At 36.4% G+C, this 115,343-nt stretch carries 97 protein-coding genes and 3 riboswitches (2 of these 100 running past the window's edge); of the genes, 25 read left to right on the top strand and 72 right to left on the bottom strand.

The genetic code is table 11. The features are described from left to right. The 5 genes from recQ to G4D61_RS00575 all read right to left on the bottom strand — a co-directional run. Positions 1–2,043, bottom strand: partial view of a DNA helicase RecQ gene (gene recQ / locus G4D61_RS00555; RefSeq protein ID WP_035352699.1) — the 5' portion only. Its footprint begins 99 nt before the window's first position; only the first 2,043 of its 2,142 coding nucleotides appear in the window; the start codon lies at positions 2,041–2,043; the stop codon falls past the left edge of the window. A 193-nt stretch (positions 2,044–2,236) separates the two neighbouring features. Then, positions 2,237–3,004, bottom strand: a complete 768-nt coding sequence (locus G4D61_RS00560; protein WP_025727460.1) for a sugar phosphate isomerase/epimerase family protein — start codon at positions 3,002–3,004, stop codon at positions 2,237–2,239. Next, positions 2,988–4,355, bottom strand: a complete 1,368-nt coding sequence (locus tag G4D61_RS00565; RefSeq protein WP_025727459.1) for an MFS transporter — start codon at positions 4,353–4,355, stop codon at positions 2,988–2,990. Before G4D61_RS00565 ends, G4D61_RS00560 begins: the two co-directional genes overlap by 17 nt. Positions 4,356–4,475: 120 nt before the next feature. Continuing rightward, entirely contained in the window at positions 4,476–5,708 is a 1,233-nt protein-coding gene (locus G4D61_RS00570; RefSeq protein ID WP_371316453.1) for an alkaline phosphatase, read from the bottom strand. A 348-nt stretch (positions 5,709–6,056) separates the two neighbouring features. Next, a complete protein-coding gene (locus G4D61_RS00575) occupies positions 6,057–6,902 on the bottom strand; it encodes a MurR/RpiR family transcriptional regulator (protein ID WP_025727457.1) in 846 nt (281 codons plus the stop codon). A gap of 272 nt (positions 6,903–7,174) precedes the next feature. Between G4D61_RS00575 and G4D61_RS00580 the strand changes: the two genes are divergently transcribed. Then, a complete protein-coding gene (locus G4D61_RS00580; protein WP_035352701.1) occupies positions 7,175–8,065 on the top strand; it encodes an alpha/beta hydrolase in 891 nt (296 codons plus the stop codon). A gap of 65 nt (positions 8,066–8,130) precedes the next feature. Here G4D61_RS00580 and G4D61_RS00585 read toward each other — a convergent pair whose 3' ends face one another. Then, positions 8,131–8,310, bottom strand: a complete 180-nt coding sequence (locus G4D61_RS00585) for an SE1832 family protein (RefSeq protein ID WP_025727455.1) — start codon at positions 8,308–8,310, stop codon at positions 8,131–8,133. Between the two features lie 127 nt (positions 8,311–8,437). On the opposite strand from G4D61_RS00585, the gene G4D61_RS00590 reads away from it, so the two are divergent. Beyond that, on the top strand, positions 8,438–9,088 hold the full coding sequence (locus G4D61_RS00590) for a LytTR family DNA-binding domain-containing protein (protein ID WP_025727454.1): 651 nt from the start codon (positions 8,438–8,440) through the stop codon (positions 9,086–9,088). Positions 9,089–9,105: 17 nt separating this feature from the next. Here the strand turns inward: G4D61_RS00590 and ybaK are convergent, their stop codons facing one another. The 4 genes from ybaK to G4D61_RS00610 all read right to left on the bottom strand — a co-directional run bounded on the left by ybaK (position 9,106) and on the right by G4D61_RS00610 (position 12,632). Then, positions 9,106–9,585, bottom strand: a complete 480-nt coding sequence (gene ybaK / locus G4D61_RS00595; RefSeq protein WP_025727453.1) for a Cys-tRNA(Pro) deacylase — start codon at positions 9,583–9,585, stop codon at positions 9,106–9,108. 15 nt (positions 9,586–9,600) lie between these two features. Next, positions 9,601–11,175 (bottom strand): bifunctional metallophosphatase/5'-nucleotidase, encoded by a 1,575-nt coding sequence (locus G4D61_RS00600; RefSeq protein ID WP_025727452.1) that lies wholly within the window; start codon positions 11,173–11,175, stop codon positions 9,601–9,603. A gap of 406 nt (positions 11,176–11,581) precedes the next feature. Then, on the bottom strand, positions 11,582–12,265 hold the full coding sequence (locus G4D61_RS00605; protein ID WP_035352703.1) for an LrgB family protein: 684 nt from the start codon (positions 12,263–12,265) through the stop codon (positions 11,582–11,584). Then, positions 12,255–12,632 carry a CidA/LrgA family protein gene (locus tag G4D61_RS00610; RefSeq protein WP_025727450.1) on the bottom strand — a complete coding sequence of 126 codons (378 nt, stop codon included), beginning with the start codon at positions 12,630–12,632 and terminating at the stop codon, positions 12,255–12,257. Before G4D61_RS00610 ends, G4D61_RS00605 begins: the two co-directional genes overlap by 11 nt. A 102-nt stretch (positions 12,633–12,734) precedes the next feature. On the opposite strand from G4D61_RS00610, the gene cidR reads away from it, so the two are divergent. Further along, positions 12,735–13,634 carry a cidABC operon transcriptional activator CidR gene (cidR, locus tag G4D61_RS00615; RefSeq protein WP_025727449.1) on the top strand — a complete coding sequence of 300 codons (900 nt, stop codon included), beginning with the start codon at positions 12,735–12,737 and terminating at the stop codon, positions 13,632–13,634. 45 nt (positions 13,635–13,679) lie between these two features. On the opposite strand, the gene asnB is transcribed toward cidR, so the two are convergent. Further along, positions 13,680–15,527: an asparagine synthase (glutamine-hydrolyzing) gene (gene asnB, locus G4D61_RS00620; protein WP_025727448.1), complete on the bottom strand. Its 1,848-nt coding sequence runs from the start codon at positions 15,525–15,527 to the stop codon at positions 13,680–13,682. A gap of 180 nt (positions 15,528–15,707) precedes the next feature. On the opposite strand from asnB, the gene G4D61_RS00625 reads away from it, so the two are divergent. Continuing rightward, complete coding sequence (locus G4D61_RS00625) at positions 15,708–16,715, top strand: DUF1646 family protein (RefSeq protein ID WP_025727447.1); 1,008 nt, start codon at positions 15,708–15,710, stop codon at positions 16,713–16,715. Between the two features lie 52 nt (positions 16,716–16,767). Here G4D61_RS00625 and G4D61_RS00630 read toward each other — a convergent pair whose 3' ends face one another. The 23 genes from G4D61_RS00630 to G4D61_RS00740 all read right to left on the bottom strand — a co-directional run bounded on the left by G4D61_RS00630 (position 16,768) and on the right by G4D61_RS00740 (position 42,717). Then, positions 16,768–17,715, bottom strand: coding sequence for an ATP-grasp domain-containing protein (locus G4D61_RS00630; RefSeq protein ID WP_035352704.1), 948 nt, complete (start codon positions 17,713–17,715; stop codon positions 16,768–16,770). Between the two features lie 144 nt (positions 17,716–17,859). After that, entirely contained in the window at positions 17,860–18,897 is a 1,038-nt protein-coding gene (locus G4D61_RS00635; protein WP_025727445.1) for an LLM class flavin-dependent oxidoreductase, read from the bottom strand. A gap of 73 nt (positions 18,898–18,970) precedes the next feature. Next, positions 18,971–19,077: riboswitch (SAM riboswitch) on the bottom strand. A 156-nt stretch (positions 19,078–19,233) separates the two neighbouring features. Beyond that, positions 19,234–21,108, bottom strand: coding sequence for an ABC transporter ATP-binding protein (locus tag G4D61_RS00640; protein WP_163172993.1), 1,875 nt, complete (start codon positions 21,106–21,108; stop codon positions 19,234–19,236). Further along, positions 21,105–22,835 carry an ABC transporter ATP-binding protein gene (locus tag G4D61_RS00645; protein WP_163172995.1) on the bottom strand — a complete coding sequence of 577 codons (1,731 nt, stop codon included), beginning with the start codon at positions 22,833–22,835 and terminating at the stop codon, positions 21,105–21,107. The genes G4D61_RS00640 and G4D61_RS00645 overlap by 4 nt, the downstream gene beginning before the upstream one ends. Before the next feature lie 13 nt (positions 22,836–22,848). After that, positions 22,849–23,292, bottom strand: coding sequence for a MarR family winged helix-turn-helix transcriptional regulator (locus tag G4D61_RS00650; RefSeq protein WP_025727442.1), 444 nt, complete (start codon positions 23,290–23,292; stop codon positions 22,849–22,851). 557 nt (positions 23,293–23,849) lie between these two features. Further along, positions 23,850–24,302, bottom strand: coding sequence for a MarR family winged helix-turn-helix transcriptional regulator (locus G4D61_RS00655; protein ID WP_052137756.1), 453 nt, complete (start codon positions 24,300–24,302; stop codon positions 23,850–23,852). A gap of 385 nt (positions 24,303–24,687) precedes the next feature. Further along, the gene (locus G4D61_RS00660) at positions 24,688–25,410 is read right to left on the bottom strand and encodes an amino acid ABC transporter ATP-binding protein (RefSeq protein WP_025727439.1); all 723 of its coding nucleotides are present in this window, start codon (positions 25,408–25,410) and stop codon (positions 24,688–24,690) included. After that, positions 25,407–26,063: an amino acid ABC transporter permease gene (locus G4D61_RS00665; protein WP_025727438.1), complete on the bottom strand. Its 657-nt coding sequence runs from the start codon at positions 26,061–26,063 to the stop codon at positions 25,407–25,409. The genes G4D61_RS00660 and G4D61_RS00665 overlap by 4 nt, the downstream gene beginning before the upstream one ends. Before the next feature lie 121 nt (positions 26,064–26,184). Then, a complete protein-coding gene (locus G4D61_RS00670) occupies positions 26,185–26,994 on the bottom strand; it encodes a basic amino acid ABC transporter substrate-binding protein (RefSeq protein WP_025727437.1) in 810 nt (269 codons plus the stop codon). Positions 26,995–27,164: 170 nt separating this feature from the next. After that, positions 27,165–27,617, bottom strand: a complete 453-nt coding sequence (locus G4D61_RS00675; RefSeq protein ID WP_025727436.1) for a threonine/serine exporter family protein — start codon at positions 27,615–27,617, stop codon at positions 27,165–27,167. A gap of 16 nt (positions 27,618–27,633) precedes the next feature. Beyond that, positions 27,634–28,389, bottom strand: a complete 756-nt coding sequence (locus G4D61_RS00680) for a threonine/serine exporter family protein (protein WP_035352712.1) — start codon at positions 28,387–28,389, stop codon at positions 27,634–27,636. Between the two features lie 120 nt (positions 28,390–28,509). Then, the gene (locus G4D61_RS00685) at positions 28,510–29,583 is read right to left on the bottom strand and encodes a branched-chain amino acid aminotransferase (protein WP_025727434.1); all 1,074 of its coding nucleotides are present in this window, start codon (positions 29,581–29,583) and stop codon (positions 28,510–28,512) included. Between the two features lie 178 nt (positions 29,584–29,761). Continuing rightward, entirely contained in the window at positions 29,762–30,943 is a 1,182-nt protein-coding gene (locus G4D61_RS00690) for a NupC/NupG family nucleoside CNT transporter (RefSeq protein ID WP_035352715.1), read from the bottom strand. 147 nt (positions 30,944–31,090) lie between these two features. After that, positions 31,091–31,873 carry a Cof-type HAD-IIB family hydrolase gene (locus G4D61_RS00695; protein ID WP_025727432.1) on the bottom strand — a complete coding sequence of 261 codons (783 nt, stop codon included), beginning with the start codon at positions 31,871–31,873 and terminating at the stop codon, positions 31,091–31,093. A gap of 303 nt (positions 31,874–32,176) precedes the next feature. After that, entirely contained in the window at positions 32,177–33,982 is a 1,806-nt protein-coding gene (gene cstA, locus G4D61_RS00700; RefSeq protein ID WP_035352717.1) for a carbon starvation protein CstA, read from the bottom strand. A gap of 140 nt (positions 33,983–34,122) precedes the next feature. Then, the gene (locus G4D61_RS00705) at positions 34,123–34,857 is read right to left on the bottom strand and encodes a LytR/AlgR family response regulator transcription factor (protein WP_025727430.1); all 735 of its coding nucleotides are present in this window, start codon (positions 34,855–34,857) and stop codon (positions 34,123–34,125) included. After that, positions 34,835–36,613 carry a sensor histidine kinase gene (locus G4D61_RS00710; protein WP_035352719.1) on the bottom strand — a complete coding sequence of 593 codons (1,779 nt, stop codon included), beginning with the start codon at positions 36,611–36,613 and terminating at the stop codon, positions 34,835–34,837. Before G4D61_RS00710 ends, G4D61_RS00705 begins: the two co-directional genes overlap by 23 nt. A gap of 288 nt (positions 36,614–36,901) precedes the next feature. Beyond that, positions 36,902–37,747 carry a MetQ/NlpA family ABC transporter substrate-binding protein gene (locus G4D61_RS00715; RefSeq protein WP_025727428.1) on the bottom strand — a complete coding sequence of 282 codons (846 nt, stop codon included), beginning with the start codon at positions 37,745–37,747 and terminating at the stop codon, positions 36,902–36,904. A gap of 76 nt (positions 37,748–37,823) precedes the next feature. Beyond that, positions 37,824–38,486 (bottom strand): methionine ABC transporter permease, encoded by a 663-nt coding sequence (locus G4D61_RS00720; protein ID WP_025727427.1) that lies wholly within the window; start codon positions 38,484–38,486, stop codon positions 37,824–37,826. Further along, positions 38,476–39,516, bottom strand: a complete 1,041-nt coding sequence (locus G4D61_RS00725) for a methionine ABC transporter ATP-binding protein (protein WP_025727426.1) — start codon at positions 39,514–39,516, stop codon at positions 38,476–38,478. Before G4D61_RS00725 ends, G4D61_RS00720 begins: the two co-directional genes overlap by 11 nt. A gap of 152 nt (positions 39,517–39,668) precedes the next feature. Continuing rightward, positions 39,669–39,774: riboswitch (SAM riboswitch) on the bottom strand. Positions 39,775–39,892: 118 nt separating this feature from the next. Beyond that, positions 39,893–40,678 carry an ABC transporter ATP-binding protein gene (locus G4D61_RS00730; protein ID WP_025727425.1) on the bottom strand — a complete coding sequence of 262 codons (786 nt, stop codon included), beginning with the start codon at positions 40,676–40,678 and terminating at the stop codon, positions 39,893–39,895. A gap of 230 nt (positions 40,679–40,908) precedes the next feature. Continuing rightward, entirely contained in the window at positions 40,909–41,526 is a 618-nt protein-coding gene (locus tag G4D61_RS00735; RefSeq protein WP_025727424.1) for a hypothetical protein, read from the bottom strand. A gap of 9 nt (positions 41,527–41,535) precedes the next feature. Further along, on the bottom strand, positions 41,536–42,717 hold the full coding sequence (locus G4D61_RS00740) for a ParM/StbA family protein (protein WP_163172997.1): 1,182 nt from the start codon (positions 42,715–42,717) through the stop codon (positions 41,536–41,538). A gap of 497 nt (positions 42,718–43,214) precedes the next feature. Between G4D61_RS00740 and G4D61_RS00745 the strand changes: the two genes are divergently transcribed. After that, complete coding sequence (locus G4D61_RS00745) at positions 43,215–44,570, top strand: MATE family efflux transporter (protein ID WP_025727422.1); 1,356 nt, start codon at positions 43,215–43,217, stop codon at positions 44,568–44,570. A gap of 48 nt (positions 44,571–44,618) precedes the next feature. Here G4D61_RS00745 and G4D61_RS00750 read toward each other — a convergent pair whose 3' ends face one another. Continuing rightward, positions 44,619–45,482, bottom strand: coding sequence for a RhaT/GlcU family sugar-proton symporter (locus G4D61_RS00750; RefSeq protein ID WP_025727421.1), 864 nt, complete (start codon positions 45,480–45,482; stop codon positions 44,619–44,621). A 33-nt stretch (positions 45,483–45,515) separates the two neighbouring features. After that, on the bottom strand, positions 45,516–46,190 hold the full coding sequence (locus tag G4D61_RS00755) for an NAD(P)H-dependent oxidoreductase (protein ID WP_025727420.1): 675 nt from the start codon (positions 46,188–46,190) through the stop codon (positions 45,516–45,518). 388 nt (positions 46,191–46,578) lie between these two features. Between G4D61_RS00755 and pepT the strand changes: the two genes are divergently transcribed. After that, positions 46,579–47,811, top strand: coding sequence for a peptidase T (gene pepT / locus G4D61_RS00760; protein WP_025727419.1), 1,233 nt, complete (start codon positions 46,579–46,581; stop codon positions 47,809–47,811). 63 nt (positions 47,812–47,874) lie between these two features. Here pepT and G4D61_RS00765 read toward each other — a convergent pair whose 3' ends face one another. Together G4D61_RS00765 and G4D61_RS00770 are read right to left on the bottom strand one after the other, a co-directional pair. Beyond that, positions 47,875–48,018 (bottom strand): hypothetical protein, encoded by a 144-nt coding sequence (locus tag G4D61_RS00765; protein WP_161783347.1) that lies wholly within the window; start codon positions 48,016–48,018, stop codon positions 47,875–47,877. A 337-nt stretch (positions 48,019–48,355) separates the two neighbouring features. Then, entirely contained in the window at positions 48,356–49,861 is a 1,506-nt protein-coding gene (locus tag G4D61_RS00770; protein ID WP_025727418.1) for a DHA2 family efflux MFS transporter permease subunit, read from the bottom strand. Positions 49,862–50,372: 511 nt separating this feature from the next. Between G4D61_RS00770 and G4D61_RS00775 the strand changes: the two genes are divergently transcribed. The 6 genes from G4D61_RS00775 to G4D61_RS00800 all read left to right on the top strand — a co-directional run bounded on the left by G4D61_RS00775 (position 50,373) and on the right by G4D61_RS00800 (position 57,277). Further along, on the top strand, positions 50,373–51,476 hold the full coding sequence (locus G4D61_RS00775; RefSeq protein WP_025727417.1) for a 5-methyltetrahydropteroyltriglutamate--homocysteine S-methyltransferase: 1,104 nt from the start codon (positions 50,373–50,375) through the stop codon (positions 51,474–51,476). Positions 51,477–51,780: 304 nt separating this feature from the next. Next, positions 51,781–53,058, top strand: a complete 1,278-nt coding sequence (uraA, locus tag G4D61_RS00780; protein WP_025727416.1) for a uracil permease — start codon at positions 51,781–51,783, stop codon at positions 53,056–53,058. A gap of 347 nt (positions 53,059–53,405) precedes the next feature. Then, the gene (locus G4D61_RS00785; RefSeq protein WP_025727415.1) at positions 53,406–54,095 is read left to right on the top strand and encodes a GntR family transcriptional regulator; all 690 of its coding nucleotides are present in this window, start codon (positions 53,406–53,408) and stop codon (positions 54,093–54,095) included. Positions 54,096–54,117: 22 nt separating this feature from the next. Beyond that, entirely contained in the window at positions 54,118–55,137 is a 1,020-nt protein-coding gene (locus tag G4D61_RS00790) for a zinc-dependent alcohol dehydrogenase (protein WP_025727414.1), read from the top strand. Between the two features lie 11 nt (positions 55,138–55,148). Beyond that, positions 55,149–55,898: an SDR family oxidoreductase gene (locus G4D61_RS00795; protein ID WP_163172998.1), complete on the top strand. Its 750-nt coding sequence runs from the start codon at positions 55,149–55,151 to the stop codon at positions 55,896–55,898. Between the two features lie 44 nt (positions 55,899–55,942). Further along, positions 55,943–57,277, top strand: a complete 1,335-nt coding sequence (locus G4D61_RS00800) for a gluconate:H+ symporter (protein WP_025727412.1) — start codon at positions 55,943–55,945, stop codon at positions 57,275–57,277. An 88-nt stretch (positions 57,278–57,365) separates the two neighbouring features. Here G4D61_RS00800 and G4D61_RS00805 read toward each other — a convergent pair whose 3' ends face one another. From G4D61_RS00805 to G4D61_RS00845, 9 genes are all read right to left on the bottom strand, one after another. Then, the gene (locus G4D61_RS00805) at positions 57,366–58,181 is read right to left on the bottom strand and encodes a DUF4097 family beta strand repeat-containing protein (RefSeq protein ID WP_035352724.1); all 816 of its coding nucleotides are present in this window, start codon (positions 58,179–58,181) and stop codon (positions 57,366–57,368) included. Next, the gene (locus G4D61_RS00810; protein ID WP_025727410.1) at positions 58,174–58,734 is read right to left on the bottom strand and encodes an HAAS signaling domain-containing protein; all 561 of its coding nucleotides are present in this window, start codon (positions 58,732–58,734) and stop codon (positions 58,174–58,176) included. Before G4D61_RS00810 ends, G4D61_RS00805 begins: the two co-directional genes overlap by 8 nt. Further along, on the bottom strand, positions 58,727–59,050 hold the full coding sequence (locus G4D61_RS00815) for a PadR family transcriptional regulator (protein ID WP_025727409.1): 324 nt from the start codon (positions 59,048–59,050) through the stop codon (positions 58,727–58,729). Before G4D61_RS00815 ends, G4D61_RS00810 begins: the two co-directional genes overlap by 8 nt. A 308-nt stretch (positions 59,051–59,358) precedes the next feature. Next, positions 59,359–60,924, bottom strand: coding sequence for an MDR family MFS transporter (locus G4D61_RS00820; protein WP_025727408.1), 1,566 nt, complete (start codon positions 60,922–60,924; stop codon positions 59,359–59,361). 10 nt (positions 60,925–60,934) lie between these two features. After that, positions 60,935–61,645 (bottom strand): hypothetical protein, encoded by a 711-nt coding sequence (locus G4D61_RS00825; RefSeq protein ID WP_025727407.1) that lies wholly within the window; start codon positions 61,643–61,645, stop codon positions 60,935–60,937. A 23-nt stretch (positions 61,646–61,668) separates the two neighbouring features. Beyond that, positions 61,669–62,385 (bottom strand): polymer-forming cytoskeletal protein, encoded by a 717-nt coding sequence (locus G4D61_RS00830; RefSeq protein WP_163173000.1) that lies wholly within the window; start codon positions 62,383–62,385, stop codon positions 61,669–61,671. A 13-nt stretch (positions 62,386–62,398) separates the two neighbouring features. Beyond that, positions 62,399–63,025 (bottom strand): YhbD family protein, encoded by a 627-nt coding sequence (locus tag G4D61_RS00835; RefSeq protein WP_035352729.1) that lies wholly within the window; start codon positions 63,023–63,025, stop codon positions 62,399–62,401. Positions 63,026–63,334: 309 nt separating this feature from the next. Next, the gene (poxB, locus tag G4D61_RS00840) at positions 63,335–65,059 is read right to left on the bottom strand and encodes a ubiquinone-dependent pyruvate dehydrogenase (RefSeq protein WP_025727404.1); all 1,725 of its coding nucleotides are present in this window, start codon (positions 65,057–65,059) and stop codon (positions 63,335–63,337) included. A 474-nt stretch (positions 65,060–65,533) separates the two neighbouring features. Continuing rightward, on the bottom strand, positions 65,534–66,886 hold the full coding sequence (locus G4D61_RS00845; protein WP_025727403.1) for a chloride channel protein: 1,353 nt from the start codon (positions 66,884–66,886) through the stop codon (positions 65,534–65,536). Between the two features lie 246 nt (positions 66,887–67,132). Here G4D61_RS00845 and rpiA point away from each other — a divergent pair, with 246 nt between their 5' ends. The 4 genes from rpiA to G4D61_RS00865 all read left to right on the top strand — a co-directional run bounded on the left by rpiA (position 67,133) and on the right by G4D61_RS00865 (position 71,025). Next, positions 67,133–67,810 carry a ribose 5-phosphate isomerase A gene (gene rpiA, locus G4D61_RS00850; protein WP_025727402.1) on the top strand — a complete coding sequence of 226 codons (678 nt, stop codon included), beginning with the start codon at positions 67,133–67,135 and terminating at the stop codon, positions 67,808–67,810. A gap of 334 nt (positions 67,811–68,144) precedes the next feature. Next, positions 68,145–69,326, top strand: a complete 1,182-nt coding sequence (locus G4D61_RS00855) for a M20 family metallopeptidase (RefSeq protein ID WP_025727401.1) — start codon at positions 68,145–68,147, stop codon at positions 69,324–69,326. A 24-nt stretch (positions 69,327–69,350) separates the two neighbouring features. Then, the gene (locus G4D61_RS00860) at positions 69,351–69,554 is read left to right on the top strand and encodes a DUF3311 domain-containing protein (protein ID WP_025727400.1); all 204 of its coding nucleotides are present in this window, start codon (positions 69,351–69,353) and stop codon (positions 69,552–69,554) included. Next, a complete protein-coding gene (locus tag G4D61_RS00865; RefSeq protein WP_163173002.1) occupies positions 69,547–71,025 on the top strand; it encodes a sodium:solute symporter family protein in 1,479 nt (492 codons plus the stop codon). Before G4D61_RS00860 ends, G4D61_RS00865 begins: the two co-directional genes overlap by 8 nt. A gap of 246 nt (positions 71,026–71,271) precedes the next feature. Here the strand turns inward: G4D61_RS00865 and queF are convergent, their stop codons facing one another. Further along, the gene (queF, locus tag G4D61_RS00870; protein ID WP_025727398.1) at positions 71,272–71,772 is read right to left on the bottom strand and encodes a preQ(1) synthase; all 501 of its coding nucleotides are present in this window, start codon (positions 71,770–71,772) and stop codon (positions 71,272–71,274) included. A 111-nt stretch (positions 71,773–71,883) separates the two neighbouring features. Continuing rightward, a riboswitch (PreQ1 riboswitch) is annotated at positions 71,884–71,930 on the bottom strand. 159 nt (positions 71,931–72,089) lie between these two features. On the opposite strand from queF, the gene G4D61_RS00875 reads away from it, so the two are divergent. Continuing rightward, entirely contained in the window at positions 72,090–72,527 is a 438-nt protein-coding gene (locus G4D61_RS00875) for an Hsp20/alpha crystallin family protein (protein ID WP_025727397.1), read from the top strand. A gap of 72 nt (positions 72,528–72,599) precedes the next feature. Here the strand turns inward: G4D61_RS00875 and ytxJ are convergent, their stop codons facing one another. The 7 genes from ytxJ to G4D61_RS00905 form a co-directional block, all read right to left on the bottom strand. Further along, complete coding sequence (gene ytxJ / locus G4D61_RS00880) at positions 72,600–72,926, bottom strand: bacillithiol system redox-active protein YtxJ (protein WP_025727396.1); 327 nt, start codon at positions 72,924–72,926, stop codon at positions 72,600–72,602. Positions 72,927–73,000: 74 nt separating this feature from the next. Continuing rightward, positions 73,001–74,401 (bottom strand): amino acid permease, encoded by a 1,401-nt coding sequence (locus G4D61_RS00885; RefSeq protein ID WP_025727395.1) that lies wholly within the window; start codon positions 74,399–74,401, stop codon positions 73,001–73,003. Positions 74,402–74,549: 148 nt separating this feature from the next. Beyond that, on the bottom strand, positions 74,550–74,681 hold the full coding sequence (locus G4D61_RS18300) for a hypothetical protein (protein ID WP_268812496.1): 132 nt from the start codon (positions 74,679–74,681) through the stop codon (positions 74,550–74,552). Between the two features lie 23 nt (positions 74,682–74,704). Beyond that, entirely contained in the window at positions 74,705–74,920 is a 216-nt protein-coding gene (locus tag G4D61_RS00890) for a heavy-metal-associated domain-containing protein (RefSeq protein ID WP_025727394.1), read from the bottom strand. A 13-nt stretch (positions 74,921–74,933) separates the two neighbouring features. Next, positions 74,934–75,431, bottom strand: a complete 498-nt coding sequence (locus G4D61_RS00895; RefSeq protein WP_025727393.1) for a helical membrane plugin domain-containing protein — start codon at positions 75,429–75,431, stop codon at positions 74,934–74,936. Next, entirely contained in the window at positions 75,406–78,396 is a 2,991-nt protein-coding gene (gene fdhF / locus G4D61_RS00900) for a formate dehydrogenase subunit alpha (protein WP_163173004.1), read from the bottom strand. Before fdhF ends, G4D61_RS00895 begins: the two co-directional genes overlap by 26 nt. Before the next feature lie 289 nt (positions 78,397–78,685). Beyond that, a complete protein-coding gene (locus tag G4D61_RS00905; RefSeq protein WP_163173007.1) occupies positions 78,686–80,734 on the bottom strand; it encodes a molybdopterin-dependent oxidoreductase in 2,049 nt (682 codons plus the stop codon). Between the two features lie 304 nt (positions 80,735–81,038). Here G4D61_RS00905 and G4D61_RS00910 point away from each other — a divergent pair, with 304 nt between their 5' ends. Then, positions 81,039–82,571, top strand: a complete 1,533-nt coding sequence (locus G4D61_RS00910) for an MDR family MFS transporter (RefSeq protein ID WP_025727390.1) — start codon at positions 81,039–81,041, stop codon at positions 82,569–82,571. A 105-nt stretch (positions 82,572–82,676) separates the two neighbouring features. On the opposite strand, the gene G4D61_RS00915 is transcribed toward G4D61_RS00910, so the two are convergent. Beyond that, entirely contained in the window at positions 82,677–83,282 is a 606-nt protein-coding gene (locus G4D61_RS00915; protein WP_025727389.1) for a TetR family transcriptional regulator, read from the bottom strand. A gap of 302 nt (positions 83,283–83,584) precedes the next feature. Here G4D61_RS00915 and G4D61_RS00920 point away from each other — a divergent pair, with 302 nt between their 5' ends. Beyond that, on the top strand, positions 83,585–84,553 hold the full coding sequence (locus G4D61_RS00920) for a quinone oxidoreductase family protein (RefSeq protein WP_035355629.1): 969 nt from the start codon (positions 83,585–83,587) through the stop codon (positions 84,551–84,553). A gap of 285 nt (positions 84,554–84,838) precedes the next feature. Here G4D61_RS00920 and G4D61_RS00925 read toward each other — a convergent pair whose 3' ends face one another. From G4D61_RS00925 to G4D61_RS00940, 4 genes are all read right to left on the bottom strand, one after another. Further along, positions 84,839–85,204 carry a DUF5362 family protein gene (locus tag G4D61_RS00925; RefSeq protein WP_051476246.1) on the bottom strand — a complete coding sequence of 122 codons (366 nt, stop codon included), beginning with the start codon at positions 85,202–85,204 and terminating at the stop codon, positions 84,839–84,841. A gap of 226 nt (positions 85,205–85,430) precedes the next feature. Then, entirely contained in the window at positions 85,431–86,117 is a 687-nt protein-coding gene (locus G4D61_RS00930; protein ID WP_025727387.1) for a response regulator transcription factor, read from the bottom strand. A gap of 15 nt (positions 86,118–86,132) precedes the next feature. Next, positions 86,133–87,578 carry a sensor histidine kinase gene (locus G4D61_RS00935; RefSeq protein ID WP_035355632.1) on the bottom strand — a complete coding sequence of 482 codons (1,446 nt, stop codon included), beginning with the start codon at positions 87,576–87,578 and terminating at the stop codon, positions 86,133–86,135. A 746-nt stretch (positions 87,579–88,324) separates the two neighbouring features. Continuing rightward, on the bottom strand, positions 88,325–90,361 hold the full coding sequence (locus tag G4D61_RS00940) for a methyl-accepting chemotaxis protein (protein WP_035355639.1): 2,037 nt from the start codon (positions 90,359–90,361) through the stop codon (positions 88,325–88,327). Positions 90,362–90,628: 267 nt separating this feature from the next. Between G4D61_RS00940 and guaC the strand changes: the two genes are divergently transcribed. Both guaC and G4D61_RS00950 read left to right on the top strand, forming a co-directional pair. Then, complete coding sequence (gene guaC, locus G4D61_RS00945; RefSeq protein WP_035348315.1) at positions 90,629–91,612, top strand: GMP reductase; 984 nt, start codon at positions 90,629–90,631, stop codon at positions 91,610–91,612. A 338-nt stretch (positions 91,613–91,950) separates the two neighbouring features. Then, on the top strand, positions 91,951–93,144 hold the full coding sequence (locus G4D61_RS00950; RefSeq protein WP_025727382.1) for a macrolide family glycosyltransferase: 1,194 nt from the start codon (positions 91,951–91,953) through the stop codon (positions 93,142–93,144). Between the two features lie 260 nt (positions 93,145–93,404). On the opposite strand, the gene G4D61_RS00955 is transcribed toward G4D61_RS00950, so the two are convergent. The 3 genes from G4D61_RS00955 to G4D61_RS00965 form a co-directional block, all read right to left on the bottom strand. Then, on the bottom strand, positions 93,405–94,025 hold the full coding sequence (locus G4D61_RS00955; RefSeq protein WP_025727381.1) for a DUF421 domain-containing protein: 621 nt from the start codon (positions 94,023–94,025) through the stop codon (positions 93,405–93,407). Positions 94,026–94,339: 314 nt separating this feature from the next. Beyond that, positions 94,340–94,576, bottom strand: coding sequence for a hypothetical protein (locus G4D61_RS00960; protein WP_025727380.1), 237 nt, complete (start codon positions 94,574–94,576; stop codon positions 94,340–94,342). Positions 94,577–94,704: 128 nt separating this feature from the next. Beyond that, complete coding sequence (locus G4D61_RS00965) at positions 94,705–95,295, bottom strand: TetR/AcrR family transcriptional regulator (protein WP_025727379.1); 591 nt, start codon at positions 95,293–95,295, stop codon at positions 94,705–94,707. A 152-nt stretch (positions 95,296–95,447) separates the two neighbouring features. On the opposite strand from G4D61_RS00965, the gene G4D61_RS00970 reads away from it, so the two are divergent. Continuing rightward, entirely contained in the window at positions 95,448–96,335 is an 888-nt protein-coding gene (locus G4D61_RS00970) for an ABC transporter ATP-binding protein (protein ID WP_025727378.1), read from the top strand. Continuing rightward, positions 96,332–97,144 (top strand): ABC transporter permease subunit, encoded by an 813-nt coding sequence (locus G4D61_RS00975; RefSeq protein ID WP_025727377.1) that lies wholly within the window; start codon positions 96,332–96,334, stop codon positions 97,142–97,144. Before G4D61_RS00970 ends, G4D61_RS00975 begins: the two co-directional genes overlap by 4 nt. A gap of 171 nt (positions 97,145–97,315) precedes the next feature. Here G4D61_RS00975 and allB read toward each other — a convergent pair whose 3' ends face one another. From allB to G4D61_RS00990, 3 genes are all read right to left on the bottom strand, one after another. Further along, on the bottom strand, positions 97,316–98,710 hold the full coding sequence (gene allB / locus G4D61_RS00980) for an allantoinase AllB (protein ID WP_025727376.1): 1,395 nt from the start codon (positions 98,708–98,710) through the stop codon (positions 97,316–97,318). Further along, positions 98,707–100,161 (bottom strand): NCS1 family transporter, encoded by a 1,455-nt coding sequence (locus G4D61_RS00985; protein ID WP_052137935.1) that lies wholly within the window; start codon positions 100,159–100,161, stop codon positions 98,707–98,709. The genes allB and G4D61_RS00985 overlap by 4 nt, the downstream gene beginning before the upstream one ends. Before the next feature lie 2,219 nt (positions 100,162–102,380). Then, positions 102,381–103,937 carry a histidine kinase N-terminal 7TM domain-containing diguanylate cyclase gene (locus tag G4D61_RS00990; RefSeq protein ID WP_035355642.1) on the bottom strand — a complete coding sequence of 519 codons (1,557 nt, stop codon included), beginning with the start codon at positions 103,935–103,937 and terminating at the stop codon, positions 102,381–102,383. Positions 103,938–104,481: 544 nt separating this feature from the next. Here G4D61_RS00990 and ahpC point away from each other — a divergent pair. Both ahpC and ahpF read left to right on the top strand, forming a co-directional pair. Beyond that, positions 104,482–105,045 carry an alkyl hydroperoxide reductase subunit C gene (gene ahpC / locus G4D61_RS00995; protein ID WP_025727372.1) on the top strand — a complete coding sequence of 188 codons (564 nt, stop codon included), beginning with the start codon at positions 104,482–104,484 and terminating at the stop codon, positions 105,043–105,045. A 12-nt stretch (positions 105,046–105,057) separates the two neighbouring features. Further along, complete coding sequence (ahpF, locus tag G4D61_RS01000) at positions 105,058–106,587, top strand: alkyl hydroperoxide reductase subunit F (protein ID WP_035355339.1); 1,530 nt, start codon at positions 105,058–105,060, stop codon at positions 106,585–106,587. Between the two features lie 903 nt (positions 106,588–107,490). Here the strand turns inward: ahpF and G4D61_RS01005 are convergent. The 6 genes from G4D61_RS01005 to G4D61_RS01030 all read right to left on the bottom strand — a co-directional run. Further along, positions 107,491–108,885, bottom strand: a complete 1,395-nt coding sequence (locus G4D61_RS01005) for a sugar porter family MFS transporter (protein ID WP_035355340.1) — start codon at positions 108,883–108,885, stop codon at positions 107,491–107,493. 370 nt (positions 108,886–109,255) lie between these two features. Continuing rightward, positions 109,256–110,680, bottom strand: coding sequence for an L-arabinose isomerase (gene araA / locus G4D61_RS01010; protein ID WP_035355344.1), 1,425 nt, complete (start codon positions 110,678–110,680; stop codon positions 109,256–109,258). Between the two features lie 33 nt (positions 110,681–110,713). Continuing rightward, entirely contained in the window at positions 110,714–111,409 is a 696-nt protein-coding gene (locus G4D61_RS01015) for an L-ribulose-5-phosphate 4-epimerase (RefSeq protein WP_025727368.1), read from the bottom strand. A 23-nt stretch (positions 111,410–111,432) separates the two neighbouring features. Further along, positions 111,433–113,043 carry a xylulokinase gene (locus G4D61_RS01020; RefSeq protein WP_025727367.1) on the bottom strand — a complete coding sequence of 537 codons (1,611 nt, stop codon included), beginning with the start codon at positions 113,041–113,043 and terminating at the stop codon, positions 111,433–111,435. Between the two features lie 676 nt (positions 113,044–113,719). Next, on the bottom strand, positions 113,720–115,084 hold the full coding sequence (locus tag G4D61_RS01025; protein WP_163173008.1) for a glycoside-pentoside-hexuronide (GPH):cation symporter: 1,365 nt from the start codon (positions 115,082–115,084) through the stop codon (positions 113,720–113,722). 5 nt (positions 115,085–115,089) lie between these two features. After that, positions 115,090–115,343: the end of a hypothetical protein gene (locus G4D61_RS01030; RefSeq protein ID WP_035355346.1), read on the bottom strand. 2,146 nt of this gene lie beyond the right edge of the window; the window shows 254 of its 2,400 coding nt (coding positions 2,147–2,400); its start codon lies beyond the right edge, outside the window — the gene reads right to left on this strand; the stop codon is at positions 115,090–115,092.

The following is a 115,343-nucleotide window of genomic DNA, read 5'->3' on the forward strand; positions in this document are numbered from 1 at the left end:
TCCTGCTTGCGCTACTGCTTCTTCAATGAGAGAAATATAGGCTTGAGGGATAAATTGATTCCATTGAATAAACATCCCTTCCTCTGAACATTTCAAAATATGATTTTCAACAGTTCGCATTGTCAACTTACGTTCAACAGATATTTCCTGAATTGAACGGCCTTCTTGCAGCATATTGTAGGTTATATGATGACTTTTTTCCTTTGAGGATGAACCCGTTTCTCGTAATTGTTTACTGTTTGTATATGAAAATGAGCTTGATTCAATTGCATGTTCATCCATATAATCTTGTATCACTCGTAAAAAATCATCTCCGTATTGATCAAGCTTTCTCTGTCCTACACCCTTCACACTTAACAACTGTTCCTTCGTATTTGGCAGTTTCGAACTCATTTCTGAAAGAGACTGATCTGAGAAAACGATGTACGGCGGTATATTTTCACGATCTGCAATTTGTTTTCTTAATGCTCTTAATCGCTCAAACAAGACATCGTCTTTTACAATTTGCTTAGCTTGAATCTTTTCTTTCTTCAATACAATTAGTTCTGATCGCAACACGCTAATGGCTTTATTTGTCAAAGAAAGCACCGGATATGTACCATCTGTTGGCCGTAAGTATCCTTCTGCAGTTAGAAAATCAATGAACTCACTAATTTCTTTTTGTGTCCTATCCTTCATTATGCCAAAGGTAGACAATTTATGGAAATGAAATTGCATGACCTTCTTATCTCTTGACCCTGTTAAAACTTTTGTAATAAAAGTTTTGCCAAAGCGCTCATTCATTCTTTTAATACATGAAAACACCATTTGCGCTTCTCTTGTCACATCGATTTTTTCTCGTTGATCTGTACAATTCCCACATTTCCCGCATTCGCCAGCCTCAGTCTCACCAAAATATTTCAAAATATATTGCTGAAAACAACCCTCGGTATGACAATAATCAATCATTTTTCTTAACTTTGAGTATTCCTGTTCTTTCCTATCTTCATTCACCGATTGGTCAATAAGAAATTTTTGGATATGGACATCTTGAGCTGCAAACAAGAGAATACACTCACTCTCTTCCCCATCTCGACCGGCACGCCCAGCTTCTTGGTAATATGCCTCCATATTTTTAGGTATATGATAATGAATAACATAGCGTACATTGGATTTGTCTATCCCCATTCCAAAGGCAGATGTTGCTACCATAACTGATACATCATCAAAAAGAAAACGCTCTTGAAAATGATCCCGTTCTGCATCATTCATACCCGCATGATATTTACCAGCTGAAATTCCTTTACTAGTTAATTGATCGTATAAACGTTCAACTTCTTTTCTTGTCGCAGCATAAATAATTCCAGCTTGATTAACATTCTTTTGAATATAGTCGAAAATGAATTGATCCCGATCTTGCCCTTTGATCACTCGAAATGTCAAATTTTCTCTAGCAAATCCTGTTACAATACAATTGTCATTATTGATTCCTAATAGATGACAAATATCATCTTTTACTTGCGGAGTTGCAGTTGCGGTTAAGGCAAGAATCACTGGTTTTGGGTTAAATTGATGAATAAGCTTTTGAATCGATAAATAACTTGGACGGAAATCATGACCCCATTGAGAAATACAGTGTGCTTCATCAATTGCGATGAGGGATATATTAATTTGATGTAATAAGGAAATAAATGAAGATGTTTCTAACCGCTCAGGTGCAATATAAATTAGTTTAAATGCGCCGCGTGAGGCCTCTGATAGCCTATAATGAATTTCATCACTATTTAAGGCACTATTAATATATGTAGCCGGAATCCCAATATTCCGCAATGCATCTACTTGGTCTTTCATTAGTGAGATTAAAGGAGAAACAACGATCGTGACCCCCTCAAAAAGTAATGCCGGTATTTGGTAGCAAATGGACTTTCCCCCACCAGTTGGCATTATTCCCACTGTATCTTGACCATTTAAAATTTGCTCAATAATCGTTGATTGACCACTGCGAAATTCTTGATAACCATAGTACTTTTGCAAAATTGTTTTAGCAGATTCAAAACGTGACAATAGAACCCCTCCAATAATAGGTACTATTATTATAACAAAAATTGGAGGGGACAGAACAATTGGGAAACGGAGCTTCTGATTTCATCACCTACTAAAACAAGAAGCAGGTTTTATCTAAAATCATTAAAAGGAGCGCTTATAATCTGTCTATCATTCTAAAATCCAATAACAGTTAAACTTTTATAACACGTTTCTATAAAACTTTCTCTTTCATTGTAATATATTCGACAATATCCTTTAATGTATATTTATATGGGTTTATTTCATATATAATGGGTCCACTAAAATGATGAAGCAGATTTAATAATGACTTTGACACATTTTTTCCATCACCTGGAAGCAAATGCAAATCTGAAAGACAATCATTGTCAGATAAATGAATGGCTGCTAAGTCGTTTCCTAGCTTGCAAATTGTTTCTTCAGGGTCTTCCCCCATTACAGCCAAATGGCCAATATCTAAACAGGCTTTAACATTCGTATCATGAATTAGGTCAAGCCATTCATGAACATTTGAGGCGATATAATGACAATAATTTAAGGAGTCTGGAATTAAATTTTCCAACAGTAGTTCTACGTTGTTTTGTTTAGCCTTTTTACGTAAAAGTGAAATCCTTTCCTTCACCCTTATTATAGTTTCTTCACGGTCTTCAGAAGCCCAGGCATAGCCTCCATGAAGAGTAGCATGGTGTCCGCCATATTCTGCAAGACGTTCTATCCATTCAAACATGATAGAAAACATTCGGTCTTCAATAATCGGATCGGGAGTGGCTACATTTAGATCATGGAAAGGTAAATGAAGACCAATTTCCAATTCATGGTATGCTGCAAAGTTTAAGTATTCAACAGCTCTTAAATGTTCTGCCCATATTTCCACCCCTTCAAAACCAGCCTCCTTAATTTCCTCGAATTCTTTCAAACTTCTTTTTTGACCTAAAGACCAAATGCTAAGCCATTGTTTCATTATTTTCACCCGCCATTGTCTCATTGAAATTTGAATGCTGATTCTCATCACTAAGCTCTTCTAAATTCATTCCTTTTGTCTCTGGAGCCAGCACCATTGAAATCATTAGTCCTATCAAACTAATTACAGCAAAAAACCAAAGCGCCTTACTATTTCCCCATAAAATAACAAGTTGCGGAAAGATAAAAATCCCCATTACAGAACCAGCACGACTTACAGCAGTAGCTAGACCAGATGCGCTTGCTCGAATACCTGTTGGAAATAATTCTGTTGGATAGACAAAATTGAGTATCCCTGCGCCCATATTAGCAAATAGTACCGCCAAGCTAAATAGAACAACTAAAAATAGCATCGTAGGATGATTGTTTATTGCTAAAATGACTAATGAACCTGTTAATCCTAAAAATGATATAAGAATCAATGGTCTTCTACCAATTCTTTCAACAAGATTAAATCCTAATAGCGCCCCTATTAAACCAAGTACACTAATGGTCCCAGCCCCAATATATGTACTTATTTGTGATCCATTAGAAAAAGATTTCAATATCGTAGGTGTATACATTGAAATTCCATAATAAGCAACCGAATAACAAAACCAAAATCCGCACACAAAGAATGTCCTTTGGAAAAAACTTTTTGAAAACAAATAACTAATATGTTGAACATTTTTTCCTGAAGGCTTGATTGAAGCCTTTTCTCCTATAACTTTCATCATTATGTCTTCCGCTTCCTTTTCACGTCCTCTTGCAGCGAGCCATCTAGGAGACTCTGGTAGGGTAACTCTAAAGCAAAAAATAATAAGTGCAAAAATTGCTCCTAATAAAAGCATATAACGCCATGCGTTTTCTCCAAGGGGAATGAGCAAAATACCAACTAAATAGGCAGCAACCGCTCCTACGAACCATGCGGCTCCTAAAAATGTGCTATGCTGCCCACGGCTTTTAGTAGGACTAAATTCTGAAACAAGGGTGGCTGAGATCGGATAATCAGCCCCTATGCCTATTCCTAATAGAAATCGAAATAACATGAGTTGCCATACACTTTGAGAACAGGCAGTTAGTGCTGCAAAAACAACAAATGCTAACAAATCGACAACATACATTGCCTTTCTGCCAAACTTATCTGTCAGATTTCCTAACAATATCGCTCCTATTAATGCTCCTATGACAGCAGCTGAGGTAATAATTCCTTGTAATCCCGGACCGACATCCCATTTTTCCAGTATAAGCGGCATTGCTACAGCAATAATTGTTAGATCAAAGCCATCAAGGAATGTTCCTGCAGCCGATAGAAGGGTGACTTTTCTTTGAAACTTTTTTAACTTGGATGAATCCAATTGTTCAAACCCCATAGAATATTCCACCTTTCTCCGAGGAAATCATCTCGCAAATTCCAAATAAAAAACCATGGTAAAAAATCAAACATAACGTTCTTTATACCATGGCAACCATCTATCCTTGATGAAATAAAATTATGAATCATTCTCTATATTCATCGCTTTTAGCAAGGCATCATGAATATACGTATTTTCATAAGTTCCCTTAAACAATTCTGCACCACTTCCTGTAGCTGTTAACGGAACATCAACTGCTGTATGCCCAGATGTTGTCCAGTCAATCATAAAGTCCTCTTTAGAATTAGGTATGTTGAATGGCCCATCCTCTTTAGAAATACCATCTCCTGATTCATCTTGACTATCGACACTTTCGACAGAAATGCCACCACAATCATGGTCAGCTAAAACTAAAACAAGGGTATCAGGATGCTTCTTTGCATATTCCTTTGCAATCGAGACAGACTTATCTAATTGCTGACCTGCCTTAATCATCTGTTTAGCATTGTTCTCATGTGACATTTCATCGATGGCCTCTTCTTCAATCATTAAAAAGAATCCTTTTTTATTTTTAGACAAAGTATCAATCGCTTTCTCCGTCATAGTGGGCAAACTCACTGTTGGATCATATAAATCACCCTGTCCCTCTGGCCGTTGTTCAAACATTTCCTCATTAGCAAACAAACCTAATAGTCTGCCGCTTCTTGCTTTTTTCAACTGGTCAGCATTTGTAACATATTGATAACCAATTTTTTTTGCTTTATTTACTAGATCTCCTTCTGTCCCTTTGCTTGCTTCAGTTGTATCCTTTGCTGGATAATCCTGATATGCACCTTCTGTACCAGCTGGATACCAATAATCTTCTCCCCCACCTAAAAGAACATCGACCTTATTCTCTAAATATTGTTTTGCAATTTCACTTTGCATTGAACGATCTTGTACATGTGCCGCAAATGCTGCTGGTGTAGCATCCGTAATTTGGCTCGTAGTGACCAGACCTGTTGATTTCCCTGCTGCTTTCGCCGCTTCTAAAACCGTTTTTCGCGGCTTCTTATTTGCATCTACCCCAATGGCACCATTATTTGTTTTTACACCCGATGCCATTGCTGTAGCAGCAGCGGCAGAATCCGTAACAGCACTAGTTGAGCTCGTATGTACAAGTCCAGCATACGGCATTGAATTCATCGCCAACTCTTTACCAAGTCCAACCGTCGCAAGGCGAATAGCATTACGATGAGCTGCCCCCATTCCATCACCCACGAATAAAATAACATTCTTTGCCTTTTGTTTTGATGAAGGACGCTCAGACGGTGATTCATCAGTTTTCGCATTAGCGATGCCGCTCATTCCGAGTGTTAAAATGGTTGCCATCGTAATAGATACCTTCACAAGTCCTATCCTTTTCCCCTTTTTCATTCTCTCACCCCTTAAAATGTTGAATCACATTTACATAATTGATCATACAAAATCATTATTAAGGAATGTTTTTGGATTTGTAAAAGTCTATTAAAAATTCACCATTGCTTGAACATTTAAACGGTATTTACCTTTATTCCCGAAGCAATCATTTGTTAATATTGATCGTAAATAGGCATAGAAAAAAGCAAACAACACATCACATATGCTGTTTGCTTCTGCTCCTACTTCTATTTTTTCTAGCCACTTCCTACTTTTACTATAAAATAAACATCCCCGTTTTCTAACGAAATATTAAATCTGCTATCTCCTTAATTTCAACACTTCATTTCTTGCTTCACAATATTGTTCTAATTTTTCCTCACCAATTCGGTTGAATACACTTATATACATAGCATCAATAATATCAAGCTGCGCCATTCGAGAAGAAATTGCCCCAATTCGAAAATCTTGTTCAACTACTGGTGTACAAAGTTTTAAATCCGCTTCTTTATATAGAGGTGATTTATCAATATTTGTAATAGCAATGATTTTTGTCCCTTTCCTTTTCGCAAATTTCGTTAAATCAAGAACATCCTTTGTTTTCCCGGACATACTAATTGCAACAAATACATCCTGCTCATTCAAATAAGGAATTAGTGAAAGTAAATAGTGGAAATCTTGCGTCATAATAGACTGGAACCCAAGTTTACCGAATTTATAATGCGCATCGAATGCTGCTGTCGCAGACCCGCCTACGCCATAAAAGATAATTTTTCTCGCATCTTGGATAAGATCCACTGCTCTATCTAATTCTTTTCGGTCTAATGATGACAGTACAGACTCAATTGCCATTTTATTAACATAGGTTACCTTTTTAAATAAGTCATATGGCAAATCTTTTTTCTGCAAAATTGAAAAATCTGTTATATTCGTTTCTGATAATGTTAAAAATTTCACTAACTCCAGCTTAAACGTTTTGAAGCTTGTCATACCAATTGATTTACAAAATCTTACAACACTCGATTCACTGACCCCTGTTTTTTCTGACAAATCTTTTGTCGTCATATGCGGAACCAATTCAGGATGCTCTAAAATATATTCCCCTATTTTTCTCTCAGCATCTGTCAATATCTGTAATTCACTTTGGATTCTTGTTAGCAACGACATAAATACGTCTTCCTTCCATAAGACTACCTTTTTTTAACTATAAATTGAATGCTGAAAAAGAGTCAACTCCTACCAATAAAAGTTAATGATTTTCATAAATAAATTTCATATACTAAAAAAGATGCTATCGTAGCATCCTTTATTTACAATGGAGTATGTATAATCCTTCAAAATAAACATAATTATTTCCAGCGAGTAAAAAATTTCATATAACAGCTGTGAAATATTTGTCGTATACTATTAGTTACAGAGTCCTTCAGGGGGAAAGTATTGTGAAAATTTTACAGAAGAAAAGTTCTATATTTATTACCATAGCTGTTATACTTGCTTTTATATTATTGATATCGTCAATATTCTATACCGATACTGATCAAGCAAGCAGCACTACTACTCCAACTATAAGCAGTGATTCTATTCCAACTATCTTTGTACATGGGTTTAAGGGGTCAGCTCATTCATTTGATGGAATGCTGGATCGCTTTCAACGCCAACATTGGGGAAAAAAGGAAATGGTCATCTATGTAACCAATGAAGGTGATACCATCATTAAAGGGAACATATCAAAAAATGTTATGCATCCTTTGATCCAAGTTGTTTTCCACAATAATCGCGCTAGTTTTCAGGAAACAGCCGGTTATTTAAAAAAGGTCATGCGCATTTTATATACTCAGTATGATATTCAGGAAGTAAATATTGTTGGGCATTCTATGGGTGGAATCATTTCAACTAAATATATTGAAGAAACTTACCATAAGAAAGATTACCCTACAACACATAAACTGATTACAATTGGAAGTCCTTTCCAAGGCGTCATTTTAAAACGATTTAAACAAAACCCAAATAATACCGGAGCTGCAGCAATTGATTTAGTACCTCATTCTAAAGCGTTAAAGATTCTCGTACAAAATAGTCGTAAATTTGACCCTAACATTCAAGTGCTAGCCATTGCTGGGGTAATTGAAGATAAAAATGATGGAGATGGACTTGTTTCACTTTATAGTGCATTTGGCGGAAAAAATATTGTACCGAAGAATCAATTTCATACAAAAATTGTTTACGGGAAGTCAGCTTATCACAGTGGGTTACACGAAAATAAAAATGTCGATCTACTTGTAAGTACGTTTCTCTGGGGAAATCATAAAAAGATAAAACATAGCAACTAAAACTTTTTCTCTTATTAAGACGAGTTAAAAATCCGCTTGGCTAACATTAAACCAAGCGGATTTTTTTAATCAAATGCTGCTAATTGTTCATACAATTTTTTTAAAGAATGTTCAATTTCAGATAATTGTTTTTCTAAAGGATGAAGATTTCCCTTCACATATTCTAACTTTTCAAGATCCTGTTGCAGCCGTACGTAATCTGCTTTCAAATCTTGAATTTGGTATTCAATTTCTTCTCTATTCATGTCCAATCTCCTTCCTTATTAACAGATAGTAAAAATTTTCGCGAAAATGATGCAATTTATTTCCATTTCATATTACACTATCATAAAAACCTATTATTTTTTGTTTACTAGAAGGTGGGTAGCTTTAATGAATCAACATCTCATTAATTCCATCATGGAAGCTTTTCAGGAAATCGTTCCTCAAGATATATCTATTGCCATTTCTGATTGCGAACAATATTTTTATTATCGACCTAGCAATGAAATCGATTTAAAGATTCACCCCGGTGATGCTATTCAGGCAGGTACCACTACTTATCAAACATTGCAGACTAAACAAAAAACAATGTCATCAATTGATAAGCATGTAATTGGCACCACCTATTTTGGAATTTCTTATCCTATTTATGAAGATGATCAGTTGAGTGGCTGTATTACTTTTATTTTACCGAAAAAACCAAATAAATTTACCGTCCCTTTTTTAATCGTGCATACAATTGACCGTTGGTTACCGATCGAATTTAATGACATTATGGTTTTAGAAGCTGATAACCGGAAAACTACTGTTATCTCAAAGAATTTAGTAGGCATTCATAAATTTAGTTTATCGGAGTTAGAACTACACTTGCCGTCTGATATTTTTATTCGCTGCCATCGATCATATATTGTAAATATACATTATATTGCTGAAATTAGACCAGATGCGCATTCCACTTTTTTACTTATTATGAAGGACGGCGCGAAAATACCAGTAAGTCAATCATATGCAAGCCAATTTAGAAAGACACTTCACTTTTGAAAAGGGGTCAGACCCCTTTATTTTGTTAAATCGCTAAAATCCGCTTCTGCTATCGTTATTAAATCTTGTGGGTGAAGGCAAATTTGCAGGCCTATCTTCCCACCGCTTACAATAATGCTTTCTAACTGCTCTGCCTTCGAATCTATATACGTTGGATATTGTTTTTTCATGCCTATCGGTGAACAACCGCCGCGAATATATCCTGTCCATTTTTGAATGTCTTTTACATGGATCATCTCAATCTTCTTCTCACCTGCTACTTTAGCAGCTTTTTTTAAATCTAGTTCAGATTCAACAGGGATTACAAATACATACAGTTGTTTACTAACCCCTTGTGTTACCAATGTTTTGTAAACCATTTCTACTGGTTTCCCAATCTTTGCAGCTACGGATATTCCATCTATTTTCCCATCCTGCCGATCATAAGAGAACATTTCATATGGAATGTTCTGTGCATCTAATATGCGCATTGCGTTCGTTTTAGCTATTTTTGCCATTTCCCTCATATCCTTTTAGTAGACCACTTCCCAATTATGGTCTATAGTTGCTTTTACAATTTTTCTTTTCAAAATATAATTGGCAATCAACTCTGATACATCAATTTGGATATCTTTGATGACAGGCTTGCCCTTATACATAAAATAGTTGCCACCGCCACCTGCTCGATAATTATTCATTACAACATCGTATTCCATTTCCGGATCTATTGGTTTTCCCTTATAATCCAATTTCATAATCCGCTCTCCAAACGGCTTCGATACATCAATAATGTACTCAATTCCTTCCCACATATCATAATTGAAATGCTGCGGCTTCGGATTTGTAAAAGCAGGATTTACTTCGATGTTATTACCATTATACTCTTTAAAATAGGTTGCAGATCGTTCCAACGCCTCTTTAATATCTTTTCCAGTGATTCTAATTACTTTCAATGTATTAGGGTACATGTAATTTGACACAACATCACGCATTGTTACATGTTTTGGGAATCCTAAAGATTTATTATCAAATAAGGCTGTATTGGATATGTCAACACCAGCAGCATCCATTTGTACTTGATTAATAAATTCAATAAGCGCATTATCCTTTGTCCGGACTTCCATAGGATCGTTCACAACCATGTCCCCATCAATTTCACCAATTGGCTGATCTAGCCATGTTTGAGTCTCTTCTTCATAAGCTTGTACAGTCGCAAGAATTTCCTCATCTGCCTTTACATGCTCGACAGATAGTATTTCAGACATTTTTTCCGTGCAAGTCCAGTGCCCGTGCTCTCTTTTTAATTGTAATTTGACCTTTCCTAATACAATTCCTTTATTACCAGGCTGTACAACTAAAACACCATGAATTTGTTTTCCTGAAATTAGTCGATGCTGATGCCCTGTCAGCAGAACATCAATGCCCTCTACTTTTTGACATAGCTCATATCCTTGGTTCTCCCCTGTTAATACTTCAGTTGGCTTACCACTATCAAGATCTCTTTCGAAGCCGCCATGATACGAAACAATGACAATATCGACTTTTTCCTTTTCACGTAAAAATGGCACCCATTTTTTTGCAACTGTTACTGGATTTTCGAACACCATTCCACTAATATGTTCAGCTTGCTCCCAATTCGGGATATACGGAGTTGTAAGTCCGAGCACACCGACCTTCACACCTTCAGCAAATTGTTTAATAAAATAAGGTTTTCCAAAATAAGGCTCATTCGTCTCTTCATTTAAAATATTAGCTGACAGCCATGGGAAATTTGATTGTTGTACTGCATTCCATAAGAGCTCTTTTCCATAATTAAATTCATGGTTACCAAACACTGCTGCATCATATTGCAACTCATTTGCCACCATCACCATAGGATTTTGATGATTGGCTTTCATTCTTATATAATAATAAGTTAAAGGAGTTCCTTGAATTAAGTCTCCATTATCCAGCAGCATTACATGTTGAGATTTCGCCCGCTCCTGTTTAATTAATGTTGCTATTTTCCCTAGTCCAACATTTGCTGGCTTTTTCGTACCATAATTAATCGGAAAAATATTCCCATGAATATCACTCGTTTCAAGTACCACAAGTTCAAATGTATCCATCATGTGTTCCTTTCTCTCTAGTTTTTAGGAATTTTAGTAGCTTAACTGCTATTTTATCAAAAAAAGATATTAAATACAGAAAATTATATTTATTTAAGCAAAGAGACGAATGAATGATAGGTATATAGCATACTTCTTATTTCCGCCTTCTGTGGGATCTAATGTCATAAAAAAGAAGCCAGGAAAAACTCAAAAGTAGTTAGCTAAAGACAAACATTGCACAATCTCCTCCGGAAATACACGTAGACTACTGTGGGAGGCTCACCAGCTGCCCGCGGAAAGTGAAGTATATTTTCGAAACGGGGGTGGAGCGCAATATTTGCGTTTTCTTTAGTTAATATACTTTTGTCCCAGCCTCTTCTATCAACGAACTAAACCGAACCGTATAACGATTCATTTAAAAGGTTTAATGAATAAGATGAGAAACCATCCATGGAGTAACAAACATTGAAATGATTGCAATGATAATCATACTGACGCTCGAAATCGCACCCGATTTCGAGCTCAATTCAAATGCTTTTGATGTTCCATCTCCATTTGCACTTGTACCTAACAGAATACCGTGAGCAACTTCGTTTTTGATTCGTAAACTTTTAATAATAAACGGTGCAAGTGCCGAGCCAATAACTGCGTTAATAATAACAAATACTGCAGTAATTGTAGGAACTCCCCCAATTTGCTGTGATACGCCCATTGCAATTGGCGTTGTAATTGTAAAAGGAATAATACTGCGAAGTAAACTTTTATCAAAGTGAAATAATGTGGCAATACTTGAGGAAACAAAGATGGACATCAATAATCCAATACCGATACCAATTAAAATCTCTAATGCATTTTTCTTAATAACATGAAAATGTTTATAAAGTGGAATTGCAAAAGCGGCAATAGCAGGTTGTAGTAATTCTGATAAAAGTGTCGTACTCGATTGATAATCTTTATATGGGATATCTTTCAAAAGTAAGAAAACGGCTAATATAATTGGTGTTACAACTAATGGGGAAACGAAAACAAGTTTATACTTTCTGTAGAGCTTTTTAAAAGTATAGTAGCTGGCAATGGTCAGCAATAAGCATAACAGTTTAATTGTCACTCATTTTCACTTCCCTTCTTTTCAAAATTTCATCTGCAATCCAGCCTGATCCAATCATAACTGTTATTAGACTAGTGATGAGAACCGCCATGATCTCTAAGCCATTTTCCAAAAGCAATGTTTTATATTTAATAACCCCTACCGCAGAGGGAATAAAGAAGAGTAGTAGCTCAGCTAACAAGAAATTAGCCCCAAATTCAATCCACGCTAACTTTATGATCTTAGTTTGTAATAAGACAAACAAAATCATCATCGATAGTATATTACCTGGCAATGGTAGGTGCAGCAAATAGACGAACCAGTTCATAGCTTTCGTAAATAATAAAAGCAGCAATACTTGCAAAAATCCTAAAGCTATTTTTTTCATTTCCATCCACCTCTATATTAAGTTTACTGTCTTAACGGATATAGGTAAAATGAATAATTAGAATAACTCTCATGCATGTTATCTATATAGGGAGGAATTTCAATGGATATTCAGCATTTACAGTACTTTGTTTCCGTAGCCATTCACGGCAGTTTTACAAAGGCAGCTCAGGAACTATATGTATCACAACCAACGATTAGCAAAATGATTAAAAATATTGAAGATGAACTCGGCATTCAATTATTTGACCGCTCCGGCAAGCAAGTCGAATTAACGGATGTAGGAAAAGTCATTTTCATCCAGGCACAAAATACACTCAAATCCTTTCAGCAATTAAAAGATGAGATCAATGATGTCATTAATCTAAAAAAAGGTACAATTCGAATTGGACTACCTCCTATGATCGGCTCTCGGTATTTCCCATACGTCATTAACGAGTTTCATAAAATGTATCCAAACATAAAAATTCAACTCATTGAAGAAGTAACAAAAAAGGTTGTCCACGATGTTGAAAATGGCAAATTAGATCTCGGTGCTGTCGTATTACCTGTAAATAATGAACTAGTTCATCATTTTTCTTTCGTCCGTGATCGTCTTGTCCTCCTTCTTCATCCAACCCACCCTCTTGCAAAAGAAGAAAAGGTTGCCCTTGATCAGATTAAAGATGAAGACTTTATCTTCTTCCATAAAGATTTCATGCTTCATGATCAAATTATCCATGAATGTATGCGGGTAGGGTTTATGCCAAAAATCGCCTATGAAAGTGCACAATGGGATTTAATTAGTGGTTTAGTGGCAGCAAATCTTGGGGTTGCCTTATTGCCATCATCTATTTGCAAAGCTTTTAACACAGATCGTGTTACATTCGTAGAGTTAACAAAACCGTTTATACCTTGGAATTTGGCGCTTATTTGGCCTAAAGATCAATACCTATCGTTTGCAACGAAAGAGTGGATCCGATTTACAAAAGAACTATTCAATAAATACAACAAAAAAAGCTGACTCACTTTCAAGCCAGCTCTTCATGATCAATGCCTTGTTAAAAGGTTACTCACTAATATTAATTCTGTATGTTTCAAACCAATGATGAATTTGTGCAAGATAAGCAAGTAATTGTGGTCCTGTCATTAACTGCCCAAACCACGGTGTTTTAAAAGCATCCCCATTTGTTTTTACTAATTCCATTAAAGTATCGCGTTCTATAAATTCATATAAAATAGAATCTTTATGCTCTAAAATTTCTGTTAACCAATTATTGACTGCCTTTGTATAAGCTGGATGATGTGTTTTTGGATATGGACTCTTTTTACGATATAAAATTTCTTCTGGCAATATACCTTCCAATGCTTTCCGCAAAATCCCCTTTTCTCTGTTTCCGTACATTTTTATTTCCCAAGGAATATTCCATACGTATTCTACTAATCTATGATCTGCGAACGGAACACGTACTTCTAGACTTGCTCCCATACTCATCCTATCTTTCCGGTCTAATAATGTTGTCATAAACCAGAGCATATTCATATAGAATAATTTGCGCCGCCTTTCTTCAAGTGGTGATTCCCCATCTAATAAAGGTGTTTCACTAATTGATGATTCATACTGAGACATAACATACTCTTTTAATTGTAATCTATCTTGCCATTTTCCTTTTAATAACCCTATACGTTCATCAAGTGACCGCATCCATGGAAAACCTTCACGATTTAAATCATCTTCTCGGCGGAACCAAGGGTATCCTCCGAAAATTTCATCAGCACATTCTCCAGATAAACTTACAACGAAATCTTTCTTAATTTGTTTACAGAACCAAAGCAAGGATGAGTCGACATCAGCCATCCCTGGTACATCCCGAACGATAACAGCCTCTTTCAAATATTCAGCAAGGTCCTCTTGGGTAATGACGCAAGAATGATGGACAGTTTGAAAAGATTCTGCCATTTTCTGTATCCAAGGGCCGTCCGCATTTGGTTGGAAATCATTTGCTTTGAAATAACGATCATTTTCTTCATAATCAATAGAAAAAGTGTGCAACGGTCCTTTGCCTTCAGCCTTAAAATAATTGGCAGCAATTGCCGTAATGGCACTCGAATCAACCCCACCGGAAAGGAACGTACAAACAGGGACATCAGACACCAATTGTCGAACAACTGTATCTTGAAACAAACTTCTAATATGATCTGCCGTTTCCTCTACTGAATCTGTATGCTTTTTACTTTTCACATTCCAATATCTCCAAATTTTCACTCCATTACGAGAAAAGATCATCGCATGGGCAGGACGTAACTCCTGAATACCTCGAAATACACCCGTTCCTGGTGTTCTTGATGGCCCTAGTCCCCAAACTTCAGCTAAACCATCATAAGTAACTTCCGTCTTTACGGTTGGATGCGCCAAGATTGCTTTGATTTCTGAACCAAATAGCAGTCCCCCATCGTGCTCTTTGAAAAAGAATGGTTTCACTCCTAAACGGTCTCTGCCAACAAATAACTGTTCCTTCTTTCCATCCCAAATTGCAAATGCAAAAATACCGTTCAAATGATCGACACATTGTTCTCCCCACTCAATATAAGCTGTCAACAATACTTCTGTGTCTGAATGACCTTGATAAGTATAACCTCTCTTTAATAATTCCGTCCGTAAATCTTCCGTATTATATAATTCACCGTTATAACAAATTGTATAAGTATATTCTTCTTTCGTCCGTGTCATTGGCTGAATACCACATAGTGGATCGACAACCACTAATCGTTTATGCCCAAATGCCGCATGTGGTGTGAACCATAAGTTCGTATCATCTGGTCCACGCTTTCCTAATGTTTCTGTCATGGTATTTAAGATTTCTTGTTCATGTTGTAAATCTTTTCGAAAATCAACCCAGCCGGTTATTCCGCACATTTACGACCATCCTTCCTAAATTTCTCCACTAAATAAGTATGGCGATATCAGTAACGATATTAGTATATAGGCGAACATCCCAAATCGTGAGTTGTCCATAAAAAATAGCTTGTGAACGAATGAAATAGATCATTGTCAAGTAAATATAATATAGTGATATTTCTAGAAAGGAATGGGGTAATGATAATTGTTCTACTCATTATACTAGCTCTTGTATTGTTCCTCCCATTTTCAGTCAAATTGATTGAGTATAATTTGGAAATATTCCTTTTTATAATGGGAGTTATTGCTGCTATTGTTGGAAATGTACTAACGAAATCACTTGTCATCAAAGCATTAGAGAATCCGATTGCCATTGCAGTTGTTACATTAGTCGCTGGCTTATTATTTCAATGGTTTGCAAAGCCGCTTGAACAAGTAATTTCGAGAATAAAAAGCAACGTTCCATTTCCGTTGTTTGTTGCAACAATTGTAATTGTTTTAGGCTTAGTTTCCAGTATGATCACAGCCATTATTGCTGCCTTAATCTTAGTAGTCATTATGAAAAGCATTTGTCTTGATCGAAAATCAGAAATTCGTTTGGTTGTATTAGCATGTTTTTCAATTGGACTTGGGGCTGCCTTAACACCAATTGGAGAGCCGCTTTCTACGATTGCCATTAGCAAATTAAATCAGAGCTTCTTCTACTTAATTCGCTTAATCGGGATTGAAGTCATTTCGGCTATTCTTTTTTTGGGGATATTAGCAGCCGTTCTTATCCACCCTTCGCAACATCATGAATTCCTTCATAGCAAAAGAAAACGTGACACATATGAAACATTTATACTGCAAAGCATAAAAATTTATCTTTTCGTTATGGGACTAACTTTGCTTGGTGCTGGATTTGGACCACTTATTAACCATTATTTGCTTACCTTAAGCCCTCATATTTTATTTTGGATTAATATGATTTCAGCCATATTGGATAATGCTACTTTAACTGCTGCTGAAATTAGTCCACAAATGGGGGATAAAACGATTAAAGCAATTTTACTAGGTTTATTGATTAGCGGAGGGATGTTAGTGCCTGGAAACATTCCGAATATCATATCAGCCGGTAAGTTGAATATTACAAGTAAAGAGTGGGCAAAATTTGGACTTCCTATAGGGCTATGCTTAATGATTGTCTATTTTCTCATCATCTTATAATGTTCTACATAAAAATGGTCCTCTTAACGCAGAGGACCATTTTAACACTTTATTAGTTGTTGACGTATTGCTCATTCAACTCTTTTTGTAGAAATTTTGCTAATTCGAGCATGCCGTATTTACCTGCTGCAGCTTCAGCATCGGAATTATAATTTGTATTCGTATTAATATCGTACGTATAAATGTCTCCAGCCGCATTGCGAATAAATTCAATGCCTGAGACTTTAATATTATTATTGCGCAAAACTTCTTCATATTTCTCAATAATAGGCTCATTGAAATCTTTGATAATTTGAAATTTCGGTTTTTCCTCTACTTCTTCTCCTACTGGACAAAATAGGTCACCAATTCGGCATGCATCTGCTGGACAAAGCTCAAAACCCTCAGAAGTATCAACCCGTACAGCATATACAAATTTTCCGCCAATAAACTCACAGCGTGTAATATAGTGCTCTGGTGACTCAATGTATTCCTGAATTAAAGTAATTCCATCTCTTGAATCTTCAAATGTATCGCTATATACATATTCTTTTAATGCCTCAATAGAGTGGAATAGTTGTACGCCGAGTCCCTTTCCAGCGCGATTATGTTTTGTTATAAAAGAAGAAACACCCAATTGCTCAGCTGCTTTAATAATTTGCTCTTTGCCAACTGCCGCAATCGTTTTCGGTGTACGGATTCCATGTTTTTCAAGCTCTGCATATTGATTCACTTTACTTACTTCTAAACGCAGCGCGCTGCTGCCATTAATAACTTTTCTTCCATGGCGTTCAAGCCATGCAAATACTGCAGATGTTAACTCAGGAGCATAAGAATGATTTCGTGTATGAGAAGATGCGCTCATGCGGCTGAAAAAGATACCTTCTGGCGGTATACCATTTAACTCAACTGTACCTTCATCTAAAAACCATTCTTCATACGGCACTTTCAATTCTTCTAGTCTTTTAATCAAATGATCCGTCCACTCTTGATTTTCATGGATAATATAAACTTTTGACATGTCATTTCCCCCATTCATCTTACTTTAAGGCTGATATTAAAAAAGCGCATGTGATTTTCTCTCTAGGTTACTCGCCTTCCATAGGCGGTTGCTGGATCCCAATAACTTTTTATGAATCTAAACCTATTAAAAAACAATATTCTTTTAGGAAATCGGCTGCTTTAATAAAGGCATTACTTGTTCTGAAAAGCGCTCCATTTCCTCTAACTGCGGTGAAAATTGCAGTAACAATAAATCTATTCCTGCCTCTTCATAAGCTTTTATTTTCTCAGCAACTTGTTGTGGTGTACCAATTAAATTCGGTCTTAGCCCACGGTTTGAAACAGAATAATCATACAATTTCACTTGCTGTTCTAATTGGGATTTACTAATAAAATCTTGATAGCCTGCGTAACCGCTGTTTACTTTAACATCTGTAATTCTCTCCAATTCAGCCTGTGCCTCTTCTTCTGTATCTCTGCAAATAACATAAGCGGCCATTCCAAATGATTGTAGCGGTGTTTTATTCGCTTGCTCACGCCGCTTTTTCATGTCCCCAATTTTTTCTCTTATTTCCTCTACAGTTCCACCGTGCATAACATACGCATCACAAGTATTGACAATCGCCTGTTTGCCACGATCGCTCTCGCCGCCCGCGTAAAGCTTCGGAAATGGCTTTTGCACTGGCTTTGGCGCGAGTTTTGCGTTTTCAATTTGATAAAAACGGCCATCATATGAAAAAGTTTCTTCTGTCCAAAGTCCTTTCAATACATCAAGAAACTCTTCTGTTCGATCATATCTTTCATCATGGGCTGTAAAAATACCGCCGTATTGCTTTGCTTCGCCTTCCCACCATGCCGATACAACATTCAAAGTAAAGCGGCCATTACTAATATGATCAATATTAGCAGCCATTTTGGCAGTTACGGCTGGATTATGAAAACCAGGGCGTACTGCTGTCATAATTTCAATTTTATCTGTAACAGCGGCTAATGCAGCTGCAGTAGACCAAGCTTCAAGGGAATCACTTTCAGGACCTTTAATATCATTTAAATATAACTCTGCAATAAGTGTTGTATCAAACCCCCACTTTTCAGCAGACTGTATAACTTTCTTTGCATAATCAAAAGTAGGTGGCATAAATTCATTTTCTACATTTCTTAGCCATCCGCCAAAAATCGGTAACCAAAATCCGTATTTCATTTCTTCTCCCCCAATATTGTTAATAGATACTAAAAAAACTTCTTCGATAAGAAGAAGTTTTTGATTAGCCTCTGTCTTATCTTTCAGAACAATCCGTTCTGCTGGAATTAGCACCTTTCAGACATAGTCTGCGGTTGCCGGGCTTCATAGGGCCATTCCCTCCGCCTCTCTTGATAAGAATATTTTGTTTTTTTCGTCATCTTAATCCTACTATAAAACTATGGATTGTGCAATTAAAAAGTGGGACATGTTAAGAAAGCAAACGATCCTTATTAGCATAGAACTAACATCAAAACAATACATAAAGAACAGTTGCTGTATTCCATTTGTATTGATTTAGCCTATTTGTTGCTGTGATGAAAATTGGCTATTATATAGTTCTGCATAAAACCCGCCTTTTTCTAACAATTGTTGATGTGTGCCTTTTTCAATAACATCACCATGATTCATAACAAGAATGATATCCGCATCACGAATCGTTGATAATCTATGGGCAATGACAAAACTTGTTCTGCCCCTCATTAATCTATTCATTGCCTTTTGAATAGCTACTTCTGTACGAGTATCTACACTACTTGTTGCTTCATCAAGAATTAAAATAGTTGGATCTGCTAATATTGCCCGTGCAATCGTAAGCAATTGCTTTTGCCCCTGAGAAATATTGGAGGCTTCTTCATTCAATATCGTGTCATAACCATCTGGAAGAGCACGAATAAAATGATCCGCATATGCTGCTTTAGCTGCCTTCATAATTTCCTCTTCTGTTGCATCTTCTCGGCCGTATGCAATATTTTCACGAATTGTCCCGTTAAAGAGCCAAGTATCTTGAAGAACCATACCAAACATCTTACGAAGATGCTCTCTTTTTAAATGCTGAATGTCTACACCGTCAATCGTAATTTTTCCATCGCCCATTTCATAAAAACGCATTAGGAGATTAATCAACGTTGTTTTTCCAGCACCAGTGGGACCGACGATAGCAACCATTTGCCCCGGAGCAACATCAATATTCATGTCGTGAATTAACAATTCATTTGGCTTGTATCCAAACTGAACATGTTGAAAGGATACTTCTCCTTTTGCCTGTGGAATAACTATTGCGTTCTCCATTTCCGCTACTTCTTCTGCTTCATCTAAAATCTCAAATACTCTTTCTGCAGATGCAATGGTGGATTGGATAATATTCGCAATGTTAGCCGTTTGTGTAATTGGCTGTGAAAATTGACGCGAATACTGAATAAATGCCTGCACATCCCCAACCTCAATACGATTTTTCAAAACGAGAATGCCTCCAACTACAGAAACGAACATATAACCAATATTATTGACGAAAGACATGAGCGGCATCATCATTCCGGATATAAATTGTGCTCTCCAACCTGCTTGATATAATTTATCATTCAGTTGTTCAAAATGATCAATCGTCTGTTTCTCCTGGCCAAATGCTTTTATGATTTGATGACCCGTATACATCTCCTCAACATGTCCGTTTACTTCACCTAATGAACGCTGTTGGCCAATAAAATGCTTTTGTGACCGTTTTGCAATCATCATCGTGACAATAATGCTGAGCGGAATGGTAAGTACAACGATTAGCGCTAACAGCGGACTAATCGTTAGCATCATGACAATAACACCAATAATCGTCACTAGTGAGGTAATTAATTGCGTCAAGCTTTGTTGTAACGTTGTACTTATATTATCAACATCATTAATTACCCTGCTTAATATTTCACCATGTTGTCTTTCATCGAAATACTTTAATGGCAACCGGGACAGTTTTTCATTTACATCCTTTCGAATTTGATAAACTGTCTTTTGAGCAACGCCTGCCATCACGTACTGTTGAAGAAAGCTAAACAGAGAACTAATCGCATATAAAATAATCAGCATAACAATAATTTTGCCAATATATTGGAAATCGATATGTGCCCCTGGAACCCCTTTTATTTTCATCATCATTCCTTCAAACAGCTTCGTTGTTGCTTTCCCCATAATTTTCGGGCTCACTATCGAAAAAATAACACTTAAAATAGCTGCAAAAAATACAGTTAACAACCGCAAACGGTGAGGCTTCAAATATATGAACAGTCTTCTTAAAGTCCCTTTAAAATCCTTTGCCTTTTGAACAGGCATCGCCATTGCCATGCCATGACGGCCACCACCCCGACGGCCGCCGAAGTGAGGAGCTTGTTTTGAATCCTTACTCATACGATCTCCTCCTCTGCCAACTGAGATGATACAATTTCTTTATAAACTTGACATGTATTTAATAGCTCATGATGAGTGCCAATTCCTGCAATTTCCCCTTCATCTAACACGATAATACGATCTGCATCCATTACTGTGCTGACTCTCTGGGCTACGATTAAAAGGCATGCATCTCTTATTTCTGTTTTTAAAGCATTGCGTAGTGCCGCATCCGTTTTAAAATCAAGGGCAGAAAAGCTATCATCAAGTAGATAAAATTCTGCTTTCCTGAGTAATGCCCGCGCAATTGAAAGACGTTGCTTTTGCCCACCAGAAATATTCGTTCCCCCTTGGGAAATCGTTGACTGATAACCTTCTGCCATTTCAGAAATAAAAGACGCTGCTTGAGCAACTTCAGCTGCATGCTGAATTTCCTCATGATCCGCATGCTCATTTCCATACCGAATATTATCGGCAATCGTCCCTGTAAACAATACAGCTTTTTGCGGAACAAAGCCGATTTTTTTTCGCAGCTCAACTTGACTCATCGCCCGTACATCAATGCCATCAATCAAAATACGACCGCTACTTACATCAAAAAATCTTGGAATTAAATTTAATAAAGTCGACTTTCCGGACCCCGTTCCTCCAATAATCGCGGTAACCTCTCCAGGTCCTGCCTTAAATGAAATATTCGCCAAAGCTGGTTTCTCTGCGTTTTCATAATAGAAAGAAACATTTTGGAATTCAATTGTTCCTCTAATAGTTTGTTCCGGCGTTTCCGGACTTTCAGGATCTAAAATATTCGCTTCGATCTTGAGTACTTCATTAATACGGGTGGCTGATACAGATGCTCTAGGAATTAAAATAAACATCATTGACATCATTACAAATGAAAACATGATTTGTGTCGCATATTGAATAAATGCCATTAAATCCCCTACTTGCATATCTCCATGATCAATGCGAATACCCCCAAACCAAATAATTGAAATCATAGAGAAGTTTAAAATGAGCATCATAGCCGGCATCATGACTGCCATAATTTTATTTACTCGAATAGCCGTATTGGTAACATCTAGATTTGCTTGTTCAAATCGTTTTTTTTCAAATGCAATACGACTAAATGCACGAATAACACGAATACCTGTTAGATTTTCACGCATCACCCGATTGAGAGCGTCTAATTTTTTTTGCATCTTTCGAAATAATGGAATTGCCCTTGATTGGACAAATAAAATAACGAGTATAAGAATCGGTATTGATACAACAAAGACCCACGAAAGCTGAGCATCACGGGACAATGCCATTATCATTCCTCCGATACACATTAATGGAGCCATCACCATCATTCTTAACATGATCGTCAATACTTGTTGAACTTGGAAAATATCATTCGTTGTTCTTGTAATTAATGATGCTGTCCCAATTTTGTCAAACTCTTGTTGTGAAAGGCTTTCAACATGTGAGAAAACCTTGCTGCGAATTGTTCTCCCAAAGCCAGTCGCTGACTTTGCCGTAAAAAAGCTGGCCGCAACCGAACAAAGCATCCCACCAACCGCAACAAGCAACATAAACGCTCCGATTTTCCATATATACGAAATATCTCCGTTTACCACTCCTTTATCTACGATATCCGACATTAAAGTTGGCAAATAAAGTTCAGACAATGTTTGCAAAAAAACAAGTATGATAGCTAACATGACTTGAAGTCTATAAGCCTTTAAGTAGCGAAACAGCTTGAACATAATAATATTCTCCTTACTCCATATTATCGATATATTGAATCACTTTTTCTAATTGTTGAATAAGCTCCTTACACTCTTCCTCCCCTACAAATTCCACTAATCCATTGAAAAACTGTTCCCTAGCCTTTTCAGCTTTTTGCATCATTTCCTTACCTTGATCAGTTAGTTCTATCCGAACCATCCTACGATCATTTGGGTCAATTTCACGGATTACCAAACCTTTTTTCTCTAAGTCATTGATTAATTGTGTAACAGTTGAAGATGTAACTTGAAGATGCTGACTAATTTTTGAAACACTAATTCCTGTTTCTTTTGAAGACTTATAGATAACCATCAGCATACGCACTTCACTTGGCTTCAGTCCATCCACATTAAAAAAGGCTGCAAAACGCAATTTTCTAAATTTATATAAGGCATTATATAACTGCTGAACAACTTCACTATGTTCCTGATCCACTTTTCTTTTCTCACTCCATTTTATATAGTTTACTTATTAATTAATTAAGTAAACTAATTATATACACTCCCTATTGTAAAAAAGCTGTCTAAATAGGTAACGGGAGCAGTTTACAGGTGCAAAATAGTAAACAATAGTGTAAAAAAATCCTATTCGCTTATGAATCGGATTCCTTTTCTTTGTTAATATATAAGGTTCAATGCTGTTTTAAAAGGTGAATCAGCAATGAAATCCATACACTAATTAACAAAAATCTGTTGTATAACAGATAGACTCTGAAATATGTTAAAAATTATTTATTTTAATCAACTAAAATTAGTCTTTGAGATAAATTATTGATTATCTATAAAGGAAATATTCCCTTTTCCGAAAAGATGCTTTATGGCAGAAAAGCGTATGTTATCGTTACATTGTTCACAAAGATAATATTTTGTTTTTCCCTGTTTATAAAGTTTGTATTGATAGTTTTCTTCAGAAAGTTCAAACTTTTTAACACAACTACTGCACGTAACGTAGTAAGACATATTATATTACCCCCTCCACCTTGTTGAGACCCTCTATTCCTCCAGTAATAATTCATACAATTCTTCTTGAATGGATAATAATGACTCTATTTTTTCTGGTGATAATTTTTTCAAAGCACGATTCATCCTTTGGAATAAACCACTTGGGTCCTCGAAGATTTGTTGAACCTGCTGTTCACCCTTCGCCGTTAGTTTAAGCTGTACTTCTCGACGATTATTTTCTGGTATACTTCTTTCTATTAATCCTGCGGAAACTAATCCTTCAATACTCGTACTAAGTGTACTTTTAGAAAATTGGAGATGTTCAACTAAAGTTTTCTGCGGCATAGTTACGCCTGCTTGGATTACTTGTAATATCCAGAATTGAGGCATTGTTAAATCACTCTTCGAGATAACCTCTAAACCCCATTTACGAAAAAGCTTATGCATTTCTCTGAAAGAAGTAAGCACTGCTTTTGTTTGACTTCTTTGTGAATTACTGTCCATTTTTGAAACACACCTTTTTGTCTAATTATGAATAGTACGAAATTGAATTGTTCGAAAAAGAACTATTCATCTTAATGTTAGTATACATCCATTAAGATGAATGTCAATAGGCCAATATTAGCCCTAGTTTTATTTAGAAAAACAGCAGGTGGAGATTTAACGAGCTATTTCTTATGATAAATCCAATCGTAAACAGATTTATTTACTTAGAAATGAGCTAGACGGTTTCCTCTTCAAAGATTACTTTCCACAGGGGTCCAAGAGCCCCATAACTTCACTCCAATCAATTTTATGAAGGATGGATAAAAAAATAAACAGGCAAATTAAAAGAGCTAGATACTACTCATAACAATGAAAATTGAGTAGTATCTAACTCTATAAAACACTATAACACTTTACTTAAAAATGTTTTTGTGCGATCATGTTGCGGATTTTCAAATAATGCTTTTGGTTGATTCTCTTCAATGATATAGCCGCCATCCATAAAAATAACACGATCTCCGACTTCACGTGCAAATCCCATTTCATGTGTAACAACAATCATTGTCATTCCTTCTTCCGCAAGCTGTTTCATTACTTCTAACACTTCTCCAACCATTTCAGGATCTAGTGCAGAAGTCGGTTCATCAAACAACATGACTTTTGGTTCCATCGCCAACGCACGAGCAATTGCAACCCGTTGCTTCTGTCCTCCTGAAAGAGAATCAGGGTAGACATTCGCTTTATCAGCTAAACCTACTTTCTCCAGGAGGCTCATTGCCTTCTCCACTGCATCAGATTTTTTCTTTTTCCGAACAATTAGCGGGGCCATTGTAATATTTTCCAAAACTGTTTTATGCGGGAAAAGATGAAAGTGCTGGAAGACCATCCCAACTTCAGTACGTACTTCATTTATATTTGTATGTTTATCTGCAATATCAATTCCATCAATATAAACATGCCCATCACTAATCTCCTCTAATAAGTTTAAGCAGCGGAGGAATGTTGATTTTCCAGATCCAGAAGGTCCAATGACAACGACAACTTCTTTCGGCTTAATTTCAATATTAATATCTTTTAAAACTTCTAATTGGCCATACGTTTTTTTCAAACCTTGTACAGAAATCATTGTTTAATGAACCTCCTTTCGACATAGTTTAATATTTGGGTCAAGCAAAGCGTTAAAATTAAATAAATAAGAGCGACGGTAATGTACGGTTCCCAAACACGCATGTATTCACCTTGGACAGCACGTCCCCAATACATTAATTCAGGTGCTGCGATAATTGCAGCTAGTGACGAATCTTTTAATAGTGTAATAAATTCATTTCCAAGTGCTGGAATCATCCGTTTAAAAGCTTGTGGGATAATAACATGACGCATCGCCTGTGCATGTGTCAAACCGAGCGAACGAGCTGCCTCCATTTGCCCCTTATCAATTGACTGAATACCAGCACGAAAAATCTCAGCAATATAGGCAGCAGAATTTAATGACAAAGCTGTTATACCAGATACGATTGGATTAACCGGCTGCATAAAAATAGGCATTACGCAAAAATGAATTAAAAATATCTGCACAAGCATTGGCGTTCCCCGAAAGAAATCTATATAACAAATAAATGGGATGCGAACCGCCCTATTTTTCGACATTTTTCCAATGCCTATCAGCAGACCTAAAACCGTCCCGATAATAACAGCGGATAATGATATGCCTAATGTAAGTAATGTCCCTTTTAGAAACAAGGGAAGATATTCTATGATAATATCAAAACGAAAATTCATATGCTTGCTCCTCTCTTATACTTCAATTCCATAGATGTATTAAAGGAAACCAGCATATGACGGCTTCCCTGTTTCTTTACCTAAAAGGAGCGTAACATAAGTTACGCCAGTTCATTTTTTATTATTTTGCAGCATTTTTTAATACATCTACATCTGGTTGTTTGTTAAACCATTTTTTATAGATTTTAGCGTATTCCCCATTATCCATTACTTTCGTCAAAGCTTTATCGAACTTAGCTTTTAAATCGCTATTTTTAGGAAAAGCAATTCCATAGTACTCTGATTTAAAGCTTTTATCTGTAACTGTTTCTAGATTACTGTTAGGATTATTTTTTACATACTGCAGTGCCACAGCATTATCAGTTACTACAGCATCTACGTCACCGCTTTTTAATGCTGTGAAGCAAAGTGCTGATGTTTCATATTTTGAAATTTTATTACTATTTTTTCCTAAAATGGACTCAGCAGTAAATTGCCCTGTTGTACCATTTTGCACACCAACTTTTTTACCTATTAAATCTTTCGCGGTCTTAATGTTTGTCCCTTTTTTGAAGACGATCATACTTTTTGATTCAAAATATGGATTTGAGAAATCATAAGATTTCTTACGTTCATCGTTAATCGTAATTCCTGCCATACCAACATCTAACTCTTTATTTTGTAAGCCAGCAAGCATAGCATCCCAGCCTGTATTTTTAATAGATATCTTATACCCCGCTTGCTTTGCAACTGCATTCAATAAATCTACATCGAAACCAACGATTTTCCCTTTTTGTTGGTATTCAAATGGAGCAAAAGTTGCTTCTGTCCCTACATTTAAAACTTTATCTTTACTTGAACCATTGTTGCTGTTTTGTTTCCCACATGCAGCTAAAACAAGAACAAACCCGATCATCATAATAAACACTATTTTTGAATTTAATAGTTTCATGTTTATTCAATCCCCTTAATATTTATAAGTTATGCTGTATTAAAATAATACTCTGTTCTAGTAGATTTTGCAATATAAATTCTATAAAAAATTCATATTTTCGCATAAACATGCAATCTCACACTAAAAGAACAGAGTTCAGCGCCAATCCCATACATTGACTTAGCGGGCTATGGTAAGTTTATTTTCTTTTTCCGTTCTGGCAATCTTTTTCTTATTAATTGATTCACGACTTCTGACGTTACTAGACCAATCGCAATTGCACCTGATAGCAACAGTACTTTGCCGGCAAGAGACGTTGCACCGTTATAGTCATTTTGTACGAAATGTCTCATCGTATCATACGCTGCCCCACCAGGTACGAGCGGAATGATTCCCCCTACTGTAAAAATTAAAATCGGAGTCCGATAAAATTTTGCGAATACATGGCTAATAATGCCAACTAGAAAAGATGCAGCAAATGTTCCATAAACGATATTTAGATGATTAATATAGAATAAAAAATACAGTCCCCAGCCGATCATGCCGACAACGCCACATTGAATAAGGGATTTTTTTGGAACGTTAAATAAAATACCAAAACCGGCTGATGCAATAAAACTTGTAACAAGTTGTTGAAACAAATGAAAGCCCCCCACTTTAAAAAATGGTCAAAACAATTGCAATACCTGATCCAATTGCAAAAGATGTAAGAAATGCTTCGGCTCCTTTCGATACCCCTGAGAATAAATGACCTGCCATTAAATCACGCAAAGCATTTGTAATTGCCAGCCCTGGAACAAGCGGCATGACAGCTCCAATGATAATTTTATCAATTTGCTGTCCTACACCTATAAGGATCATGCTGTATGCAATTAAACCAATGACGATTGATGCAATAAATTCGGCGAAAAAACGAATACGAATTGTCCGATGTAAATAGTCCGTACAAAGAAATCCTATTCCCCCTGCAATACACCCTGGCAAGAAGTCTATCCATTTTCCTAAAAAGATGATAACAAAGCATCCACTCGAGATTGCTGCTGCCAAAAACTGGAGCCATAGAGGATATGCCAAGTTTTCAGCCTCAATTTCCTTTAGTCTTTTATGCGCGTCCTGCACCGTCAATGTTTTGCTGCTCATACTACGAGAAATACTATTCACCAAATCCACTTTTCTTAAATCTGTAGATCTTTCGGAAATCCGGATGAGCTTCGTTAGCTCCATACCATCGATAGAAAAGACAATTGCTGTTGGTGTAACAAAACTATGGGATTCATCAAAACCACAAGATGCCGCAATTCTTGACATCGTATCTTCCACGCGATATGTTTCGGCTCCACTCATCAGCATAATTTTGCCAGCCAATAAGCATACCCGAAATATCTCATATATTTCTTCCTGAGTTCTGTCCATTTATCTCTCTCCGTTAATGTAATCATGTTGTATTATCAAATATTAAACCATATGTATAACCAATAATAAAGGTCTGGCACTATAAAATTGATCCGTGCCAGACCTCTTGCTTTCATACATTTATTTAATTTCAATAGTCCAATTAAATGGATCTTCCGCTTTTCCTAATTGAATACTTGTAATTTCTTCATATATCCGATTCGCTAATGTATTTCCATTGTTGCCTTTAGAAATATTCATTGTGGTATCTTTCCATTTTAATTCCCCAACTGGAGAAATGACAGCAGCAGTTCCAGTACCAAACACTTCTTCAAGTTCACCTTTTTGGAAGGCTTGATTAATTTCATCAATTGAAATCTTAGCTTCTTTCACAGGTATATTCCAATGTTTTAATAACTCAATGACAGAATCTCTCGTTATACCGCCAAGAATACTACCATTTAATTTTGGCGTAACAACTTCACCATTAATCTTGAAGAAAATATTCATACTTCCGACTTCTTCAATATACTTTCTTTCGACACCGTCAAGCCAAAGAACTTGATCATATCCTAATAATTCAGCCTTTTCCTGAGCCTTTAAACTAGCTGCATAATTTCCTGATGTTTTAACAAAACCAACACCACCAGGTACTGCACGTACATATTCATCTTCAACATAAATCCGAACAGGCTTTAATTGGTCTGAATAGTAGGAGCCAACAGGCGATAATATGACCATTAATTTATATTCACGTGAAGGATGTACACCTAGGCTTGGTTCCGTCGCAATGATAAATGGACGAATATAAAGCGAAGTACCTTCTTCATTTGGAATCCAGTCCTTTTCAATCTCTACTAATTGTTTAATTGCATCTAAAACGATCTCTTCATCAATTTGAGGAATACTCATTCGTTGACAAGAAAGATTTAGTCTAGCAACGTTTTTCTCTGGTCTAAACAGTAATACCCGTCCATCCTTCGTTCTATATGCTTTTAATCCTTCGAAAATTGCTTGACCATAGTGAAAAACCATTACTGATGGGTCTAAAACAAGCGGTGCATACGGTGTAATTCTTGGGTGATGCCAGCCATCTTCTTGATTGTAATCCATTACAAACATGTAGTCTGTAAAGTGTTTGCCGAATCCTAATGCATTTGCAGCTGGCTTTTCTTTCTTCACATCTGTTTTGATTAATTCAATGACTTGATTCAAACCGAAAGCATCCCTTTCTACTGTTTAAATAATTATTTTCAATCGATTATAACAATTTTACGCCTAAAATTCTAGTATATTTATTAAATTTTTAAAATTTTTAGATTCAATTCGATTGATTTTAGAAAATAAAGCTAGCCCTCATAGAGCTAGCTTTATTGAAATTCATTTATACATATTATAAAACAAAGCTAACAATGACTCCATTTAAAATACTTACTAATGTTGCACCGTATAACAATTTTAAACCAAAACGCGCAACAACATTTCCTTGGTTCTCATTTAACCCTTTTACCGCACCTGCAATAATGCCGATTGATGAAAAATTAGCAAATGATACAAGGAATACTGAAATAATGCCAAGTGTCCGTGAAGAAAAAGCATGTTGAATTTTTACTAAATCAGTCATTGCAACAAATTCATTTGAAACTAGCTTTGTAGCCATAATACCACCAGCTTGAACAGCCTCTGACCAAGGAACACCCATGATGAAAGCTATTGGTGAGAAAATATAGCCAAGCAGTTGTTGGAATGAAATCCCTAGAACAGCATCGAAAATGTGATTAATCGCAGCGATTAAAGCAACAAATCCAATTAACATCGCCGCAACTGTAATCGCCACTTTAAAACCGTCCATAATATATTCTCCAAGCATTTCAAAGAAAGATTGCTTCGCTTCATTTTCCACTTCGAGAATATCTTCTTTTGGATCAACAGTGTACGGGTTGATAATAGCGGAAATAATAAATCCTCCAAACATATTTAAAAACAGCGCAGTAACTACATACTTCGGTTCGATCATTGTCATATAGGCTCCAACAATGGACATTGAAACAGTGGACATTGCTGAGGCACAGAGCGTATATAAGCGATTTGCAGGAATTTTCCCAAGTTGTTTTTTTACTGTAATAAACACTTCTGATTGTCCAACAATCGCAGAAGCAACTGCATTATAGGACTCTAACTTTCCCCGACGGCTAATTAGATTTAGAACGTAGCCAATCCCTCTCATAATAAGCGGGAGGACCTTTATATATTGTAGAATCCCGATCAAAACGGAAATAAATACAATTGGCAACAGAACAGTTAAGAAAAATGGTGCCTGGCCTTTATTTGCTATACCTCCAAATACAAAGGAAACACCTTCATTTGCATATTCAAGTAATGCATTAAAAACATCCGAGAACCCTTTAATTAGCACTAACCCAATTTGAGTATGTAACAAAAATAGTGCTAGCACCACTTGAATGACAATCATGTATATGATTGGTAATACTTTGATTTGTTTTTTATTATTACTTACGATAAATGCCAAGAACAATACAATCACTAAGCCTAAAACAGCAATCAAATACTTCATATTTTCCTCCATATTATTAATTTAATGAAATGAAGTAGCTAATGGTGGGAAAAGACAATTGAATGGCGATAAATATAGTATTTAAAAAAGCATTTAATTTCATTCTTAGGAATAACTTTTTATAGAATGTTCCGCTTTTTGAGTGCGCTATATTAGCCCCAGTTTCTTTAAACCGTGACTAACTCCATCATCGTCTACAGAAAGTGTGACCATCTGCGCACAAGATTTCACCTCCGGCCGGGCGTTTCCCATTGCAACACCCATACCGACAGATGAAAGCATTTCAACATCGTTTAATCCATCGCCAAACGCTACAGCCTCTTCTGGTGCAATCCCTAATATCCCCAGCACCTTTTGAATTCCAACTGCCTTTGTTTGATCTGCAGGATTCACATCGCAAGTTCTCATTCCTTGCTCACTCCACCGCCGAAAATACAATTCAGGAACATTTTCAATATAATACTGTTCTGTATTCAGCTCGCAATGAAGAAATAGTTGATAAATATCTTGTTGTTCCCAAAAATTTGGTTCTGCAAGCTTAGGTCCCCATGGATCATGCCGATACGCCTCAACTACAAAAGGATGCTCAAGATCAGTTGCTTTGAATTCCTTATCACCTAAATACGTCACTGGATCTTTCTTTAAATCGCTATAATATTTCAGCTTTCTAAGCACTGCTTTTTCGATTGGCTTTTTATATATAACCTGATCTTTGAGCGAAATAAAAGCACCGTTAAATAAGATCCTCGTATCAATATTCAGCTCTTTCACTAAATAATCTGTAAAATAAGGAGCTCTTCCTGTTGCAATTGCTACGTGAATATTACGGTCTTTTAACGCCATAACCGCTTGTTTCGTAGCCTCTGTAATGGGCTTTCCGTATCTTAGCACTGTGCCATCTATATCTAAAAATACAATTTTATAGCGCATGCATCATCCACCTCTTCAGTTTAGAATGAAATACCCATTCCAGTAAAAAATGCCCAATGATCTATATTAAGACATTTCACTTTATTTACTATATTCATGCGTTTACAAGTTCAATTTTATTCCCCAATCTATGATAACTGTTCAATAACTGAATGGGAATACTTTTTTAAAATTCAAGAACAGTCAAAAAATAAAACAAGGTCCGACAGTACTTCTCTTGATAAGGCTTTTTCCGATCAATGATCAACCTTATGTAAATGAGAATGTACAATCAGACCTTTTTCAATAGGCTATATATTTACCTCATGCTTTAGGAGATGCCGAAATATCAGCAGTTGAAATACTTGATGATTTCATATATTTAAACCAATATCTTACCGCCGTAATCATGATAATCAAACCAAGAATAAGCATGATAATAGATAGAACCCCATTTAATAGATTATATCCAGCTGCTGCATGATTCAAATAAACGTTTTTAACCATCCAATAACCAGCATAATTAACCGTTACGTATAAATAAGCTAGCGGGATTAAACATGTAAACATATATCTTCGTTTATCTGCTATTTTCAAAATAACAGTTGCACCTACAATTAAACCGATAGAAGCCATTAGCTGATTTGAAACACCAAACAATGCCCAAACTGAACCAATATCTCCGGAGAAAAGCAAGTATCCCCACATAAAGCATGCTAATGCACTTGTAAAAATTGCACCTGGCTGCCAGTCTACCTTTTTCAATGGTTTATAAAATTCTCCTAAAAAGTCTTGAAGTAAATAACGGGCAACACGAGTTCCGGAATCAATCGCTGTCAATATAAATACCGCTTCAAACATAATCACAAATTGATAGAAATATGGAGCTAAATGACTAAACCAAGGAATCTTTGTAAAAATATATGTCATACCTACAGCAAGTGTCACAGCTCCACCTGGTCTCCCCGCCAAGTTCACTCCTATTTCATTACTTAAATGCGGAAGATCAACAATATGCATTCCTAACGTTTTATAAACGTCCGGAGTAGAATTAATTGCAAAATAGTCTGCCGGCTGTAAAGCTGTGGCTGCAACTAACGCCATTATACCTACTAAACATTCAACAAGCATAGCGCCAAAAGCAACTGGTTTTATATCTGTCCAACGATCTAACATTTTTGGTGTTGTACCAGATCCGATAAAAGCATGAAAACCCGAAATAGCACCGCAGGCAATCGTTATCGAAATAAACGGCCACACCGGTCCTGTCATCGTTGGCCCGCCACCATGAATAAATTGTGAAAGTGCAGGCATATGAATAGGCGGATTAATGATAAATACACCAATAATAAGAGCAATAAACACGCCAATTTTCATAAAGCTGCTTAAATAATCGCGAGGAGCCAGCAACAACCATACAGGCAATGCAGCGGCAAAAAAAGCATAGATTGGTAAAATAATTGCCAACGTCTTTGTATCAAGTGTCAATAAATCTCCAAGAGCTGTTTGTTTAATCCAAGGGCCAATAAATACTCCAATCATTAGTAATATGAAGCCGACAGTAGAAGCAAACTTTAAATTCCCTGTTTTTCTATAAAATAGTCCAATTGCCATAGCAATCGGGATAGTTATCGCAACAGAGAAGGTTCCCCATGGATTATTTTGTAAAGCATTAAGTACAACCATTGATAATCCAGCCATTGTTATAACAATAATGAACAACATTGCTAATCCTGTACAAAATCCAGCAACAGGACCCATTTCTTCTTTTGCTACCTCTGATAATGATTTCCCTTTGCGACGCATTGATGCAAATAAGACAACAGCATCATGGACAGCTCCTCCAATAACCGCCCCAATTAATAGCCATAATAAACCAGGCAAATAGCCAAACTGCGCTGCTAAAATTGGACCTACAAGCGGACCTGCGGCTGCAATCGCAGCAAAATGATGCCCAAATGTCACCCATTTATTAGTCGGTACATAGTCCTTACCATCATTAAATTCATGTGCTGGCGTTGGCGTAGAATTATTTAATTTTAAAACTTTTGCAGCCATGAATGTACCATATAAACGGTAGGCAATTACTAGAATACAAATCGAGCCGATTACAATTGTAATCGCATTCATTTTGTTCGTCCCCCTTTTCTCCTTTGTCTGCCTCTATTTTATTACGAGAAATCTCCTTTTGGTTCATTTCCAGATAAAAGGTAGAAATTCGTAATTGAATAGCAAAAAACAAAGGGTGAGTGACACAATTTAGACATATTTTATATATGAATAAATTGTTTAAGAACATGCTTATAAGTACGGCTAACTGGAATTTTCGCACCGTCCTTCATCATTAAATTATACGTCGAATGAAACCATGGACGGATTTCAACAATTGCTTCTAAGTTTACGAGATAGGAACGATGAACTCGCGTAATAGATGTCATCTGTAATTTTTTTTCAACATTTACTAATGTCTCAGCTACAGTATACTTCTCCGTATTCGTCGTTACGATTGTGCTCCCATCAATAGATTCAATATACAAGAGATCCACAATGGGTAAGATAATCATACGTTCATCAACCGTAATAGCCAGTTTGTCAACAGGCTTGCCATTTACACTAACATGTAAATCTTTTGTTTCATTTCTACGGTCATTTGCAATCATTTTTTCTACAGCTTGTTGTACCCTTTTTTCATCAAATGGTTTTAATAAATAGTCCGCAGCATTTAAATCAAATGCCTTAACCGCATAGTCGTCATAGGCCGTGGCAAATACAATTTGCAGCTTTTGATTGGACTGCTTCACTCTCTCTACTAATTCTAGCCCAAGCTCATTCGTTAACATCATGTCGACAAACAAAACGTCCACTGCTAATGCTGACATCTTATCTATTGCATCTTGAACAGATTCTGCTTCTCCAACGATTTTCACCTTTCCAGTCTTTTTTAACAAATAGATCAGCTCATCTCTTGCTAATACCTCATCATCAACTACAAATGCTCTTAACATATTCTTCACCCCACATTTCTTCTAAAGGAACAGTAATAGACACCTTTGTCCCTTCTTTCTCATCACTTTCAATTTTAAATACTGCTTTTTGACCATAAATTTCTTCGATTCGTTTTTTTATATTCCATAAGGCCGTACCTGTTCCTTCGCTTGAATGAACTGTTTCATTCCCTAAAGCTGCAATCATCGTCCCATTTATTCCTCGGCCGTCATCCTCAGTTTCCATGCAAAAATGATTGTCTATTATAAATGCTCTAACGAAGATGCTCCCTTTTTCTCCAGGCTTCATGTCTAAAAACGCATGATGTATAGCATTTTCTACTAATGGCTGCAGTGTAAACGGCGGGATCATAATGTTTTTTACCATTGAATCAATTTCAAAAGTAATCACATATTTATTGGGAAAACGCGCCTGTTCAATGGCTAAATAAGCTTGTACATGCTCTAATTCCTTTTCTAACGGAATTAGCATATTACGCGCTCCCTGTAAATTGCTGCGAAAGAAAGTACCGAGTTTTACTAGAAGCATTCTCGCCTCATCTGCATCTATACGTACGAGACTTGAAATCGTATTAATTGCATTAAAAAGAAAATGGGGATGAATTTGTGCCTGTAACGCTTTAATCTCTGCATCTTTTAATAATTTTCTTTGTAGTTCTGCTTCAGCAAGCTCTAATTGAATTGAAAACAACTTACTTAAGCCTTCTGCCAACTCTTTTTCAACGGTGCTTAATTGTTGTACATTTGTAAAATATAATTTAAGCGTACCTACTACTTTTTCATGTACGATTAAAGGCAATACGATTGCAGCTTGGAGAGGACAATCTCCTCTGTTACATTGGATCTCTTCCCTCGTTGTTGCCACCATCACTTTTCCTTGCTCTAACACTCTTTTTGTTAGTTTTGTTGACATACTTTTCAACGGGATATGATGATCAGAAGCGGCCCCTACATGTGCCAGAACATGATGCTGATCAGTGATGGAAACAGCCTTCGCTGTTGTATTTTTGAGCATAATTTCAGCAACTTTTTTACACGAATCAATATTCAACCCTTTTCTAAAATATGGCAGTGTTTCTTGAGCAATATTTAACGCTTTATGTGTCTGGAATGTACGCGTTCTTTCCTCTTCTAATAAAATCGTTTGAATAATTAATATGAAAATGAACGTTCCAAATCCATTAATAGTAATCATCGGTACAGCGATGATTCGAACAAGCTCAGCTGCTTGGTCAAAAGGTCTTGCTATCACTAAAATTGTAACCATTTGAAGTAGCTCCATTGCCATTCCGTAGGCAACCGCTTTCAAAGACGCGAATCTTTCACGAATGTTATAGCGCAATCCAAGTAATCCCATGATCATGCCAGCCATAATTGTTGAGATGCTACAAGCAATATTCGTATATCCTCCAAGAGTAAGACGATGTAAACCGGCAATCAACCCTGCCCCAATCCCTACTACAGGACCACCTAATAAGCCTGCAATGCCAACTCCCATAATTCTTGTATTGGCAATTGCGCTTTGTATAGATAAATGCTGATGCCCCCATGCTTGAGAAATAGAGTCTTGGTTGATCACAACTCCTGTGTAATTGCTAATGATACCGAATAATCCGAAAATAAAGGCTAATATTGCTTTTTCTTTAATGCCATACTCATGATGAATAATCTGCCGAAATAACTTTAAACGAGATAATAAAAAAGCAACGATCACGAGAATCCCCGCACGTTCGAGCATTACAGGCAACAGCATCATAATAGCCCCCCCTTAGTCACAAGCCTATTTTTATATTTATTATAATATAATTTTGACTGTCTTGGACTATGTCATTGTAATTGCTTTAAACCAATTTGTTCTAATTTAATCATTGAGTCATGTGCCGATGCCCTTTAGACTTATCCTTTTTGGATTACTTTACAGCACCTAAGTAATCCTCAACGGCTGTTAAATGCCCATAAGCTCTAAGCCCAAGCAAGTAATGAAACATATTTCCAATAAAAAAGGTCACTCGTCAATAGTGAGTGACCTTACTAACATATAAAATTAGTTTTGTTTATAATCCTTCAAGTAAGATACTGGTTTGATAACTGGAACTGCAGCACCTTTGTAATGTTTCTTAATGAAGTCTGTTACTTCTTTGCTATGATAGATTTTTACAATTTCTTGTAAAGTTTTATCATCTTTATCTTTTGTTTGCGCAGCAATAATATTTACATATGCTTTGTTACTTGCATTTTCGCGGAAGATAGGATCTTTAGATGGATTCAATCCAGCGTTGATCGCCATATCACAGTTAATAACAGATGCTACTGCATCATCTAAAGCACGAGGAGTTTGTCCAGCTTCAACAGTTGAAATCTTTAAATGCTTAGGATTTGACGCAATGTTTTCTAAACCGCCAGAACCATTAAATCCTTTTTTAACAGTAATTAAACCTGCTTTTTGGAGAAGTAGCAATGCTCTTCCTAAGTTTGTTGGATCTTTCGGAATGACGATTTGGCTGCCGTCTTTAATTTCGCTAACCTTTTTAACCTTTTTAGAGTAAATACCCATTGGCCAAATATTTGTTGTTCCAATTGCAGATAATTTTAAATTACGTTGCTTAACAAAATCATCAAAGTAAACTACTGTTTGAAATGCGTTAATATCAATTTCCCCATTATCAAGTGCTAAGTTTGGTTGAACATAATCATCAAATTTTACAATTTGAACATTAATTCCTTTCTTTTTAGCAATTTGTTTAATAAGATTCCATGTTGGTACTTCAGAAGATGTCGTTCCAACTTTAACTGTTTTGTCGGCTTTATTGCCAGAATCTGAATTGTTTTTAGAACCACATCCAGCTAAAACGAGAATAAGACCGAGCAATAGAATTGCAATTTTTTTCATAACCATAGCCCTCCATCAATAAATTTATAAAATAGATAACCTCTTTATATTTTGGTTATTCTGAACAAACATATTATTATTTTCTGCGGATTTTTTTCGATAAAAAGTTCCCAAGAGATTGTACAATTTGAACCATGATGACTAGAGTAACAACTGTTATTACCATTACTTCAGTTTTAAATTGATTGTAACCGTAAGTAATTGCTAAATCCCCAATACCTCCGGCGCCGACAGCACCTGCCATTGCTGAAGCACCAATTAATCCAACAGTTGCGATTGTTAAAGCGAGCACCATAGATCCTAGCGCTTCTGGAAGTAAAAATCTCCAAATAATTTGCCATGGAGTTGCTCCCATTGCCTGAGCCAATTCAATCGTCCCTTTATCTACCTCTAAAAGGGAATTCTCTATTAGCCTTCCAATATAAAAAGCTGTGTATAAAACTAACGGAACAATTGCGGCGGTCGTTCCTATTGCCGTACCGACAACAAGACGCGTAAATGGAATAATTGCTACAACTAAAATAATAAATGGGATTGAACGGAATATATTAATAATGATATTTAAAATATTAAATATAAATTTGTTTTCTAAGATCCCATCCTCCCTTGTAATGACAAGAATGACACCAATAGGTATACCTATAATAACGGAAATAATAAGTGCTGCTATTACCATATACAGAGTCTGATCAATAGCTGTCAAAAACTCTGGCCAAAACCAAGACCAATCAAATGCCATCTTGATCCACCTCCTTTATGAGTGCATTATGATCATTAATATATTGAATGGCTTTATCCATTTCTTCTTTAGGGCCTTTAAATTCAACAATTAAGTTTCCAAATGGGATGCCTTGCAGCTCTGTTACCATCCCATGAAGAACATTTAAATCTACATCGAATTTTTTAGCTGTATTTGATATCAACGGTGTACTTGTTGATGCTCCCTTGAAAAGAATTCGATAAATACCGTGTGGGTTTTCCTTACTGCTCTCATCAATTAACTTGCGAACAGATGCCGGAATTTTATCATTCAATACTGTTCTTATAAAGCTTCTAGCAATCTTTGTTTTTGGTTCGGTAAATACATCAATAACCGGACCTTGTTCAACAATTTTACCATGTTCGATTACAGCTACTTTGTCACACACATCACGAATAACGTTCATTTCATGCGTAATCATCAAAATCGTAATCCCTAATTCATCTCGAACTTTACGAAGTAAGTCTAAAACAGCTTCTGTTGTATTAGGATCTAAAGCTGACGTTGCTTCATCACATAAAAGAATATCAGGATCAGTTGCCAATGCCCTAGCAATCCCTACCCTTTGCTTTTGCCCTCCAGAAAGCTGTTCGGGATAATGATCCATGCGATCTTCTAAACCAACAAAAGTAAGTAATTCCGTAACCTTTTTTCTAATTTCAGCTTTAGGCCGACCTTCAAGAATCAATGGCATTGCCACATTTTTGAAAATCGTTTTACTGTGTAATAAATTATATTGTTGAAAAATCATCCCAATTTTTCTACGTTCTTTTCGCAATTCTTTAGGGGATAGTTCCAATAAGTTGACATCATTAATTAGTACTTTTCCAGATGTCGGACGTTCTAATAAATTTACACATCTAATTAACGTACTTTTACCGGCGCCGCTAAATCCAACAACGCCAAAAATCTCTCCCTTTTCAACTTTTAGGTTGATACCTTTTAATGCTTCAACCTTTTTATCTTTCCCTTTGCCATAAACTTTATGGACGTCTTCTAAGACAAGCATATTCCATTCTCCTTCTTCAAGCTTTTCAATACAGAAGCACCTTTCTCCGAAACTATTACACGATATAAATATATTTAAAAAAGTTCTCTTCTTTTTAAATTTATTGCATAAAAAAAACCGCCTTCATTCGAAAGAGGTTTAGAATAAGTTCTCCCTTATCTTTCAGAATGATTTCATTCTGCAGGAATTAGCACCTTTCAATAAATTGATGGTTGCTGGACGTCATCGGGCCTGTCCCTCAGTCACTCTTGATAAGTTATTCAATTTTATTAATTTATATATTATTTGATTACTTAGTAATTGTCAATGAACCTATCAAAATTTTATTTTTTTAAAATTTTCCGAACGATGTTATTTTCCAGGAAATAGTCAGATACTATCTAACTAGCTGAAAGGACGCCCTTTCCCCGTACCAATTCACTGAAACAGGATGCTCAAAAAAGGCGGTTAGATGCTTTTCACTTAATATTTCTTCGGTATTCCCCTGCATAAATACATTCCCTTTGCGTAAAAGCAACGTATGGTTGAATACAGGCAAAATTTCTTCCGGATGGTGTGTTACATAAATAAGTGTAGGACCTTCAGGATCCTCTGCTAATTGTTGAATCGTTTCTAAGATATTTTCACGGGCGAAAATATCTAGGCCGTTACAAGGTTCATCTAATATTAATAGCTTTGGTTCAGACATTAAAGCTCTCGCAATTAGCAATTTCTGTCTTTCTCCTTGGGAACAAGTTTCATAGTGACGATTTATTAATTTACTACAATCTAATTTCTCCATTAAATCTAACGCTTTCGTAATATCCTCTTCATCTACACGTTCATACAATCCAATTGACGCATATTTTCCACTGATTACTACGTCTTGTGCATATTGCAATTTTGGTATTTTCTCTTGAAGTGATGAACTAACCCAACCAATAGATTTTCTTAGCTCTGGTAAACTTGTTTTTCCAAATTGTGCTCCAAGTACTTCAATAGTACCTTCTGTTGGCCAAATATAACCGTTAATAATATTTAGAAGAGTGGTTTTCCCTGATCCATTCAATCCTAATAACGCCCAATGCTCATGCTTTTGAATGGTCCAGTTAACTTTGGAGAGTAACGTGGTATTTTCCCTTCTCCAAGTTACGTTTTTAAGCTGTAATACATTTTCCTTCATTTTCTCTTCCTCCCAAAACGATGTATGATTTATTATAAACGAAATAATCATAATAGAAAAATAATTTCATTTATTCCCACTCCTTTCCCAGGCAGTTTTCTATTCATATTCTTTCTTACATATATCTTTTCACTTATAAAAAGGGCCTGAACACCACATACAAACTGCATGCCATAACAATACTAGCTGTACAGTTTATAATTTATGTAGCGTCAGACCCACTCTAATTTTTATTTGTTCATACTTGAAAGAAATCCTCCAAGTAAATCATCAACATCCTCTTCATTTTCTTCTGATTCTTCTGTTTCATCCTTTTGCGGCATCGCAGTACTCCAATCGAGAAAATCTAAATCATCATCAGTGCTAATGCTAGCACTAACCTGCTCTATGCCCTCTTGACCTGTATCTAGTTCTTCAACTTCGTCTATATGATTAACCTGTGCTATTTGTTCATCAATTAACGGAGAATCCTCTTGTAAATATAAGGCTTCATCAATATCGGTAGATTGACTCATTAATGCTGCAAATAAAGATGTAGCACGCATCGGGTTAGTAATTAGCTGATAAACAATGCCGCCAAGTAAAGCTTCAGAATGTTCATGTTTAAGCCAATCTCTTTGTTCTTTACTAATTTTCTGCGGCAAAGGAATTGTAACTGTCTCACGTTCCTTTGCGATTGTTTGATTGACTCCTTGAACAACATATTCTGCTATTTTACTAGAGAAGTTTCTTTTTTCTTTTTCTTTTAACTTCTGTAGTTCCCTTAAAATATGATCTGGTGTATCAGAAGGAATACGAAAGGCTATTGTTTGTCCCCTTTTCATTTCTCTTGAGATTGATCTTTCCATTTAATCACCTTATTTGGATTCAATCGCTTTCTTCTCTACACTCTTATTCTCTTTTAATGTTCTTCGAGCATAATCAGAAATCAACTTATAGTAGGCATTAGCCATCATCCAAATACTCTCTTTTTCATCTTCAAAGAAATCAATATTATATCCATCTAAACGGTTATTTAACGTTTTTAAATATTCTTTTAGAACAATGGCGCCTCCACCAACAAAATAGCAAATTTCTGTCTGTGAATTTTTTTGCCAAACGTTGCGCAATAATCGATATTGTTTTTTAGCAAGGTCAAAAAGAATTCGGTCAGTTATGTCATGAACGCTTGTCCGGCTTCCTTTTACCATTATATGGTTGCGATCATGTTTTTTCGTAATAATATCGACTACATCACTTCTACTATCTAACTCTACTCCATATTTCATACGAATCTCTTCGCGAATTTGTTCTAATGCCTCAGAAACCCCTAAATTGAATCCTTGTGCCTTATCATCGTCAACATTGCGGTTTTTGATAACAGCAATATCTGTAGATAATCCGCCGATATCTTGAATTAAAATTCTTTTATCGATTAATTCTTTATTAATAATGTTCAAATCATTATCCATTACTAAATTAATAAAAGCCGCAAATCCTTCTGGATAAATTTTTACATCTGAAAATTTGATATTCACTTTCAATCCTTGGTACTTCGGCGTTACTAAAAACTCTACTTGATGGACTGAACCTAATAATTGTGCTTTGTATCCAGCATCTTTTCCTTCCTTTACTTCACGAAGGGGTAATCCAGTACCTAAAATATAATTGGCATCAATCACATTTTGATTTCTAGTAAAAACTAAAGCATTCTCTTCTCTGACAGCATCAAGAGCTAAGCTTGCAAATAACATCACGAGTGTTTGATCTTCTTCAGATTTACTGCTTCCAGGATCTAGCTCAGTTGCATTATCACTCTTTGTCGCTAAATCACCGACACGATAAATTACATTATTATCGTTTAGAGCAGGGGAGTGTACTTTAATATGTATTCCTTCTAAGGGGTTCTTTTGATTTAGTTCTTCAATTCCAATAACAGGGCGATCCTCAATATCCCTTGCAATGACATTTGGGATATTTAACTCGTAATCTAGTTTTCCGAAAATTGCCTTTAATGAATCATTACCTACATCTACTGCTGCAATGCGAGATTTGCTCATATTTTTTCCTCCCTAAACAATTTTTTCTTTAACTACCTTAAGCATATAGAAACGCCTGAAAATAATCAATTACGAGAAAAAATTTTAACAAAAGTGTAAACATGTAAACAAAACTGCAAACTTTACCAAAAATATTGATATAACAATACGTAAACATATTTGTAAACATGCAAACTTAATCGCAAACAAAAGCAAACTATTTTTGTAAACAAGTTTACATTATAGTAAACATTATTCAAAACTTGCAAACAACTATAAATTCCTATAAACAAATAATTATCAATCCCCCCTTTTAAAGTTACTCCATTATTTTAATTACAGAAAAAAGAACTGCTGTTCTGCATAGTGGAAGCACAATTGCATTATTAAAGGAATGTATACATGTTTATAACGAAAATTTTTGTAAATAAATTAATATTCGGTATTCCCCTCCACCATTTAAACGATTAAACTGTTGTTAGTGTTTTTTTTCAGCAGATAAAAAGGAGGGACCTGTTTTGAGTAGCCAAATAAACAAATACAATGAGCAAACACTTTTTAGCATTTCATGGCCGCTGTTTATAGAACTGTCCTTGCATATGGGAATTGGAATTATCGCAACATTGATACTCAGCCATTATTCTGATAACGCTGCAGCTGGAGTTGGTGTAGCCAATCAATTACTAAATATGTTTATTTTAGTGTTTAACGTTACCTCTATCGGTGCTGTTATTTTAATCGGCCAACGGCTTGGTGCAGGTAAATATAAAGAAGCAAGGCATGTAGCTCATTCTGCATTTGGCTTGAATTTTTGGTTTGGTGCCATCATTGCTTTAATGATTTTTATTTTTGGGGGTACACTTCTAAGTTTTTTCGATATTCACGGTAAAGTATACGAGTATGCATTAATATTCACACATATATGTGGAGCCTCTCTATTTCTCGAATCAATTTCTCTCGCTTTAAGTGCAGTTTTACGCAGCTATGGCTATACAAAAGAGTCCATGTCGGTCACTATTTTAATGGATTGTATAAGTATTATAGGGAATATCCTCGCAATTTCAGGAATTTTCGGGCTCCCTATTACGGGAGTTACAGGTGTCTCCTGGGCAATTGTCATTGCTCGACTTATCGCAGTGCTGGCTTTGCTCTATTTCATTCATCGCCGCCTTGCCTTAAGAATGAGCATTAAAGATTTATTTAAAATCAATAAAGAAGATGTTAAAGGCCTGCTAGCAATCGGAATCCCCTCAGCAGGTGAAAATTTCTCTTATCAATTTTCGCAACTGATCATTACCGGTTTCATTGCTACGCTTGGTGCGCCTTCACTTGCTGCACGCGTTTATATTAATAATATTTCGATGATTTGTTATCTCTTTACGTTAGCAATCGCATCCGGTACCCAGCTGTTAATTGCTCGTTATATAGGGGGAAAACAATTTGAACGCGCACTACAACGGGGAATTAAAACATTAAAAATCGCTATGCTTGCTTCATTTATTACTTCATTAATCATTGCTTTAACTGGATCGCCAATATTAGATACATTTACTCATAATCCTAATATTATCGCCGTGGGCTTGCCAATATTATGGATCATTATTTTTACAGAGCCGGGAAGAGCGATGAATATTGTCTTAATGAGTGCTTTAAAATCTGCGGGAGATGTCCGTTTTCCTGTCGTCATCGGGATTTTCTCGATGTGGGGATTTGCTGTATGCTTAAGTTATTTGCTCGGAGTTCATTTTGAGTTGGGATTAATTGGTGTTTGGATTGCTCAAGGAGTTGACGAATGGTTCCGTGGCACTTTTGCCACTAAACGCTGGCTATCTAGACCGTGGTCTAGAAAAACAATTATAAAAGTAACAGCATAACCTCCCCTATTAAAAAACATCGTATCAATCGATACGATGTTTTTTTCATTATCCAGGACTTTTCGCAATTCCTAAAAATATTCCTGCTAAAATAATTAAGATGATCCCGATAATAATAGCAATTAATTGCCTTTTTGTTTTCTTTTCACCTAAAATTAATATGCCTCCAAGTGTTGAAATGACGATCCCCATTTGGGAAAGCGAAAAGCTTGTTGCTACGCCGACCCGCGGCTGAGAAATGAATAAAAACATATTTCCTGCCGCCCATATTAAACCTGGTAAAATATTTTTAATAGCATATTTATTAAACGGTTTATGCTTAAAGGTCAAAATAATACCACCAACTACCATACCAATTGCCTGCGGTAAAAGAGCTGCCCATCCGCTCACGTGGAACAAGCGTGCAACAACAACATATACTAAATAACCAATTGTTGAAATAACTAAGATGACCAATCCCTTTTTGAAATTGCCTGATTGCTTTCCGTCATGGTTATGCTTATCTTCTAATGAAGTAAGAATAATTCCAACGATGATTAAAATAAGGGCTAATATTCCTAATATAATTGATTTAGTCGTTGACCATTCATGAAAAACAATTACACCAAATAATGAAGTAGACACCAATTGCATACCTGTTGAAATAGGCATTGTTTTCGAAACACCTATTAAATCAATACTTTTTAATTGATTACTTTGCCCAACTGCCCAAAATAATCCGGAAACAATCCCTACTCCAAAAATTAAAGGTGTAAAAGCAGGATGGGTAAAGAAGTATAAAACGATGGAAAAAATTAACGCCCCAAGCGTTGTTCCAAGCGTTTGGCTATACGGTCCCCCACCTAACTTAACATTAAATAGAACAATACTGCCCCAAAATATTGCAGGTAAAATTGCTAATAAAATGTCCATCGTTTCAAACCTTTCTAAGCAATGGAAGCAAGATTATTCCACCCATTGCACAATGTCTTCTAATTTTCTCCGCGTTTTAGGACGTTTAGGATCATGGGCTCTATAACCAAAGGCGGCCATCACTGCAACATCCCACTCTCCATTTTCAAGCAATCCTTCTTTTTCCAATACTTGATGAACAGCGTCATAGTTAAATCCCTCAATCGGACATGAATCAATCCCGATTAAGGCTGCAGCTGTCATCATATTTGCTAATGCAATGTACGTTTGTTTACATGCCCAATCAAACAGCGCACGATCATTATCAAATAAATGAAAATCAGATTCTTGAAACTCCTTATATCGCGGAGTTATTTTTTCAATAATTTCATCTGACATACCTTTTACATTTTTATTGAGATTTAATACATATTCTGAGTCATACCGTATATTTGTTTTTGCCAAAATTACAATAAAATGGCTGGCTGTTGGAAGCTGACCTTGTGCCCCCCAGCTTACTGCTTTTAGTTTGTCCCTTAATTCTTTATTTTGGACGACCAAAAACTTCCAAGGTTCAAATCCAACTGAACTCGGAGACAATCTTGCAGCCTCTAATATAAATGAAAAATCATCATCTGAAATCCGTTTCGTTGCATCAAATTCTTTTGTTGCATGTCGGAATTGAAAGGCTTTAATAATTTCCTGTTTCTTAATGTTTGTATTATCCATAATACTCATCCTCTCAACATAAATATTTTTCTAAAATAATTTCCTTAATATAACTAACTGCGAGAAACGCTTTAGTTTATAAAAAACGAGAGTACTACCTCTGTTTAAATTGTAAAGATATCATACAATAAACCGTAAATTTTCTTCAAACAAACTGCACTGTCCGTACTGATCAAATAGTGTGATCTTAATATTTCCAAAAACATTCTCAATCATTCCCCTTACTCATGAAAAGGGGGTAATTAATATTTTAAAAGAATGTATTTTATGCTGGATAAAAATTTTATATAGTAAAAAGATAATATCTGTCACTGCTGAAAGAACATTCATGTGATTTTAATGGCTTTCTGGTAAAATATACACATACTTAAGAGAAGGAGTGAAGATCTTGAAAAAGGATATCATTAAAAGATTTACAACTTACGTAAAAGTAGATACTCAATCTAATGAAGAAAGTGAAACGTGCCCTTCTACACCTGGCCAGCTGACTTTATTGAACATGCTCGTTGATGAATTAAAATCAATCGGAATGGATGAAGTAACAATTGACGAAAATGGTTATGTTTTCGCAACCTTGCCTGCTAATACTGAAAAGACAGTTCCAACAATCGGATTTCTGGCGCATGTAGATACAGCAACAGACTTCACTGGTAAAAACGTAAATCCGCAATTAGTTGAAAATTATGATGGAGGACCCATTGTTTTAAACAAAGATTTACATATTACCCTTTCACCTGAAGAATACCCAAATCTTCAACATTATAAAGGCCAAACACTTATTACGACGGACGGTACGACCCTTCTTGGGGCAGACGATAAAGCTGGTGTTGTTGAAATTATGACTGCGATGGATTATTTGCTCCAGCACCCTGAAATAAAGCATGGTAAAATTCGTGTAGCCTTTACACCTGATGAAGAAATTGGCAGAGGACCACATAAATTTAATGTGGAGGCTTTTGATGCGAAATACGCATATACGATGGATGGCGGACCACTCGGTGAACTAGAATACGAAAGTTTCAATGCTGCTGCCGCCAAAATTACAATAAAAGGAAATAATATCCACCCTGGGTCTGCAAAAGGAAAAATGGTAAACGCACTTAAAATTGCAATGGAACTGCACAACCGACTTCCTGAAAATGAGGCTCCTGAATTGACAGAAGGTTATGAAGGATTCTATCATCTACTCTCATTACAAGGAAATGTTGAGCAAGCCAATATGAATTATATTATTCGCGATTTTGACCGTTCAGAGTTCAATGCCAAAAAAGATCATATTCAATCCATCGTAAACGATTTAAAAGAAAAATATGGTGCTGATAAAATCACGTTAGATTTAAAAGATCAATATTATAACATGAAAGAGAAAATTGAACCTGTAAAAGAAATTGTCGATATCGCTTATACAGCAATGAAAAATTTAAATATTGAACCGAAAGTTTCTCCAATTCGTGGCGGTACTGATGGCTCACAGCTTTCATATATGGGACTTCCTACTCCAAATATTTTTGCTGGCGGAGAAAACATGCATGGTAAATTTGAATATGTATCCGTAGAAACAATGGAAAAAGCAACACAAGTTATTATAGAAATTGCAAAGTTGTTTGAGCAACAAGGATAATCCGCAAATAAACAATAGAAAAATCCGGCAAAATTAAATCTTTGCTGGATTTTTTATTGTAACTTATTTATTTGGATAGACGAGATTATCCACCTGCTTTTGAGCTCTGTTATTTAATTGATTAAATAAATAATTGAGGTACGCTTTGATTTTAAATTGATCTCCATAAACAAAGTCAGACAATGTTCTTTTGTTTGCCTTCTCCATTAATTGTGCCTCCTCAAATAAATTCATTGTTAACTACATCATTCCCAACTTAGCAAACTTTTACTCCTAATAAATATCAAAATATTAAAAATAGCATTTTTTTACTAGTAAACTAACTTTTAATTAGTAAAATGAACCCCGCTCAATATGTTCGCTATCCGCAGGCATATTAAGTCTTATCGCCTGCTGGGGCTCAGCAATTCAATTCCGCTATTCCCGCAGAAGCCTCTCACCTCTCGTTCCAATAAACAATCAACTTTTTTATAATCCGTTACCTATAAAAAAACCTACCTTACCAAGTGTTCACCTCTTGGTTAAGGTAGGTTTCTAACAAGATTTATTCTGTAACTGCTTTTACCTTTGCTTGCTTTACTGCTTCGTTCGGTAATTCAGATTTTGGCACAGTATTCTTGATAAACAATGATAAAACTAAAGCTAAGAATGCTAAATATGTTGCGACCATAAATGCATCATTGATCCCCATAACAGCACCCTCTTTTGCGGCAACTGCTGCATGCAATTTATCAGTCGGTAAAACATGTTTTGATACCATAATATCTTTCGTATGCGCTACGCCTTTAGTTGTCATAACCGAAACAAAAAATGCCGTTCCTACTGCACCAGCAACCATTCTAAAGGTATTTACCATTGCTGTTCCGAACTTATTTAAATGTAAAGGCAAATCATTTAATCCTGCTGTAAAGATTGGCATCATTAAAATAGAGATTCCAAAACTTCGAATGGTGTAAACTGTAACAACATAAGTAAAGGAAGTTGTAAGTTCCAATTTTGTTAATGCATAAGTTGTAATAGCTGTGATAAGTAGACCAATAATCGCCAACCATTTAGCACCAAAACGGTCAAATAATTTCCCAGTAATTGGTGACATGATTCCCATGATGATTCCCCCAGGCAACAGTAAAAGCCCAGACATAATTGGTGAAAACCCACGGGCATTTTGCATATAAATTGGCATTAAGATCATACCAGAAAATAAAGCCATCGTAACAATAATATTAATTGCCATTGTTAATGTGAACGTTGAATAACGGAATATACGAAACTCCAGTATTGGATGATCAATGGCAAATTGGCGCCAAACAAATAATATAAAGAAAATGGCCCCAATGACTAGTGTAAGAATGACTTCAGTGCTACTCCATCCCTTTGTGGCACTGGTCGAAAATCCATATAGAATACCTCCAAAACCGAGTGTAGATAACATAACACCGAGACGATCTAATTTTGGACGGCTTGTTTCCGTTACATTTTTTACAAAATACATTGAACCGATTAAATCAATCACCGCAATTGGCAGTATAACAAAAAACAATGTTCTCCAAGAATGGTTTTCTACAATCCATCCAGAAAGAGTAGGACCGATCGCAGGGGCGAAATTCATCGCAACCCCAAAGATTCCCATGGCAAATCCACGGCGGTGCGGCGGGAATAATATAAAAATAACATTTATCATTAGCGGCATAATAATTCCTGCACCGACCGCTTGCACAACACGACCGATTAGTAATACCGAAAAACCAGGTGCAACTGCGCAGATCAACGTTCCAATTGTAAATAGACCCATTGATGCCAAAAATAACTGTCTCGTTGTAAAACGGCTCATTAAATAAGCTGTAATTGGAATAACGATCCCATTCGTCAACATGTAGATCGTTGATAACCAGTTAGCCGTTGCCGCTGTTATATGTAAATGATTCATAATTTGCGGCAAAGCAATATTAATAAGTGTTTGATTCAAAAATGCAACAAGCGCTCCTAACATCATGACAGCAAAAAAAGGTGCAATTTTAACTGATTGCGAAACAGTACTTTCTGATTCCATACTCAATCCCCCATTTATTATTTTTTCGTAAAGTAATTATGAAAAGAAATGTGTGAATCTTAAAAGGCGGGTGACATACGATATTCGTGCGATATGCTGTAAGCTTATCGCTTCTCTCATCAACAGTCTTCATGTTTTGTTGGATCTAGTACAGGCACGAAATCTCATTTACCCTCGCAAACATTTAGTTACCTGCAATTGTTAGATTAGAGGTTTTTATAAAGATGAAGTAATAAATAAAAAGAAGCGATCTCATAAGTTGAATGTTACTCGTTTGAGACGCTTTTAAAGCCGCGATGGATAATATTTTGAGTCACTAAATATTCTACACTCTAATTATTTTATTCACTTATACTTATAAGTCAAGAAAAAAAGATTCATAGATAAAATGTTTTTCACTTTATTGTTATCTTTTTATATTTGCGAAAAATTCAATAAGTATGTAAATTTCATTTACAACCGTACACATATTTGTTATTATTCTAAATATTCAATGGAAGGGGAGATTTGCATGACCAAAACACAGCTTCAACCACCATTTCGCGCCGACCATGTCGGAAGTTTACTTAGATCTGATGCAGTGAAGAGAGCCCGTATACAAAAAGCTTCCGGGGAAATAACTGCTGATAAATTAAGAGACATTGAGAATAAAGAAATTGAACGTATTGTTCAAAAACAAAAAGAGATTGGTTTACAATCTATTACAGATGGAGAATTTCGTCGTGCTTTTTGGCATTTCGACTTCCTTGAACATTTAGTAGGCGTTGAGGGCTATAATGCAGAACACGGCATTCAATTTAAACAACATCAGGCAAAATCACACGGGATTAAAGTGGTCGGCAAATTAGATTTTACTGATCATCCAATGATTGATGACTATAAATTTTTACATAGCATTGCTGGAGATCATACAGCAAAAATGACGATTCCAAGCCCAAGTATGCTACATTTCCGCGGAACAATTGAGGAAAGTGCCTATCAAAATCAAGATGAATTTTTCCATGATTTAGGACGTACATACAAAAAAGCAATTGAATCTTTTTACGATGCAGGCTGTCGTTATTTACAACTTGATGATACCGCGTGGGCATATCTCTGCTCTGATGAACAAAAAGAGCAACTAAAAGCACGTGGTTTAAATCCTGAGGAATTACAAACATTCTATGCTCGCACAATCAACGAGGCTGTTGCAGATCGTCCTGCTGATTTAAAAATTACAATGCATATTTGTCGTGGAAATTTCCGTTCCACATGGATTTCGTCTGGAGGCTATGAACCAGTTGCAGAGACGCTATTCGACGAATTGAATATTGACGGTTACTTTTTAGAATACGACAGTGACCGTGCAGGAGGTTTCGAGCCTTTACGCTTTGTAAAACGTAAAGATTTACAAATTGTACTTGGATTGATTACTTCAAAATTCGGTGAATTAGAAGACCCAGATGATGTAAAACGGCGGATTGATGAGGCATCTCGTTTTGTTCCTATTAACCAACTTTGTCTGAGTCCACAATGCGGATTTGCATCAACAGAGGAAGGAAATCTCCTCACAGAGCAGCAGCAATGGGACAAACTCCGCCATGTTGTAGAAATTGCTCATAATGTTTGGAAATAATGGAAAAATTTATATAAATACATAAAAACAGCAGTGGATTTCCCTGCTGTTTTATTTTTTTTAATGAAGTACCCTATTGACAAATCTATTGCTGACTGCGATAATGTCAAAGACAAATGAACATGTTTGCCTTTAAAAACAGTCCTGTGAGGCTGGCAAGGTTACGGATAAACACGCAATTATTATGCATGCATATATTGCACCTTGCCATCTTTCGTTGGTAAGGTGCTTTTTATTTTGCCGACGAAAGCCCCATATTTCAGCAAACGATCATATATCACTTTACTTATAGGGGGAAACATAGATGCAACGTGAAATAAAAGTAGATGAAAAGTTGCCATTTTTAAAAAGTTTACCATTAAGCTTTCAGCACTTATTCGCTATGTTCGGATCAACTGTATTGGTCCCTGTCTTATTTAAAATTGATCCTGCAACGATTTTATTAATGAATGGAATTGGTACGCTACTATACCTTTTAATCACAAAAGGAAAAATTCCTGCCTATCTCGGTTCAAGTTTTGCCTTTATTGCTCCAGTATCCGCTGTTTTAGCAAAATATTCTGGCGGACAAGGTTACGGCTATGCACTAGGTGGATTTCTTGTTGTAGGAATCGTCCTTTTCATTATTTCACTCATTATTAAAGCTGTTGGAACTAGATGGATTGATGTTGTCTTTCCGCCAGCTGCTATGGGCGCAATCGTAGCAGTAATTGGGCTCCAGCTTGTCCCGACTGCTGCACAAATGGCGGGTCTTATTAGCTCAGATGCTACGGTAAAAAATTGGAGTCCTGACCCGCAAACAATTACTGTTTCACTTTTAACTTTAGCTATTACAGTCGTATGTTGGGTTACTCTACGTGGATTTTTAAAAATCATTCCGATTTTAATTGGGATCATTTGCGGATATTTGATTGCTTTAGCATTCGGTATCGTCGACCTTTCAGCAGTTCATAAAGCTGCATGGATTTCATTACCAACTTATTACCATATTAAATTTAATATGTCCGATATACTCATTATTCTTCCTGCAGCACTTGTCATCATTCCAGAGCATATTGGCCATCTAATTGTAACGAGTAATATTGTGAAGAAAGATTTAACGAAAGATCCAGGGCTCGATCGTTCATTAATGGGAAATAGTATTTCAACGATTATCTCTAGTTTCTTAGGTTCAACGCCAAACACAACCTATGGAGAGAATATTGGAGTACTCGCCATTACACGTGTTTACTCTACTTGGGTTATTGGCGGTGCTGCAGTTATTGCCATTATCCTATCATTCTGCGGAAAATTAGCTGCACTGATCTCATCTATTCCACAACCAGTAATGGGTGGTATATCTATGCTGTTATTCGGGGTCATTGCCGCAAGTGGATTACGTATGTTAGTAGAAGCGAAAGTGGATTACAGCCGTTCACAAAACTTAATACTCACATGTGTTGTCTTAGCAGTAGGTTTAAGCGGAGCTACAATTAATATTGGAACTGTTTCATTAAGCGGAATGGGACTAGCCACAGTTGTTGCTATCATTTTGAGCCTGTTCTTTAAACTACTTGATATATTAAAATTAACGAATGAATAGTTAAGATATAGTTTTTTCTCGAAAGAAAATAAATGTTGTTCTCTAAAAGTCTCATCATGAAGTTGATTAAAGTGGAAAGCGTGAAATCCGAGAATACTTACCGCCCACTGAAAACGAGCATTCTATTGTGAGGACTAACTTCTCTTAATCAAGAATAAAGCTTTTAAAAAAAGCCTTCATCCAACAGCTGTCTCAGATCATAATTGGGACAGCTTTTTAATTTTAGGCAACATAAATTCAATTTATAATTCCGAATAAATAGTAATAAAAACGTTTACAAAAAATATACATATACTACACTTTGCTTGTATACAAGTACACAATAAAATTTACTCGGGTGAAATGACATGAACTATCCTTCTGAATGGTTACAAAGTCACGCAATTGGCGAAAAAATCGCTTGTGAAGTTCGTTTACGAATTATCACAGGGGAAATTCCTAAAGAAACTATCCTATCTGAGAACAAACTCGCTTCAGAATTTTCAGCGAGTCGTTCACCTGTACGAGATGCTCTCCATGTTCTTGCAAATGAGGGATTGATTCGCCTTGAACGCATGGGAGCCGTTGTTTTAGGATTTAACAAGAAAGACTTAGAAGAGCTTTATGACGTTCGAATGTTGATTGAATCATTTATTCTCAAACAGTTGTGTAGATTAGATCAGGAGAAGCTAGTCACTGAGCTAACAAAAATAACAGATAAAATGGTTATGGCTATGAATCATCACAATGCTGTTGAATTTTCATATTACGATCTACATTTTCATCAGCTGATGATTGAAACGGCTGGTCATACAAGAATATTACGACTTTGGCTCAATATTAGGCCCATTATATTGACGGCTTTACTTGTTGCAACTGTTAACCGATTTAAAGATCATTTTAATGAGATTAATAACCTCATAGATTCACATTATTTCATTATTAAAGCGATCCAATCAAATAGTGAAGCTATGCTTGATAAGGCAATTCACCACCATTTTGAAGATACGCGAGCAACAGTATTTACTTCATTATTACAAGAAGACAACAATAAATAGCTCTCTAAAGGAGGAAATTGATATGAAGGCAGGTTTGTACCTTTCAGAGAAATACGTCCGCATAGGACAATTGGATAAACCTTCTCCAAAGCGAAATGAAGCATTAATTAAAGTCTCCTTCGCAGGAATATGCGGGACGGACATGATGATTTATTCCGGGAAGCATCCGCGGGCAAAAGCACCGCTTGCAATGGGACATGAATTTTCTGGCGTGATCGAAGATATCAACGGAGAAGACCCCCGTTTCCAAATTGGCGATCGCGTTGTCGTTGAACCGACGATTAGTTGCGGTGAATGCCCAGCCTGCTTGTCGGGAAACCCACAAGTCTGTGAAGCACTTGGCTTGATTGGTATTGATTGGCATGGTGGTTTTGCTGAATATGTAGCAGTTCCCCTCCACCGCTTGCATAAAGTACCAGATTCATTAAGTGATGCCCATGCAGCGTTAACAGAACCAGTAGCGGTAGGAATTCATACAGTCAGACGTTCAAATTTAAAAGTTGGAGATACTGTCACCATATTAGGTGCTGGTCCAATTGGGTTAATAATTGGCCTTACAGCGAAAATAGCAGGTGCAAAAAAGATCTACATTTCCGATGTAAGCCCTTTCCGACTTAAGAAAGCTGCTTCATTAGGTTTAGCCGCCATTGATGCCAAAAAAGATAATATTGTCGAGGTTGTTAAAGCTGAAACAAACGGTATCGGTGCCGATGTTGTATTCGAAGTAGCCGGAAATAACGTAACAGCTCAGCAAATGATTGATGTTTGCAGAACACAAGGACAAATCATCGTTGTCAGTGTATATAAACAAAAACCGATTGTTGACCTTGCGTCTATGCATTTTCGAGAATTATCGCTTACGACAACAAGATGTTATCATTCAACAGATTTTGCAGCGGCCATTAGCATGATGGCAAGTGGAGAAATTAATGTGACTCCCCTTATCTCGCATGAGCTGCCCCTAGAGGAAATTGAAAAAGGATTTGAATATATGCTTAACCCAGAAACGTCTTTAAAAGTATTATTTCAACCAAATTTATGAGGTGATTTTATATGTTTCGTTTAGATGATAAAGTAGCTGCCATTACAGGGGCAACTAGAGGAATAGGTAGAAAAATGGCTGTTGCATTAGCAGAAGCAGGTGCAGACATTGCCTCATTACAAAGGAATGTAAATGATGTTGCACTTAAAGGAGAAATTGAATCATTAGGAAAAAATTGTATAGTTGTCCCTTGTAATATGGAAGATACGGCACAAGTGAAAGCAGCCATTCCAACAGTCATTAAGGAACTAGGGAAAATTGATATATTGGTCAACAATGCTGGTATTCAGCGGCGTTCTCCGTCAGTTTCCTTTTCTGAAACTGACTGGGATGATGTTATTCAAGTAAATTTAAAGAGTGTTTGGCTGTTATGCCAAGAAGCAGGAAAATTTATGGTTGCACAACAACAAGGGAAAATCATTAATATGGCTTCACTATTATCCTTTCAAGGTGGTTACATAGTCCCAGCCTATGCTGTTGCTAAAGGTGGAGTCGCGCAACTTACGAAAGCGTTATCAAACGAATGGGCAAAAAATCACGTGAACGTTAATGCCATTGTTCCAGGCTATATTGCAACAGATATGAATGAAGCCCTTATTCAGGATGAAACACGAAGTCGCCAAATTTTGGAGCGAATTCCTGCTGGCAGATGGGGAACTCCCGAAGACTTTATGGGAACTGTTGTATTTTTGGCTTCAGATGCATCGAACTATATTCACGGTCACTTATTAGCCGTTGATGGCGGTTGGCTAGGAAGATAACATGCTAGATTAAAAATCTAACTGGGAAAGAAGGCGAATTTGGTATGCCAATTTTGATTGTAGGTATTGGGGTTATCATCTTATTAATTTTAATTATGAAATTTAAGTTAAATACGTTCATCTCCCTTATTGTCGTATCTTTTGGAGTGGCCATTGCACTCGGAATGCCGCTTAATAAGATCGTCACCTCCATTGAGGGTGGGATTGGCGGAACAATTGGACACTTGTCCCTCGTCTTTGGATTAGGGGCTATGCTTGGCAAGCTGCTTGCAGATGCCGGTGGCGCATATCGCATTGCTACAACACTCATTAATCGTTTTGGTGAAAAATATATTCAATTTGCAGTCATTATTGCGTCATTCATCATCGGGATTGCCTTATTCTTTGAAGTGGGACTCGTACTACTAATTCCTATTGTTTGCGCAATTGCGAAGGAACTTCGTGTTCCAATCCTATACTTAGGCATACCAATGACCGTTGCTTTATCTGTTACACATGGTTTCCTACCGCCGCATCCAGGTCCTACAGCCCTTGCTGTTGCATATCATGCGAATGTTGGGCAAGTATTAATACTAGGCTTTATTGTCTCTATTCCAGCTGTTATTTTAGCTGGACCAGTGTTTACAAAATTTGCAAAAAGAATGGTGCCTGCTAGCTTTAATCGTGTAGGGAATATTGCAGCGCTTGGCCCACAGAAGCAATTCAAATTAGAAGACACACCTGGATTTGCAATTAGTACATTTACTGCTATGTTCCCGGTAATTTTGATGGCGATTGCAACTGTTTTCTCATTATTTGTTAAAAGTGATTCAACCACGAAAGAAGTAATTGAGCTAATTGGTGCACCATCTACTGCTATGCTTTTATCGATTTTATTAGCAACCTACACAATGGGAATTGCACGTAATATTCCGATGAAAGATATAATGAATTCTAACGCCCAAGCCGCTGCAAGTATTGCTATGATGCTATTAATCATCGGCGGAGGCGGTGCCTTTAAACAAGTATTAATAGATGGTGGTGTAGGGAATTTTGTAGCTGATTTGTTTAAACATTCAAGTCTATCGCCATTATTCCTAGCATGGTGTATTGCTGCTATTTTACGTTTATGTCTCGGCTCATCTACTGTGGCAGCTTTAACGGCTGCAGGTCTTGCTGCTCCTTTAATGGCTGCAAGTCATGTTAATCCTGCTTTAATGGTTTTAGCAACAGGAGCTGGCAGTCTTATCGCCTCCCACGTAAATGATGCCGGATTTTGGATGTTCAAAGAATACTTTAATTTAAGTATAAAAGAAACCTTTTTAACTTGGACATTACTAGAAACCGTCATTTCTATTACCGGTCTAATTGTTGTGCTTTTATTAGGGAGCGTGATCTAATTATACTTTCTCAAAATAAAGCGAGGATGTCCCATAATACAACGGAACATCCTCGTTATTTGTTGATTGGAGCATTCTAGAGCGAAAATCATTTACTCTTTTTAATATTTTCTACGTTTATCGCACCATTGTCAGTTGATAATTGAATGAGATGCTGCCCCTTTCCGATTGTTGCATCGTCTTTATATTTATCTAAAATATTAATACTTCCATTATCGCTATGAACATGAAAACGCGCATTCGTCGGTTCCTTATCAGTTTCGATTTCAATTTCCCCATTATCTGAGCGCAACTGAATATCCCTATTCAAATGTTCCGTTATCATATAGATTTTTCCGTTATTAGTCGAACCAGTTAACCGGCCAGTTACACGATCTAGTACAAGTTGACCATTATCTGAGTGGACGCGTACATCAGATGAAGAAATGTCTGTTAAATGAATTTCTCCATTATTTGTATTCGCACTCACATTCTTTATGTTTAAACCTTTTGCTTCGACTTTACCGTTATCACTCTCTATCTTTAATGCATTATATTGTTTTTCAGGAATATAAAGCTTTAGATGAAGATCTTTCAAGACAACAAAGTGCAAATTGAAAAATTTTGGTGCTGTTTCCTTTACTCCAATAAATAGTTTTCCATTTTTCACTGTTGTTGAAATCGTTCTCTGCATATCCTTTGTAGTCTGCCCTTTTAATTCAACCTTCAATTTATTTGATTGAACAGGAATAATATCTACCTTTGCATCATGTGAGTCCAATTGGATTGCAGTTATATCATTGCCATTAAATAATTTTTCTTTTGATATTGAAACTGTCTGATGGAATTGTCGAAAGGTTAATAATCCTCCAATTGCACCAATTACAATTAGAATACAGGCAATGGCTAAGATTTTTTTAATCATGTTTAAGCCCACCTTTTACAAGTGATATATTGTATTTTAAATAACGCAAGAATAAATAAATAAGACCCTTTGTAATATAAAACATTGCGACAATAACAAGTAATCCGACACCACAAATTGCCAAGGAAATAAATAGTTCAAATAAATTAAAGGCTTTCGGATAAAGCACTCCCTGGACTAATTCAATCAAAGGAGAAACAACAAAAGATATTGATGCTGCCCATCCAGCAAATAAAACCCCTACTAACGCAATAAATGGCCCAAGAACAATGACAAGATTAAAAAAACCAAGTCCAATAACTGCCCATACAGCCCGTAGTATATTTCCTGGCGTAACAGTTGTCTCTACCTTTTCCATATGATAAAGTGCAAGCATTTCTTTCGCAATTTGCTGAGGTGACCCTAATGAATTGGCTATCTCTTCCTCTGTTTTCCCTTCCGATAAGCCGATCGTAAAATGCTCTTCATAATCATGTAAAATATCTTCACGCTCTTCTGTAGAGAGTTTTCTTAACGAGGATTTTAACTGCTTTAAAAATTGCTCTTTACCCATTTTCTTCCCCCTCCTTAATAAGTTGGTTGACCCCTCTTGAGAATTGGTTCCACTCTGCCAGCAATTCTAAAAGATAATGTTTCCCCTCATCTGTTAATTGATAATATTTCCTTGATGGTCCTTCAGTTGATTCCTTTAAATATGTTGTACAATAATGTTCCTTTGTAAGTCTCCTTAATAATGGATACACTGATCCTTCTGATATTTCTATTTGCTGCGAAATTTTTTGCACTAGTTCATAGCCGTATCGGTCCCCTTTATCAAGCAGCACGAGTACGCATAGTTCTAAAACGCCTTTTTTAAATTGAACGTTCAACTTCGTTCACCCCAATCGAATTTCGATCAGTACTATACAATATATAGTACTGATTTACAACTAATAATTTAACATACACTATTGTTTATTGCAAGGTACTGAATGTTATTTTTATTCCTTTCCTTTTTACATGCTTTTATTTCACAGGGATAGTTAATTTCCACAGGAGTCTCGTCCCTTATGCTCAATTGACTAACTTAAATCAATACTTGGATATAATCATCATCAAGATATTTGCAAACAACAATCCTGTAGAAAGAGCCTAGCAAAAAAGAGACATCGGACTTAAATGCCGATGTCTCTTTTTGTTATACTTCCTCTTTCATTGTTGATGCTGTCTCTTTCATCATTCCACTAGGCTGCGTTTGATGAGCAACCAGTCTTTCTTTGCCCATAATGAAAATGAATACAAATGCGAGCACCGCCGGGCAAAGTGACCAAAGAAACGTATGAACAATAGAAGTAGATAATGCATCAATAATACGATGTAATATTTCAGGAGGCATCATTTTCCGTGTTTGTTCAGTTAATAAACCATTTGGATCGACTTTAATGCCCGTCTTGTAATGATTTCCCATACTTGTGCTTAATTTTTTAAGGCTTTCTTTTAGTAGATCACTGAATTCATTATTTTGAATGGTTCCGTAAATACTGACACCTACTGTCATTCCGATTGAGCGCATAAAGTTGCTCGTTGAGGAGGCTTGCCCCCGCTGCTCCACGCCAAAGCTATGAATAGCAGCCATACCTAACACGGAGAATGAGAAACCAACTCCTAATCCCACAATAATCATATAAATTGTAATGAGAAAGCGGCTAGTTTCAGGTCCGAGCGTACCGAGTAAACATACTCCAACAATTGTGATAATCGCCGAAAGAAACATAACGTTACGATAGCTCATTTTTGTCGCTAAAAATCCGCCTGCCTGGGCAGATATTGTAGAGCTTAACATCATTGGCAACAGCAATAGTCCTGAGTTAGTAGCTGATCCACCATGTACACCTTGTATAAAAATCGGAATATAAGTTGTTGCAGCCATAAAAGTAGCTCCATAAAACATCCCTACTAATGTACTTCCTGCATATAATCGATTTTTAAACATTTTAAATGAAATAATTGGTTCTTTCGCTTTAGTCTCGATAACAATAAAGGCAAGAAATAAAATAATAAATCCGATAAATAAACTAATAATTTCTGTTGAACTCCATTCGTATTTTTTGCCACCAAGTTCAAGGGCAAACATTAAACAAACAACTGCTCCTACAAGCGTGATAGCACCAAACCAGTCGATTTTTTGCTTTTGATGTTTGCTCGATTCTTTGTAAAATAAAGCAACTAAAATAAAACCAATAATACCTAATGGTAAGTTAATATAAAATACCCAATGCCAGCTTAAATTGTCAGTAATAAACGCTCCTAATAAAGGACCGAAGATGCTTGAAAGTCCAAACACTGCACCAAATATCCCGCCCATTTTTCCGCGTTTTTCTGGCGGAAAGATATCAAATACAATTGTAAAGGCAATCGGAATAAGTGCTCCCCCGCCTACTCCCTGCATTGCCCGGAAAATACTTAACTCAGTAATATTCGTGGAAATGCCGCAAAGAATTGAGCCAAGTAAGAACAAGATCATTCCCATTAAAAAGAAAATTTTACGACCATACATATCCGATAATTTCCCAAATATCGGCATTCCAGCCATTTCAGCCACCATATAAGCTGAAATCACCCATACAAAGCTGTCCAGTCCTTTTAAATCACCGACAATCGTTCCCATTGCTGTAACGACTATTGTGTTATCCATCGACGCCATTAACATTGCCAGCAATAATCCTGCTACAACAAACTTTAATTTCGACTGATCCATATTCATCTTGTTCCCCCTAAATTTTTCTCTCTTCTTTAACAATCGAACTCTTAACTTTCTTATATATGCCTTTATACTCAATTTGATTAATCTCACATCTAGGTCCTATTTCAATATTTTGACCGCGAACGATATCAGCCTTTGTATTTTCAAGATAAATATCGTCTCCCTCTATTACGCGTGCCTCAAGTAATAAATATTTTTTCCCGCGGAAAATATCACTAATGCTACTTGGAACACGTACATTTATTTTTTTTCCACCGATTTCTCCTGCATAGCTTTTACCATGTCGTAAAGAAATGTCAATTTCCTCAGCATTTAACAAGCCGTCAATGTGAAAATGGCCTTTCGAAATAAAACTTTCCACCTCAACATCACTTTTAACGATTAATTCCCCTTTAATTTCGGCACGCTCCCCATTATATTTCTCATCAATCTTGAACGAACCGCGAATAACACTATTTTTAATATCTCCTTCACCAGCAACGTTACAATTACCGAAAACACTTACCTTGTTTGCTTGTAAATCGCCATTTAAATCTGCCTCACCAAACACAGATAACGTTTCTACTTTTGTATTGCCCATGACTTGACCTTTGCCGCGGATTGAGTAAAGCAAGCAATCTAAATGGTCAGTGACTTTGGCTTCACCATTTACTTTTACTTTCCCATATAGGCCTCCTCCATATGATCCAGAACCATTAATGGTTAGATTAGTTCTCTCCATTCTATCCACCCACTTTCCTTCTATTACACTTTTCTATACTCTTTAACATCTGCATCATTATCTACTTCAAAAGTATCGGAATACTCAACAAGATCAATTTCGCATTTTTTCCCGATCTTGATATTCTTGCCCCGAACCATTTTTGCTATTGTTGATTCTAGCTCTATTTCATCCCCTTCAATGCTATTAACAGATAATGTGTTTGTAAAAAATGGTTTTAACCAGTGGGAAAGTCGTGCGCTTTGTTTAACAGAAATGCTCTGCCCTCCAATTTCCCCAATGCTGCAGTTCCCGTAAGGTTCAATCAAAATGCTTTCACCATTTAATTCTCCACCTATTTTAATTGGACCACGGGCATGAAATTGTTCTGCATCACAGTTTTCAGTAATACTGATCCTTCCTTCAATATTGATCGACTCACCACGGACACTTTCACCGAAAGTACTATTGCCAGATACTTTTAATAAATGAACTTGAACATTTTTCTTGATTTTTACACTTCCCTCAATATCGATTTTCTCACCGGATATCGCTCCTCCAAATGAGGCTGTTCCGTTCACTTTAATACTTTCCGAAACAATGTTACCCTTAAAATGTCCTTTTCCGCTACTCTCCAAATGTTCACATTCAATATTTCCATTAATCGTTCCTACCCCGTTTACAAGTACATCCTCAAATGATCCTCCATTAGATGAACCTATACCATTTATAACGAGATGCCCTTTTTTTACTCTCTCCACACTTATTCCTCCACTATAAGAATTTTATTTTTAGCTCCTCTGAGCATGTCATGAAATCTACTGTCGAAACGACTTTTGTATCCTTTTCAAACTGAAGTTCTTCCGTCTTTTTCGCTAAAAAGCACGAGGAAATGCCGAACTTCCTGATCAACCATAATTGCGTATCCTTTGTTTGAAATGCTTTACCAAAATAATCTTGGAGAAGCTGAATGACCATCTTACTCTCCTCAATGTTAATTTCCCCCGAATGCAATAGCTTCTCTAAAATAAAAATTTCTAAAACTGTATCAAAGGGAAACGCATTCTCATGATTGTTTGTTTGCTCTATATAAAAATTCACGACATATTCCGACGCGATTCCACGTTTTATCACTTCCTCTTTTGCTACCAATTTCCCGCCACCAGGCGAAAACATCTCCGCCAACTCATCTAATGAAAGATTTTCTTTCATCATCTGAATTCTTTCAATCCGCTCCAAAATACGGGACTTTGGAAAAAATGTTTCTTGGCCTGTATATGTCGATTTCCTTATAAACCAATCCTCTGGAATTAAGTTTTTTCTTTTCCATCTGTATAGTTGACCATACGAAATCCCTGTTTTCTCAAGTAGATCTTTTTTTGAAATCAATTCTTCCTCCATAAATTGATACACTCCTTTAACAACACTAATATAACATAACAATGTTACGTTGCGCAAATTGTTTTTATCGTGAATTGACGACATTTTATTATCATTACTACCGTCATATCATAAAACAATGTTTTTTTAATAGCTACTATGATAAAAGCACCATCCTCAGGCTGGTGCTAAAATATAAAACTCCTACGGAAAAGCGAGACCCTGAAAGTGCTTAATACTTATCTATACAAAAAAGGCTGCCGACAAACAAGTTTGTCGGCAGCCTTACATCAGCACTTAATGATGGTGTTTTTATCAATTGACCATTTTTTAACGAATTAAGTTAGTTTTTGCAAGCTCAACTAATTCGTTACCATTACCATTTAGAACAGCTTTTAACATCCAAATTGTAAATCCGTGTGCATGTTCATATTTGATTTTTGGTGGTAATGCTAACTCTTGGCGGTTAACCGCAACGTCAATAATAGCAGGACCATTATGAGCAAGAGCTTTCTCAACAGCACCTTCAAGATCGCCTGGATCTTCTACGCGAATACCTTCCATACCCATTGCGCGTGCAATTGCAGCGAAATCAGGGCTGTCAAGTTGAGTACCAGTTTCAGGGAAACCAGCAGCCTTCATTTCCAATTCAACGAAGCTTAACGCTTTGTTATTGAAAACAACAACTTTTACAGGTAAATTATGTTGACGAAGCGTTAATAAGTCACCCATTAACATTGAAAGTCCACCATCACCACAAAGTGCAATTGCTTGGCGATCTGGTTTTGCTACTGCTGCTCCGATTGCTTGTGGAAGAGCATTAGCCATTGTACCGTGGTTAAATGAACCTAATAGACGGCGTTTTCCATTCATTTTAAGATAACGAGCTGCCCATAGAGTTGGCGTACCAACATCACAAGTGAAAACAGCATCTTCAGCAGCTAAGTCGCTCACAACTTTTGTTAAGTATTGTGGGTGAATTGGCTTACGACCTGGTTTACCAGTAGCTAAACCATCAAGGTTTTCTCTTACTTTTTTATATGAAGCAACATGTTTATCCAAATGTTTAGAGTTATCTTTTTCTTTAATAAGAGGTAATAATGCTTCGACTGTATCTTTAACATCACCGCATAAACCGTAAGTTAATGGGGTACGACGGCCAAGATGTTCAGCACGAATATCTACTTGTAGAACTTTAGCATTTTTTGGATAGAATTGTCTGTAAGGGAAGTCAGTTCCTAACATTAACAATACATCACAATCCATCATAGCGTCATAACCTGAAGAGTAGCCGATTAAGCCAGTTAAACCAGCATAATATGGGTTATCATACTCAAGGAATTCTTTACCACGCAATGCTACAACCATTGGAGATTTTAGCTTGTTACATAGTTCCATTAATTGAGCATGAGCGCCTTCACAACCAGCACCACAAAGTAGTGAAACTTTTTTACCTTCATTTAAATAATCAGCAAGTTTTTGTAATTCTGCTGGAGATGGTTTAACAACCGGTTCTGTAACATGCATTGGAACTTCTGGTACAACACCAGCACTATCCAATCCAGCAACATCCCCTGGAAGAACTACAACTGAAACGCCTTTTTTAGAGATAGCTTGTTGCATTGCCATATTAACCATTAATGGCATTTGTTCAGGTCTAGTTACAGTTTCAACAAAGTGACTGCAATCTTTAAAAATAATTTCTGGACGAGTTTGTTGGAAATATTCGCTACCAATTTCGTTACTTGGAATATGTGCAGCAATCGCAAGTACGGGAATACGAGAACGATGGCAATCAAATAATCCGTTAATTAAATGTAAGTTTCCTGGACCGCTACTACCGGCACAAACTGCAATACTGTTGTTTAATGCAGCATCAGCGCCAGCTGCAAATGCAGCAACTTCTTCGTGACGTACAGCAACCCATTCAATTTTTCCTGAACGTCTAATAGAATCCAATACGGCATTTAAAGAATCCCCAACAATACCGTAAATTCTTGTAATACCAGCATTTAACAATGAGTCGATTAAGACATCGGCAATTGTTTTTCCCATAATATATTTACTCCTTTTTAAATTAAAATGTATTGCCTAGAACTTTAGGCGTTCTTCACATCAACATCATTTGTGGAAGGCGCTTTCTGTTATAGTTGTATACTCTTTCTGTACTATTAAAAAACAGACACATTTTGTTCACAAATAAATACTACACCCGATTAACCATTGAAAACAAGAGATTTGCACAAAAAAATTTAAAAATTTATTACTAAGTTTTAAAAAACTGTATCAATGATTTTTATAAACCTATTGATACACACGTATTTAAGCGTTTACACATGCTGATTTACTTTTTATCATTTCCAAAACCAATCTTAATAGTTATCACTACACTTAGTAATTTTTCCCACTGCCTCATAGTCAGAAGGCTTTGATTAAATAACAAAACAACATTAAAAAAGGAGCAAAGATCCATTGGCATTACTGATGGATCTCTGCTCCTTTTGAATTTTTCCTCCGCTTCTCACAACGTTAATGACCATCGCGATGATGATGCCTCATTCGCTCAATCCTTTTCAAAAGACTATAGGAAAAATGAATATTCTCTTTACCTAATTCAATTCCTGGATGCAAGTACATCCATAATGATTTCTTATAAATGACAAGCTGATCGGGATAAACGCTTCTATGACCAATAACAATATAGGCAGTAATACAGGCAATCACGGCATATAACCCTGTCACACTGCCAAATAGTTCATATCCCATAAAGATTGCCGCTATTGGTGTATTGGAAGCCGCCGCCACAACAGCTACCATTCCTACCTCAGAGCCTAGAACAGGGCTGATTCCAAGTAAATGTGCAAAAACATTTCCTGATAATGCTCCTATGACAAACTGCGGTGTAACTGTTCCGCCATAAAATCCAGAGCCTAATGTAATAGCCACAAATAATGCCTTCCAAAGAAATGAACAATATGGAACTTCATCCCCATTCAAAGCATGATTCATGATCGGGATACTTAATCCTAAATAATCTGTCGGAATAATTAAGATAAGAATCGATAATAGTACTCCGCCTAAAAAAGGTATAAACGGCTGCCATAGATGGAAGCTACGTTGAACAGTATTGAACAGTAACTTAATTTGCTGCAAAAGCTCAATAAATATCCACGCAGAAATCCCACAAAGAATGCCAAGAATAATCATTTTCATAAATAAATCTTCAGAGAAACTCGAAGAGGATATGATTGTATAAGTCGGATAGGGAATACTTGCAAGTTTACTAATTCCAACTGCAATGACACTTGCTACAACAGCCGGAAAAATATAGTCATGGCGTATTCTCCCTATTGTCAATACTTCAACACCAAAAATAGCGCCAGCAATTGGCGTTCCGAATACACTTGAAAAACCTGCGCTAATTCCACATACGACCATTATTTTTTGAATTTCAGGTTTTAAATGGAGAAGTTGGCCAAATAATGATGCCACCGTCCCACCAATATGAGCACAGGGACCAAATTTACCCGAAGATCCTCCAGAAGAAAGGGTTATAAGCGCCGCTATTGGTTTAATGGCCAATGGTTTTAACGGCATAATGCCAGAATGGAGATTTACTGCGGCAATAAAAGAATCCGATTGATTTGATAACCGTTGGTTTCCATAATATAAAACTAACCCGTTTAACAATCCTCCAATTGGCAAAAGGAGCATCTGCATCCACAACGAAATATGCCCTGTTTGCTGCAGAGTAAAAAGTAATGCTTTTAGAAATAGCGTTACACCTGTTCCGACTACAATCCCTGAAAGCGCCGCAAAAAAGAATAATCGTATAAGTGTCGCAAGCATCACTAAAGGTTCTACATATTGAATGCCTTTCAACGTAAGCCGCTCCTATCATGTGCTGAGATACTATATTGAAGTTTATGAAGAAGCTTTGCATCTCCATTATGTTTACTATAAATAGTAGATAAGAATATTTTAGCACACTAATAAATATCTGAATAGTCAAAAATATAATGAGCATATGATCATTCTTTTCAATATTGACCATCCCATTTACTCATTATCATGATCCCTGTATACTGAAAGCGATGTTATTCAAAGTTTGAGGGGTGGATAAATAAATTGAAGACTGGTAACGATATTAAAAAAAATTGCGCTCAGGCAGCACTGCAATATATCCCAAATCACTCTGTCATTGGATTAGGCGGAGGAAGTACAATTACATACTTAATTGATTTTATTAAGGAGAAGAATCTTCAAATTAAAATCGTAACACCCTCTGCACAAACAAGAATGCTCTGTTTACAAAAGGGACTAGAAGTTCTCCATACATCTTCTGTTGAACAAGTGGCAGTTGCTTTTGACGGCTGTGATCAAGTGGACCATCACTTACGTGCACTAAAAAGTGGCGGAGGCATTCATACAAAGGAAAAGTTAATCGGTCATATGGCTGATGACTACATCCTTTTAGTCGACAAAAGCAAAGTTGTTGACACCCTCACTTTTCAGCATCCTGTTGTCCTTGAAGTACTAGAAGATTCCTTAGCATATGTAACAAAAGCTGTTCGTGCTTTAGGAGGAAAAACAACGATAAGAACTAGTAATGCAAAAGATGGTTTCATTATATCAGACAATGGACATTTACTTATAGATGTACAATTTGAAAATGTTACTGATATTGAAAAGCTCGAAAATAATTTAAAAAACATTAGCGGGGTTATTGATACTTCATTATTTATCAATGTTGTAACAAAAGTGCTTATTGCAAGTGATGAAGGGATTACAATTCTTTCAAAATAAATTAATCTTAAAGGCTGTCTAAACACAGAAATAAACATTGATCCTAAAAGACTAATGAACTTTATTTTCAATCATTAGGACATGTTTTTTCACTATGTTAAGACAGCCTTTTCTCCTATTTATCATAATATTTCTCATTATAAAAGACCCACAACAATTAATGTATAGTTTCTTAAAAATTTTAAAAATTGAAATTTATTATTGATTAACTTGAAATGTTTGTTTATGATAAAAGACAAACATTTTTATTTACAGAATTTTTATAATTTAACAAACAAACCAATTAACAGTAAACGAGCAAACAAAAAATATGATTAAGAAAGGGTCCTGCTGTATGGTTACAATAAAAACCACTATGCCACAACATATTGAACAAGTAAAACAAGAAGTTATTGAATGGAGACGTTATCTTCACGCACATCCTGAATTATCATTTGAAGAGGTAGAAACAGCGAATTTTGTTTATAACACATTGCAATCCTTTGGAGGAATTGAGCTATCAAGACCTACCAATACGAGTGTATTAGGAATTATAAAAGGGGCATCACCAGGTAAAACAATTGCAATTCGGGCAGATATGGATGCATTGCCAATAGATGAAAAAAGCGGTGTCCCATTTTCTTCAAAAAAACCCGGTGTCATGCATGCGTGCGGTCATGATGGTCACACAGCAATGCTGCTTGGCACTGCAAAGGTACTCTCACAATTAAAAGACAATATTGCTGGAGAAGTCCGCCTCATTTTCCAACATGCTGAGGAAATCTTTCCTGGAGGTGCGGAGGAACTTGTTCATAAGGGGGTAATGGATGGCGTAGAGGCTGTCATTGGTGCTCATTTATGGTCTCCTCTTGAAGTTGGGAAAATCGGAATTGTCTATGGACCAATGATGGCTTCTCCCGATACATTTAACATTATCATAAAAGGTAAAGGCGGACATGCAGCAATGCCTCATGACACTGTGGACAGCATTGCAACAGCTGCACAAGTTGTTTCGAATCTGCAACATATCGTTTCTAGAAATGTTAATCCATTGAAGCCTGTTGTCGTGTCAGTCGCAAAATTTATTGGCGGCACTACACATAATGTTATACCTGGATCCGTTGAAATCATGGGAACAGTAAGAACATTCGATCCTGACGTACGGAAGGATATTCCAATTCATATGGAGCGAATTGTGAAAGGAATTACGGCTGCACATAACGCCGAATATGAATTTGATTATAGCTTCGGTTATCGCGCTGTTATAAATGATGACGACATTACTCAAATATTAGAGGAAACTGTGGAAGAAGTTTATGGATCTGACGCTATTGAACGCATGGATCCGTCCATGGTTGGAGAGGACTTTTCTGCCTATCAACAAGTAGCGAAGGGCGCATTCTTTTACATAGGGGCCGGAAATGCCGATAAAGGAATGATTTACCCTCATCATCATGAACAGTTTATGATTGACGAGCAATCACTTGAAAAAGGAGTATCCCTCTTCACTAGTGCGACATTTAAGTTCTTAGCTTAACTTAACATTTAGGAGGTTAAAACCATGCACCCTATTAAACTATTAGCTTTCCTCCCAATTATATTAATTGCGATCGGTGTGATTTTTTTTAATCGTGTTACCCCTTTTATACTAGGAATGCCATTTTTACTTTTTTGGTTAGTTGCTTGCACTGTACTATCCTCAGTTGTTATGTGGATAGTCTTCCAATTTGATCCAACAAGAAAGGAAGATGCGTCCTATGAATAGTGCGTTAATCATTATATTCGCTGTTATTGTATTATCAATTTTGCTAGGCATTCGCGCTAAAAAAGGGAAAGACATGAGCCTCGAACAATGGTCTGTTGGTGGCAGAGGCTTTGGTTCACTCTTTGTCTTTCTACTAATGGCTGGAGAAATTTATACGACTTTTACATTTTTAGGCGGCAGTGGCTGGGCCTACGGAACAGGTGGTCCAACTTACTACATTATCTCATATGGAGCAATCTCCTATATTTTATCTTATTTCCTCTTACCAAAGATTTGGAAATACGCTAAGGAAAACGATCTTCTATCACAATCTGACTTCTTTGTAGCAAAATATAATAGTCCTTATTTAGGTATCTTTGTTTCATTGATCGGTGTTGTCGGAATGGTCCCTTATTTTATTACCCAACTGAAAGGATTAGGACTTATCGTCTCACAAGCATCATATGGAAGCATTTCACCAACTACTGCAATCTGGATTGGCGCAATAGCTGTAACCATTTATGTTATGATTTCTGGAATACATGGTTCTGCATGGACCGCTATTGCAAAAGACTTTCTAATTCTTGCCATTGTTCTATTTTTAGGAATTTATTTACCAGTTCACTACTACGGTGGTATTCATCAAATGTTTGAAGCCATCCAAGCAAAAAAACCAGAATTTTTAGCTCTTCCTCAGCAAGGGCAAAGTGCTTCTTGGTTCATCTCAACAGTGTTATTAACAGCATTCGGATTTTATATGTGGCCGCACACATTCGGATCTTCTTATTCAGCAAAAAACGCCAATGTTTTCCGAAAAAATGCAGTCATTATGCCATTATATTCACTTATCTTACTATTTGTTTTCTTCGTAGGATTTGCCGCCATCTTGAAAGTCCCCGGGTTAACAGGCGGAGATACAGATTTAGCTTTATTAAAAATTTCAATTAAAACATTTGATCCATGGCTCATCGGCATAATCGGAGCAGCAGGCGTCTTAACCGCACTTGTGCCAGGCTCATTAATACTTATGTCCTCAGCAACTCTGTTATCAAAAAATATTTACAAAGTGTTACATCCTAAAGCTTCAGATAAACAAGTAGAGAGAACAGCAAAATGGTTAGTACCTGTCGTAGCTTTAATTACTGTATATTATACAATTAATGGTGGAGATACCATTGTTGCCTTGCTCCTTATGGGCTATAGTCTTGTAACACAGCTTTTCCCAGCATTATTATTTAGTCTAATGAAAAATAATTTTGTAACAAAGTATGGTGCTTTTGCCGGAATGGCCACTGGTGTTGCAGCCGTTGCTTACGTAACGATTTCAAATAATACTGTTGGAACATTATTGCCCTTCTTGCCGCAAGTCGTTAAAGATCTAAATGTAGGTATCATTGCAATGATCATCAATTTATTTTTCCTTGTCGTTGTAAGCTTAGCAACAAAGCCACTGATGGCCTCCCAGCCAACAACTATAGAAATACAAAAATAAAGACATTACGAAAGAGGTTAAGAATGTCCCCATTCTTAACCTCTTTTTAATTAGCATGCATATGCTGTCTGTTCGTTTACATGATGATTTTGCTACAGAAGTCGCTATCCGCGAGCTGCCTGCGAGATCTCACGCAGACACGATAATCCCGCAGGACTCTCCCCCTTCCGCCTCAATCAACAAGTAATAAATGTAATATTGAATCATAAGAATAAAGTTTTTACTTTATTTTTATAATTAACAAACTTAGCGGTTATCTACTTTCTCCGGATAAAGATCATGATTCATTAAGCGGAACTGTGCCATCTCTTCATATTTTGTTCCTGGCTTACCGTAGTTGCACCAAGGGTCGATAGAAATTCCACCGCGTGGTGTGAATTTACCCCAAACCTCAATATAACGCGGGTCTAATAATTGAATTAAATCGTTCATAATAATATTTACACAATCCTCATGGAAATCTCCATGATTTCTAAAGCTAAACAAATAAAGCTTAAGTGATTTACTTTCAACTATCTTTTTATCAGGGATATAAGAAATATACATCGTTGCAAAATCCGGCTGATGTGTCAATGGACATAAACTTGTAAACTCAGGGCAATTAAACTTCACAAAATAATCACGATCTGAATGGAGATTATCTACCGCTTCCAACACTTCAGGTGCGTAATCAAAACTGTATTGTGTATTTTGATTTCCTAGTAACGTTAAATCTTTCAATCCTTCTTCTTGCTTTCTTCCAGACATAAAAAAACCTCCTCTAAAAATGTTCCCGTCATTTTTATAGAAGAGTTCGTTCGACCCTATAAACTAAAAGAAAAACAAAGAAGCCACATCCATATGGATATGGCGTATATGCTATCCATAGTTTTTTATAGAGGGTTTCAGCTATGAACCTCTTCATGTACGAGTACTGTAATTATATATTAAAAAATACTTTCACATACGTCAACAATCTAGCCAAAAAGGGACATAAATAACACCTTAAAAGCAATCATTCATTTGAGTAAAATAGCACATACATTGACATAATAATCTTGATTTAAAAAAAGGAGGGTACAAAAATGTCTTTAAATCCTTATGATCCATTTAGGCATCTATCTAACATTAGATCAGATTTCGAACAATTCTTCCCTAATTTCCCATCTGCATTTGGAAATGATTTCTCAGTTGGCGGAATTAGAGTAGATGTACATGAAACAGCAAACGAAGTAGTCGCAACATGTGATATTCCTGGAATCGAAAAGAAAGAAGATATCCATATTGAAATTGAAAAAGATACTTTAAAAGTAAGTGGTACAGTAAACAAAACAAATGAAACAAGTGAAAAAAATATGCATAGACAAGAACGTTTTGTCGGCCACTTCCAACGTTCCATCTCACTTCCGACACCTGTTGCTAGTGAAGGAGTAAAAGCTTCTTATAAAAACGGCGTCCTTGAAGTAAGAATGCCAAAATTAACACATCATGAGCAGAAAAAGATTGATATAGACTTTCATTAAATATTTCTCATAAAGATACCCCGCATCTCTTAGACGCGGGGTATCTTTATGAGAAATAAGTTATGGACTGCCCTATTCATTTAAGGCAGCGCTAATTGTTTGACGAGTAATGTTCCAATGGGATGCATTCCATCGGACTTTTCCGTCATCTAAAAGGAATATTTGCGGTGATTCATGTCTAATCCCAAATTCTTCTGCAATCGTATTAGAAACAGGGCGATCTTCTATAACCAATACCTCTGCAGCAGGAATATTTGTTTCTTCTACATATGCTTGAAACTCCTCATGAGCTTTAGCACTAATTGGACAAGTTATACTGTGCTTAAAAAGTAATTGTTTGCCGGGCTGTTTTACAAATTGATGGAGTTCTTCAACAGAATGAAGTTGTTGAATCGTCATGTTTCACCCTCCTTAAATAATTATACCTCTAGTGTAACAAAAAAGCTGAATTCCCCATATAGAATTGCACTTATTTAAGGTCGAGACACAACTGTTTTATTATTTCTATAAATTAGTTTATCACCTATAAAAATTAGAATGACCATGCCAATACTTATAAATAAACCAATTCTTTCATTTGCATATAACAGTGCCCCTGAGAGCGTGATCAAGATGAATAGGATCCCCATGTATGAAGTAAAAGGAAATCCTGGCGCTTTAAATTTCTCTTGGTGTCCGTAAGTTGGGTGTAGCTTAATATGGGATGCAAGAATATTCATCCAATTTAATATGAGTAAAACTCCTGCAGCTGTAGTGACATATTCATATAAAGTCTTTGGCAGCAAGAATGAGCATAAAATCGAAACTGCTAGCCCGATTGCTGTGAGTAAAAGCGAATTAACAGCTACACCACGGCTATTCTTTTTCTTGAGCCGCTGTGGGGCATCACCGTCTTCTGCCAGTGCAACCATAATATGTGTAATAGAAAATAAAGCTCCCACCATTGTAGAAAAAGCGGCGCTAATAATAATCAAATTAAAAATAGAATCTAAAAATGGAATATGAAAAGCAGACAAGGCCATTACAAATGGACTTGTTGAAGTATTAATCTTCGTCCAGCTAACCATATACAACACAAAGAAAAGGGCAAGTAAATAAAGGGCAACTAAAACAATAACTAATCCATAACCTGCTTTAGGAACTTCATTTTTATTTTTTAACTCCGTTGATGCCACACCTACAACTTCAATCCCACCAAAGGAGAAAAAGATAAAAATCAGTGCTGACCATAGCCCCTTTAACCCGTGCGGAAAAAAGTTTGTCATTGCTGAGTGTTGAATAGTACTGGCACTTACCGGATGAATAATTCCGAATAGAAATAAAGCACCAAAAACAATAAAGGCAAATAAAGTTGATAACTTGATTACTGCAAAAATGGACTCAATCTTCCCGAAATTTTGAACACCAAGTAAGTTAATTCCGAAACCACATAATGAATAAATAATTGTAAATATCCATAAAGGCACATGCGGAAACCAGAATTGGGTAAATGTTGATAGGGCCACGATCTCACTAGACATAATTAAAATACCCGACAACCAATACATCCAGCCAATAACAAAACCATAAGTATCTCCAAATGCCTTTTTAGAATACGTACGAAAAGAACCTGGCTGAGGATCGTTAACACTCATTTCAGCCAATGCACTAAACACAAAAAATGCAGTCATTCCAGCTATTAAGTAACCAACTAAGACAGAAGGGCCCGCCGAGTGAATCGATAATCCTGTTCCTAAGAAAAAACCTGCCCCTATGATGGATCCAATTCCAATTAGTGATAGCTGCCACCATTCCAAATGGGCCCCTTTTCCTTTTTTCATTTGTACTTCCTGTTTATGTTTTACTGCTTGTTTAAAAATGTGATGGTATTTCATCTGTTTTTCCCTCCTTACAGATGGATTCTTTAGTAAAAGTATTTCCTATCTCTTCTTACCCATGCATAAAAGCGAAAGACATATTTTTTAAACATGCCACTAACATAAAATATGCCAGTCTATTGCTAGACTGGCATTGAACTTGAACTTAGGCTTCCGAATCTGTAATTGGATGTATCAAATGTTCTGTACATTCTGGACAAACATCAAGAATATCATAGGGATGCTCTTCATCTTCTACCTCTTCAATTCGACCGCATACTTCGCAAATCCTTGCCAAAAAGAATCCCTCCTTTTATTTGTTTATTCCTCTAATTTATTTGCCTCATATCCTAAATCGATAATAGCTTGTTGAAAATCTTGGATTGACCCAGATTGTTCATTGTAGGATATTGTAGCTTCCCCTGTTTCTGTATTAAGTTCAACATCTCGGACTCCCCACACATCATACAGGGCCTCACGAATTTTCTTCTCATCCTCTTCTTGAATATTTTGGATAGAAAGTTTATGGGTAAGCATGCTCCTGCCTCCTTTATTCATGAACTTGTTTATGATTTAATCCTTCGCCCATACCGCTCAGAAATTGAAGCATCATATTCAATGATGCCTGGATATTTGGATCACGCATTGCTCTTAGTATTTCCCACAGACCTATTTGCTTGCTATTCTCATCTATATTTTCCGAGGCTTTTTGTAACCCTTGATGTAATCCTCCAAAAATAGCTTGCAACTGATTTGGATCTAACGACGATAAGAGCTCAACACTATTGATCGCATTCTTAATAATGTTGTATACACTCGGTTGATTTAATTGATTAATGATAATGGAACCTACATTTTCCCTCGTTTTAAGAAAGCCCTTTATCATGTTTAGAACCCCTGAATTATAGAGTTCTTGAATAATGACTAAGCTAACTTGGATTGCTTCACGACTATCGGCAATTTGTTTCAAAATATCTGTAAGGTCTTCTGTTCGTTCCTCATTAACATTGCTTGCTTGTCTCTCAATTTGCTTGATTGCTTTCGCCATCTATGAAACCCTCGCTTTCCAAAATCTCAGGAATAGAAGTATAGTCTATCCGGTTCCATTTCTTTTCTACTTCCACACCAATATGTGGCCGCGGATTACCGAATCGATGATTATAATGTGGCACAGGGGACTCACCCGTTTTCTCAAGTACCTCCATTTTTACAGCAGCTTCCTTGTAATTTGGTGTATGAGTGTCTTTATCATAATAGCTACTTGTCAATTTATTGACGGCTTGAATATTTTCCCGAGTATTCATCGGTAAATATAGTTCATTCCCTTTCACCGTATCTGTGACAAGAACTCGAACTTTTACTTTTCCATAAGGAGATGTCAACCGGACAAGTGCCCCTGTTTCAATTCCACGCTCTTTTGCAAGCTCTTCGGATACTTCTAGCCAAGGACTTGGGACGATATGATGAAGTCCAGCAGATCTATCTGTCATATTCCCTTCATGGAATTGTTCTAATAGTCGGCCATTATTTAAATGAAGATCATATTCCTCCCCAAATTGGTGTGGAGGCGTCCAATCGACAGGAAATAGCCTTGCCTTTCCATCTGTAAATTTAAATGTATCTTGATATAACAACGGTGTACCTTCTCCATTTGTTTTTACTGGCCAAACTTGACTGTTCCATCCTTCTAAATATTCATAGTTAACACCCGCAAAGATAGGAATCAGTTTTGCTGCCTCCTCCATAATTTCTGATGGATGAGAATACTTCCAGTTTGCACCTAATTTGTTTGCTAAATCCCGGAAGATTTCCCAATCAGGTTTACAATCTCCTAGTGGCTTAAACACTTGATGGAAGCGCTGAATTCTCCTTTCAGTGTTCGTAAATGTTCCTTCTTTTTCTAAGCTAGGTGCAGCCGGCAATACAACATCAGCATATTGAGCCGTTTTTGAGAAGAAAATATCTTGAACAACGAAAAATTCAAGTTTTTCGAATGCTTCTTCAACGAAATTAATATTTGAATCAACGAGAGCCATTTCTTCACCAAATAAATACATGCCTTTTACGCGGCCATCTGTAATTGCTTCAACAATTTGATGATTATTAAGCCCTGGTTTTTTAGGAATCGTTGTCCCCCATGCTTTTTCAAATCGTGAGCGTACTTCATCATTTTCAACTGGCTCGTAACCTGGAAGCCAATTAGGCATTGTTCCAAAATCGCCTGCTCCTTGAACATTGTTATGTCCACGAAGAGGATACGCTCCAGCATTTGGTTTGCCGAAGTTGCCTGTAACTAAGAGAAGATTACAAATTGCCGTGCTAGTATCTGTACCACCCATATGTTGAGTAACGCCCATTGCCCATAAAATACAAGTACCTTTGGATTCGTGAATCATTTCTGCAATTTTAATAATGGTTTCCTTTGATAATCCTGTTTTTTCTTCGGCATATTCAAGCGTGAACTTCGCTACTGATTCTTTGTACTTTTCTACATTATTTACTCGTTCTTTTAAAAACTCCTTATCTTCCCACCCTTTATCAAAAATATATTTCGTAACAGCAGATAACCATACAAGGTCAGAACCTGGTTTTGGATGAATATGCAAATCCGCCCGTACAGCTAATTCATTTTTTCTCAAATCTGCGACAAGAAGCTTTTGACCACGAAGTTTATGTGCCCTTTTGATCCTAGTTGCCAATACAGGATGGGATTCAGATGGGTTTGCTCCAACGACAATTACTAAATCAGCATTTGCAATATCCTTCATTGTTCCAGAATCACCACCGTATCCAACGGTTCTCATCAAAGCCGCAGAAGCCGGTGTCTGGCAATATCTTGAACAGTTATCAATGTTATTTGTTTGAAAAACAGAACGTGCAAGTTTTTGAAACAGATAGTTTTCTTCATTTGTACATTTTGAGGATGAGATAAACCCGAGAGCATTAGGACCATTCTCTTCCTTGATTTCTGTAAATTTCTTTGCCACTAAACTCAATGCTTCATCCCATGTTGCTTCATGGAAAGTATCTCCCTTACGAATCAGCGGCTTCGTCAATCGTTCTTCACTATTTACGAAGTCCCAGCCAAACTTCCCTTTTACACACGTTGAAACGCCATTCACAGGGGCCTCTGCATGGGTTTGGACCTTTAAAATCTTTCTCCCTTTTGTCCATACTTCAAAACTGCAACCGACTCCACAATATGTACAAACCGTTTTCGTCTTTTTAATTCGATCTTCACGCATTGCAGATTCAACGTTTGAAATGGCAAAAATTTCTTGATAACCTGGTTCTACTTCTTTCGTAATGTCAATCATAGGTTCTAAAATATTTTTAGGTATACCAGTCATATACCCTGCTTCCCCTAGCATCGATTTTTCCATTAATGCATTACAAGGGCATACACTTACACAATGTCCACAGGAAACACATGATGATTTCCCAATTGGCACATCATTATCCCAAATCACTCTAGGCTGCTCCCGTTCCCAGTCAATGCTTAAAACCTCACTAACTTGAAGGTCTTGACACGCCTCTACACACATGCCGCATAATATACATTGATCAGGTTCATAACGGTAAAATGGATGTGTCATATCTGGAGGGTATGGCTTTGGCTTAAATTGATATTTTTGATGTTCTATTTGTAAATATTCGGCGGTATTATGAATTAAACAATTTCCATTGTTGTTATCGCACACCGTGCAATAAAGCTCATGATTTCTTAGTATTCTTGACATCGCTTCTAATTGTGCTTCTTTAGCGGTATCTGAGATAGAGTTAACAATCATGTTTGGTTCCGCTTCTGTCGCACAAGCCCGTTTTAATTCTCCATTTACTTCAACATAGCATGTGTCACATGTTTGAATGACGCCAACACCTAAGTTTGGACGAGAAGAACAAATACCCGGGATATAGACTTGATTATCTCTAGCTGCTTCAAAAATAGATTGCCCTTGTTTCGCCTCAATTTCTTTACCGTTTACTTTAAAGTTAAAACGGGTTTCTGCCATTAAAAATCACCCACTTTCTCTAGTCTTATAGATACAGTATTTACGATTAGCAATTTTTGTATTACAGGAATATAAAAAATAATTTTTATTGAAAAATTATATTACCCTGTATTTGTCTGTCTCTAACTTCCTAATGAAAAGTCAATTTCTAATAGATATAAAAAATGCAGACGCTCGATCGCTACCTGGAAGTTATAACCTAAATACGTATAGAAAAAGAGACCTATCAAGGTCTCTTTTAAATATCATAGGGAATTACTGAAGACATTTTTCCGACAGTAACAATCATTTAGCTTTCATCTATTCTTGTTACATTAACACGTCCAGAGAAAAAGGTTGCCCCTCCTCCTATATCTGAAATACGGTCAGGGGTTAGCGCATTAACGAGCTGATTCATGTCCGGGCGATCAGACCAAAGCCCTTGTGTAACAACTACACCTTGTAGTACATTTTCTCCAATGGAAGCAACCAGTTCACATTGTCCGCGGTTATTCCACACCTTTACTCTGTCCCCATCTTGAATGCCTTGAGCAGCTGCATCTGCAACATTCATATGTAACCGTAGTTCCTTCTCAAGTGCAATATGTTTTTTACTAAGCGAGAATGTTGAATTCAAAAAGTTATGCGTTGGTCCAGGTACAAACAAGTAATCAAATTTGCTTTCTTCTACATTAGGAATATAGGTTGGCAGAGGCGGATAACCGTCCTTCTCCATCGATTGAGAATAAAGTTCAATTTTTCCACTAGGTGTCGGCAGTCTCCCAGGGAATAAAGTAGTATCCTTTGCCTTCAAATATTGGGAAGTACTTAATGATTCAAAATCAATACCATCTATATGTTCATTCTCTTCGTAATGAAGTGCCTGACGGATCATCTCTTCATCTGAATCTTCAAAGCAAGCTTCAGTAAACCCCATTGCTTTCGCCAACAATCGGAATACTTCAGTGTTAGATTTTGCCTCTCCATAACGCTCAATAACGGGCTGCTGAATTTGAATATAGTGATGCCAATAAGATGTATAAAAATCTGTATTTTCATACGATGATGTAGCAGGCAAAACAATGTCTGCATATGTTGCAGTTTCTGTAAGAAACAAATCATGGACGACAACAAATAAATCATCACGACTAAGCCCTTTGATCACTTTATTTGTTTCAGGGGCGACAACAACCGGATTGCTATTGTAAACATATAAAGAATAGATTGGCGGAGTCAATTCGGTAAGAGCTTGCCCAATACGATTCATATTAATCACACGCGTTGTTTTATTTTCGAGTAACTCGGGGCATTGTAAAGCTGCTGTATTATGAGCAAGGTACCCTGAGTTACCCTTTATTGCGCCCCCGCCTTTCACAACCCACTGACCGGTTAAAGCCGGCAAACAGGCAATTGTCCTAACATTCATTCCCCCGTTGTCGTGGTGTTGTAATCCATTTCCAATCCGAATAAAAGAAGGAGAAGTTTGGCCATACATACGGGCTAGTTGAACAATATCATCAACAGGAACACCTGTAATAGCGGAAACGGTATTAGGATCATACTGTAGAACATGTTTCTGCAATTCCTCATAACCAACCGTGTATTCTTGAAGAAATTCCCTATCGACCAAATGTTCAGCAAATAAAACATGCATAATCCCTAAAGCTAATGCACTATCTGTACCCGGCAAAATCGGAATAAACCAGTCAGCCCAACGTCCAGTCTGATTTTTATGCACATCGATGACTACAATTTTTGCCCCCTTTTTCCGTGCTTTTTGGGCAATTGCCACTTGGTGCATATTTGTACTGACTGCGTTTATCCCCCAAAAAACAAACAGTTTTGCATGAATCGTGTCTTCGGGATCAATACCGAAACTTCCCCCCATTGTATATTTATATCCTTCCGCTCCCGCAGTCGAACAAATGGTACGATCAAGAATGCTCGCTCCAAGGCGATGGAAAAATCGTCTATCCATTCCTTCTGCATTCAGAAGTCCCATATTGCCATAAAAACTATATGGTAATATACTTTCTGGTCCGTTCTTTCGAATATTCTTTTTCCAGCGCGAAGTAATGGTCTCAATCGCTTCATCCCAACTTATTCTTTCAAACCGGCCTTCCCCTTTCGCACCTATTCGCTTTAACGGATATTGAAGCCGTTTCGGATCATAAATTCGTTCTGTAATGTTCCGGACTTTATTGCAAATACTTCCTTTTGTCACCGGATGATTCGGATCACCTGTCACTTTTATAATCCTTCCATCTTTCTTGTGAACTAGTAGCCCACACTGATCTGGACAATCAAGGGAACAAACCGAAGGAAAGATCCCATCCTTTTGATTAATAAATGAAGACATATAAAAACCCCTTTTAAAAAGATTACTTGACTAATAGATTCACAATACAGAAAGAGAAAAATTCCTTATTATTACTCTATTTAAAATAGTAAAATAAAACATAAATCCAATCAAGATTACAGAGACATTCTAAAAATTTGTTTGACAACAATTCCTTTTAAAGCCCATTATTATATAATGGATTTTGCTGTCACTTTTTTACTTTAATAGAAATTAAATAATTTTTTACTGGCTATGCAAAGTTCATATTCAGTTCATAAATAATTTGTATACTACAAGCATAAACGAAAGAAAGGAAGATAAGATGGAAAGTACAATAAAGTCTGGAGAACAGCTTGCAATAAATAAAAGTAATAAAATTCTTGTAATGGTCGGGTTAATGTTAGGATTAATTTTTTCCGAGCTAGATGAAACAGTTGTCAATACAGCAATGCCTACCATTATTCGCGATCTTGGTGGTTTATCGCTGTATGGTTGGGTAGCTGGTGTATACATGCTAGCTTTATCTTCTTTTATGCCGATTTTAGGTAAATTGGCCGATTTATTTGGAAGGAAAAAAATCTATTTAATAGCGATGGCTTTCTTTATTTGTGGATCGATTGTATGCGGACTTTCCCATTCAATGACATTTCTTTTAATTGGAAGGGGAATTCAAGGTCTAGGTGCCGGAGGTCTAATGCCGTTAGCAATGACCATTTCAAGCGATATTTTCCCAGTAGAACAGCGTGCAAAAGTACAAAGCTTAATGGGGCCAGTTATGTTCATTCCAATGTTACTAGGGCCATTAATGGGCGGTTTTTTTGTTGATCAAGTAAGCTGGCATTGGATATTCTTTATCAATATCCCTGTTGGAGTATTAGCTGCTGCCCTTTTAGCTAGCGGATTACGTGAAACGGTTGAAAGAAAGAAAGTAGCCATTGATTGGGCGGGAGCCATTTTATTAATGAGTGCCATTATTTCACTATTAATTACACCTGTTTTAATCGATAATGAAGGGTATAAATGGAGTTCCCCTTTAATTATTGCATTATTATGTTTAGGAGTCGTCTTAATTGGTGTATTCATTTGGGTTGAGTCTAAAGTAGCTGAACCGATTATTCCACTACATTTATTTAAAAACCGTAATATTGTTGTATTGTCCATGATTGTATTTACAGTTGGAATCGGACTTATGGGCTCCTTCTCATCATTCCCATATTTTGCGCAAAATGTTTTAGGGCTTACCCCGACAGAAGCTGGTTATTTAACTTTACCAATGATGGTGGGCGCTATCGCTTCGGCTACAATTTGCGGATTTTTAATAACAAAGGTTCGTTATCGTGAATTATTTGCCGTTGCCTTTATCATGCCAATGATTGGATTTTATTTGTTTGCCCATATTAATATTCATACTACAATCATACAAATTATTATTTTCTTTTTAATTTCAGGTCTTGGTTTAGGCGTATTGTTTGGTGGCGATAATTTAATCGTACAGGAATCTGTGAAAAAGGAACATAAGGGTGTTGCTCTTTCTACTGTTCCATTGTTCCAATCAATTGGGGCAACGATAGGAGTAAGTATATTTGGTACGCTCTTATCATCAACACTCACTTCGAAATTGTCAGGACTAGGCAGCCAATTGCCAAAAAGCATGTCAGAGAATATGAATAGTTTAGCAGCCGGAGGAATCCCTCAAGATCTCCCTCATGCATTGCTGATAAAAATAAAAACACTTTATATAGAATCATTCCAGCATATTTATCTTTATGCGTGCATCCTAACCGTTATTGTCTTTATACTGTGTTGGTTCTTGAAAAAAGAAGTCTTGTCATCTAAAGCAAAAGAAGAAGCATAAAATACCGCAAAAAAGCTGTCTCATAAGGGAAAACCTTATAAGACGGCTTTTTTATATTTACTCTTTAAGATGTTTTGTCCCATCTCTACCTATACATTGCACTCATCATTCAAAGCCAAGAATAATTTTCAAACCATCATTAAAATTGTCATCAACCGTTCTTCCTGAAGCAAAATATTCTTCTATCCCTTTCACCATTAAAGGATGTTCCATTTTGAATGCTTCCAAATCAAAATGTTGAAATGATTCTGGTGAGGGCGCAATTTGCTCCTCAATCACATACCCAAATGTGTATTTAGTAGCAGTCAATACAATTAAGCGTGATTTATGAAGACTTATCCCTTCATTGATAAGAATCTTAATTCCCATCTCTGTTATGCGGGCCATCATGGATGAAGCTTGAGAACTCGCGACAATTCGACCTGCATCTGTATACGACAATAGCGCTTTGCGCAGTCGACGGAAAATGTCCAAAAGCCGTTCTTGCCATGTCTCTCCCTTTTCTTGTTCTTCTATATTTGGGAACTCCTTCTGTAATATTGATTCAGCCATTTCATTTATTAATATTTCTTTATTTTTAAAATGCCAATATAGTGCTGAAGGTTGGACGGCTAATCTTTTTGCTAATTTTCTAAGCGTGACCCCCTCCAGACCATCCTCTTTAAGCAGTTGCAGGGCTTCATCTATAATTTGGTCTTTTTTCAATGCCATTGCAATACTCCTCCACAGCTCAAATCCTTAGTTCTTTTTTTAACACGGTATATTAGTAATTCTTTTTATAAATCTATTTTGTACTACTTGACGATTTAACACAAACACTATATACTGAACACCGTTCAATTGAACAGTGTTCAATAAGGAATCTGAAAGAGATACAAACCAAATGGTCTAGTTGCTCTTCACCAGTAGGAACAAGCATTTTCTTGAATGGTGTTGCCTCTTTTGCAATATTAGCCCGTTACCTATTTTTAAGGAATTCAATTAAACATCATTATATTTAAAGGAGGATTTATATGAAAGCTGCTGTATTATATAAATTTGGTGATATTCCAAAATATGAGGATTTCCCTGATCCAGTTCCGAATCAAGATGAAGTGCTTATCCAAGTAAAAGCTGTTGCTTTAGAGAATATTGATAAAATGATGACAGAAGGCAAGCATTTTGCCAGTAATCAGTTCCTTTCTGAATTTCCAGCAATTGTCGGTTTTGATGGGATAGGTCAACTTCCCGATGGCAGACTTGTTGGCTTTGGAGGAACGAAAGCTCCATATGGGGCAATGGCGGAGAAAACAGTTGTTCCTAACATGTATACTGTCCCGGTTCCTGATGGCATTGATGCTGTAATAGCAGCAGCACTTCCATCTTCAGCATTAACGTCTCTCTTTCCTCTTAAATGGGGGGCAAATCTTCAAAATGGGGAAACGGTCCTCATCAATGGAGCAACAGGAGTATCTGGAAAACTTGCCGTACAAATAGCTAAACTTCTTGGAGCCGGCCGTGTTGTTGGGACAGGGCGTAATCCAGAATCATTGAAACAAATCATGGAACTTGGAGCCGATGCCATAATTGACCTCACACAACCCGAAGAACAACTTGCCGATGCGTTTAAAAAGGCAGCAGGAAATGGGTATGATATTATTCTTGATTTTCTATGGGGATATCCAACAGAAGTGCTTATTAAAGCCTTAACACCTAAAGAACTTGGATTCACAGGAAAAAGAGTGCGGCTTGTCCAAATTGGCGAAAAGGCAGGATCAGCGATCGCACTTTCTGCTGACGCATTACGAACTTCCGGACTTGAAATTTTGGGAGGATCTGCTCGTTTAACTCCTGACGCTATTACGGAGGGGACAAATCAAGTTTGGGAATGGGTTAAAGCAAATAAGTTAAAGATGGACATTGAGAAGGTTCCACTTAAGGATATTGAAAGTGTCTGGCAACGGTCAGATTTTCAAGGAAAAAGAATCGTAGTGATCCCGTAAATAAATGTTTCATTTCACATTATTGAATAGCCTTGTATTTTCGAGAATTCAATTTAGTAACTAGAATACATGATTCAATTAACATTGAAATGTACTTTGTAGGTTTTTTCACATGAAATAGCTAAAATGAAACATATTCATACTGAAGAATCCTTAACATCAAAAAACGGTCCTCAGCGGCAACATTGTGAGCGGAGGACCGAATTTAAAGTGTAGCTAACAAACATCTTATGTTTTTACAAATGAATGGAAAGATATAATATCAAACCTAACCATTTAAACGCTTTAAATTCCTCCTAATTGACTAAAAGACCAGACACCAACAATAGCAAAAATGGCGCTAATGACAATTAAGACGATCGCAATGATAAGTAAAATCGCCTGCAATTTTACATACTTTGCGTAATAGCTAATAGCATCATTGCAAGCATCAGGATCAAGCGCTTCTTTTGCTCGTGCTGCACCATTTGCCGAACGTAGAAGGAATACACCAAGAAAAATTTCAATAATACCCGGAATTGCACCGACAACAAAAGCAAATAGTCCAAATACCGCACTGACTGCTCCCATTATGATGGTGACAATACTTGTAAATTTCCCCCAAGACCCAATACTTGCAAATGCCACCTTTAACTTTTCATTTGAATCCATCTTATCATCTCCCTTTTTATGATAAAAAATGATCCCTTTCCATTTTATCTCCCATTGCTTAAATAAATGACTATAAAATAATGAAGACAGAAATTGATACTTTTTAACCATTCCTATTTCCAAGCATTCATCAATCTTTTTGGTTGAAAAGAATTAAAAAAACCACAAAAAACGATTCATTTTCGTTCATCGTGGCATTTTATATTTAAACGGGTGTCCCTCGTTTTTATGCTTTAAAACGATATCCTGCTCCCCAAACAGTTTCGATATATTGCGGATTTGAGGGATCAATCTCTATTTTTTCACGTATTTTTCGAACATGGACTGTTACTGTTGTGACATCCCCCATTGCTTCAAGACCCCATATTCTTTCAAATAAATGATCTTTACTAAATACATGGTTAGGATGGGTCACTAAAAAGAGCAGCAAGTCAAATTCTTTATTTGTAAGCACAATTTCTTTTTCATTCATAAAAACTTGGCGTGATGCTTTATCAATTTTTAATCCCCGCACACGAATACCAGCAGTTATCCTCTCATTTCCTACTAACCGTTCATACCTTGATAAATGCGCTTTTACCCTTGCAACAAGTTCACTAGGGCTAAACGGTTTTACAATATAATCATCGGCACCAAGTCCTAATCCGCGGATTTTATCAATATCTTCCCTCTTTGCCGTTACTAATAGAATTGGTATATCTTTAACATCCCGAATGTGTTTGCATATTTCAAAGCCATTTTTTTCTGGCAGCATAATATCTAGTAATATTAAATGATAATCTTGCTTAAGTGCTTTATATAGACCAATTTCTCCTGAAGTCTCAATATCTACATGAAATCCGTTAATTTCTAAATAGTCGCGTTCAAGTTCAGCAATACTTATTTCATCTTCTATAATCAAAATATTTTTCAATGTAGCTTCCCCTTCCTATACGAAGGTTTTTAGTGTAAAAAAGATACTCGTTCCTTTCCCTATCTTACTTTCAACCCAAATATTTCCTCCATGATCCTCAATAATCCGTCTTACAATCGCAAGTCCAAGTCCACTTCCACCAGTTCCTGTATTTCTAGATGGATCAGCTCGATAAAATCGTTCAAAGATATACGGAAGTGCTTCTTCTGATATACCTGGGCCGTTATCCTTTATTTGCACGACGACAGACTCATCTGCTTGTCCTTTTATACTAATTTCAATCGATTTCTTGTCTTTGTCCATATACTTCAAGCTATTGCTGACAATATTTGTAACTGCCCGCTTTATTTTCTCTCTATCTGCTAAAACCCTATAAGGTTCTGAAATATTTGTATGAAAGAATAACGCGACATTTTCGTTTTCAAGATCAAATGTAAGCTCATCGATTAATTCTAAAAGAAAGGACTGTATATTTACCTCTTCAAAATGATACGGTAATCGGTTCATATCTAGTTTAGAGTATAATGCTAACTCATCGATTAACTTATCCATATCTACAGATTTTGTATAAATTGTATTTAAATATCGCTCCATTTTTACAGGTGTGTTTGCAACGCCGTCACGTATACCTTCCACATATCCTTTAATGGAAGTAATAGGCGTCTTTAAATCATGGGAGATATTCGCAATTAATTCTTTTCTGTTTTCTTCATATTGTAATTGGACATTAATTGATTCCTTTAATTTTTGGCGCATATGATCAAATGTTTGCGCTAGTTTACCAAGCTCATCCTTCTGCTTAATGCCAATTTGAAAATCGAGATCACCTTCACCTATTTTCTGAGCAACTTGAATTAGTTTATTTACAGGCTTAATAATAGTTCTTGACACAAAATATGTTAATAGCCCATTTGTAGAAATAAGAATAAGGAGCAAAACTCCGAACAAAGTCAAAAATAAGGCCCTTCCAGCATGAATAAATGTCCCTGCATCACGGGCAATAAAGACTGTCCCCTTTTTCCCATTAGAAAAATAAAAATCATATGACTGAATAATATAATGGTGACTGCCTACCCACTGAACAGGCTGCCATCTATCATCTTCGCCAAATGAAGGCAAGGTAGAAATAGATAGTTGTTTTACCATTGATGATTTAAAAATAATTTTATGGTCTTTTCTTATGATGATCGATGCATGATGCTTTCTCAACTTCTGATCAATTGCTGCAAGATAATTCTGATGCTCTAATTGTTCAGGAGATAGTGAGGCAACTTTTTTTATTGAAGTAAACTCTTGATTTATGATGGTAGTATCTAAATTTTTAGCAGCACCGAAGTTCATAAATCTCTTAATATCCCCAAAGAAAATAGATACTAGCAACAGAACCGCTGCAATAAAGAGAAGAACAGGAATTAACACCATCGCTATATTTGATAAAACTAATCTTTTCCGGATAGACATATTTCCACCAACTTTCGATGCACTTTATTTAAACAGATATATTCTATCAGAATAAAGGCTGCATCATACAGAAACACCGCACAATACAATTGGCGGTGCTCAATATCTTTTATCTTTTTAAATTCTCTCTGATTTTTTTAAATTCTACTTCATCAATTTCGCCATTTATATATCTTTTTTCTAATAGCTCCAGAGTACTAAAAGACTCTCTATAGCAAAACCGATTTCGACGCCGCATAATCATGGTAATGATCAATACCGCAATGAAGAATAAAAAGAATGGAAAACCAAACCAAGGAAAACATCCTATATGATGCAACAGTATCACTCCTAAAAGTTTATTTTTCTATATTGCCTTTACAGAATATCCTTAACTGCTTAAGCCCACATAAACAAATTATTAAATATTTCTTAAGTAGCAATACCGTTATTTACTTGTTGCTTAAAGTATAGGAACCTCAAAAGGGAAAACTCTAATAAGTGATCATATGGCCCTGACCTGCCATAGAAAGAGAATCTCTGGAGAAAAAATATGCTGGGAAAAATAGAATTCAATGAAAAAAGGATGGGACAAAAGTATATTAACTAAAGAAAACCCGAATATTGCGCTCCAATCCCGCTCTGGAAATATACTTTGCTTTCCGCGGACAACCGGTGAGCCTCCTGATTTATTCAATATTCGTCTTTAGCTAATCACTTTTGAGCTTTGCCCCAACCTCTTTTGCTAATAAAGCAAATCTTAAAAGTTATTCTACTTTAAAAATAGAAGCCGTTTGTTCCAATTCATCTGCAAGGTTAGATATTTTTTCAACCATTTCTACTAATTGCTGAACCATTGATGACTGTTCCTGTGAAGTAGCTGCGACCTCTTCTATAGAAGCAGATACTTCCTCCCCAGATGCTGAAACATTATGTACGAAAGAGGTGACTTTATCTTTACTCATATTCATTTCCTTCATATCCTCAGCTATGTTTCTAATGAAAGCAATGATATCTGACACTCGATCAATGACTTGCATAAACGCCTCTTTTGTTTCCACAATATATTCGTTTTGTTCCTTGGTGACAGATTGAATAGCTTTTACACTTTCAGAGTTATTTTTCGTAAATTGCTGTGCTTCTCTAATAATGCCATGAATTTGTTCAACTGAATGCGAGGATTGTTCGGCTAATTTACGAATTTCTTCTGCAACAACAGAAAATCCCCGTCCAGCCTCACCTGCTCTAGCAGCCTCAATAGATGCATTTAACGCTAATAAATTTGTTTGTTCCGCAATTCCATGAATTACTTTCGTTATATTTCCAATACGTGCAGAACTCTCTTCTAACAATTGCGTTGAATCTGACACTTTAGCAACTTCAATTTCGTTCTGTTTATTTATTTGGATTAAATTTTGGATTACTTGTTTTTTGGACTCAACTAAATTGGACATTTCTAAAGCATGTTTTTTTACCATTTCAACTGTTTTATTTGCTTCATCAATTTCGACACCTAGATTTGTAATTTGATTCGCTACTTCGTCTGTATCCCGTGCTTGCGATTCAATTGCTAAAGATATCTCTTGAGTGGTGCTTGTCGTCTCATCAATTGCTGCAGCAGTTGTTTTTGCTGTACGATTCAGTTCACTGCTGCCTGTCTCAAGTACATGGATTGATTCATTCATATGTACAATGATTTTTCTAGTTTTATCAACCATTTTATTAAAGCTGTCTGCTAATTTTTTAAATTCATCTTTATATGGCTCGTTCATCGAAACGTTCAAATTACCTTCGGATATTTCCTTCATTCTATTCATTAGACGTGAGAGAGGAATGGTTACCATTCTTGAAAGATATAATCCCAACATAGCTGAGATTATGATGCTGATAAGAATGACCCAAATTGTTTGCATCATCATCTTTTTAACCGGGGATTTAATATCTGCATAACTATCTTCCATCCCTACTATCCAATCAGTTCCTGGGACATTCGCCATACTGATTAAAGATTTGTTATCTCCTGTTCCAAGATCCCTCTGTAAAACATTGACTTCTTGATCATCAATTTGAACCTTTTTCGTAAGATTATTCAAGTCAGTCCTTTTCTCAATCGTATTAATTTTAGCCTTATCTTTAGAGGATATAATAAGCCCATCTTTATCGCGAAGTGTAACAGTCCCTGTCTTTCCTACTTTTATATTATTAAGATTGCTAGTGAAAAATTCAGGCTTGATAGAGTCCGCTAAAACCCCTATAATCTCTCCCGCATCATTCTTGATTGGGATTCCAATCACAATAATTGGTTTTCCAGTTGCTTTGGAAATATCCATTTTTCCAACGGTTACTTTCCCATTAATTGCCCCTTGAAAATAATCTCTATCTTTAGCATTTTTCTTTTCATAGGCAGGTATACTATCGGCAATATCATTACCATTCTTATCCATGACATAAAAATGATCATGATCTGTTGTATCTTCATAGCTTTCCTTTAAAAACTTTTCAACTTCTGATAGCAGTTTTCTTTGACTAGCCGCAGTATGATCATTTTTAATGTTTGCTTTATTGCTCATATTCACTAAATCTTTGACAGTATCATTGTTCGCCATCGTTTTAGTCATTTGCACTTCTCCTTGCTCAAGAGAACCAATGACATTCGCTGTCCGTTCAGCATTTGTATTCAACGTTTGTTTTGACTCCGTTACCAGTTCATTTGAACTAGTATAATAATTAATAGCCCCCGATACAATAAGAGAAGCTGTGACTAGACCTCCGATAAACATCGGGAGTTTCCTTCTAATGGACATGTGTTCCTACCCCTTTTCTCTGTGTATTTGTTATTTCCTCCAATAAACAGAAGTCTCTATGTATGATTACCACAATATTCTATCACCACTTTCATTGCTTCGCTAATAGATTTTATGGGCATTAGACGAAGTTTACATGTTCGCCTCAATCTTTTGTACATAAATATTAAAAAACTTTGACATAATGATAAAAATGATATACATTAGCAAATGGACGAACGTTTTTATATAATTTTAGTTTAATATTCGTTTTTAGGGGTGTAAATCATGGAAAACGTATTTGATTACGAAGATATTCAATTAATTCCGGCAAAATGCATTGTTAATAGCCGTTCTGAATGTGATACAACTGTAGTCTTTGGTGGACGTACATTTAAATTACCGGTAGTACCTGCAAATATGCAAACAATTATTGATGAAAAAATCGCGCTTTACTTGGCGGAAAATGGTTATTTCTATATCATGCACCGCTTTGAACCAGAAAAGCGCCTGTCTTTTATTAAAGATATGCAATCACGCGGTCTATTCGCTTCTATTAGCGTCGGCGTTAAAGAAGAAGAATATCAATTTATTCAACAACTATCTGAAGAACACCTTTCACCCGAATATATTACAATAGATATTGCTCATGGCCACTCGAATGCAGTCATAAATATGATTCAGCATATTAAAAAGCACTTGCCTGAAAGTTTTGTCATTGCAGGCAATGTCGGAACTCCAGAAGCTGTGAGAGAGTTAGAAAATGCTGGTGCAGATGCAACGAAAGTGGGCATCGGTCCAGGAAAAGTATGCATTACAAAAATTAAAACGGGATTTGGTACTGGCGGTTGGCAACTTGCAGCTTTGCGTTGGTGTGCAAAAGCAGCAAGCAAACCAATTATTGCTGACGGGGGTATTCGCACACATGGTGATATCGCCAAATCTGTTCGATTCGGTGCGTCAATGGTGATGATTGGCTCATTATTCGCAGGACATGAAGAATCTCCAGGAAAAACAATTGAAAAAGATGGGAAACGATATAAAGAGTATTTTGGTTCAGCCTCTGAATTTCAAAAAGGCGAAAAGAAAAACGTTGAAGGCAAAAAAATGTATGTCGAGTACAGAGGTTCCTTGGAAGATACATTAAAAGAGATGGAACAAGATCTGCAGTCCTCTATTTCTTATGCTGGAGGAAATAAATTAGATGCAATCCGAACTGTAGATTATGTAATCGTTAAAAATTCAATTTTCAACGGTGACAGAATCTATTAAAAAATGAAATGGTATATCGTCAATCTATATTGACGATATACCATTTTTTCGTTAACTTCATTGTTTTTCCATCAGAAAAGTGTAGTTGATTTCCGCTTGCGGATGCCGCTTTCTGTGGGCGAATACTGAGTCTCATCTTTTCCACTAATCCCGAAGGAGTAAGTCTCCTATCTATTGTTGCAAAGCCGGTTCTTACTCTATGCTTCCTCCCTCAAATTCTATTTTTTTAACTTTTTTTACTTTCAAAATATAGGATCGATAATGTATAGTGAAAGAAACTAAGTGAAGATGTATGTTGATGTTTTTTTACTGTAGCTTCATAGAAAGGGGGTATAAGAATGTCTCGCGTACTATATTTGGGCTTACCAGGAGAAGGCCACGTTAATCCATCATTAGGACTTATACAGGAACTCGTTAAGCGCGGAGAAGAAGTCATATATTATGGCGAAAATGAACACAAAGAGAGAATTATAAAGTCAGGAGCTATATTTCGACCTTTTAGCTCTGTTAAGCCAAAGCAAGATGAAAAAGGGATAAAATCGAGAAGCAATCCTTTAAAAAGAGAAATTCGAATACTCCAATATACTATAAAAAGACTCCCTTCATTACTGAATGAAATAAAAGAAGCGCATATCGACTATATTATTTTTGATACTCAGTTTGTACTTGGGAAAATCATTGCACAGGTGTTGGAGCTGCCAAGCGTTTCATTTTGCACTACCTTTGCTTTTAGTAAAAATATAATGAAGGCCATTCAGTCCAATCGCAGTAAAATTGAATTTGAACCCTCTCTCATTGAGAAACGAAGAGCATTGCGTGATTATATTACAAACGAGTACCACTTTTCATTTCCAGAATCAATTATGTTTAATACTGGTGATATTACGCTCGTATGTACATCAATGTATTTCCAACCGGAATCTAATGATTTTGATGAATCTTTTAAATTTATTGGTCCATCTATTGCTAAACGTAAGGATAAAAACAATTTTCCAATTGACGCTCTAAAAGGGAAGCACGTCATTTTTATTTCCATGGGCACAGTTGTCAACGAACAGCCTACATTTTACGCTCATTGTCTCGAGGCATTTAAAGATATCGACGCAATGGTTGTTATGTCCATCGGAAAAAAGAGCAATGTTGAAGATTTTAAACAAGCTCCTTCTAATTTCATCATTCGAAACTATGTCCCTCAACTAGATGTTTTACAGACTGCTGATATTTTTATCACGCACTGCGGTATGAACAGCACTAGCGAAGCATTATTTTATAATGTTCCTCTCGTCATGAATCCCGTAACTGCAGATCAACCTTTAGTTGCGAGACGAGTACAACAGTTAGGAGCTGGCGTCATGTTAAATAAAACTGATTTAAATCCTTTAACCTTACGCAAGGCAGCAGAATCAGTATTATCAGATAAAATTTATCGGGTAAATGCCTTAAAGATAGGGGCATCTTTACGTAATACAGGCGGCTGCCTTCAAGGAGCGGATGAGATTTTTTCTTTCAAGAAGACTTATATTGGGCTTTAGATTCATCATGCTTTAACGTGTAGATGGTGGCATCCCCTATGCATGTGCACTGATGTAACTCTAGTGTTCCTCGGACCAATGTACTACAGAACAAAAAGGGCGCTGTCTCTATTAAGAGGGCAGTCCCTTAAAAAATAATGATATTATTTCCTTAAATACTTCTAAAAACAGTGGCAATTCTCTATCCACCAGCTATACAGCCTTTCACCAAAAGATCAATATTAATATTCCTGATTTCAACATTCAACTGCAACGATTACCTAATGTTGTTGATACCTTTTTGTTTTAGCTTCTTGATACGCATTTTTAAATAAAGGAGAGATCTTTTCGTTTCCCGCTAGTTGAGGCTGGTCATCATCAGTCAGTATCTCTAATAGCTTTTGAATATCTTCTTTTGTAGCAGGAGCTTTTTCCGGCTTAAGTGCTAAGGTTAATCGCCCGCTTGGTTCAAGTATTCCTAGTTGAACATCTTCAACACTTGCGACCTTTTCCATTCGGAGTCTCATTTCAATATCATCTGTTGTCATTCGCGCCTTTTTTAATTCCTTCATAATAATTCTCCCATCCTTTATAACTACGGAAGGAAGCCCGAATATAAATTTTCTTACAATCGGAAACCAAATTTGAATTTTGGCTAATAATACTAAACCAATTGTCAGCAATACTCCTCCATATACTGCCCCCCATTCACTTTTAAACCCTAATGGTTGAATTAAAATTGTTCCTATAGCAATCATAAATATTACTTCTGGGACAGTCATTTGCGAAATCGAACGTTTACCTGCTAAATGTAGCAAAACGATACCTGAAGCTAAAATTAATAATACTTTTAGTGGATAGGGCAGCACAGGTAACTGGGCTAAAAAGTCTTTTAACAACATTCATCAGCCCCCTTTTTCCTTGAAAACAAGCAACTTATAATAAATTTCCCGTTTTCTAATGAAATCATGCAAAAGATGCCAAATCCCTTAAATTTATACATCAACTTTAATCCCTTCCAAAATAAACTGCCCTCTCATCATCCTTCTAAAACTTTATTTAAATAAGGGTCAAATGGAACATATTTAAATGGTTCTTCAATCCTGTTTGTTCATTTTCATTAATTACTCTCGAAAATAGAAAAAGAGAAGAAGACTCATTTACCATCAAGTCATCTTCTTCTCCTAATAAAATCCTATATTACATTCGTATGCCTTTATTTTCCCCCTGAAGATAGACGTTTAATAAGGACGATTAATAATACAATGATTAATATGATTATGAGACATTTGAAGAGCACTCCTATGACTACGCCTAGAATGACAAGTAAAATAGCGGATGCAGCCATCCCTACTCCCCAAATAACGATAAATGTAATGATATTTCCTCCGAAAATACCAGAACATAAAAGGGCAATAATAAACCCTATTACTAACGAAATGAATTCTATCATTTTTCTTCCCCCGTTATCTATTAACACTTAAAGAGCATCATTTACATAATATGGTAGTAACGACCTATCGTCAATGGTCCCAGGAGGCTGACACCTTTAACATCTTCTATAAACAGAAGTCCCCTTAATTAAGGTTTTCCGCAAATACCATAAAAGAGAATGTGAAGGGCACTATCAATTAAATCTGTATTTCCGCTTTGTTCAACCATCTTCATTAATTCCCCATAATGTTGCAAGGTAAAATTTATAAACATTAATAAAGCCTGTGAAGAAACTTTATTAGAAATCTCCCCGCTTTTTTTACCATCCTCCAGCATTTGGAGTATTAAGGGAATTGCTTTCTCGTTGGTCACCCTTTGTAAATATTCGGCCATTTCATCGTCCTCAATAAGCAATTGGTTAATCATATGCGGCGAGAAAGTATTAAAAGCCTCCTTGTCATGGAAAATAATCCGCTCAATTTTTTCTTTTACTGACATATTTGACTGCATATATTCCTCAAATTCTTTCATGGATGTATCAATATAATCTTTGATGACTTCGTGTAATAATGCCTCCTTGCTTCCAAAATAATTGTAAATGGTTACTTGGGACACATGGGCAGCTTTAGCAATATCAGCCACCCGAATTTTACTTGGTTCCCATGTCTTTAACATTTCTAACGTCGTTCTTAAAATCTTCTCTTTAATTAAAGCAGCTCTTTTTTCAAATCCGTTCATAGTCTTCACCCTACATATCAATAATTACTAATAATGAAATTATAACATAAAAATATTTCATAATTGTATTGACTCTAGTATCACCAAAAAGTAATATAATATATGAAATTTATTATTAAATATATTTCATAATTATTTTGGAGGTGTGAACAATGCTACAAGTTCACAATTTAACGAAAACATTCAAGAATGGTAAAGGGATCTTCAATGTAACTTTTTCAATTAAAAAAGGAGAGGTTTTTGGATTTTTAGGACCAAATGGTGCGGGGAAATCAACAACTATCCGGCATATTATGGGATTTATGAAGCCAGATACAGGGTTTATTAAGATAAATGATTTGGACACATGGAAAGATCAAGGGGAAGTACAAAAATATATTGGCTATTTACCTGGTGAAATTGCCTTTATTGAAGGGATGACAGGTAAAGGATTCCTTGATTTTATGGCTGATATGCAAAAATTGAAGGATTTTTCAAAACGCAATCAATTAATTGAGCGTCTTCAATTTGATATTAATACACCGATTAGAAAAATGTCCAAAGGGATGAAACAAAAAGTAGGGATTGTCGCTGCCTTTATGCATGATCCTGAAGTGATCATTTTAGATGAACCAACATCTGGATTGGATCCGTTAATGCAAAAAGTGTTTATTGAAATCGTGCTTGAAGAGAAAGCAAAAGGAAAAACGTTTTTAATGTCATCCCATAGTTTCCCTGAAATTGAAAGAACATGCGATCGGGCTGCAATTATAAAAGACGGCGTCGTTATTACTGTAAAGGACATTCATGAATTGCAATCGATGCAGCGTAAGCTTTTCGAAATAACTTTTGAAAACAGTTCAGATGCTGAAGCTTTTGCTAACTCTAACCTGCCCATTGAATTTCATGAAAAGAACCGGGTAAGAGTAGCAATCCAAGGGAATTTTGATCAATTTTTACAAGAAACTGCTAAATATCATGTTCGAAATATCGATGTCTTTTCCCAGAGCCTTGAAGAAATTTTCATGAATTATTACGATAGAACGGGGGCTTTGAAATGAATTTCTCACTCTATAAACAGATGATGAAGGTAAACCTTAAAGGGATGTTAAACTATGCAATTGGGTCAGCCTTTTATATGATCTTGATGGTATGGGTATATCCAAGTATCGAAAAAAGCGCAAAAACAATGAATGATATTTTTAAAGTGATGCCGGCAGGAATGCTCAGGGCATTTGGTTTTGAAAGTGGATTTGGCAGCTTTGAGTCATATATATCCGGTGAATATTATGGCGTCATCTTAACAATTATTCTGACAATTTTCTGCGTCATGCTGCCTACACAGCTAATTGCAAAATTAGTTGATCAAGGTTCAATGGCATATTTATTGTCAACTCCAACAACAAGAGGAAAAATCGCTTTTACACAAGCAACTGTTTTTTTTACAGGGATTCTGCTTATTATGATTATTACAACTCTATCCGGCTTTATTGGCTACGGTTTATTTATTAAAGATGAACATGCTTTCCACGCTTTGAAATTTATTCAGATTAATATCGGAGCCTTTCTCCTTTTCTTTGCAGTTGGCGGGATTTCATTTTTGATCTCTTCATTGGCAAACGATGAAAAGAAAGCACTGGGGATCTCTGGCATCATAGCGTTTGGGTTTTTCAGTTTAGATATGTTAGGAAAGATCAGTGATAAAATTGATTGGCTACGAAATATCACAATTTACTCTTTGTTTAGACCTAGTGACATTGTAACTGGCAAAGCAGATTTAATACAGACATCGATTATTCTATCTTTAATCGGCATTGTTACAATAGGAATTGGGATATTGATTTTCAGAAAACGGGATTTACCATTATAATGTACTTCCTACAACCCTCAGTTTAGATTGAAACATACAAGATTACTTCTGAAAATGATAGGGACTGCCTCTGTTAACTATGCAGTCCCTATAAAGAAAGTATTTTTTATTTTGAAAATATGTCTCCGAAAAACAGTGGAGTCCTTTCTCATTTGGAGAAAGGATTTTACTTTATGATTGCACTATTTGATGATCTAAAACGTTTTGTGATTGTATGAATTGCCCGATAGGTTCGCCTATAATCCCTTCATTTAAGTCAAACACCAACTGGCCTCTTACAAATGTTTTCGTGACCCGACAATTGATCTCCCTATCAAGATATGGAGAATGTTTATGACGATAAAATAAGTTCTCCGCCTTTACGATATACGATTGGTTAGGATCAACTAAGATTATGTCAGCATCTTTAAAAAGGGCAATCTCACCTTTTTCTTTTAAGTTAAACCTTTCTGCAGGCTTTGTAGCAATCATCCTGACAAATTGGGTGAGCGGCAATTTACGTTTTTTCACAGCTTCGTCGAACATCAAATCAACATTGTTCTGGCAGCCCGTAATACCTCCCCATATTTCAAAAATATTATTTGTCTCACTATACTTCATTTCCGGCGGGCAAGGAGAATGATCAGATGTCAGCATATCAATTTTTCCTTGTTTTAATACTTCCCATAATTTTTCTTGCTCCACTTCATCCCGTAAAGGAGGAGAACATTTAGCAAGAGGCCCGATTTCTTCAAATTGTTGCGTATTAATTGTAAAGTAGTGCGGGCATGACTCAAGGGTCACATCTTGCCCTTCATTCCGTGCTTTAATAATTTCTTCTACTCCTGCCGCACTGCTAATATGGACAAAATGCAGCTTACAGCCAGTTTCTTTCGCCAGTAGCAATGCTCGTTTGATAGCATCTATCTCCGTAAAAACAGGACGGGACGCAACATAATCTGTAGGTGTAATCTTTCCTTGCTTGATCATTTCCTGCGCTAAACGATCTGTAATCTCGGCATTTTCTGCATGAATAGATAAGATATGACCAAGTTCAGCTAATTTTTTCATTCCTGCGTAAAGCGTGTAATCATCTACATTTCTAAAATCATGCGGTAAATCACTCCCACAGGTAGCCATAAAACACTTATAAGCCACCACTCCTGCATCAGAAAGCTCCTGCAAGTTTTCTAGATTTCCTGGAACTAAACCGCCATACAGAGCATAGTCGACATAATTTTTCCCCTTAGCGGCTGCAAGCTTTAATTCCAATGCCTTTCTATTCGTAGTTGCTGGTAAGGCATTTAAGGGCATATCTACATAGGTTGTTGTACCACCCGCTGCCAGCGCCTTTGTTCCACTCTCAAATCCTTCCCACTCTGTGCGCCCAGGTTCACATATATGTACATGTGTATCGATCATGCCTGGCATCACGTATTGTCCTTCCGCATCTAAAACTTGAACTGCCATTTCAAGTAAACTTTCAGCAATTGCAACAATCTTGCCATCTGCAATTCCTATATCGACTTTTCTAACTCCGTCCCCGAATACGACATTACCATTTTTAATAATTAAATCATATTTCATGGCCGCCCACTCCAATTTATCTCATTTTTCGTTAGCCTCGTTTGTTTAATTGTTTCCTGTTCAAAAATTGTCCCCATTTTAAATGTTGAATTCTTAAATGCAAATTTTGTTAAACAGATATATGCTATTCCAGCCACTACAGCACCAATAATCCATGCCAATTCAACCTTTATAAAGGCAGCTCCGGCTCCAATAAACATAGCTATCACTGCAGCTGGATTATATCCAGCAAAAAGACCATCTATATCATATAATTCTGAAACATTTACTTTTTGCTTTCTTAAAATGTAGTATTCTATCAATAAGATAGAAACAATTGGTCCTAAAAATGCGGAATAAATAAGAATAAACATATCGAGCCCTTTTGCTGAAGAATCCTGTACAAGCACCCACGGAAATGCTCCTAACGACAGCAGACCAGTCAAGACAACTGCAGGTTTGAATTTTAATTTCGTTAACAACGTAATAACATAAGTTGGCGGAACAATATTGGCAACCAAGTTTACCGCTACCACGCCGATAACGATGAAAGCAGAAACAAAAACTGTAATATAAGGATTATTTACCACTTCTGCAAATGCCTTTACCGGATTAGAAATACCAGTCGCTGATGCGAGCATCGCACCAATTGTAAGTGTCATTCCGTATGCTATAAAAATTGGTAAAAAATAGAGCAATCCTCTTTTTGCATCACTGATTCCCGTTTTTAACTCTCTTGAATAATCTGCAGCACTTAAAAATATGGCTGCATAATTCCCCATAAACATCATAATAAATGAGAAGAATGGTAACCCCCATGAACCCTTTGCATGAACCCATTTTTCAGCAATCACATGACTATGGGATGAGAGCAGAACAACAAATACGTAGAGCAATGCTAACATAATAATGATAGATGTAAGTGACTCAACCCATTTAATTGCATGGAATCCATACATTGAAAGACCTATTTGCACCAGCTGAAGGACGATAAAACAGATTGCAATATGATCAAAAGAACCACCGCTAACAATCTTCGCAATTTCATTTAAAGCAGTCGCGCCCACCCAACTTTGAAAACCATACCAAACGATAGCGGGAATACCACGGCAAAGTGATGATATGATAGAACCCTTTACTCCAAATGACATTCTGAGCTGTATAACGTAAGGGACACCTGTTTTATATCCAAGCCTGTCATTTAATGCAAAAACAGTTGAAATAATTCCAATAGCAATAATTGCGGCTGCAAATGTTTGAAAAATATTTAACGTTGCCATCCCTGCGACCACCAGACTGGCTCCAAGCGTCATATTACCTAAATTTACGCCATCACCTATCCACATAAAAATATAATTTAGCGGGCCTACCGCTCTATCCTTAGCCATTTTTGGATAAAGTGATTCATCAATGTCAGCATCACGTTGGGGCTTTTCCGTTGTTTCAACGAATTTTTCTACATTAGTAGACATATGTATCCAGCTCCTTTTTTACTGTTGAATAGTTATCTTGATGAATCTACTAGGTGCATAGGTAAGAGTTCACTTACAACAAGAGACAACTAACATGTTTCTTACATCGGTATCTTGATAACAAGCAGTTAATTGTTAACCAATTACCCTCCTTTGACGATTAAATATTGAAACATTTTAAATAATTAGATATTTTAATCGTCCTTACTCTAATTTGATGTTATTTTAATTAACATTATACGTCATATTTAATCACCGATATAATAGAATTTCATTATTTAAATTGCACAAAATTTATATATGAAATTATTCACATTACATAAATCGTAGGCCCCTCAAGGTTTTCAAGTTTTATACATGTGAGGAAACATAACGTAGTTTTAATCGGATTTAATAGAAATTATTTTTTGGGACTGGTTTAAAAATTGATGAAGAGGATAAGGAGCAAGACTCCTGAGAGTGGGGATAAAAGATATTGGTGGGAAAAGTGCTAAAAAATTCCCTAAAAAACGTTGGGTTAAGTATAAAGTCAAAAAAAGAGCGTGTTTCCATGAAAAAAGTTATTTTGCTAGTTTGTGCCTTATTTTTTTCTACAACTATCTAAAACAAGTAAAATTACTTTTAAATTTATTGAAATATTTTAAAAGATAGCACTGACTTAGACAAAGAAAATCTTCAAGTTTTAAATTGATATACCCTTAAAATATTTATTATTAAGCTTAAAAAAACAAGAGATTCTGGTGGAGACATGTGAGGAATTATTAAATAAGATCTCTATTTAAGGCGCGGCAGAAGAGGATTCTCATATTTATGGGGGGCCTTTTTTCTTTTCGTTGAGAGAGGGCAAATAATGGGGAAGCGTCAACGGTAAGTCGGACTGAGCGAGGGACTAGCTCCAACTTTAAACAAACTGCTTAAATACGATTCTCTAGCTTGGGGGACTGCAGAAGACCATTTATCTTCTGCTTTAATTGGAAAAGTAGTACTTCTAGAAGTATTGCTTACTGGGTTGTAAAAGCGGCAGAATGCTTTTTTAAAAATGGGGAGGAATACATTTGAATAATGATGAATTAGCAATTACCTTAATGCTTATGAAAAATGCAATAGTATCTTTACATGAATACTTAGCTCCTGAACTTTAAACAAGAGATTTAGCACTTTTAAAATATAGATTTGCTGAAAGCGAAATATCAAAATTAGATAGCTATTTCAAAGAAATTGGGATTAATAAAATGAAACCCTTTAAAGAAGATTTTAGAAAAACACTTGCCGAAATTGTCTGTCCGACATATAGTCTGCGGGGAAAATTTCAAAAAGACATAAAGGTTTATTTGGACTAATTTCCTTAATAAATAATGAGACATAAAAGGAGTTTATGCTAATTGCTGCATTAGTAATTTCACCTATTTCACCTATTTCTTTAGGAATGAGCACTACAGCTTTAATTCTAAGAATAAAATGATCGTATATGCTATGAAAGTAAAATTTCTAGGGGAATACTTTGTTACTTTAGCTTGCGGGGATTAACCAGATTCGGATAATCCGTATATGGTTATTATTATCCCCTGTAGGACCATTGAAATGAAGGATCACTACACTAACACCCGGTTATTAGAAAGGTACACGAATACTTTTAAATCACAGTCAAAGTGTTTAGACCTTTTTAAAAATCCCCGCTATTGTTATTCCAATATTTAACAGTACATAGTAATATATAGACATCATCAATTACTTTTAGGAGGATTATAAGATAGGATCAACGCTACAAATATTACTAATTGGCGTTATTCTTTTCGGATTGGGTTATTACATGAAAAAAAGCGGCTTATTAGATTATCTATTATCCCTTTAGCCATGGTCATTATTGGCTTAATTAGTTTAATATAAAAAAAGCTGACTCTGGCATAGCTAGAGTAACACTAGCAGTTTCGTCTAAATCCTTTTCTTCCATTTCTCTTCTAATTACATTTGACTTATCATCCATTAAATCTTCTAAAACCTCATCTAGTTCTTTGCGTGCAGTATCTTTTAATTCTTGAGCAACATCTTTTTCAAATGAGGTTTGCTCTTTTACCTCATGTTAATTTAAGCCTAAATCAACATGCTCTACTAACGGATTGCTGTCTACTGCTTGGCTTTCCTCAGCGAAAAAACTAATCTGGCTAAATGATAGAGTAGTAGCAAAAGTACCTCCATGCTATTTTCCCGCTTAAATATTTCTACGCCCCTACATAGACATGAACTTGATTACGCCCTTCCCGTTTTGCAGAGTACAATGCTTTATCTGCTTTATTCAAAAGCTGGTATAATGTTTCTTCCTCACCTTTTGTTGCCTCAACGACTCCACTGCTTAAAGTAACAGAAATAACGCCCTCATCAGTAACTAGCGCCTGTGTCTCTACTTGCTGACGCAGCTGATTTGCTAATGCTTCTCCCTCTAACACCGTACTTCCTTTCAAAGCTAATACAAACTCCTCACCACCATATCGGGCGAATAACATACCTTCTTCCAATTGCCTTTGACAAACATTTACTACATGCATAAGCAATTGATCCCCAACATCATGTCCGTAAGTATCATTCACTTTTTTAAAATAATCAATGTCGATCAATATGACTGTAAATGGTAATGAAAATTCTTTAGCGGCAGCAAACTGTTGCTCGCATTTCTGAAAAAATGCTCGCCGATTAAAAATTTGCGTCAACTCATCATAATAAGCTTGACGCTCTAATTCTATCTGCAGCCTTTTAAGTTCTGTGATTTCCGTAAAAATAATTAATAGACCTTTACAGTTATTAACATGCTGCAATACTGAAGTACGAATCTGATAAATGTGCTTTGACTGATTAGCAGTCAATTCTATTTCCCGAGAGAACTCAGTAGTATCCAATTCAAAAGGAAATGAATCTCCTGACAATACACACCAAACATCATCAAAGTCCATCCCAAACATGGATTTAGTTAATTGCGGAAACATTTTTTTACATGAATGATTATATTCAATTACTCGATAGGATTCATCCAGTACAATAACACCATCATTTATGCTATTAAATATCGCGTCTTTAGCAATAGGCATAATCGTAAACATACGGGATGAACGAATCGACCATAAATATAAGAGCGAGGAAAGCCATAAAACCATCGGTACAGGATCAATACCCGGAGGCGTCATTCCAATTAAATAGAGAAAAGCTGTTAACATGGGCACTAGTTGACCACACATTAACGAGATTAGTTGCGGGCGATAAACCTTAGCAGTCTCTTTCCAATTAGAAAGTACTAATAAAAAAGCTACGAACATGCAGGAGAATATAAAAACACCATGAATCATATACCATATACCGATCTCCTGATGAATGTAAGGGACCCCTAAAATCGGATCAACTTCCAGCTTTCTATAAAACAAGTGATGAAAATCATTCGTAGCAACCATCACGAAAGTAACAAAAGGGAGCACAAGAAGAGCAATACACCATTTTTTCTTGATTTTCATCCCCAAATACCGCATAACAAATAATAATCCTAATGGCGGAGCAAATGGCATACCAATATACTCAATAATTGTCCAAAACTTTATTTGCTCAAGTGTCGTGGCCATTAAACCAAAAGCAGAACCGAAACAATAAATCGTTATGGATACAGTATAAAAGATAAACAGATTGGAGATATTCGTATAGTAGTAACGTTTTACAAACGCATATAAACATAAATACAAATTAAGTACCCCTGATGTACAAACAAGCGCAACATAAGCGGTTATTTGCGAACTCACGATATTGATCCCTCCCTTTTGAATGGGACTTTTTACTCTAATGTAGCATATATAAAAATAAATGTGGATGTTTATTATCAACATATTTTTCAATAAAATATAGCGATTACATCGGCAAACTAATCTCTACCTTCTACATTAAAATATAGGACTGCGTAAATAATAGTAAGTGTGGGCATTTGTTTCTTTAATGTTCGAGGTTAAATAATGTTTATTTTCATTTATCCTCTTAATTCTCAATTACCCACTATATGACTACTAAACTATTTCACTTTATAATCATCTCGCCGGTTCAACCTCTAATATTGCTTATTCCTGCATATATCAATATTATTTGGACGATACTTATTAAAGTAAAAATTGATCTCTTCTCATTATATAGATTTTGGATATATATTATTTATTTAAAATAATTATTTCATTTTAATTGACAAAAACACCAATAGATATATAATGAATATAAATTAATAATAATTATAGATAACAGACATATTGAACTGTTATCTATAATTTTAAAATATCATTTCAAGGAGGAATTTCAATTATGTCTCTAATTGGAAAAGAAGTATTACCATTCAAAGCACAAGCATACAAAAACGGTGAGTTCATCGAAGTAACAGAAGCAGATTTTAAAGGTCATTGGAGCGTTGTTTGTTTCTACCCAGCAGACTTTACATTCGTTTGTCCAACTGAATTAGAAGATCTTCAAGACAACTACCCAGCTCTTAAAGAACTAGGCGTTGAAGTATTCTCTGTTTCAAGAGATTCTCACTTTACACATAAAGCATGGCATGATACATCAGATGCTATTGGCAAAATTACTTATACAATGATTGGTGACCCTGCACACGTTCTTTCTCGTAACTTTGATGTATTTATCGAAGAAGAAGGACAAGCTGATCGCGGTACTTTTATTATTGATCCAGATGGCATCATCCAAGCGATTGAAATTAATGCAGATGGCATTGGCCGTGATGCAAGCATTCTTATTAATAAAATCAAAGCAGCACAATATGTTCGCAACAATCCTGGTGAAGTTTGCCCAGCTAAATGGAAAGAGGGCGCTGAAACACTTAAACCAAGCCTTGACCTTGTAGGTAAAATCTAAGGAGTGCTATAAATGATACTTGATGCAGAAATCAAAGCACAATTAGCCCAATATTTACAGCTATTGGAAAATGATGTGCTGCTTAAAGTCAGTGCAGGAGACGATAAGTTATCTAATGATATGCTAGCTCTAGTTGATGAGCTAGCAACAATGTCATCTAAAATAAAAGTAGAAAAAACAACTTTGGAGAAAACTCCAAGTTTCAGTGTTAATCGTATTGGAGAAGATAGTGGAGTAGCTTTTGCCGGTATTCCTCTTGGTCATGAATTTACATCATTCGTGTTAGCTCTTCTACAAGTAAGCGGAAGACCTCCAAAGATCGATCAAAGCCTCATTGATCGAGTAAAAAGCATAAAAGGTGAATACCACTTCGAAACATACGTGAGCCTGACTTGCCATAACTGCCCTGATGTAGTACAAGCATTGAACATCATGAGTGTGCTAAACCCTGGCATTACCCACACAATGATTGACGGGGCTGCTTTCAAAGAAGAAGTAGAAAGCAAAAACATTATGGCAGTACCAACTGTTTTCCTAAATGGAGAATCTTTTGGCAGTGGTCGTATGTCATTAGAAGAGATTCTTACAAAAATGGGCAATACAGCAGATGCTTCCGAGTTTTCTAATAAAGACCCATTTGATGTGCTTGTCGTTGGCGGTGGCCCATCAGGTGCAAGCGCAGCGATTTATGCAGCACGTAAAGGTATTCGTACAGGAATTGTTGCTGAACGTTTCGGTGGTCAAATCATGGATACACTCGGTATTGAAAACTTTATTAGCGTAAAATATACTGAGGGACCTAAGCTTGCAGCAAACCTTGAAGAACATGTGAAAGAGTATAACGTTGATATCATAAATTCTCAACGTGCTAAACGTTTAGAAAAGAAAGACTTAATTGAAGTTGAATTAGAAAACGGTGCTGTTCTTAAAAGTAAAACAGTTATCCTTTCAACAGGTGCACGTTGGCGTAATATAGGTGTTCCTGGTGAAGCAGAGTTTAAGAACAAAGGTGTCGCATACTGCCCTCACTGTGATGGTCCATTATTTGAAGGAAAAGATGTAGCCGTAATCGGCGGTGGTAACTCCGGTGTTGAGGCAGCAATTGATCTTGCAGGTATTGTGAAACATGTAACAGTTATTGAATTTTCTCCAGAATTAAAAGCTGATACTGTATTACAAGATCGCCTTCAAAGTCTTCCTAACGTAACGGTCATCAAAAATGCCCAAACAAAAGAAATTACTGGTACCGACAAAGTAAACGGTATTTCTTATATTGACCGCGAAACAGGAGAAGAACATCATATCGAATTACAAGGCGTGTTTGTTCAAATCGGTCTTGTACCAAATACCGATTGGTTACGTGGCACACTTGAACTTACTAGAACTGGTGAGATTGTTGTCGATAACCACGGTGCAACATCTATCCCTGGTATATTTGCTGCCGGAGACTGTACAAATAGTCCTTATAAGCAAATTATTATCTCAATGGGATCAGGTGCAAATGCTGCCCTAGGTGCATTCGATTATTTAATCCGTAATTAAAGAAACATTTTTCTGTGTGTGCTGATAATCTAATGATTGGTGCAAGCAAAACCATTATACCGTATTCTTTAACCATAAACATTCCAATATCTTTAATATATGAACATCGCTGTACTATCCCCGCTTAGTGCAGCGATTTTTTTGTAATTTAATAGAAAGATATATTCCAATCAGCCGGGCATCGCATCCCAAACACTTTAAGCTTTAATAGTGAGGGAGAATTCTCTATCCTTTCAAAAAAATTCCCCCTTTTAACATACCATTCATAAATATTGTTAATTCACATCCTAGGATAAAAACGAAATGTCTCGGCAGCTTTCGCACACTTTACCGTGGTACTTCAATGTTTCTTACAGGTTTCTACTTCCAAACATCATAATTTATGCCTTTTTTATTCATAAGAAATCCTCCAATATAGAAAAAATAAATGTTCCTTTTTAAGGATACCTCATTTAGACAATACACCAATTTTATAAACCGACAATGAACTGACCATGAACTTTACATTGTATAATGATGTACGTTTCATTAGCAAACTATCATAAAAGGGCTAAAAAATTCAGAAACCGCAATCCTTTCATACGCAACAACCGATATAGCTACTGTCGATAAACTACCCTCACTGTAAATGTTCCAGGAATTGAAAAATGGCCGAAGCAGCTACTTCGGCCTTACCAAGGAAATTGCAAACGCAAATCAATATGCCCATGATTTGTATATAAATAACTATTTTACGATTTCCCAAACGCCTAAATTCATTTTTTTGAAAGAGCAACCATTTCTATTGCAACAACTAAAATACTTAAATAATGTGCTGCATTATCAATGCTTTCAATTATAAGGAAAGCCTTTACAATAGGTTCCACGAGTCCATATACCTTACCTCTGGAGTTTATCGTCTATTCACGCACTTTTTCCTTCTTTCTCTCTATTTTCCCCGATTTTTTCAATTTCCTCTAAAGTACGGCCGCGTGTTTCAGGAACGCGTGTCCGGATAAATAAAACACCTAGTAAACAAATAACACCGAAGATTGCAAAAACAGCTTCTTGAGACATCGAAGCAGTCATAATTGGGAATAGCAATCCAACCAAGAATGAACCAATCCAGTTAAATGATGAAGCCAATCCTGAAGCCCCTCCACGAATTGCTAGTGGGAAAATTTCCCCGACTATAACCCAAGTTAACGGAGCCCAAGTGAATGAATAAAGTGCTACATAGATACTTAAGAAGGCAACGATCATCATTGGACTCGCATGGGGAATTAATAAATTCAATATTGCCGGCAAAATAAAAGATAGCCCCATAATTGTTCCGCCAACTGTAAGTAATGTACGGCGATTAAATTTATCAGCAATCATTAGAAATACCAATGAACCTACTACGAGAATAACCCCTTGAATAATTGGCCACATTAACGCCGAGCTAGCTGCATGTCCTGTTGCTTTTTGCACAATCAAAGGAATATAATAGAAAATTGCGTTAGCACCTTGGAATTGTTGAAAAGCTGCCACACCTACTCCGGCAATTACTAAATAACGATATTTATTACTGAATAATGTACCCCATGATACTTTTTGATTTGCTTTTCTTTCCTCTCTGGCAGTTTCCTGAATTTGTCTTATTTCAGCATCAATTTCTTCTTTTTTAGAACGAATAAAGCTTAATACCTTACGTGCTTGATCAAGTTTATTATTCTTAATTAAAAAACGTGGTGATTCAGGTAACCGTAACACTCCAAAAAATAAGATTAAAGCGGGTACAGCTGCTAAACTAAGCATCAACCGCCATGCCAATGTTTCTGATAAATCTTTCAATAAAAAGTCGACAATGTACGAAAGCAACATTCCAGAAACAATCATTGTTTGATTAATCCCTGACAAACGTCCGCGCAAACGTGCAGGTGCCATTTCCGACATATAGGCTGGAACCAACGCAGAAGCTGCACCAACGGCCAGTCCTAATAAAATCCGAACAACAATCAAATAATATTGCCCATTGTGAGGGGCTATTCCTGATAAAACTGATCCAACAACAAAAATTAAGGCGGATATTAAAATCATTTTACGCCGTCCTAAACGGTCCGAAAGTTGTCCGGCCAAGGCTCCCCCGAAAATAGCTCCAAACATTACCGAAGAAGTAATCCAACCAATAACACCTGCGCTATTTTGAAGGCCCCAATCATTTTCTAGAAAAGGCAAGGCCCCCGTCATAACACCAATATCATATCCAAAAAGAATACCGCCAAAAGCCCCAAAAAAATAAATGAAACCACTTGAGATTTTCTTTTCATTAACCATTAAAGTTCACTCCCTAAGGCTTAAAAAATTATTTTGTTTAAAATCCCACTACTAAAAATATTGATGGCTTTTTCAACAATAAAAACGGTTTCAAACCGAGGTGAAATTCTGCTAGATATCGCCTTTCACACCGGCTGCAATCCCAGTATCATAGCCTAACAAGGTACCCAGCGATACTTTACACTGTCTATTTTCACTATGAGCCATATAGTTTGCGCTTTCATTTTTACCTATAAAATACGGCTCTACTTTAAAGAGTACAGACATCGTAATTTTCACGATATCCCTACTATTTCTAAATGCTGTTTTCATAGATACAGTTATCTAATTTCCCTCCAAAGAAGATAAACTTCTTTAGAGGGCATTAGCATTACTTAATAATGACGTATTCCAAGTCAACAAGTTTTGCATAGCTGACAATTTGATCTGTTGTTAAATTCAATGAAACAACTGTATGGTGGCCGCCGCCATTTTCAATCCATGTTTTAACCCCATCTTGGAAATTTGGCTTAATGTTCCAAAGTACACGTGCCACTGGAAGATTCGGAGCTGGAACAGTTGGCTCAAATGCAGAAACTTCATTAATCAAAAGTTTGTAATGGGTGCCAAAATCAGCCATTGAAACAACTACGCCATCTCCTGCTTTTCCGTCGAAAACTAAACGCGCTGGATCTTCACGATCGCCAATACCTAATGGAGATACGACAATTTTTGGCTTGTTACTTGCTAAAGTTGGATCTACTTCAAGCATATGTGATTGAAGGACTGATTCCCGACCAACAGCTAATTCATATGTGTAGTCTTCCATAAAACCAGTTGATTGGTTATGGCTCATCACTTTTAGCAAGCGATCGAGTGCCGCAGTCTTCCAATCCCCTTCACCAGCAAATCCATATCCCTGTGCCATTAAACGTTGAACGGCAAGTCCAGGAAGCTGTTTCATACCATATAAATCCTCGAAATTAGTTGTGAAGGCATTATAGCCACCATCATCAAGAAAACGTTTAATAGCAATTTCATAGCTTGCTTGTACTTTTACGCTAGCATCCCAATCTTCCTTACTATAATTGCCATAATCAAACTCATAAAGGTCTGCATATTCCGAAAATAGTGCATCGATTTCTTCATCCTTCACAGCATTCACGTATTGAACAAGATCTCCAATACCAAAATAATCAACTGTCCACCCAAATTGAATTTGTGCCTCAACCTTGTCTCCTTCAGTAACTCCAACATTTCTCATGTTGTCACCAAAACGAGCAACTTTGATGTTGAAGCTTTCGTTATAAGCAACCGCTACATCCATCCATTCCGCAATTTGCTGTTGTACCTCAGCACGTTGCCAGTATCCTACTACAACTTTATTTTGCTTCTTCAAACGGGCATTGATAAAACCGTATTCACGATCACCATGAGCCGATTGATTCAAGTTCATGAAGTCCATATCAATCGTTTCCCACGGAATACTCTCATTGAATTGTGTTGCTAAATGGAGCAACGGTTTTTGTAATAGTTTCGTTCCGCGAATCCACATTTTTGCAGGTGAGAAAGTATGCATCCAAGTAATGACACCGGCAACTTCATCACGATAGTTGACTTCTTTCATAATACTTGTGATTTTATCTGCACTCACGGCTAAATCTTGCAATACAAGCGGGTAAGGTAAAATACCGCTTTCATTTAATGCATCAGTCATCGTTTGTGCATGTGCTTTAACTTCTGCTAACGCTTCTTCCCCATAAAGATGTTGTGAGCCTACGACAAACCAAAATTCTTTTTTTCCTGTTGTTGTCATGATAATCCTCTTTTCTTAGTTTAATAGTTTGTATTATTTTTGCCCGTAGTAGGCATGTTTCCCATGTTTTCGTAAATAGTGCTTATCTAAAATACGTTGTGGTAATTCTTCTGCAAAGTGATTTAATTCTCGGGTAAATAAATTCATTTTCGACACTTCTTCTAGCACCACACTATTCATGACCGCTGCTTTTACATCTTTTCCCCAAGTAAATGGTGCATGACCATGAAGTAAGACACCAGGCACTGCTAACGCATCTAACCCACGCTCTTCAAATGTTTCGACGATAACATTACCCGTTTCTACTTCGTAGCCGCGGTCAATCTCTTCTTGTGTCAAGTAGCGGGCACATGGTACGGAACCATAAAATGTATCTGCATGTGTAGTCCCCATAGCTGGAACATCAAGCCCCGCCTGAGCCCAAATTGTTGCCCACGTTGAATGAGTATGCACAATACCGCCAATTTTTGGAAAGCGCTTATAAAGCACTGCATGGGTTGGTGTATCTGATGATGGATTCAACTCTCCTTCAACAATATTACCGTCTAAATCAACAACTACCATATCACTAGCTTTCATAGTTTCATAATCAACACCACTAGGCTTAATTACAAATAAACCGCTTTCACGATCGATAGCACTTGCATTTCCCCATGTATATTTCACGAGTCCATGTTTAGGTAAGTCCAAATTCGCTTGAAACACTTCTTCTTTCAGTTGTTCTAACACTTCAATTCCCCCAGTTTCTATACTCATAATATTAAATGATCTACAGCCGCCTGCTCGATTACTAGTCCCTTTTTGTATCGTTCAATAAAGGCTTCAAATCCTTTAATATCATATCCATCTGGATATATTTCCTGACCTTCGACTTCTTTAAAGACTTTTCTATCAAGGAAATCTTCTAAACTATCTTTTTTCTCATTATTCATCATATAAGAAGCAAGAATAGCAATTCCCCAAGCGCCGCCTTCTCCAGCTGTTGACATAACTGAAACTGGTGCATTCATTGCTGCTGCAACAATCTTTTGTCCAACAACAGGAGTTTTAAATAAACCGCCGTGAGCTAGTATACTGTCGATTGAAATATTTTCCTCCTTTGTTAAAATATCCATTCCTATTTTCAAAGCACCAAAAGCAGTAAAGAGATGCGTCCGCATGAAGTTTGCTAGATTGAATTTACTCTCAGGAGAGCGAACAAATAACGGTCTGCCTTGTTCTAATCCGGTAATATTTTCTCCGGAGAAATAACCGTAGCTAAGTAATCCGCCACAATCTGGGTCAGCCTCCAATGCTTTATTCAACATCACTTCGAATATTTTATCCGTTTCAACCTTTTGACCAATTGCCTCAGAAAATTCCCGGAACAATCCTAGCCAAGCATTAATATCACTTGAACAGTTATTCGCATGAACCATTGCAACAGGACTGCCGTTCGGTGTTGTCACTAAATCAATTTCTGGATATACTTTTGATAGTTCTTTCTCTAATACAATCATGGCAAAAACTGAAGTTCCTACTGAAACGTTTCCAGTCCGTTTCCTCACACTATTCGTAGCAACCATTCCTGTTCCAGCATCACCTTCTGGAGGACAAAGCGGAATGCCTGGTTGTAAATTTTGCGATTTATCCAAAATTTTTGCCCCGACTTTTGTTAATTCACCTGCTTGTTCTCCTGATATATAAACTTTAGGAAGTATATCTTTTAGCTTCCAACGATAGCCTTTAGACGCAATGATTTCATCAAATTGGTTAATCATCGATTCATTGTAATCTTTCGTTGATTCATCAATTGGGAACATGCCCGAAGCATCCCCAATACCAATTGCTTTATTACCGGTCAATAACCAGTGGATATATCCAGCTAGTGTCGTGATAAAATCAATACGCGGTAAATGTTTTTCATCGTTTAACATTGCTTGATAAAGGTGGGCAATGCTCCACCGTTCAGGGATATTAAATTGAAATTTATCAGTTAATTCTTTTGCTGCAACACCGGTTGTTGCATTACGCCAAGTCCGAAATGGAACAAGAAGCTCACCAGTATGATCAAAAGCCATATATCCGTGCATCATTGCAGAAATTCCAATAGAACCAATTGTTCGAATGGTAATTCCAAAATTCCGTTCAACTTCTTGCTTCATTTCACTATAAGCTGCTTGCAAACCAGTAATAATATCCACTAGACTGTACGTCCAAAAACCATCTTCCAGGCGGTTTTCCCACTCATAGCTCCCAGATGCAATTGTTTTAAAATTATTATCAATCAAAACTGCCTTGATACGTGTGGATCCGAATTCGATTCCCAGTGATGTTTCTCCCTTAGTAATTGCTTGTTTAATATTTACTCGATTCGTTTTCACGGTAATCCCCTCTCAGATAACGGTTTCAATGAAAAGGATGCGCTTTCTTTTTTCTCTTGCTTAAGTACAACTTAAGTATATTTTTTGTACGTACATTTGTCAACATACAATATTATATATCCATACAAATGTCACAAAGATCATGCTAATATTTACACCGCAATATTTCTATAGCTAGTGTTCAAGTGACATATTTTAACAGAAAACATTGGATATACTCATCATTTATCTTAAATAAAGAAAGTGATAATTCATATACAAAGAGCACAATGGTACATGTCCATACAAGTGTTCAATTCTAATGAATTGGGTTCCAAACAACTAATAGATGTGAGTGACATGAAAACAAAGGTGCTAGGTGATATTAATAGATTTTAATAATAGTAGAAATCCTTTTAAAACATATGAATACATCAAAAAACTATACAGCTAGAAAAGTGAACTCGAACTCCTTTCAATCCGAATATTTACAGGAACGTTTCGAATTGAAAATGAGGATAATCTTAACTATCGAAATAAGCATATGAGGACTTATAGGGAAAGGATTAAAGCAAAAAGGCACTCGTTGTTCTTGTCACAACGAGTGCTTTCTTATATATGATAGAATTCCTATACCTTCTTTTTTGAAAGAGAGCAGAGAACCGTTCCCCTGCTTCAAGAAGAAAATACTAGCCCCCTATAATAACCGTTTGCGCACATTCGCTTCGTTTTTTTCATATTTGATGTAGTTCAGCATAATAATTGCTCCTACAATAAAGAAGATAGCAGGCAACCAAGTGAAGCAAAATTTAATCGCGGCTAATGATGCTGCAGATTGTGTTACATTTGCTACGTATCCCGCCTTTTCCATAATGACAGATGGGATAAAACTGCCTAATCCGGATCCTAATTTAATACAGAATGAGCTGCCGATAGCCGTTAAGAATCCGCTTGCACGAATACCCGTTTTTAATTCTCCATAATCAACTGTATCCGATAACATCGCAAATGGTAATGTAACAGCAATACCTGTTCCGAGTGATGCTACAATCCAGCCAAAGATAACCATAGAAGCACTGTTTCCAGCGAAGGCAATTATAACTTGGCCAATGGCTGCAATTACAAAACCTATGATTTGCGTATGCGTTTTCAAAAATCTTTTAACAATGAATGGGAGAACTGTGATGGATACCATTTGAAAAATGACAAGACCATTTAAGACTGATGCTAAGTTTTTATTATGAAGATTATATTCGGAATAATAAATGACTGTTGAAGTTCTAGCCGTATTACCTAACCAATAGAAGATAAAGGCAAGAACTAGTGTAATCCAAGGCCAATTTCCCTTTACTGCTTTTAAACTTTGCTTAATAGGAATCGATTTTATACTTTTTGTATTGATTTCTTTCGTTCCAGCAAAGGCAAAAAGCAGTAATGCTAGGGCAACTACAGCATAAATGCCTACGGTTATTCTAAACCCTAATACATTTTTACCGTTGCCAAAAAAGCTAACAAGAGGCAATGTAAATGAAGCTGTAATTAAATAACCAATCATCCCGCCATTACTTCTCCATGAATTTAAACGAACACGTTCTGTAGAGTTATTAGTTAAATTTGGCAAAATGGCGGTAATAGGCGTGCCAATACCTGTATAAACGATACCGGCAAGAATGTAAGTAATTAAAGCATATACTACTTTTGCACTTGGAGATACATCTGGAGCAAGAAATGATAAAAATACCATTAGCCCAAAAGGAACGGACAACCATAACCAATATGGACGGCTTTTCCCCCATTTTGTTCGTGTATGGTCAATGACTAATCCCCAAACAGGTGCATCCAAAGCGTCAAAAATACGTGCAACTAACAAAATTAATCCTGCTGAAGCGATTGAAATTCCAAAAACATCCGTATAGAAATACATAATAAAACTAGTAAGTGTACAGTACAGCAAATTACCACCCGTATCCGTACTTGCATAAGCTAATACTCTTTTTATAGGCAATTTGGAGGTTTTCTGTTCATTAACATCCACTTTTTTCGCTGTATTTCCCTCAATCATTTATCTCACTCCTTAGTAAGTACTTCCTTATTTAATTTAAATTCTCCATCTGCTAATAATAGTTGTGGAATGCATTCCCCGTTGTTTGAAATAAAGTGTAAATTTCTATCATAGAAATGATATTCCGTCGGATAAGGTGCATAACTAGTAATTAACAATCCTTCATTAGTTTCTTCTATCGAGCCATTTACAACAGAAACAATTCCAGATTCCTCAAAAAGGAATGTCTTCTTACCAAATCCATCTAAATAGGCTACTA

The organism is Heyndrickxia ginsengihumi (assembly GCF_011008565.1).
GTDB lineage: Bacteria > Bacillota > Bacilli > Bacillales > Bacillaceae_C > Weizmannia > Weizmannia ginsengihumi.

Excerpts from the sequence above, each read along its gene's own strand:
- G4D61_RS00560 (WP_025727460.1), bottom strand. The coding sequence starts at position 3,004 with ATGAAACAATGGCTTAGCATTTGGTCTTTAGGTCAAAAAAGAAGTTTG.
- G4D61_RS00565 (WP_025727459.1), bottom strand. The coding sequence starts at position 4,355 with ATGGGGTTTGAACAATTGGATTCATCCAAGTTAAAAAAGTTTCAAAGA.
- G4D61_RS00570 (WP_371316453.1), bottom strand. The coding sequence starts at position 5,708 with ATGGCAACCATTTTAACACTCGGAATGAGCGGCATCGCTAATGCGAAA.
- G4D61_RS00575 (WP_025727457.1), bottom strand. The coding sequence starts at position 6,902 with ATGTCGTTGCTAACAAGAATCCAAAGTGAATTACAGATATTGACAGAT.
- G4D61_RS00585 (WP_025727455.1), bottom strand. The coding sequence starts at position 8,310 with ATGAATAGAGAAGAAATTGAATACCAAATTCAAGATTTGAAAGCAGAT.
- G4D61_RS00590 (WP_025727454.1), top strand. The coding sequence starts at position 8,438 with ATGAATCAACATCTCATTAATTCCATCATGGAAGCTTTTCAGGAAATC.
- ybaK (WP_025727453.1), bottom strand. The coding sequence starts at position 9,585 with ATGGCAAAAATAGCTAAAACGAACGCAATGCGCATATTAGATGCACAG.
- G4D61_RS00600 (WP_025727452.1), bottom strand. The coding sequence starts at position 11,175 with ATGGATACATTTGAACTTGTGGTACTTGAAACGAGTGATATTCATGGG.
- G4D61_RS00610 (WP_025727450.1), bottom strand. The coding sequence starts at position 12,632 with ATGAAAAAAATAGCTTTAGGATTTTTGCAAGTATTGCTGCTTTTATTA.
- cidR (WP_025727449.1), top strand. The coding sequence starts at position 12,735 with ATGGATATTCAGCATTTACAGTACTTTGTTTCCGTAGCCATTCACGGC.
- asnB (WP_025727448.1), bottom strand. The coding sequence starts at position 15,527 with ATGTGCGGAATAACCGGCTGGGTTGATTTTCGAAAAGATTTACAACAT.
- G4D61_RS00625 (WP_025727447.1), top strand. The coding sequence starts at position 15,708 with ATGATAATTGTTCTACTCATTATACTAGCTCTTGTATTGTTCCTCCCA.
- G4D61_RS00630 (WP_035352704.1), bottom strand. The coding sequence starts at position 17,715 with ATGTCAAAAGTTTATATTATCCATGAAAATCAAGAGTGGACGGATCAT.
- G4D61_RS00635 (WP_025727445.1), bottom strand. The coding sequence starts at position 18,897 with ATGAAATACGGATTTTGGTTACCGATTTTTGGCGGATGGCTAAGAAAT.
- G4D61_RS00640 (WP_163172993.1), bottom strand. The coding sequence starts at position 21,108 with ATGAGTAAGGATTCAAAACAAGCTCCTCACTTCGGCGGCCGTCGGGGT.
- G4D61_RS00645 (WP_163172995.1), bottom strand. The coding sequence starts at position 22,835 with ATGTTCAAGCTGTTTCGCTACTTAAAGGCTTATAGACTTCAAGTCATG.
- G4D61_RS00655 (WP_052137756.1), bottom strand. The coding sequence starts at position 24,302 with ATGGACAGTAATTCACAAAGAAGTCAAACAAAAGCAGTGCTTACTTCT.
- G4D61_RS00660 (WP_025727439.1), bottom strand. The coding sequence starts at position 25,410 with ATGATTTCTGTACAAGGTTTGAAAAAAACGTATGGCCAATTAGAAGTT.
- G4D61_RS00665 (WP_025727438.1), bottom strand. The coding sequence starts at position 26,063 with ATGAATTTTCGTTTTGATATTATCATAGAATATCTTCCCTTGTTTCTA.
- G4D61_RS00670 (WP_025727437.1), bottom strand. The coding sequence starts at position 26,994 with ATGAAACTATTAAATTCAAAAATAGTGTTTATTATGATGATCGGGTTT.
- G4D61_RS00680 (WP_035352712.1), bottom strand. The coding sequence starts at position 28,389 with ATGGACAGAACTCAGGAAGAAATATATGAGATATTTCGGGTATGCTTA.
- G4D61_RS00690 (WP_035352715.1), bottom strand. The coding sequence starts at position 30,943 with ATGAAGTATTTGATTGCTGTTTTAGGCTTAGTGATTGTATTGTTCTTG.
- G4D61_RS00695 (WP_025727432.1), bottom strand. The coding sequence starts at position 31,873 with ATGCGCTATAAAATTGTATTTTTAGATATAGATGGCACAGTGCTAAGA.
- cstA (WP_035352717.1), bottom strand. The coding sequence starts at position 33,982 with ATGAATGCGATTACAATTGTAATCGGCTCGATTTGTATTCTAGTAATT.
- G4D61_RS00705 (WP_025727430.1), bottom strand. The coding sequence starts at position 34,857 with ATGTTAAGAGCATTTGTAGTTGATGATGAGGTATTAGCAAGAGATGAG.
- G4D61_RS00710 (WP_035352719.1), bottom strand. The coding sequence starts at position 36,613 with ATGATGCTGTTGCCTGTAATGCTCGAACGTGCGGGGATTCTCGTGATC.
- G4D61_RS00715 (WP_025727428.1), bottom strand. The coding sequence starts at position 37,747 with ATGAAAAAAATTGCAATTCTATTGCTCGGTCTTATTCTCGTTTTAGCT.
- G4D61_RS00720 (WP_025727427.1), bottom strand. The coding sequence starts at position 38,486 with ATGGCATTTGATTGGTCTTGGTTTTGGCCAGAGTTTTTGACAGCTATT.
- G4D61_RS00725 (WP_025727426.1), bottom strand. The coding sequence starts at position 39,516 with ATGCTTGTCTTAGAAGACGTCCATAAAGTTTATGGCAAAGGGAAAGAT.
- G4D61_RS00730 (WP_025727425.1), bottom strand. The coding sequence starts at position 40,678 with ATGAAGGAAAATGTATTACAGCTTAAAAACGTAACTTGGAGAAGGGAA.
- G4D61_RS00735 (WP_025727424.1), bottom strand. The coding sequence starts at position 41,526 with ATGGAAAGATCAATCTCAAGAGAAATGAAAAGGGGACAAACAATAGCC.
- G4D61_RS00740 (WP_163172997.1), bottom strand. The coding sequence starts at position 42,717 with ATGAGCAAATCTCGCATTGCAGCAGTAGATGTAGGTAATGATTCATTA.
- G4D61_RS00750 (WP_025727421.1), bottom strand. The coding sequence starts at position 45,482 with ATGGACATTTTATTAGCAATTTTACCTGCAATATTTTGGGGCAGTATT.
- G4D61_RS00755 (WP_025727420.1), bottom strand. The coding sequence starts at position 46,190 with ATGGATAATACAAACATTAAGAAACAGGAAATTATTAAAGCCTTTCAA.
- G4D61_RS00765 (WP_161783347.1), bottom strand. The coding sequence starts at position 48,018 with ATGGAGAAGGCAAACAAAAGAACATTGTCTGACTTTGTTTATGGAGAT.
- G4D61_RS00770 (WP_025727418.1), bottom strand. The coding sequence starts at position 49,861 with ATGGAATCAGAAAGTACTGTTTCGCAATCAGTTAAAATTGCACCTTTT.
- G4D61_RS00775 (WP_025727417.1), top strand. The coding sequence starts at position 50,373 with ATGACCAAAACACAGCTTCAACCACCATTTCGCGCCGACCATGTCGGA.
- uraA (WP_025727416.1), top strand. The coding sequence starts at position 51,781 with ATGCAACGTGAAATAAAAGTAGATGAAAAGTTGCCATTTTTAAAAAGT.
- G4D61_RS00785 (WP_025727415.1), top strand. The coding sequence starts at position 53,406 with ATGAACTATCCTTCTGAATGGTTACAAAGTCACGCAATTGGCGAAAAA.
- G4D61_RS00790 (WP_025727414.1), top strand. The coding sequence starts at position 54,118 with ATGAAGGCAGGTTTGTACCTTTCAGAGAAATACGTCCGCATAGGACAA.
- G4D61_RS00795 (WP_163172998.1), top strand. The coding sequence starts at position 55,149 with ATGTTTCGTTTAGATGATAAAGTAGCTGCCATTACAGGGGCAACTAGA.
- G4D61_RS00800 (WP_025727412.1), top strand. The coding sequence starts at position 55,943 with ATGCCAATTTTGATTGTAGGTATTGGGGTTATCATCTTATTAATTTTA.
- G4D61_RS00805 (WP_035352724.1), bottom strand. The coding sequence starts at position 58,181 with ATGATTAAAAAAATCTTAGCCATTGCCTGTATTCTAATTGTAATTGGT.
- G4D61_RS00810 (WP_025727410.1), bottom strand. The coding sequence starts at position 58,734 with ATGGGTAAAGAGCAATTTTTAAAGCAGTTAAAATCCTCGTTAAGAAAA.
- G4D61_RS00820 (WP_025727408.1), bottom strand. The coding sequence starts at position 60,924 with ATGAATATGGATCAGTCGAAATTAAAGTTTGTTGTAGCAGGATTATTG.
- G4D61_RS00825 (WP_025727407.1), bottom strand. The coding sequence starts at position 61,645 with ATGGAGAGAACTAATCTAACCATTAATGGTTCTGGATCATATGGAGGA.
- G4D61_RS00835 (WP_035352729.1), bottom strand. The coding sequence starts at position 63,025 with ATGGAGGAAGAATTGATTTCAAAAAAAGATCTACTTGAGAAAACAGGG.
- poxB (WP_025727404.1), bottom strand. The coding sequence starts at position 65,059 with ATGGGAAAAACAATTGCCGATGTCTTAATCGACTCATTGTTAAATGCT.
- G4D61_RS00855 (WP_025727401.1), top strand. The coding sequence starts at position 68,145 with ATGGTTACAATAAAAACCACTATGCCACAACATATTGAACAAGTAAAA.
- G4D61_RS00860 (WP_025727400.1), top strand. The coding sequence starts at position 69,351 with ATGCACCCTATTAAACTATTAGCTTTCCTCCCAATTATATTAATTGCG.
- G4D61_RS00865 (WP_163173002.1), top strand. The coding sequence starts at position 69,547 with ATGAATAGTGCGTTAATCATTATATTCGCTGTTATTGTATTATCAATT.
- queF (WP_025727398.1), bottom strand. The coding sequence starts at position 71,772 with ATGTCTGGAAGAAAGCAAGAAGAAGGATTGAAAGATTTAACGTTACTA.
- G4D61_RS00875 (WP_025727397.1), top strand. The coding sequence starts at position 72,090 with ATGTCTTTAAATCCTTATGATCCATTTAGGCATCTATCTAACATTAGA.
- ytxJ (WP_025727396.1), bottom strand. The coding sequence starts at position 72,926 with ATGACGATTCAACAACTTCATTCTGTTGAAGAACTCCATCAATTTGTA.
- G4D61_RS00885 (WP_025727395.1), bottom strand. The coding sequence starts at position 74,401 with ATGAAATACCATCACATTTTTAAACAAGCAGTAAAACATAAACAGGAA.
- G4D61_RS00890 (WP_025727394.1), bottom strand. The coding sequence starts at position 74,920 with ATGCTTACCCATAAACTTTCTATCCAAAATATTCAAGAAGAGGATGAG.
- G4D61_RS00895 (WP_025727393.1), bottom strand. The coding sequence starts at position 75,431 with ATGGCGAAAGCAATCAAGCAAATTGAGAGACAAGCAAGCAATGTTAAT.
- fdhF (WP_163173004.1), bottom strand. The coding sequence starts at position 78,396 with ATGGCAGAAACCCGTTTTAACTTTAAAGTAAACGGTAAAGAAATTGAG.
- G4D61_RS00905 (WP_163173007.1), bottom strand. The coding sequence starts at position 80,734 with ATGTCTTCATTTATTAATCAAAAGGATGGGATCTTTCCTTCGGTTTGT.
- G4D61_RS00910 (WP_025727390.1), top strand. The coding sequence starts at position 81,039 with ATGGAAAGTACAATAAAGTCTGGAGAACAGCTTGCAATAAATAAAAGT.
- G4D61_RS00915 (WP_025727389.1), bottom strand. The coding sequence starts at position 83,282 with ATGGCATTGAAAAAAGACCAAATTATAGATGAAGCCCTGCAACTGCTT.
- G4D61_RS00920 (WP_035355629.1), top strand. The coding sequence starts at position 83,585 with ATGAAAGCTGCTGTATTATATAAATTTGGTGATATTCCAAAATATGAG.
- G4D61_RS00925 (WP_051476246.1), bottom strand. The coding sequence starts at position 85,204 with ATGGATTCAAATGAAAAGTTAAAGGTGGCATTTGCAAGTATTGGGTCT.
- G4D61_RS00935 (WP_035355632.1), bottom strand. The coding sequence starts at position 87,578 with ATGTCTATCCGGAAAAGATTAGTTTTATCAAATATAGCGATGGTGTTA.
- G4D61_RS00940 (WP_035355639.1), bottom strand. The coding sequence starts at position 90,361 with ATGTCCATTAGAAGGAAACTCCCGATGTTTATCGGAGGTCTAGTCACA.
- guaC (WP_035348315.1), top strand. The coding sequence starts at position 90,629 with ATGGAAAACGTATTTGATTACGAAGATATTCAATTAATTCCGGCAAAA.
- G4D61_RS00950 (WP_025727382.1), top strand. The coding sequence starts at position 91,951 with ATGTCTCGCGTACTATATTTGGGCTTACCAGGAGAAGGCCACGTTAAT.
- G4D61_RS00955 (WP_025727381.1), bottom strand. The coding sequence starts at position 94,025 with ATGTTGTTAAAAGACTTTTTAGCCCAGTTACCTGTGCTGCCCTATCCA.
- G4D61_RS00960 (WP_025727380.1), bottom strand. The coding sequence starts at position 94,576 with ATGATAGAATTCATTTCGTTAGTAATAGGGTTTATTATTGCCCTTTTA.
- G4D61_RS00965 (WP_025727379.1), bottom strand. The coding sequence starts at position 95,295 with ATGAACGGATTTGAAAAAAGAGCTGCTTTAATTAAAGAGAAGATTTTA.
- G4D61_RS00970 (WP_025727378.1), top strand. The coding sequence starts at position 95,448 with ATGCTACAAGTTCACAATTTAACGAAAACATTCAAGAATGGTAAAGGG.
- G4D61_RS00975 (WP_025727377.1), top strand. The coding sequence starts at position 96,332 with ATGAATTTCTCACTCTATAAACAGATGATGAAGGTAAACCTTAAAGGG.
- allB (WP_025727376.1), bottom strand. The coding sequence starts at position 98,710 with ATGAAATATGATTTAATTATTAAAAATGGTAATGTCGTATTCGGGGAC.
- G4D61_RS00985 (WP_052137935.1), bottom strand. The coding sequence starts at position 100,161 with ATGTCTACTAATGTAGAAAAATTCGTTGAAACAACGGAAAAGCCCCAA.
- ahpC (WP_025727372.1), top strand. The coding sequence starts at position 104,482 with ATGTCTCTAATTGGAAAAGAAGTATTACCATTCAAAGCACAAGCATAC.
- ahpF (WP_035355339.1), top strand. The coding sequence starts at position 105,058 with ATGATACTTGATGCAGAAATCAAAGCACAATTAGCCCAATATTTACAG.
- G4D61_RS01005 (WP_035355340.1), bottom strand. The coding sequence starts at position 108,885 with ATGGTTAATGAAAAGAAAATCTCAAGTGGTTTCATTTATTTTTTTGGG.
- araA (WP_035355344.1), bottom strand. The coding sequence starts at position 110,680 with ATGACAACAACAGGAAAAAAAGAATTTTGGTTTGTCGTAGGCTCACAA.
- G4D61_RS01025 (WP_163173008.1), bottom strand. The coding sequence starts at position 115,084 with ATGATTGAGGGAAATACAGCGAAAAAAGTGGATGTTAATGAACAGAAA.